Genomic DNA, 115,343 nt, shown 5'->3' with positions numbered 1-115,343 from the left:
CGCATTCCGGTTCGATGCCATGGTAAAAAATAACCACCACAATGCAAAAACAATAGCAAGCGCAAAAGCAAATCTTAACCATGTTGAAAGAGCTGTAAGGTCCAACTCACTGATCCCATTCACTACCCCTAACACAACCTCTCCAAAAACAATAATGGTAAACAACCCCAAACGCTCCGACATACTTGAAGATAAATTAAGATCCAGCGATGACCTGCGTAACAATCGATGGGCGATGAAATAAGGAGAATAATTACAGATGATCACCAGCGGCACAAGGAACTTAAACCATTCCTGTGATACAACCAGGCTAAGTCCCATTAATGCAAGTGATAAAAGAAATAGGATTGTATAAGGCAGGTTGAATCGTCGATGTCCCTTGTCATAAATTCCTATACTCCACCACATATAAGTGATATAGAACTGCATGATCATGAGTACGATCGTGGTATTAAAATACTGTTTACCTGTTGGATGATCGATCGTAATTGCCAGCGCTGCAATGATCATTATTTGCCATAAGGTCATTAACCGGGTGCGGAGTCCTTCATTGCCATGAAGGTCATGATAAAGACTGCCATTGAGCCACCCCCAGTAAATAAGAGCAAACAAAGAAGCGTATTCAAGAAAACCGTTGATGCTTAAATGCAGGGATAAATGATGTGTGATGCGGGAAATAGCGATCACATAAACAAGATCATAAAAGAGTTCAAGCCAGCTTATTCTTCGCTCCTTTATCTCCCTGTCAAATTTTTTTGGTGCTCCCCACCAGGCTGATGTACCAATATCGAATCGCATAAGCAATGTATTTGTCCTGATAGCTATCGGGATAAGGCATATTCCAAACCTGGCAAAAGTATATAATAAACAATGTTCCGGTGGCTACGAAATTCAATAAATATCTCTACGTTTACATATTATGAAGGTAAAAAAACACTACATGAAAAACATATATAACTTTCAATCGGTAAGAAATGGAATTTTTATTTTGTTCTCTATGTTCACAATAAGTGCATGCGACAGAAGTTCATCGCCTGAAGGAAGAATGACCATGAAAATAGAGAGCCTTCAGAAAAATATGATTGATAGCTTACAAAAACAGAATAGAGCAATACTCGATAGCTTAAGTAAAATCCGTAAAGAATTAAATGAAATAAAGGAGCTAAAGAAATAAGATCACTTTAAAAACTGGCTGTTGTTAAAATATGCGTACCCGGATATTGAATAGTTCCGTCATCTTCGGCCGTAATGAATATCTTGGTTGGTTTAATTGAAGATACCGTTTCAAAAGAGCCCTTTAGTCTTTTTGAAAGTAAACTGGATGAACTGTTTATTTGACCGATATTTTTGACCGGTTCCTGTTCTGTCTCCATCCAGATCACATAGGTTTTCATTGCCGGTTCCAATTTGCCTGGTTCGGCCAGGTTTGATAACTCAACCTGGATAGTGTAATTGCTATTGTTGTCTTTTTTCACTTTTACCGTTCCTTCCGCTCCCGGAACAATGGATGAAGCTTGAAAGGCGATCTTCTTCGCACATGACTCAAATAAGAATATTGTCATTATTCCAATAAGACATAAAAAGATATTTTGAGTAAGTGTACTTTGTATTTTAGTATTCATTTTCTGTTTTTAATATTAAACAAAAGGTTGTCTGCATAGCCAGGCGTGAAGGCGGGAATTTAATAAGTGATCACTAGCTTTGACAAAGGTCATTTTCTTTTTATCACCCATTGTTATATAACTCTGCAAATAAGTTACATCATTCACACTTTCACGTCGTCGCTCCTATGGTAGATGCGTTTATGTGTATAATCTGCATTACATATAATGAGTTATGAGGATTACAGTTTTTTATCCTAAACTTTTATCTTCTAACTATTCCGGCATGTACGATAATTAAAGGTTACCTTGGAAGAATGCATTTCTTAAAAGAACATCTCAGTGACTATAATTACAGCTGGACAAATGAGGCCACCTTTACAGGTGAGGCTACCCGCCGTCTTTTTAACAGGTACAACGGTAATCAACTGCTGTTTATACTTAATCTCTATGCTTCGGTGATAGAAGGTTTTACGGTAACCATGGGGCTCAAAATTGAAGACAGGCTTTTAAATCAATTGCCAGTTGATGCCAGGAGTGAAATGTCTGTTCTTAATTGGCTTAAGCAAACTCCTGCCCTTCCGGTTAGTAATGCTTACTAATATAAAAATTATCAAACGTTATTCACGCCGCACAACCAGGTATTGTATAGTTTTCAGCACCGCAGGGTCTTGTCATACCGAGACGATTAATATTGTACTCTTGCTGATAGGAAATAATAGTCGAGCCATCTCAGAGACTACATACTAAGTAAGTGACCTAAACTTGTTACCGCTTGAGATACCTCGCTTTTATTTATTCAATTCGATAGCTTAAAAAAGAAGGCTCGGCATGACAGACACTAAGAGATTGTAATTGCATTACAAATTGTATCGTCAACTTTACAGACACGAACCAAGGCGGAACTCGTGAAATAATTTTGATAAAAAAAGGCTGCTAAAAAAGCAGCCTTTAATAATTTTAGTATTGATTTATTGTTTTATAAACTTAGCAGCTTTTATTTCTTTGCCATTATTTACATTCAACAAATAAATACCAGCTGGGAATTTCGAAATATCTAATTGTGTAAGTAGGTTACTACTTTGCCGTTGCATTACTAATTTACCCATCAGGTTATATACTTTGATCTCTGCATTCTTGTCAACTCCTTCCACCAATACATTCAACTGATCACCTGCGGGATTGGGAAAAAGGTTAATTGCAAAATCTTGATACACATTTTCAGGAGTGGCAATAGCCATTGTCTTAGCTGCAGTACCTGTTTGCACTTTCAACGTATAACAAGATGTTGCACTATTTGCAGTACCCACCGGAAATACTTTTGCATAATAAGTGCCTGCAGAAACAGTTAACGAGATCGATTCATTTTTAGAACCCTTATTTTTTGAAATACCAATTTGTGTTCCGATGCTATTTAATACAGCAAGGTCATAGTTTGCAGGTAATGTAGTTAACCCCACAGTGATCGTACCACCTGAACTGATCGTGAATTGATAATGGTCAATATCATTTTTTGGAGAAACTTTTCCTTTAACATCAGTATTTAAAAGAATCGCAGCAGCTCCACTTGTAGTTCCGTTTGTACTTAAGTCATAAGGACCGGGACATGATGTTGGAGGAGGCGTTGATCCCGATGTTGTGAATTGTCCGGAGTTAGGGCTACTAGCTTCGACGAGGCTGCAGTTTGACCATACTCTCCAATCATATGTTGTGGCAGCAGACAAACCATATATAGTTTCAGATGTTGAGTAGGTAAGGTCATAAGCAAATAACCATGTACCGGAAAAAGTTGGCTTAAACTGGATTGAATAACCAAACGCACCGCTGACAGGACTCCAACTCACGGTTGCGGCACTGGATGTAATACCAGATGTGGAAAGTCCGACAGGAGGAATACATGAACCTATTGCACCTGTTGTAAACTGAGTTTGTGAGTAGTTGCTGCTTCCGGAAGGGCAGTTGGTCCTTACTCTCCAGTCATATGTAGTAGAGGATTGTATTCCAGATGTAAAAATACATTGTAACCCGGTTGTACCATAAAAATAAGGTGTCCAGTCGGAAGAACTTGCAGGTTTGATCTCAATATCATAACTCGTGGCCCCACTAACAGGTGACCAACGGGCAGTGGCAGCCGTAGCTGTAATGCCCGAAGTTGAAAGACCAGTTGGTGCACTACATTGAGCATTAACACCATAAGATGCTACTACTAAAAGAAACAAAGCCATTACTTTCATAAGCATATTGAATTTTGAGTGGTTCATAAATTTAAATGCGGCACAATTTACATGAACCACAGTTATAAGACAAACGCTAAACAATGAATATCGTGCCAGAAAAATTAAGAAGAGCTTTTTGAGCAGATTTGATACCTCAAATCAATATCACGAAAGGAATATCTTTTCCTGTTGCGGAGATACACTCACTCACTTTACGTACACAAACCAAGGCTGAGGAAAATTAATGAAGCTTGCTTAGTTATGTTATTCAGTAAGTAGTGAAAAAGAGTCCGGCCTTAAGCGGGACTCTTTATGTCTTCTTATCCATTGATTACTTTCAGCATACCAAGATGTTTTCCATTTTTATCCAGAATATTTCCAGTTCGATCTACAAATGATCTTGTATTCGAATTATCATAGATCGCAAAAGGATATTTTGAATTATTGAGTCTGGACAGTTGACCCACCTTATACCAATTATTATTGACCATCCTGAGTACATTCAACCCGTCAGTCGTATAGTAGCTATTGCTATTTCTACTTTGATTGGGTTTAAGTAATACTTGTCCAAGGATATTGATAACAGTTTGTAAAACTGCCGACCCGGTCGATGCGGTCGAACCTCCAGTCCTTCCAGTACTGGTCGGGTACCTTCTTGTTTCATCAGAAGTTTGTACAGGCCTGGTCGGTCGTTTTGTTTGCGCAACATCTCTTCCTGTCATTTGCTCATCGGCACTCTCCCATCCATTTTCAATTGATGAAAGCCGGCTGGATTTACCTGGATGAGTTGCTGATGCATTATCACTTGCGATCAGGTTCATAGTCGCCTGTGCGTCTTTCAGGCTTGCTCCCATTTTACGCAAAGCATAACCTGAGAATTCATCAGCTTCCAGTTCGATCGTAGGATTGCTACCCTGACCTGAAACGGTATGACCTAGCAAATGATGTCCGATCTCATGTGCCAACACACTGATGGAAGCCCACTGTGTGCCGGTTCGTCTGTCAAGTGCATTGATAAAACTCGGATTATACAGAATATATCTTTTTCCACCATATGCAACAGCGGCTGCATTCTGAATATCGGCTTGTCGAATCTCAAAATTTGCACTTCTCCCTACTGCACTGAGAATATTCTGGATGATCTGCTGGCCCTCTGCCACAGATGCAAAATTCTGCATTGGAACTGCCCAACCGGGATTATAGCTCACGGTACCATGAGTACCTATCCGGATGTTTGTTTGAGCGAAAATTTGAAAGGATAAGAAAAAAGTAAATAATGCGAGTAAAGATTTTTTCATTTTATTTTCCTCCATTGAATTTTAGTTAAAAAACATAGGAGTTTCATATTACATGCCGCATTGTGTTAATGACATTTGAAAGAAAATCTATTAACAGAACGTTTTTTTTACAGGCAGAATTTGCTAAGTTTTGTTCTTAAAATATCTCATTTATTTCGATAGTAATAATAAGTTCGATCATTAAAGTTTCACCGATGGGAAAAAGATCAGGTTGACAATTTAAATTTAATATGCCCGGGCAAGATCTAGGGGAGAAGTATAATTTCACGTATCACTTCGATGAATGACTTTCTATTTTCACTTCTTATATTTTAATGTTGACGCAGTACTATTTTTTTTATAGGGTTTCGAGTATCTTGATAGTAAACTGATCCCTGTGAAAAACAAAATTACATTCTGCCTGTTGGTGGCTGCATGTATTGAGTTCAGCCTCTCCTGTAATAACACTGATGGCGCCATTACTGAACCCCTCGCAGTCACCAAAGAAAAAAAATCAAAGCCTGTAAAGACCAAGAAGAAAAAAGAGAGCAAGAAAACTGTGCAGGCCATTGAACGAAAACCGGAACCAATAAGCGAACCAGCAATAACTACTTCTCCCGTCAATACTACTATAGGAAGTATGATAATTAATAAAGCAACCGATTATGCAGCTCAAAACGGATTATCAACAGAGTATTGTTTCCTTATTGATATGAACCAGTCAAGCGGCCACAACCGTTTCTTTGTTTACAGTTATAAAAAGAATTCAATTGTTTATTCCGGGTTGGTAGCTCACGGATGCTGCAATGAAAGTTTTATTGCCAACCCAAGATTTTCCAATACATCAGGTAGCGGATGCAGTTCGCTGGGCAAATACAAAGTAGGTGAATTTTACCGCGGACAATGGGGTAAATCTTTCAGGCTTTACGGGCTGGATAAAAGTAACTCCAATGCTTATAAGAGAGCTGTAGTAATCCATGGCCATAAGTGTATTGAAGACAAAGAAATTTACCCGAGAGTATTGTGTAATAGCTTCGGATGTCCAATGGTTTCATTTAAATTTTTTGATAAACTTTCAGGCATCATCGAAAAATCAGATAAGCCGATCCTGCTGTGGATTTACCGGTAATGGCTTTGTTAATTAAAGATAAACAATTACGCCATCGTTGGTATGAGTTGAGCTACCAACAAGAGCAGAAGACACTAAATAGGCTAATCCTATTGTAAAAATGCACTTGTGCTAATATAGTTTTTTGGGGAATGATATACTTGTATTTGAAATACTATGATTAAAACTCCAACTAAAAAATGTGATTAAAGTAGTATTTTTTAGAACCCTCGTATTTTATTGCACCCGATTCGGGAACTACGGACAACAAATGGAAAGTATAAATTAGAATATGCTCATATTAATGTCTGCTTTCAATAGTTTAAGGTTATATTCACCAAAGCTCTAAAACAAAACATGAAATTTACTCTTTGGCTTTCCTTTCTTATTGTTATCTCCTCCATAGTTTCAGCACAAACATATACGACAACATCACAGAATAAAAATACACCGAGCGCCAATGCATTGAACTAATAGTCTTATTCCCTTCACCCACCGCAGCACGTTAATCTTTATAATTTAAATACACCACCATGAGGCAAACAATTCTATTCATTTCATCTTTTATTGCCGTCACAAATACGGTCTTATCACAAACCAGTGCTGAAAAATACTTTCAGCTTAATTCCATTTCATTTGTTGCTGAGCATTGCAGCAAAACAATAGAGAAGAAAAAAGAAGTGAAAAAATGTTATTGGGATTCTGCTACCGTTCGTATCAAAAACAAAACATTTATTGAAAGTAGGAGTTGGAGCGATGATCGTGACAATGCAATTGTGACTTCCGGCGATCTTTTACAGATCGACTTTGATAAAAGTAAAGTAACTACCACAACCGACAATGGCCCGGATGCATTGCCTGTTGTCTCTTACCTGCTTAAACTGGAGGGAAAAAATGATACATGGCCATTCATCCGTACCAATAAATATTTAAAACCCAAAACCGATTTCGCATTATATCTCCCTTTTGCAACGCTAGAAGATGCTTTAGATGCTGAAAAATATCTTAAAAGCCTTGTAGGAATAAACTAAAAAAGTACAATAACTCTTAAAAAATAATCAATGAAAAGTAGCTATACAGGTAAAAAGGTCGTTTCAAGGATAATTTGTCTCACATTATTCTTTTGTATTCTATACACCCACAATTCTTTTGCGCAAACAGCGGCAGAGATCATCAACAAACATATTAAGGCTATCGGCGGCCAACAAAAGATCGATGCCATCAGTTCCTATAAATTTGAAATAGATTCCAGGATCGTAGTTCAATACAAAAAACCAGGTAAATGGAGATTAGATTTCATGAAAGACGGAAAGATAGATCAAACAGAGATCTATCATGGTGAAAAAGGTTGGTCAACTTTTAAAAATGGAGAATCGCAGGCAACCTACTCGGGCCTGTCTTTTGAAAATTTTCTTCCCGGTTATTTAACGTATGTAACCGCTCCAAATTTTAAAATTGAAAGCCTGGGTGCCGACACGGAAAGTGATAACCTACTGATCAAAGTTACCCCGCTGGTAAATAATTCACTTTACATGTACTACCTATACTATATTAATCCTTCCACGTATTTAATAACTAAAATGAAAAGGGAGTCGGATGTAGCATCTTACGAGGTTTATTTTGAAGATTATATTACACAAAATGGGATCAGCATACCGATGAAGATCACAAAAGTTAATAGTGATAAAGGTCATCTGCGTTATTCTGAATTAAGAACTAAGGTGCAGATCAATATTCCTCTTGATGATAAATTATTTCTGAAACCCGCTTTGAAAAAAGAGCTGAGTACTTTTAAAGGCCCTGGTGATAAAATTGGATATAAGGATGAAAATTTTATCACGGTCATCCAACCTAAATATGATGATGCCTGGAATTTTACTGAAGGACTCGCTAAAGTGAAGTTGAAGGAACGTTTTGGTTTTATTGATGAAAAGGGTAAGGTGATCATCCCTATACAATATACTGATGCGGATGGTTTTTATGATGGCTTATCCTCTGTAGAAATTGACAAGAAGAGAGGATATATCGATAAAACGGGCAAGATTGTTATCCCGGCGAAATATGACAGGTGGTCAATTTTCAGGGACGGTATGGCTGTAGTAAAACTCGACACTAAATGGGGCGTTATCAATAAAAAAGGAGAAGCGATCATTCCATTTGAATATGACTATATCGGGTTTTTTAAAGATGGAAAAGTTTCGGTTAAAAAAGATGGTATCGGATATTTTATTGATAAAAACGGTACAAAAGTAGATTAGATCATTTCCACTAAAAAGAAATTATGAAAAATAGTATACTCCTGTTCTCAATTGTGTTTTTTGTTTTTATTGCTTCTGCACAAACAACAAAAACTCCTGTAAAAGCTACGCCATCGGTAAAAGTCGATTTCTTAAAAGCCAGATTTCAATTGGACCCCGCTATCTTTTCATCAAGCAGCATTGATTCAAGTAACAGGGACCGCAAAGAACTAAATATAAAATTGACGAATATAAAAAGTGCCATTTTCACTGTCGCTGAGGGTTCAGCTACAACTGTCGATGAATGGACAGAAATGCTTAAAAAAGTTTATAAAGCAAACGCTATTATTCCCACTAGCTCGGGATTTACATTTGAAAAGGTCTATGGTGGAGCTGCAAGCCTTAATTATATGGATGAGTCGGTAACTACATTAGAATACAAAGCCGTTTTTCATGGCACAAAAAATCAACAGGAGCTTGAAAAAGCAATGGCCCTGATGCCAAAAGCCCGTGACCTTAATGAACCTAAAAATTCAAAGCCGATCAATAAATTTGACACAGATGAAAATAACCGGATCATAAGAACTTACCTGCTTGAAAGTTCGCCAGGTACCGGCACTGTCTTTATGAGGGTTTATTATGAAGCAAATTATGCGGATGATAAAAAAAATGAAGGTCTGAAAGTACTGCAGGCTTTTATGAATGGGATATCACAATTAAAAATTAACGAGTATACCAGTTTTAGCAAAGTAAATAATGCAAAATTTATGATTGATATGGCCCTACCTTCTGCCGAGGGGGGAAATGGACACTATTCCTTTAAACAACCTGATGGAAATATAACTATTAGCAACATTCCAAATGCATCAGAGGGATATGCTGCTCAATTAGAGTCCTATTCAGCAGGTACTGCAAATCGCACAGTTATTAACAAGGGTGACATAGAAAAGCATTTGCTATACAACGGTATCCAGGTCTTTACCCGCCTGTTCACCTTACAAGACAATGACTATAAATTTATCAGTTACGAATATGTTAGTGTAATTGTTCCCAATAATAAGGCGGTCAAAAAACCTTTGTTGATCTCAATACAAACCTATATAGCTGACCTGTCTGAAACAACTGCACTGAATGCCTTTATTCTTAACAGCATCTCTATGCCAGGCACACTTACAAAAACAGCCATTGATAAATTAAAAGATAATTATAAAAATTAGTAGAGAAAGAAGCAAAATTTATTGAACACAACTATTGCCGTTGCATCCCCACAAATAACCCTTTTGAATATACCCGTAGTAGCTTATGCTTAGTCCCGATAGCTATCGGGACTAAGCATAACAATCCTATAATTTTATTATTTCCTATTAACTTCGATTTAAAAGAAATCGATATGAAAAAGCGGATGGTTGTTTTGTTATTAGGTACTTGCCTGATACTCATTTCCTGGACATCCCTGGCTACTTATGAAAAGCAACCAAAGGGAAAAAAAACCTATGACAGAACATGTAGCCCATGTCATGGTGCAGATGCTAAAGGTATACCAGCATTCAGCCCGGCATTATCAAGGTCGAAAATTGTATTGGGCCCTGCCACTAAACTTATCCGGGTATTGCTACGGGGCTCTGACGAATTAAAGACTGATCCGGGTCATAATAATAAAAACAGTATGCCTTCCCAGGCCAATTTAAAGGACAGAAGGATCGCCAATCTTTTGACATATATAAGAAGCAATTTTGGAAATAAAGCTCCGGCCATTATAGCTGATGAGGTAAAACTTGTAAGAGAAAAACTTTGATCAATTAGTTTTTTTGTTCCGCCTTGAACTTGTACAAAGGACAGCAGCATAAAAATAAAACTGATAAATACAGATCTTGATTGGTCTTACGGACACGAACCAGCACTGAGGAATAAATTTTTTATTCAATGATATTATTGTAATTTGATGTTAGTATATCATTATCCATTACCAAAAATCCTTCATCATGACAAGAGTACTTGCATTGCTGCTGTTACTGTTAGTAGCTTCCTTTCAAGCCAATTCACAAAATCCAACTGATTCGACTAAGGTTACAACTGACTCGACTAAGATTACAACTGAGTCGACTGAGGTGACAAAAAACCTTGTAAAGCTGAATCTTTCCAGTTTGTTTCTTGGTAATTATGTTGTACAATACGAAAGAGTAATTGGCAAAAAAAGTTCATTAGCATTTGCACTAGGGTATGCACCAAACGCTGAACTGCCCTTTAAGGAAACACTAATGGATAAATTTGGCGACAACGAAACTGCAAAAAAAGCTATTGAAAGCACCGTTTATACCAGGTGGACCTACACCCTCGAATACCGGTATTACCTGGGCAAAGCTGCTCCTAAAGGACTTTACCTCGCACCTTTTATCAGGTCTATGAATATGGACTTACAGCAAGACTATCCTTTTGTACCCAGTGACGGTAAACAACATGTGGCAACAGTTAGTAGTAAGTTTAATGCTTTTGGTGGTGGTTTAATGCTGGGAGGACAATGGTTGTTTAAAAAACATTTGGGTATCGATTTTTGGATCATTGGGGCCTATTATGGATCAAACTTAGATGCCAAATTTCATGGCACTGATCCGGTCGGTGGTCTCAGTCCACAAGATATGATTAACCTGGAAAAAAGTATTGAAGGTGTTGATATTCCGGGTTATACTATAGATGCAACAGTCACACAGCATCCAAGTGGGAAACCCACTACTGTGGATGCAACTCTCACAGGTAATTGGTATGGGTTCAGGGGTGCCGGAGTATGTTTAGTTTATAGATTTTAGTTATTATTTGAATAGATAAACAAATGAAGAAAGGTTCGTGGGGACACGAACCTTTCTTATTCATCACTTATTTGTTATTCGATTTGTGTCGTCATTATAGATTATGAAGACCCCGAACTGACTGAACGATCAGTGTTTTTTTATTTAATTATTACATTCTATTTTCTCCTCGTCGATCCTGGTAGAAATTTCGCCATTGGAAGTAATGGTAACATGGAATTTATATTTAACAACGAAACTGATTCCCTGGCCCGTGAACCTCATTTGTTGAGTATAAGTTGCACTATACTGCCCTCCGTATTCGATAGTACCAGTAACGGCTGCCTGGCTTCCGCCTATTGCTCTGAAGCCATCTCCTGTAGAAAGACCCACACCAGTTATTCCCTCTGAATGAACATGAAGGGTATAAGTAAATCTCTGATTGTTACTCGTTTCCTGCCTAACTATTTTTACTGTGCCGGTCAAGCTTACATCTTCACCAGCCCCACCATTGGCGCATGGTATAAATAGTGTGCTTGCATAAGGTTCTGACACGACACTAATTTGAGTTTGAGCCGGGGAAGATTGATTGGAAGAACTTACTTCCTCCTGGCCGGGCCCTTCAGGAATGTTCTTGCTGCACGAAAATAGAAGAGTTAATGTCAATACCGATAAAAAGCCGGTGATCATTGATCTGATCTTTGAAAGTTGAATTGCGTTTTGCATGATAAGGTTGTTTTTTTAGTTTAATGAATGATTGTATTTATAATTTTTAATTACCGGGACGAAAGTAAAATGAAAGAAGACGAACCGAAACAACTAATGATTAGCGATATCATGGTCTTGCGCAGAACATCTTGTTTATTGAGTAAAGCAGAAAACAAACGTATCTTCAACTTCAGCTTATAAAAAATCAGAAAATTTTAATGTCACACAAAAGATCAATTCACCCTTTTCTAAAAGTTGTATCCTGCTTAATAATTCTCCCCGCATTTTTTATTCAAACCCTTTATGCCCAGCAGGCTAAAACAAAACCACACAATCCTGTTATTGAAGGATGGTATGCGGATCCTGAAGGTGTTATTTTCGAAAACAAGTATTGGATCTTTCCCACCTACTCGGCCAAATACAGGCAACAGGTTTTTTTGGATGCATTTTCATCAACAGACATGGTCACCTGGGAAAAGCATCCTAAGATCATTGATACATCTGTTATTAAATGGGCCTACATGGCTATGTGGGCACCCAGCATTGTAAAAAAGGACAATAAGTATTTTTTATTTTTTTCAGCAAACGATATTCAAAGCAAAGCGAGAAACGGAGTGAAGGACGATACACTTGGCGGAATAGGTATTGCAGTAGCTAATCAACCAGATGGTCCTTATAAAGATCATTTGGGCAAGCCATTGATCAATCAGTTCTATAATAATGCACAACCGATCGACCAGTTCGTATTCCAGGATAAAGACGGGCAATATTATATCATCTATGGCGGGTGGGGACGATGCAATATTGGAAAGCTCAATGAAAGTTTTACTTCTTTGGAAAAATTCCCGGATGGTAATTTAGTCAAAGACATTACGCCAAAAGATTATGTAGAAGGACCCACTCTATTCATAAGAAACGGAAAATATTATTTAATGTGGTCTGAAGGTGGCTGGACAAATGGCACTTATAAAGTAGCCTATGCAATTTCAGATTCTTTGTTAGGACCCTTTGTAAGAATTTCCACCATATTGCAAGCAGACGAAACTATTGCGACTGGTGCGGGGCACCACTCAGTCATTAATATTCCAGGCACTGATGATTGGTATATCGTATACCATCGACGACCGATCCCAAACCTTGACCGCGACCACCGTGTAACCTGTATTGATAAGCTTTATTTCAATAAAGATGGAACTATTAAAAATGTAAAGATGACTTTTGAAGGAGTAAAGCATAAACTAAAAAATAAGTAACCCTATGATGAATGTTGAATTAACTCATTAAACTACATTGCTACTATTAAACTTTCGTGCATCTTTTCTTTTTTTAATTCTTAAAAAAATCTACCTTAGCAGCACCGCACCATTGCTCCATCTTATAGACGGCACTATTTTTTCTGGTTAGTAAGCACTTTGTACTTGTTGAATTGTATTTCATCCGTCCCTATAGATAACTCTGCTCGCCGGGTTTTTCATATTCATTGCTATAATATTTTACCCCGGCAAATGAAGCAGATTCAAACGAGGTCTCGTCATAGTAGCATAAGATATACGAGAATTTGTTAGTTATCATCATAGAACAGATCATGAATTAACAGGTTCCTTATGAAAAGACAAAATTCACACTACCAGGGTTCGTGCATTTGAACATGAGTTGTATTCACATTACCATTGGAGTGGATTAACATTTTAATCAAAACCTAATAATATGAAAAAGCAATTCCTTGTTTTACTGATCGTATTAACTTCTTCGATCACCTATGCACAAAAAGGTAGTTGGTATATTGGTGGTGTAGCCGGTTATGGCTCAAATACAATGGAACCAACCGTTGGTACAAAGTCGACCACTACTTCCTGGGCTTTCGGTCCTGAGATAGGTACTTTCCTGAAGAATGATATCCAGTTGGGTTTTATTCTTGGATTGAATGGTTCAACCGAGAAGGATGATGATGACAAGACCTCTGATTTTTTCGGTTTTTCGCCAACCATTTATGTAAGGAAATTTAAAAAAGTGACTGATAACTTCAGTTGTTTTACCGGATTGTATTTTAACTACCTGTCTGGTGAGAGTACAGATTTTACATCTACTCCTGAAGAGAAGTTCAAGGGTTCTGGATTTGGTATTAGTTTAGGGATCGGTGCGGCCTATGCCTTGTCTCCCCGTTTTACGGCAGTTGGTCAATATGGACTGTTAGGATATTCATCAATAACATATAAGCAGGATGATGCAGAAACCGGTAAAGAATCTGATTTTAATATCGGAGTGAATACGGTTGGGTCGAGCAGTTTTGTTCAGGGTAACGGATCCGGTGCAGTTTTCAATATTGGTATATATTATACATTTAAATAGATAAACAATTACCAGATTCGGTTAGTAGCGAAGGAGGATCAACTATCCTCCTTTTTTTATTGTGATGGGCCAGCAAGCACTGAGAAATTAAAATAGAGGATAATATTATTCCTTTATAGCTAATAAGATCATTCTAGATGATGTGACACTATCGTATTCATTCAGCCGGTAATCTCCATAGATCTTTTCCAGCTTCAATCCATTTTGTTCAAACATATAATCAAAATCATTCAGGCCAAATTTAGCCACCTGTTCAACGAATTCAGAATTACCCGCAGGCATATCATCAATCACTATTTTTTTATAGAAAAACCGTTTATCTGTCCACCGGGAGATATGATAAATAATCCCATCAATCTCTTTTGTTTCTTCAGGGATCAATCGTTCTTCAGACCATGCTACATTTAAATAATCCAGTACTAATGTGCCGCCCGGTTTTAATGAATGACAAATATTACCGATCACTTTATTATTCTCTTCTTCATTTCTAAAATATCCAAAGCTGGTAAAAAAATTAAACACATAATCAAACTGGTTCTTACCAAATGGATCACGCATATCATGTTTTGCAAACCGGAGATTTCTTTTTTCGTATTTCTTTGCACTTCGTATACTGGAAGCAGCGAGATCCAATCCTGTTACATCAAATCCTTTTGCAGCCAGCCATTTTGCATGACGTCCTGCTCCGCAACCCAGGTCAAGCATGGTTGCATTTGGCGGAGGCTTCAATTCATCCAGTAATGCATCAATAAAATCAGTGGCTTCTTTTTCACTCCGGTTCGAATAAAGCTGGTGATAAAAAGCAGAATCAAACCATTTTTTATACCAGTTAGTGTTGTTCTCAATTTTCAATTCAATTGTATTTTTCATAAAAGAGGTTTAATAATTAAAAGATGATGATATTAATGTGTCGCAATTGTTTTTTGTCTTTTGTGCATAATACCAAACAACGAATTATCACGCAGCCAGGCAGCCAGCCAAACAAATGCAAGTATCATGGCAGGCATTATGAAAAAAATATGCTGTGATAATTCAACAGCCATGGCACCACCAAAATAAGCGGTCAATAAAACGAAGCCGATCCTCAGCGTGGGTGGCCAGAGAAATAATGAAACAAATATGAGTTCTGCTACTCCCAGCAGTTTCATATAAAGAAGTAAGCCTGCTTTTGTGAATACTTCAACCAGTTGTGGCTGAGCAGTAAGTTTCATCACTGAACCTGCACCAATCACCAATGCTACAAGGATGGATGGTGGCCATTTGATAATTTTGTTTGTTTTGCTTTTCATTTTTAATAAATTTTGATAAAACAAAACTACCGGCGGGTGAAACCCTGCACGTTGACATAAGTCAAAATAAAAAAAAAACAGTTGTTATTTTTTGCGCATAGACTTTCTGCGAACACGGCTCAGTGTTTCGGGAGCAATACCGAGATAAGAAGCCAGCATGTGCTGTGGCACTCGTTGCGCAATAGAAGGATAGGTTTGTATAAAATCATTATAGCGTTCTTCAGCGTCGGCAACAAGAGAATGAATAATCCGTTTATCTTTTGCAGCAGATCTTTTTTGCATGCCGGCCTGGAATGATTTGCCATAAGCAGTCACTTTCTCCAGCATTTTAAAATGTCCTGCCTGGTCTACCAATAATAGAGCAGAGTCTTCAATAGCATCTATAAAACAAGATGCTTTTCCTTCTGAACCCGCAGCTTTATCGGCGATCCACCAGTTCTCCGGAGCAAACTGGATAATATGTTCTTTGCCTTTGTTGTCTACCACATAGCTGCGCAGGAAACCTTTGCATACAAAAGTCCCGTACTTTAACGGGTCACCTTCACGTAACAAAAATTCTCCTTTCAGTACCTTTTTTGGAATACAGACATCCCGGATCAAATCCTTATCCGCTGCTGATAACGGATGAACTTTCTCTAAATATTCAAATAAGGATTCGACCATATTAATAATAATAATGAATATGAAATTAATAAAATGGATCCACTTATTTTATTATTCTGATGCGTGGGAACATTATGATAGCAATGTCGGTATTGGGCACTCACTACTTTTCGGAGAACCAAAGCAGAGGCAATAAGAATAATTTCTCAACATTTCTCTCTACGATCTTGAATGCGTCTTTTCTTTTTCCGACAATATCAGGACCAACAGCAAACAAGCCACTCATCGTATTTCGTACAGTATAAGGTTCGCAGATACGTATTTCCGATTCTTTCAGTTTTTCTTCGCTATTGTATATCTGGTAAGTAATAACTGAACAGATATCATAAGAGACTTTTCGGGTCTTATCATTTTTTTCGCCGGTAACTTCCACTCCCGTATTTTCAAAGAAGGCATCAAGTTTCTTAACTACAATAGCATTTGAGGCGTTACTATCAGCCATGAGGGAAAGGATAATGCTGTCTGCTTTTTCAGTTTGTGGCAATAACCCTGGATAAATAATTACCTGCTCTTTGAATTGCGGTGCAAGCTTGTTATATAATAAATGTTTAAGGCTATCAGCCAACTGAGCAAACAATTCTTTTTTATTTTTTCTTGCGTCTATAGAAGATGCATCAAAAGAGTTAATGATAAGAAACCGGCTAACAATAGAATCCTTTGCAAAGAGAGAATCAGTATCGTCTTGTGACCATGCAGTACTGCTGCAAAGAACTAAGAAAAAAAGTATCGAAATAAATGATCTCATATAAACTATTACTTATTTCAGTTCTGGCATTTTAAATTCATTCATCTATCCACACGTCCAAAATAGAAGTGCATCGCCTGAAAATACAAATTTTAGAGTGTTTTCTATTGTTGTGTTTTGCCATTTGGTTGCGTGGGGCGACAACCGGGCTGCCTCACTTAACAAACCTGCCTGCCGGCAAGCAGGCACGAATCAAGGCGAAGGAAAATGCCTACTACTTTTTTCACATTTTTTATTTTCCTGGAAGGATATATTTTGTATTTAGTAATACTATTATGCTTAACCTTGTAGATTTAATTTAATTTAATGAAAAGAATTTACCTGCTGTTCGCAATTATAGTGCTAACGACACCAACAGTAAAAGCTCAGACTGCTATAGAGTTTAATGATAAAATGGCCGACATTTCTGATAGTCTTTACGCCGGGGGCTCTGCCTGGGGAACTGCACTTAATGCTGCAAAGCAAACTGGCAATTACACTACGCTCAAACCCATAAGAGAAGGAATGCAGGCATTCATCGATAAGTATATTTTGTTGGTACAAAAGATGAAAGATGTAAATAATAGCAAAGAGCTGAGAATGGCAATGATCGATCTATTGAAGATTGAAAAGCAATTAACCGATTCTTTCCGGCCTTTTGAAGCATTCAATGCGAGTACTCCCGCAGAAAAAGTGCAGGCGGAAATGGATACACTTAAGTCAAAAGTAAAACTTGAAGCAAGTTATATGGAGAAGGTGAATACGGCCCAGGCTAAATATGCTGCTGAAAATAATTTCAAAATAGAAAACTAATTAGAAAAAATCGAACTTGATTATCTGCGTGGCCAGGGTTCCGTTTTGCAAGCGATGGTTATGCTTCAATACTTAAAAAATAAAACTCATAAGTGATTTTTAAAACACTATCTTTTGACGAGATTGAGCTTTTAGGTATTTTCTTCCTTACATTAAATCAAAAGTTCCTTCCTGCCTCTTAACCACTTTTGTCGATCCGTATAATGCAAACAAAATAAATGAAACAGTTAATTACCTCATTAAGTTTATTGTTATTACTAATCATCACCGTGCAAAAAAAAGCTTTTGCACAGGTAAAAATTGGCAAGCAGATCTGGATGGCACAAAACCTTAACGTAAGCAATTTTAGAAATGGTGACATAATACCTGAAGCGAGATCAGATGAAGATTGGGAAAAAGCTGGTATAGAAAAAAGACCTGCATGGTGTTATTACAATGAAGATGCTGCGAATGGTAAAAAATATGGTAAGTTATATAATTGGTATGCCGTAAATGATCCAAGAGGATTAGCCCCCCAGGGCTGGCATATACCCGGACAAAAGGAGTGGCTTGAATTGGACAGTTATCTAGCCTCATTAGATTTTCAAGTTGCAGGTATTATTTCCTATACCGGCCAAAGGATGAAAGCAATAAGTGGTTGGGATAATAAAGGAAATGGCAATAACAAAAGCGGCTTTAACGCATTGCCTGGAGGCAACCGTTTTATCAATGGTGTTTTTCTTCATGGTGGCGATCAGGGGTGGTGGTGGACATCTACTGCTTTTGATACCCCAGACCAGGATGATTATGACTATGGTGTTGAGAAAGGTAATTATGAGGATGACATACACAGTTCCTGGTTCTTTATACTTAAAAACACCGAGGATGCTTTGTTTTCAAAATATACTATGAACGAATATGGTTTTTCAGTTCGTTGCATTAAGGATCCTGGAATTTCTGTTGCGATCAAAAAAGTAGATAATAAGCAGGTAACCGGAAAGCCCACTGATACAAAAGGTGGCGCCAGGGTTCCGGCTGATGTTGTTTTTGAAAGAAGTGGACCAACTGTTGATGGAATGCAGGGAGTGCAATGGAAAGACAAATTGGGATTTATAGATAAAGACCGCCGGATCCTTATTCCTTTTATTTATGATGTTTATGCTTATGAGCAGGGCGAAGGATTGATCGCTATCAGAAAAGGAGGTAAATATGGCTACATCAACCTGGTTGGTGAAACCGTTATCCCTTTTCAATATGCACTTGCCACCAAATTTCAAAATGGATTCGCCAGTGTGATAATTGATAAGCAAAATCCGAAATATGGCATGATCAACAAGACTGGTAAAATGATAATTCCGGCAAAATTTGATTATCCGATTCTTTTTGTTCAAAGCCTGATCCCTGTAAGCTTTAAAGGAAAATATGGATTTTATGATACCCTGGGCAGGCAGGTGACAGAATTCATTTATGAAAGCTATACTATATCTGAAGGAAAATGTTCCGCCGTACTCAATGGAAAGATTGTTTATATCATTAACAAACCAATGAATAATCCTGCAAAACTTAATTAAGATCTGGATCAATTGCCTGCTCTTGCCGCAAAGATTCGTGACCCCACGAACCTTGCATGATTATGTTCATTATTCCATTGCGTAGGGACAAGCAACGGAGCACATACTCACTTTTACAGGCAAAAGAAAGCACAAGCAACTGCCAATAATTCTTACCTTCCTTTTCACCGCCAGGGTTCGTGGCCCACGAACCTATTTCCGCATAACTTATTTTGTTGTTCAATTTATACTGTCAGCTTTTGCTGTTTCGATTGAGTGGGGCAACAACCGGGCATTCACTTACGGACACGAAAGTGAAAGAAGCCTGCCTTCTTTGTTCATGTATGTTGTAGTTGATTCAACGCAAGGCCCGGGCAGGCACAAAGGAGATCGACAAATAACTTAATTCAAATGAGTGCATCACATCATTCTGTTTAACAATTTCTGTGAACAGTAGCTGGAAAAATCCACACAACCTCTATGCTAAAATAAATTCAAAATAATCCGAACCATTTTTTTTGTTGAACGTTTATAAATAAATATTAAACAAAAAAATTTCTATGAAACAGAAAAACATTTTCATTCGATCAGCAATGGTGATTGCGACGGGTTCTATGATTTTTTTTAGCAGCTGTGAAAAAGATGACACGCCGGCTCCAACTAACACAATTACAGATATAGTTGTTTCGGGTTCAACTTTTACAACACTTGAATCAGCAGTTCTTAAAGCAAACCTACAAGCGACATTAAGTGGACCAGGACCTTTCACCGTTTTTGCTCCCGACGATGCCGCCTTTATTGCCTCTGGAATTACAACAACTACGCTGAATTCCCTCACAACGGCACAAGTGCAGAATATTTTACTATATCACACTATTGGCAGTAAAATAACAGCGGCGGACGTACCGGCAGGTCCCAATGCAAAAGTTATTACAGCCAGCGGAGATTCTGTGTTTGTAACAAAAAATGCATCGGGTGTATATGTTAATGGAATAAAAGTAAACACTGCCGATGTAGCTGCCGATAACGGAGTGATCCATACTATTGGCAAAGTTCTTATACCGGCGGCTGGTAATATTGTTGAGACTGCCGTTGCAAGCGGATTAGATTCTTTAGTAAAAGCAGTAACAAGAGCTACCACTGCACCCGGTGGTGATCCTTCACTCGCTTCTACTTTAGGCACCGCGAGGCTGACGGTATTTGCTCCCACCAATGCAGCATTCATACAACTACTTAGCGCATTAGGCCTGTCGAAAATTGAAAGTATCCCTGTAGCTACATTATTGGCGGTGCTGAGATATCATGTGGTGGGCGGCCGTGCTTTTTCATCTGATCTTTCAAACAGCAATCTCGCAATGCTGGCAGGAGGAAATACAGTTATTAATCTCTCTAATGGTACAACAGGCGGCCCAACAATTACCGGAAACGGGAATGGCGGTAACAGATCAAATATCATAGCAACAAATATTGTGTGCAAAAACGGTGTGGTACACCTGATCGATCGTGTATTGATACCATGATAAAATTAATTCCCATCAAATAGTAAGATCACTTAATAAATAAAAAACAAAAATCATGAAAAGAATTATTTCGTTTGCCCTTGTATTCGTAGCTTCTTTTTCAGCATTAACGATCAATGCTCAAAAGAAAGATATCGTTGATATTGCTATTGGATCTGATGCGCATACCACATTGGTAGCAGCTGTAAAAGCAGCCGATCTTGTTTCGGTTTTAAAAGGCGATGGCCCCTTCACAGTTTTTGCACCCGTAAATGATGCGTTTGCTAAATTACCAGCAGGCACAGTTGATAACTTGTTGAAACCAGAAAATAAAGCAACCCTTTCCAAAATTCTTACTTACCATGTTGTAGCCGGCAATCTTGATGCAGCGGCTGTATTAGCAGCCATCAAAAAAGGAAAAGGGTCGGTTACATTAACAACAGTGAGTGGAGGTAAATTGACTGCGTCCCTGGACAATGGTAAAGTAAAACTGAAAGATGAAAAAGGTGGTTTGGCATATGTTACCACTGCAGATCTTAAGGGCAGCAATGGAGTAATCCATGTTATTGATACTGTCCTGTTACCTAAATAACCATTAGACCTTTCCTTCTAAAAAAAGCCCTCAAATACTAAGAGGGCTTTTTGGTTTACTGTATAGAAGTTCATTGAGATCAAAAACATGTTAACTGCCGAGGCGACTCAATATTCTTTTTAATATTCTATGCCAAAGGTTAGTGCCTGCCTGCCGATAGGCAGTTCCCCACGAACCAGCACTGAGATCTTAAATGAAAGATCCATCCTGTACCGCATCAAGTCCTTTTTGATTTACTATTACCGTAAAACCATCAACGCCTTTTTTCACATATTGGCTAATGAAGCGGCCCTTATTAAGTTCAACCAGGAGTGTATCTATATCCTCTTTGGATAAATTCAACGTTTTAGTAAGTGAATTAAAACTAAACCGGGCAGGTTTACCAGGTGTTGAGTCGCCACTTATCACAGATAGTATCGCCAACTTATTTTGATCTGACATTGTACAAAATTTTAAGATATACAATATACCTAAAATGTTGCGAAGCAGTTTCTGCGGCCAGGGTTCGTGCCTGCTTGCCGGTAGGCAGGTCTAACGAACCTTGCCCTCTTCATTCATATTTATTCTGAGATACCATTTCTGTTTAACGATTCCTGTTAACAGTACCTGAAAAACTCCACACAACCGCTATTTAGAATAGATTTCAAATAATTTGAACTATTGTTTTTGTTGAACGTTTATTAATAATGATTATACAAGTAAATTTCTATGAAACAGAAAAATTGCATCGCTTAATAATGACAAAGTAAAATGACAGATGAAAAAACGGTCATCCTATGTTACTACCACTGATCTTAAATGCAGCAATGGCGTGAATCATGTGATTGATGCTGTTGTGTTACCGTAATAACCATTAGACCCTTCCTTTCTAAAAAGCCCTCAAATTCTGAGAGGGTTTTTTATTTATTAAATGGTGCTGGCCGCTGATAAAATACATGAACAGTTGAACGAATTGATATTTCGATCAATGCAGGCTGCAGATCAGTTGGAAGACCCCCTTGCGTCACTTGTTTTATTAATTCCGTTGCGTGGGGACACGCATCGGGGCACTCACTTACGGACACGAACCAAGGCGGAGGATACCTCGCTTACATGCATTTAAATCGATAATTTAAAAAGACAGGCTCGGCATGACAAGTCTCCCAAAGCAATTCCATTGAAACTTATACAGCCATTTTCAATTTATAAGATTTCTTATCTCCAATAACCCGCTGGATCAATTGAAGTTCTACTCTCACATCACGCAGAATAAAAGTATCAGTATCCTTTTTGTGCGACAGCTCAAGTAATTTTACCGTATTTATTACTAAGAGGTCCATTAAGTCTGGCAGCGGAAGCCCTATAATATCTTCTTGTAACATTAGAATGAAAAATTAAGAAGATTGAAAAGGATAAGTATTATACACTTGTTAGAATAATTTATATAATTCACATGTTCTGAGGCTAAACATCAAGGCCCAAAAGAAAGCACGGCAACTCCCAATAATTCTTACCTTCCTTTTCTCAACTTACTTCCATGCAATCCAATTCAGTTCTTCTTTATGGTGCCAATGGTTATACAGGTGTACTCATCGCAAAGTATGCAGCACAATATGGTTTACAACCTATACTTGCCGGACGCAGAGAAGAAGCGGTCAAGCCGCTGGCAAATGAATTAAATCTGGGATACAAAATCATCGATATTAATAATGCAGCGCAATTGAAAGAAGCGCTGAATGGAATAAAAGTGGTGATACATGCAGCCGGTCCTTTTGCTGACACGGCAAAACAAATGATCGATGCCTGTTTGCAAACCGGCACACATTATTTAGACATTAATGGTGATATCAGTGTGTTTGAAATGATAAAACGTTACGATGCAGCAGCAAAAGAAAAGAACATTATGCTTTTACCGGGTGCCGGCTTTGATGTAGTGCCGACCGATTGCATGGCTTTGCGTTTAAAAAATAAATTACCGGATGCCACTCATTTAAAACTGGCATTTGCTTCTGTTGGTGGCGGTGTAAGTAATGGTACGGCTATGACGATGGTGAATAAATTAGGTTATGGCGGCGCTGCCCGTGAAAATGGAAAGATCGTCAGGCAGGCATTAGGTAAGGAAGGTATGTGGGTTGATTTCGGAGAAAAGAAACTATTTGTGATGTCTATTCCCTGGGGTGATGTATCCACGGCTTATTATACAACTGGCATTCCTAACATACAGGCATATACAGCAATTAAACCGGGCATTTACAGGATGATGAAACTGCAGGGAACATTCAACTGGTTATTAAGAATGGAATGGGTGAAAAATATGATCAGAAAGAAAATAAAAAAGCGTCCCGCCGGACCCAGTGATGAAATGCGAAGCAAAGCAAAAAGCTTTGTATGGGGTGAAATAAGGAATGAAAGAGGAGAAGTTATTTCCGATCATTTTACCTGTGCTGACGGTTATACACTCACAGCCCATAGCTGCCTGATCATTGCAAAAAAAGTATTGGAAGAAAATTTTAAGCCCGGATACCAGACACCCGCCGCTTGTTATGGTGAAGGGTTAGTGAAAGAAATACCTGGAACAGTTGAGAGTTGAGATTATTGCTGCCTGATGCGTGGGTACACGTACCACACACCATTTCTGTTTAACGATTTCTGTTAACAGTACCTGAAAAACTCCACACAACCTCTATTTAGAATAGATTTCAAATAATTTGAACTATTGTTTTTGTTGAACGTTTATTAATAATCAACAAACAAAAAATTGCATCACCTGATAATGACAAAGTAAAATGACAGATGAAAAAACGGTCATCCTATGTTACCACCACTGATCTTAAATGCAGCAATGGCGTGAATCATGTGATTGATGCTGTTGTGTTACCGTAATAACCATTAGACCCTTCCTTTCTAAAAAGCCCTCAAATTCTGAGAGGGTTTTTTATTTATTAAATGGTGCTGACCTCTGATAAAATACATGAACAGTTGAACGAATTGATATTTCGTGCTGTCGCCCACGCAGCACCATTCGTTATTCAACTAATAACCACATACTCCTTTAATCGTTCCGATGCGTGGGGTGACATCGGGGCACTCGCTACGGACCTGCCTACGGCAGGCAGGCACGAACCAAGGCGAAGGCAATTGCATTCTGATAAGTGCTTTCCTACAAACAAATCTTTTATTGGCACGATAATTAAACGTATAAACTTAAAAGGGAATAAAAATCCCGTGAATATTAAACTAAACGACATAAAATGAAACTTAAATCATTATTAGCCCCTGCATTGGGGATAATTATTCTCTCATCATGCGGAGAAAGTTCTACAGAGAGTGCAACGTCTGATGTAAAAACTGATACTTCAGTGAACAAATCATCAGAAGTTGCAACCAACTATTCAACAACCACTGTTGTTGTTCCTGAAAAAACAAAAAAATCATTTGAAACAAAGTATCCAAAAGCAAGTAATACCGTTTGGACAACATATCAACCAATTGACGCAATTGAATGGACCTGGTATGAATGGCCTTCGATGGATACCAGTGATTATATGGTGACTTATAACCTGGATGGCAGCAATTACTGGACATGGTACGATGATCAGGGTGAGTGGATAAGAACGGTTACAAACATTAGCGATTTTACTACATTACCTGCTGCTGTTACAAAAACACTCAATTCACAATTTGATGGGTTCACTATTAAAAACGTAGATAAAGAAAATGACAAGAACACAAAAGCCTATGAAATTGACCTTGAAAAAGGTACTGATAAAATGAAAGTGCTGGTGAGTGAATCGGGTATGGTGATGAAGAAAAAAGGCACTATGGGCGGTGTTGAGGTAAAGGAAAAACTATAACATTTATCTTTCATAAGATTATAAAAAGAGACTGTCCTAAAAAAACAGTCTTCTTTTTTTATGGCACTTTAATGCTTAGTTTCGCTGGCATGAGCTTCTGCAATTGCATCTGCAGCCAAGGGACACGACAACCGGGCTGCCTCAATTACGGACACGAAACAATACGAAGGTTACATTAATGAAAACAATGAGAGCAGTGTCATTAAACCACCTGCAACAATTAATATAATGCTGATAGCCTTTAATAAAGGAGTCCTTCTATTCAAATAAATAGAAGATAGAATTATGCTAAGAACACAAAGCAATAAAGAAATTAGAGAGATAGTAAATTGTCCGTTTAGGAATTCTGGAAAATAGCTTTCAAACATTTTCACTCTGTCAGCCTGATTAGTTTGTGAATTAAAACAGTAACTCCATAATACCCATATTAAGATTGGGATGAGAACTGATATAAAACTTAACACAGTTAAAAGCTTAAGTTTGAAAGTGCTGTTATTACTCTTCATGTTGGTGGTTTTGGTGTTGGGAACGCTAAACAAATTATACCATAGAGCTAACAACTAATAACTCTCTTGATTTTATTTGTCGAGAAGTTGACAAAGGTCAATGGTTGGAATCAAGGATTTAATCCTCGCTTCCTAACTTGTTTTGTAATGTTTTTAATTCACGTTTTTTACGTTCATAAATTTTATGCTCCCATCCACTCGCATAAAAAGTTAAGGCAAAAAAGATCAGTAGTACTACAGCTATCCAAACTGGTTTTTCGCTTTCCCAAATTCCAAGAATGCAGAGTGCCGCGATCGGCAGAATATTCCAACGCATTATTCTGGAAATACGAACCTGGTATGTTGCCACTGAAATGGCGTGATCAAGATCGCCAAGCATGGACCGATCAAACCGGTTGTTGCCCTTAATTCTTATGATCCGGCTGACCAGGATAAACAATGCGCTGCCTAACATCCAGGCCGATAAACCATACATAAAGATGTTCCCGCCTTGTTTGAAATAACTCATTGCAAAAACAAAAATTCCGGAAAAGATATTTACAAAGATCAGTAGTAACTCACTAATATTGGTAATATGGTGAGCTTGTTTCTTTCTTGACAAAATATAGTTATACATAGCTTTTTCATTTATTGCATATAAAGGTTTGTTGTCTTGTGCGTTCCAGATCTTCTGCAGTTCTTCAAATTCCATAGTAATCATGTTTTTTAGTTTTAGCTATCAATAGTTTTTTTATCCGGTTGATCTTCACTCCAACATTTGATTCAGTAATGCCCAGTATAGAAGCCATTTCTTTGTAGCTAAAGCCATCCAGCAGTAATAAAGTAATGGAGCGATCGATCTCATCGAGTTTATATATTTCTTCATAGAGCCAAACCAGGCGTTCATCAGTTTGTATCCTGCTCTCATGTAAAATATGTTCCATCTTTTCAATTGCTTCAGATTGGCTATGTTTTCGTTCCTTCTTCGTCCATTTAATAGCTGTATTGAGCGATACACGATATATCCATGTAATAATGGAAGACTCTTTTCTAAACGATGGGATAGAATGCCATACCTGTATTATGATCTCCTGGAAAAGATCGTCCCGATCGGCAATAGTAAATGCATAAGCACGAACTATTTTAAAGATGAGGGCTTTATGGCTACCGAGCCAATCATCGAAAATGTATTTCTGTTCTTTTTCGTTCACGTCATTGTTCCTTTTCCTATTAGTACCTAAAAGATAACAGATTCTTACAGGAGCAAATAATTTTGGCTGTTTTGTTTACTGTCAGCGTGGGGTTTGCTCCCGAAAGTCTTCGGGACAGGTTGGTGTGGGTTTAAAACTGCAGCCAGGGTTCGTGCCTCACGAGCCTTTTTTCCGCATCACTTTTTTTGTTATTCAATTTATACTGTCAGATTTTGCTTATTCGGTTGCGTGGGGCGACAACCGGGCTGCCTCACTTACGGACACGAGCCAAAGTTGAAGTTACCTAGGTAATACAGGTACGTCTGGATAAGGCATTATAGATTCCAATATGTTTATATAAGCATCTTTGGTAAATAATGAAATGACAATAACAATAGTTGCCATCAATATTGCATAACTAAGTTTGCCGTTTGCTATTTCCTGAAGTTCATCTTCAGAACGTGTGATGCTATTGTAAAAAATAAGAGTAATAAAATTAGACAGCATAGATACCACCAATCCGATTATTACATATACAACTACATATTTAATACATTCAAAAATATAAATTCCGCCAGAAAGTCCTTGTGCTTCCAAAAGTTTGAATGTACTTCCTATCGACTGTATGGCGCCGCTAATACAATATCCTGTACTAAACAATATAGCAGCTACTAAAATTTTAAATGCGAGGTTATCATTTTCAGTTGGGTATCTTTTCTTGAACCATGTACGAAATACAAGATAGGTTACATATAAAACAACTACACCAATTACCAAACTCAAAATCCATTCAATAAGCGATAAGTAAAAAAGTTTTGTGTTCATAATTTTTTATTTTGATAGAAGTATAAAATCCCAATAACTCATGTTTCTATAATCAGGAGATATAAAGCCGGGAATACACCCCTTGGCTGTTGTTTCCCACAAATAGTACCTATTACCTCTGTACATTTTATATTCTCCTTCTACAGGAATGTTTATTCCAAGTATTGAATGTCGGTATTGATTGCTGTTAAGTATTGCCACATCATAATTGAATCGTGATAAAACAGTAAAGCAGAAAAGAGTTCTTGTATCACAATCACCTTTTAGGTTATACATAAACTCTGTTGGAGATTGCACACCAAACTTTGATGGACCGAAACAACCGGTTTGATTGATGACCGAAACATCCTGTGGATTTTCTATTTTATATCTGTCACAATCGAGATTGGAAATAAGGACATAAGGAATATCCTGCACGCAACTTACAACCATATTTGCAAACTGCACCTGATCCATATTATCATTGCGAGCAATACTGTCGAGTTTTTCATAAATGAATTGCAACCCACCTTTGTCGGTATTGCTAAGTTGATTGTAAATATTTCTCCAGAACTCGTGTTCGCTGCCTGTATACCCATCTGATAGACCGAAATGAAATCGTTTAGAATTTAAATAATCATTTTGTCTTATAATTAAATCTGTTTCATATGCATGGCCTGCATAGTCATTCCAATTGCGGTGATGCACAATAAGAATTGAATCACTCTTATCCTTTTGAGTTGTATCTTTTCGTATAGTCGATGTTTCCCGAGCATCGTCCTTACCTCTTTCCGTTAAACTGGATTTTGTTTTGCTGGTGGTGGAAAAGAACCAACTTAATATTCCAATGATCACAAGAGCAGCCACTATATAACCGATCCATTGCCTGATAGAGCCGAACAGCCAACCCAAAAACAATATGCCGCCTAGCAGAAGTAAAAAGATGCCAATTGATTTCCAATATGCTCCAAGTAAAATTATCCCTAATACTAAAAGAGTGAGACAGCCAAATATTGATCCTCCATTTATGTATTTGTTTTTTTGATCTGTTGTCTTTATAGGCTTTGCTGTATCTATGTCCACAGGTGTAAGATCACCGGACGTATTGTTGGTAACAGTGATCTGTTTTTCTTCGGAACTATCACTATAACTTAAAACTTTTGGCAATACTGTTTCCTGAATAGGGTTTTCAATAGTTGCATTTACAATTCCCTCGAGTTTACCAAAGGAGTAAATTCCATCTTTTCCATGTTCTGAGAGCCTGATGTCTGTGAGATAAGAATTGGAAAGATTTATCCTGTAATAAGTCCCACCATGTTTTAGCAATACACCATATAAATCAGGAAAGAATAAATAATTATCTCCGACAGTCAAATATTTTGAATCGTATCCATCGATTCGTTGGATGTTTGATATTTCGGTATTTAAAAGATCTTTAAGTTGAAATTGAGATTGTCTTTTTGTGCTCTTATCATCCCTGTTGAACCCGGAATAATTTGCCCTTATAGTTGCCTGTAAATAATATTTTGAGCCAGGTTTCATTGATTGATGTTGAGATAAATCTTTTTTGGTTTACCACGATAAACTCTCATCTGAAAAACTTTTACATTCCTACCATCGTTGATCTCAATTGTTGGCGAAGCTGGGCCGGATAGTCCATCATTTACCGACTCAATCAACAGTGCATTTCTCCCATGATTAACAGTAGGCTCAACCCAGGAAACTGGTTGTAACGACAATGGAATATTTTCCTTGATAGATATACCATTAAGGTAAAGCGACACTGTATCATGGTCTTCCAGATACCAATCGTACACACTAAATGTTATGTTTTTTGAATTAAACTGTAAGCTATCATTATCATCTTTTACAGGAATGCTATCCGTTTTTGTATTGTCGAAATTGGTTTGCCTTATTCTATTACAGCCTCTGTGATTGATGAGCCACCACAAACCCCACCCTAAAAAAAAAGCCCAAAGTAGAACTGGTATGATCGAACCCCATCGCCAAGTAGATGGTTTTTCTACAATAAAGTCTGATAGAGGGTTAGCAATTGTTATTGGCAAGGCAGTTTTTTCATAATTATATATTGGAGTGAATTCTATGCCGTTTGTGGTTATTGTAGTTGAGTCTTTTATACTACCGATAGTACCATAAATCTTTCCTTCAATATCTCCATATGTATATCCATCCTTATGCATAACATTTGATATAGATGGATCAATAAGAATGCATGAATGTAGATTTTCCCTAAAAGGCTTTTCGTTTGGATGATTTGTTGTATTAAAATAAACATCAGCTGAAGGAACCGAGTTTACATTCAACAGTTGCTTATTAAATTCACTTTTCCGATAATCATCAATCCATTTACAATCAGTAATCGTAGCCCCGGCATCTACATTAAGAAAATGAAGAGTATTAATTGTTTTGAGACGCAATGGATCTACTTCCTGTCCTTTATATCTACCCTTGAATATACCGGTGATATGTTTCATTTTGATTGAATAGGTAATTGGTCAATAAGATCAAAGAATTCTTTGCTAGTTCCGTGCTTCATTGATTTTCCCTTGGTGTTCACTATTTTCTCTTTAAGAATTGTATTAAAAGGAGGGTTTGCAAATTGTGTTCGATAGGCTGAATAAATTACTAGCTTCCTGTTTGAAACATTATGTTCTTCATCGTAATACCTTTCTTCATAAGAAAAAGCACAATGGATTTTATGCTTATTTCTAAAAATATCATTATAGCTTTCTTCAAACCAAACGAAATTGGTCCTCACCATGCCTATCATTGTTTCATAGTGTTTCGATTCATATTCCTTGTTTCCATATTTTTTTATAAACGACCGAAAACAAATAGGCCACAGAAAGGCAGCAAGTATAAATACTGTTATAACCCATGTGACGGGGAAATGACTATGAAGAAAGAAAAAATACTTGTATAGTTGTTTAGTTTCTGTTTGCGAGCCGAAAACAGATTCAATACCTGAATGAAAAATCCAAAGTTCAATTGGCTTGCTTACTATGATGATAAAAAAACCACAGGTCAGTAATTTAATGATCGTTGAAGATAATGCGGGTGACCTTACATCCGTTGGTATCTCAACTTTTTTTGATCGCCACATGATACTACTAATGGTAAATCTATAAAAATTGAAAAGCACAGTTGAAAAAAGTAAGGCAATCACTGCATCAAGGATATAATCCTTTACGAGATATGTCATCATGTAGTAAGAACTCATTATAGACAAACAAAAAAGTAGGCATGTAGTTATACCAGCCCATACAAAAACGGTACGTTTCTCTGTTTTCGTACTATCAAGAATATAAATATCAATGCCGATAATAGTCAGGAAAAAATTCATACCATATTTGTTTACTATGACTGAGCTGCACTTCCGCTTCCTTGGTCACCATTTAACTTTTTTCTGGCCTCTTCTATTTCCTTATTCAACTCAACTAGCTTTTCATTCTTCCACCTATCGGCTAATTTTTCAGAGATTTCAATTTGAGCTTTTAGCAATTGCCCTTTTTCAAGTATTAGCTTTTCCGGTGTATAATAAACAGCTGTTTCCGCCTCAAATTCTTTACCGGCCTTATCAGTTCTTACCGTATGAATTTTATGAATGCCCTCAGTAGCCACAATTAACTCTTTTGTGTTTTCTTCCAGGTAATCATAAGGTCCTTTTATTACCATAAGTTTAAAAAAGATTGGTGTAAGCTCTATGGCAAGAAACAATAAAGTAATAAGCCACGATATTGTTGGCGAAAGATCATGTGAAATTTTTATTCTTTCCATCAAACCATCTAATGCTTCCTTCTGGTTATCGTTTGACTTTAGCTCCGCATCTCTTGATTTTATTTTTTCTTTTTTTCTAGATTCCAGTTCATCATATTTGGTCTTGTTTAATCCATGAACATTATCTTTTCGTAGTTGCTCAGCATCTCTTGTTTGTTCATATTTTTTTGCTTCTGGTCCATAGCCCCCTTGTTTGCTCATTTCAAAAGCCAAACCCTCACTCGCAGCATCTATTCTTGTTTGTATTAGTCTTTCTTCCTTTGTAAGCGTATCAATCTCTCCTTGTATTAGATCGATCTCTGTGTTATACTTTGTATTGGTTAAAGAATCTTGCTCCGCCCGAAAAATATTTTGTTTTTTCTCAAGCTCAGCATCTATTTCGGATTTAAAAATTCTTATTTCAAGGGGCTTGGAAATAGTAAGAGCAATTATAGAACCCATGAATAGCCTGGGAAGTGCATTTAAGAATTCTGTTTTAGTTATTCTTTCTGTACCGTCTCCCTTACCCGTGCTTGCAACGATATAGCGATCAAGATTAAAAATAATATTACCCCAAATAAGACCAAATACGATCGCAGTAATAAGGATAGTTAAACTAAATGGATCCTTATCCGTTGCATTTCCTTTCGGCGAAAAAATAATATAGTAAGCAAAACCACCCGCAATGGCTGCTAATAATCCAGTAGCGAATACAATTCCGCCAAGACATGCATACTTTACATGATCAGCAAAAGTGCAGCGGGCTAAAATGTTCTTATCTGCCCCGCAGCACCACCAAAGAAATCTTGTTATTCCGGTGAATTCTTCGGGGCGTTTGAAAGGGTAATTAAGAGCGGTTCGGGTGTCCATGATGTTTGGTTTTGGTTGTGGGAGTAATGTTTTAATGTACTATGATATCGTTCTGAAATATATTTATACTGGTCATCTTCCAATTCTTGTATCTCACCTATTAATGATATTTGCGGTAGACTTAAATTTTCAGGAATCTCATTTACGAGTTCTAATTCCTTTTGATACTCGTGATTATTTTGATATTTATAATATATGTCTGTTAAATCTTTATTGTGACGAAGAATATCTTCTTTCAATTGTTGCACTGAAGGGTTTGGCATGCTTTCAATAGTTACTTCAGGAATTGGATGGAGAGAAACCCTTTCAACATTCAGTAATAAAATCATCGTTATTCTTCTTCCTCTTCTCCCATAAGCAATAAGTTTAAGGGACGATTTCAACTGTTTATTATTGAATAAAACGGAATCATTCATCTTTACTAGGCCGATATTTTCTATCTCAGCTTTCCAAGCATTTTTTACTTTCCAACTTATAGTACGTCTCAAATCGTTGACGCCTATAAATGGATCGCATTTAAAATATATTATTGATGCATCTTTTCTGAAGATAAAAAGATATAGTTGTATGGTGTAACTGTACACCATGTGCCATACTTGGTAAAAAATTTTTAGCGTTAATGATCTTTTCAATGATAAATGATTGAGTTCTTCTCTAATTATGCTATGCTTGCTTTATGCACCTGCAATGATAAAATGGTTCTCACATAGGTAAGGATGCTACTATATAGCCTATACTTGGGTTTTACTAGCCAAAACTTGCTAACTAATCAGGAGATAATTAATAGGGACAAGATGGAACGATGGTGCTATACTATCCGAAGATATAGTTTTTTGAGTATTAAAAAAAGAAAGTCTTTGGCATAAAAGAGACTAGTCAAGAGAAAAATAAATCAATATATTTATAGATACACCATCCATTTTTAACACATGAAGAACTTAATAGCAATTCTTCTGGCTTCGATTTCCACACCTTTATTTTCACAAATAAAGATTGACACTAGCTACATTGGAATATACTTGAAAACCCTTTATGATCTTTCGCCAAGCGACAACTCATTTGGTGCAGATTTTTATTTATGGAGTAATTCTACTGATACTGTCTCCCTTTTTGATCAACTCGAAATTGTTAATGCTAAAAAAATTGACGAATACAGTTCATTTAATGATAATGAAATTAATTCATTTATTACCTACAAAAACTGTAAAGTCCAGCTAACACATAATTGGGATTTAAGAAACTACCCTTTCGACAATCAACGTATGATGATAAATATCGAAGCTCAAGCTGGCGTAGAATTTATTTATATAACTGATGATAAAAATGGCTTTGAAATAGATAAGAATTTAAGTATACCTGGATGGAACATTACTAAATCTTATGTTCAGAAAAAATTTACAACTTATCCAAGCGATTTTGGTTACCGCAATACTAAATTCAAGGATAAGAGATTCCACCATATATCTTTTGTAATTGAATTAGCAAGAAAAAGCTGGGGTTTATACTTTAAATTATTTACTGGTTTATACATTGCGTTTTTAGTTTCTTTTCTCGCCTTTTTTATTCGACCTGATTACGTTGATCCAAGGTTTGGGCTAAGCGTTGGTGGACTCTTTGCTTCCGTTGCAAACAAATATGTAGTTGATGCTAATATTCCAGCAACCATTAGCTTTTCATTTGTTGATATTGTGCATTTCCTAAGTTTCATTTATATTCTTGTAACATTAATTATTTCTTCAATTTCCTTAAGACTACATTCTCAAGGGAAAATTGAAAAAAGAAAAACACTTGATAGACGGGCTTCAAGAATTATGATTTTAAGCTATATTATTTTTAATGGGATTTTGATTCTATTGGTTGTATAGCTGGCAAGAATAAAGGACAAGTGTGTAATCCCTTCTAATAGTACAAAAATGAGACACAGTAATTTTAAATTTTTAGTTTTCTTATTTTATCTTCAGTTGCTTTCTTGCTCAAATACCAATGAGCAATTTATTAATAGGGAAATTACTGGTAAGGTCATAAAAATTAAAGATGGGGATACAATTGATATACTTTTCAACGGAAAACCATTAACAATACGATTTGCTCACATTGACTGTCCTGAATACAAATCTAAACAACCTTTTGGCACTAATGCAAGACAGTTTACTTCTGATCTTTGTTTTGGGCAAACAGTTACGATTGAGAATGATCAAAAATTTGATCGCTATAAAAGATTAATTGGTGTAGTAATTAATGAGAAGGGACAGAATCTAAATAAGGAATTAATTAAAGCTGGACTAGCGTGGCACTTTAAGAAATATTCTAATGATAGTTCCTATGCTGAGCTTGAAAATAAAGCAAGGCAATCTAAAATTGGATTGTGGGCAGATAGTAGTCCAACACCACCGTGGGACTGGAGAAACTAATAAACTAAGAATTGAAGCAAATGCAAAAGTTTATAACAATACTATTTATAAATCTTACCCTATTGGGGTGCAGTAATAGCGATAAAGTATATATCTGTAATGGCCCACGTTCTGAGGCTTACCACAAATCAAGTCATTGCCAAGGTTTAAGAAAATGTTCTACTGAGATAGAAGCAACTGATATTGCTACTGCAAAAGAAAAGAATAGAAGGGCATGCGGGTATTGCTATAAGTAGGCCAACCTTTAAGTCAATGTGAAAAAGTGTTGTCAAATCTTTAGACTTGTTAAGTAGAGCTACCGGACGTACAAGGGTGCGACGCAACAGAAGCTTAATAGTAGTAATACTGCCTGTCCCATAATCATTCTTACTCTCCTATTACAAACACTTGTTTGATACATTGAAAAAATGTGGATTAATAGGCCAAATACCCTACTGTGCAGGTAGGTTAAAAAAGCTATTTGCCGTATCTTAGCCACGTTGCCTGCCAAGGTTTTTCGAACTATGAATGATGAACTATAAATGATGAATTTATGGAGTCATTCAGGTTTGATAACATTTCCGATTTATTATTAACTATTATTAGAGGAGATCCCTTCGGCCGACTTCGTCGTCCTCGGGAGTAAACAATCAACGATGGCAAGCAACAAAGGTCTGTACGATCCCCGCTTTGAACATGATGCCTGTGGCATTGGTTTCGTAGCCAGCATTAAAGGCAGCAAAAGTCACCAGCATATTTCGGATGCTCTTACCGTATTGGAAAATATGGAACATCGCGGCGCCTGCGGCTGCGAAGTAAATACAGGTGATGGCGCCGGCATCATGCTCCAAACCCCGCATGAATTTTTCTTTGATGAATGTATCAAGCTCGGTGTGCACCTGCCAGCGTACAGTCGCTATGCCGTGGGTGTGGTTTTCTTTCCGAAAGAGATCCGCCTGCGTGAAGAGTGCCGTGATATCCTGAACCGCTCTGCGGAAAAACTGGGACTGGAAATTTTATGTTACCGCAAAGTGCCGGTGAACCCCGATGGCATTGGCCCAACTGCACTCAGCGTGGAGCCGGAAATAGAACAGGTATTTATTGCCTGCCCTGATCATATCAAGAACCCCGATGAATTTGAACGGAAATTATTTGTGCTGAAGAAATATGCAACGCATACCATTCTGAACACAGTGAAAAAAGATGCGATCGGTTTTTATATCGCTTCGCTTTCGTATAAAACAGTTGTGTACAAAGGGCAGCTGACCAGCATGCAGCTCCGTCCCTACTATCCTGACCTCAGCAATAAAAGAGTGGTGAGTGCATTTGGTTTGGTGCATAGCCGTTTTGCTACCAATACATTTCCTTCCTGGCGACTGGCACAGCCCTTCCGCTATATTGCTCACAATGGTGAGATCAATACACTGCAGGGAAACCTGAACTGGCTGAAGACAAGTGAGCAAGGGTTTACTTCGCCCTTGTTTACTAAAGAAGAAATGGAGATACTGGTGCCGATCGTTTCGAATGATCAATCGGACTCTGCCTGCCTGGATAATATGATCGAGCTGCTGACGATGACAGGTCGCAGCCTGCCGCATGTAATGATGATGCTGATTCCCGAAGCATGGGATGGCAATGAACAGATGGACCCGGTGAAGAAAGCATTTTATGAATATCATGCTTCTATTATGGAACCCTGGGATGGTCCGGCATCTATTTCTTTTACCGATGGTAAAATGATCGGCGCTACACTTGATCGGAATGGTTTGCGTCCTTCACGTTATTGTGTAACGAATGATGACCGTGTGATCATGGCAAGTGAAACAGGTGCATTGCCTGTTGATCCTAAGATAATAATTGAGAAGGGGAGATTGCAACCGGGAAGAATGTTCGTGGTGGATATGGAGCAGGGCCGCATCATCAGCGATGATGAACTGAAACAAACGATCTGTTCTAAACAACCTTATGGTGACTGGTTGAATCAATATAAGATCCGTTTGGAAGAATTGCCTGAGCCGCGGGTCACGTTTACACACCTGAGTGATGAATCTATTTTAAAATACCAGAAAGCATTTGGCTATACAACTGAGGATATTGATAATTTGTTGAAGCCAATGGCGCTGGAAGGAAAAGAACCTGTTGGTTCGATGGGAACAGATATTCCATTGGCGGTGTTGAGTGATCAGCCGCAGCATCTCTCTTCTTATTTCAAACAATTATTTGCACAGGTTACCAATCCGCCGATCGATCCTATTCGTGAACGGATGGTGATGAGCCTTGCAACTTTTGTGGGTAACAATGGAAATCTATTGGATGAGGACCCGATGCATTGTCATACTGTAGCATTGAAACATCCTGTGCTGAATAGTAAAGAACTGGAAAAGATAAGAAGTATCGATACAGGAATTTTCCAGGCAAAAACATTACAAACTTATTTCCGTGCAGATGGTCAGCCTGATTCATTGAAGAATGGACTGGATCGTTTGTGCCGCTATGCCGAAGATGCAGTGCATGATGGTTTTGAAGTACTGATCCTTTGCGACCGTGCAGTAGATAGTGAACATGCGAATATTCCTTCGTTGCTGGCAACAGCAGCCGTGCATCACCACCTAATTAAAAAAGGTTTGCGTGGACAGGTAGGTATTGTAGTGGAAACCGGCGATGTATGGGAAGTTCATCACTTCGCCTGCTTGCTTGCATTTGGTGCAACGGCGATCAATCCTTATCTCGCATTGGCATCTATCCGCAATATGAAAGCGAATGGAACCTTGCAAACTGAACTAAGCTGGGATGAGCTGCGCAAGAATTATGTAAAAGCAGTGAATGATGGTTTGCTGAAAGTGTTTTCAAAGATGGGTATCTCTACTTTGCAATCCTACCAGGGTGCACAGATCATGGAGATACTGGGACTGAACCAGGAAGTGGTTGATAAATATTTTACAGGTGCAGTGAGTCGTATACAGGGTATCGGTTTGGAAGAGCTGGCAAAAGAAGCATTGGTAAAACATTTCTTTGCTTTCAGTAAAAATGATATTCCGGTTGATCGTTTGCCTGTTGGCGGCGTTTATCAATGGAAACGTAAAGGTGAGTTTCATTTATTTAATCCTACTACTATTCACCTGTTGCAGTATTCAACTAAGATGAATGATTATGCAACATTCAAGAAATATACAAAGCATGTAAATGACCAGAGTGAGAAAGCAGCTACGCTGAGAAGTTTGTTCGAGTTCAAACGCAATCGGAATTCAATTCCTATTGATGAAGTGGAGCCGGCTGAGAATATTTATAAGCGTTTTGCGACGGGAGCAATGAGCTTTGGTTCTATTTCATGGGAAGCACATACAACATTGGCCATTGCAATGAACCGTCTCGGTGGTAAAAGCAATACCGGTGAAGGTGGTGAAGATGAAAGAAGATATACGCCATTAGAAAATGGTGATTCAATGCGCAGTGCTATCAAACAAGTGGCCAGTGCAAGATTTGGTGTAACGAGTTTGTATTTGACAGAAGCAGATGAACTGCAAATAAAAATGGCACAAGGTGCAAAGCCCGGTGAAGGTGGACAGTTACCCGGACATAAAGTAGATGAGTGGATCGGTAAGACAAGACATAGCACTCCGGGTGTTGGTTTGATATCACCACCGCCTCATCATGATATTTATTCAATTGAAGATTTGGCGCAGTTGATATTTGATCTGAAGAATGCAAATCGTAAAGCAAGAATAAATGTGAAGCTGGTAAGTAAAGCCGGTGTGGGTACAATTGCTGCCGGTGTTACAAAAGCAAAAGCAGATGTTGTTTTAATAAGTGGTCATGATGGCGGTACAGGTGCATCACCTGTTTCATCTATCCGTCATGCTGGTTTGCCATGGGAACTTGGTTTGGCAGAAACACACCAGACATTGGTAAAAAATAAATTGAGAAGCAGAGTTGTTGTACAAGCCGATGGACAAATGAAAACAGGAAGAGATATTGCCATAGCTGCATTACTCGGCGCAGAAGAATGGGGAGTTGCAACGGCTGCTCTTGTTGTGGAAGGTTGTATCCTTATGCGTAAATGTCATTTGAATACTTGCCCGGTTGGTGTGGCTACGCAAGATCCTGAATTGAGAAAAAGATTTTCTGGCAATGCTGATCATGTAGTGAACTTTTTCCGATTCATGGTGCAGGAGTTAAGAGAGATAATGGCTGAGTTGGGTTTCAGAACAGTAAATGAAATGGTAGGACAGGTGGATTGTTTGCAGGTAAAAGAAAATATCAATCACTGGAAGTTCAGCAAACTTGATCTCTCTCCCATTTTATATAAAGAGCCTTCATCTCCTTACGAGCCGCTTTATTGCGCAGAAGAACAGGATCATGGTTTGACAGAAGTGCTGGATTGGAAATTGCTGGAAGCTGCAATGCCTGCAATTCAGCAGTTCCCGATAGATATCGGGATAAAAGTGAAAAAAGAATTCCTGATAAAGAATACGGATCGTACCGTCGGAACTATTTTATCAAACGAGATAACAAAGATTCATCGGGGTGAAGGATTACCGGATGATACGATACATTTTAAATTCACCGGAACAGCGGGACAAAGCTTTGCAGCATTCAATACAAAAGGATTAACACTCGAACTGGAAGGTGATGCCAATGATTACTGTGGTAAAGGATTGAGTGGCGCAAGATTGGTGATCTATCCTCCGAAAGGTGCAACTTATACTCCTGAAGATAATATCATCATTGGTAATGTTGCATTTTATGGAGCAACAAGTGGTGAAGCATTTATCCGCGGTAAAGCCGGTGAACGTTTCTGCGTTCGTAACTCAGGTGCACAAGTTGTTGTTGAATCGGTAGGCGATCATGGTTGTGAGTATATGACCGGTGGCCGTGTGATTGTATTGGGTGAAACAGGAAGAAACTTTGCAGCAGGTATGAGTGGTGGTATTGCCTATATATATGATGTGAAAGGAAAGTTTGGCATCAATTGCAATAAAGAGATGGTTGACCTGGATGCATGTGATGTGCATGATAAAAATGAATTGTTCACCATGCTGCAGAAGCATTATGAATATACCGGAAGTACAATAGCGAAATTTATTTTAGAAGATCTGAATAACCAGTTGCAGTATTTCGTGAAAGTGTTTCCGAAGGATTATAAGAAAGCGTTGCAAAAACCCCCTGTCCCCCTAAAGGGGGAACTTAGGGCGAAGAATCTTTAATTCTTTCGATACAGTTCTTTATTTGATTTTTTTTGAACCACGAAGACGCAAAGACACAAAATAGCACGAAGACTTTGTGAACCTTGGTGACTTAGTGCCTTAGTGGTTTTATTCAACAATATTTTAAACAGTACTTCTTAACCGGAGTGCATAAAAACTCCCCTTTAGGGGTTGGGGGTTTATATGGGCAAACCAACAGGATTTTTAGAATTCACAAGAGAGCTTCCAACAAAAAGAAAAGTGGAAGAAAGGGTGAATGACCACAAGGAATTCATCAACCGCTATACTGATGAGAAACTCAATCAGCAGTCAGGCCGCTGTATGAATTGTGGTGTTCCGTTCTGTCATAACGGTTGTCCTTTAGGCAATGTTATTCCTGAATTCAATGATGCTGTGTATAGAAAAGAATGGAAAGAGGCTTATGAGATCCTTGCATCAACAAATAATTTTCCAGAGTTCACCGGAAGGATTTGTCCTGCACCTTGTGAGACAGCCTGTGTACTCGGCATCAATCAACCAGCGATAACTATCGAAGAAATAGAAAAACATATTATCGAAATAGCATTCGACAAAGGATTTGTTCAGCCAAAGAAAATAAATAAACGTAGCGGAAAGAAAGTTGCTGTAGTAGGAAGCGGCCCTGCAGGATTAGCAGCAGCAGCACAATTGAATTATGCCGGTCATACAGTAACTGTATTTGAAAGAGATGATAGGCCCGGAGGTTTATTACGTTATGGTATTCCTGATTTCAAATTAGAGAAATGGGTTGTTGACAGAAGAATAAAATTAATGGAAGAAGAAGGAGTAACATTTAAATGCAATGCAAATGTGGGTGTAAATGTAAACGTGAATGACCTGCTGAGAGAATATCATGCGATTGTTCTCGCCGGTGGTTCAACTGTTCCAAGAGATCTGAATATTCCGGGAAGAGAATTGAAAGGTGTTCATTATGCAATGGAGTTTTTAAAGCAACAGAACAAACGCAACGCGAACCTTGATCCATTTGCAAATCCAGCTATTGAAAGCAATATTTATCCAACAGATATTTTCGCAACTAATAAAAATGTTGTTGTGATCGGAGGTGGTGATACAGGCAGCGATTGCGTGGGAACAAGCAATCGTCATAAAGCAAGATCAGTAACACAGTTTGAGTTGCTACCGACACCGCCAAAAGAAAGAACAGCATTTATGCCCTGGCCTTCTTATCCAATGACTTTAAAAACATCTTCATCACATGAAGAAGGTGCTGATCGGAAATGGGCCATTGCTACAAAAGAATTTATTGGTGATGGCGATGGAAATTTAAAAGCATTAAAGATCGTTGACCTTGAATGGAAGATAACTGAAGATGGAAGGGCTGCTTCTTTTGTTGAAGTAGCAGGAAGTGAAAGAGAAATTCCATGTGAGCTTGCTTTATTGGCAATGGGTTTTGTAAATCCGCAATATGATGGATTGCTTCAACAGTTAGATGTTGAGTTGGATGAAAGAAGAAATGTAAGGGCTACAGAAAAAGATTACCGTACTAATATCAATAAAGTATTTGCAGCCGGTGATATCCGTCGTGGTCAAAGCCTGGTAGTCTGGGCCATCAGCGAAGGCCGGGAATGTGCAAGAAAAATTGATGAATTCCTTATCGGAACTTCCTTACTGGAAAGAAAAGATGCTGCGCAGATATTAGTTTAATCGCTTTAGTGATCCGCTTTAATAGTAAACCGCTTTTTACAAGGCGGTTCTTTTGTTTTGAATCATTTTTTTGAATTATAAATAAGATTTTTCAAATAAAATAGGTTGTATCGTAAAAATACAAACATTAAAATAAATATTATATGTAAACTAAACATGTGTTAGTGGTATCGTGTTGTATTTTTGAATAAGAGAATTACATATATAATTTTTTAATTTTAAACAACGATTTATGAGTAAGAAAACCGCTAAGCAGATTTTGCCATTTCTCTTGTTAGCCGTGGTAGCAATTGCCGCCATGTTTGTTAAACCGGTAGCCGATTTTGTTCCGGGAGAAAAGGATCCTCAATACAGCAATGCTGATATTGCCTGGGTGCTTGTTTCTACGGCGCTGGTATTTTTAATGACTCCCGGTCTTGCATTTTTCTATGGTGGAATGGTAAACCGCAAGAATGTAATTTCTACAATGATCAAAAGTGTTGTAGCCGCCGGTATTGTTGGTGTACTTTGGGTAGTGTGTGGATTCAGCCTTGCATTTGGTGAATCAATTCAAATACCTGGAATCGGTGGAGTAATTGGTGACCCCACCACTTTTGCGTTTTATAATGGAGTAAAAGGAGGCGCCGCATGGCCATTGGCAAATACAATTCCGCTTACACTGTTTTCATTATTCCAATTGATGTTTGCGATCATTACTCCTGGTCTTGTAGTTGGAGCCGTTGCAGAAAGAATTCGTTTCACATCTTATATCCTGTTTATTATTTTATTCTCCTTGCTGGTGTATGCACCTGTTGCACACTGGAGCTGGCATCCGGAAGGATTTCTTGCTAAGATGGGTGCATGGGATTTCGCTGGTGGTACAGTAGTACACATAACAGCGGGTTGTGCTGCATTAGCAGGTGCCATGGTTTTGAAAAGAAGAAAATCGCATGTTGATCAAAAAGAAATTCCACCTGCGAATGTTCCTTATGTATTGATCGGAACCGGTTTGCTTTGGTTCGGTTGGTTTGGTTTTAATGCAGGCTCTGCGGTAGGCGCAACGACGCTTGCAGTTAATGCATTCGGAACAACCACAACAGCTGCAGCTTCTGCAGGTCTTGCCTGGATGTTCTTTGATATTATTAAAGGCAAGAAACCTTCTGTGCTCGGTTTCTGTATCGGTGCAGTAGTTGGACTGGTTGCTATTACTCCTGCAGCAGGTTATGTCGGTATTCCGCAAAGTATCATTGTCGGTTTAGTAGGTGCTATCGTTTCGAATATTGCAGTCTCTATCAAACAAAGATCTAAAGTGGATGATATGCTGGATGTATTCCCTTGTCATGGTCTAGGTGGTATGGTTGGTATGCTAATGACAGGCGTATTTGCTAGTACTGCAGTACATGGTATACCTGGCGGACCGAATGGTTTATTTTATGGTAATCCTGAATTCTTCTTTACACAGTTGAAAGCCATGAGCATTGTTGTTGCCTATAGCTTTATTGTATCATATGGTATTTTCAAATTGATCAATGTCATCGTGCCGATCCGTGTTTCTGAACTGGAAGAAGAACTGGGTCTCGATGAATCACAGCACAATGAAAAATACATGCAGGGTCATTTATTGGTTCACCATAACGGTGAAACAAAAGAGACACTTGCAGAAAAGCACTAACCCTATTAATAAAAAGGTACAGCCAGGATCTGAACTCCTGGCAGAGTTCAGGGGCTGTACCAATTTTAAATAACAATTAAAATCAATTACAATGTTACGAAAACTTTTTGTGGCCCTAACCGCCATTACCGTAGGTCTTTTTGCTAATGCACAAGTAGCTTCGGTAACTTCAGATACTACCGCTGCACCGCCTGAAACAGAGGAAGCGAAACCAACTCTTATAATTACTGGTTCTGCTGATGTTTATTATAAATATGATTTTGCCAAAACAAAATCAAATACTTATACAAGTTTCACCGGCTCGCATAACAGTTTTTCATTGGGAATGGCCAGTGTAAAACTTGAGCACAAGGGAAATAAAGTTGGCGCTGTACTGGACCTGGGTTTCGGGCCCCGCGCAAAAGAGTTTGCTTACACTGATGAAGGAATAACACAGGCAATAAAACAAATGTATATCACCTACTCTCCTTCTGACTGGCTAAAATTCACTGCCGGTACCTGGGGAACACATGTTGGTTATGAATTACTCGATCCACAATTGAATCGTAACTATAGTATGAGCTATATGTTTACCAATGGCCCTTTCTCACATACAGGTCTGAAAGCTGATATCACAAAAGGAAAGCATGGTTTTATGGTAGGCGTTTCAAATCAAACTGATTTCAGAATTCCCCTGGAAGGATATATCAATAAGAAATTCTTCCTCGCTCAGTACAGTCTTGCAGCAAGCGATAATGTAAAACTTTACCTGAACTATGTTGGTGGTAAAAATTTCGATACCTCAAAAACAAGCCAGTTTGATGCAGTGCTTACTGCTAAATTCAGTGACAAGTTCAATATCGGCTTTAATGGAACAGTCAATAGTACACAAATGTGGGACGGTGCTAAAAATGTCGATGGTAAAAGCTGGTGGGGATCCGCATTATATTTTAATCTTGATCCAAAACCATGGTTTGGCCTGACACTACGTGGCGAATATTTCAATGATGACAACCAACTTAAAATGTTTGCAATTGCGCCAGAAGGTGGTAATATTTTTGCCACAACCCTTTCTGCCAATTTCAAACTAGGTGGTTTTATTTTCATACCTGAATACAGAATGGATAATGCAAGCCAGGAAGTTTTCTATGACAAAGACGGCGCCCCAAAAAAATCGGCAAGCAACTTTTTGCTGGCAGCAGTTTATTCATTCTAAATAATAAAAAATTAATACAGAGTGCTTATAGCATTAATAAAGAAATTTGAACTTAGCCGCAAGGCATTTTCATCATCTTTTTCATATGGCAAGCAATCGTTGAAGCGCCCCGTTTCTACGGGGGGCTTTTCTTTATTAAATTCTTCAGATCCATTTTTTTTGAAACTAAAAAATAAGGGTTACTTTTACACTTAATCCGCATTAACAGATAAGTGAGCCCGGATGAATTGATTTTTTCCACGATTGCCTTCTAATTCCTGTAAAAGGAATAACAATTACACTAACGAATCAGCAGCCAGAATGAAATGCATTCCTTTCAAGGGATCATTAAACTTTTTTTTAACTCTTACAGACATAAGCATTACGGCCGGCTGTTTCTACAGCGGGCCCTTTTTTTAGCTAAGAGATTAAAAGAGAAAAGGAGATAAGCACCTAAGCTGAATTTCTGCCTGCATTAATAATACCAAAGGAACAACGCATTACCATTTTTTCGTACGTGGCTTTAGACGGCGGATTGATCAACTGCTCTTCCATTTGCCGGACTTTGGTAATAGCATATTGCTGGATCGTTGTAAGTGGTAGTACAATTCTTTCACGCATTTGTATGGATATTTGTTCAACGGGGTAATCAGCCATCAACTCAGATTTTCCTGACAGCATGATCACATAACGTTTTGTCAATTCATATTCGTTATAGATCTTGTTCCATATTTCGCCATACACCGGGTGCTTTGATAAAAATTCAGTCAAAGGAAAATAAGATTTCCTCATTGCCATTTCACTATTGTCAATCAATGTTCTGAAAAATAATGATTGCCTGTATAATTCTTTCAGTTGATCCCACTTCCCTTCTTCTTCCATTTTCTGTAATGCTGAACCGACTCCATAATACCCTGTTACATTTTGCTTTAATTGGCTCCACGATCCTACATAAGGTATAGCCCGCAATTCTTTAAATGCAAATCGTGAAGAGCTTCCTCTTTTGGCAGGTCGTGACCCAATATTTGTTTCTGCATAAAAACGTAAAGGGCTGGCATGGCTTAAATATCCAAGAAAATAAGGATGATTTTTTAAATCAGTATAAGCTGTAAAGCTTGCTTCAGCCAATGATTGCAGCAATTCTTCTTCATCTGCTTTTAATGTTGTTTGTTTTAAAGAAAACAGATCATTGGAGATACCGGCATGCATTAGTTGTTCCATATTAAACTGTGCAGCATCGATCGTCCCGAAATTCGAACTCACCGTTTGCCCTTGTACTGTCAGTTGTATTTCTTTGTTGGCAATGTTTTTTCCCATTGATGCATAAAACTTATGCGTCTTACCACCTCCTCTTGAAGGCGGACCACCTCTTCCATCAAAGAATAGCACATCAATATTATACTGCTTGGAAATTTTAGTCAGGTCTTCTTTGGCTTTATAAATGCTCCAGTTCGCCATCAGGTAACCGCCATCTTTTGTTCCATCACTAAAACCCAGCATGATCGTCTGCTTACCTTTTCTCCGCTGCAGATGTTTTTTATAATGCTCATTGCTGTACAATTTATTCATCACATTACCTGCATTCTTTAGGTCATCAATTGTTTCAAATAAAGGGATAATGTCAACGTTCAATTCTTCATCCTTCCATCCGCTGAGTAAAAACAATTCCATCACTTCAAAAACATTTTCAGCTTTATTGCACTGGCTGATGATATAACGATTACAACCTGCTTCACCATTTTCCCGTTGAATTGTTTTAACAACTTTCATGCTGGCCAGGGTTTCACTTACAATTTCATCTGACACAGGCTCTATGCTTTCCTGTTCAACCTTTGTTAAAGGAGTGATGTATGTAAATGATAGATCTGGATTTTTATCCTGCATAGTTTTCAAAACCCTGGTATGAATGAAACTCTCCTGCCGGATATCAAGTGTTGCAAAATGCAACCCGAACAACTCAACCTTATTGATCAGGTTTTCAACCAGGTGAATAAATAAACTGTTGTGCTGGTAAATCAGTGTCTCTTTTATCTGCAGTAATGTTCCAAGTATTTCTTCTTTTGTTAATGCAGTTCTCTCGCCGGGAATAAAAATATTATTATATAACTTTTTTTCCAGTTCGGCCAATACATTTTCAACTCCCTCAAATGTAAGCCTGCGGCGGATACGTCTCACTTCGAGATAATAACATTTGATAATACTACCCCTCAATGCATCTGAGACTTTAAGTGTTGTTCCTGCAGTTACAAAAGGATTTCCATCTCTATCGCCGCCTGGCCAGAAACCCATTTTCAATAGTTGGTTTTCCGGCGTCAGTTCATTACTGAAATTTCTTTTTAAAAATCCTGCTATTCTTCCGGCTGCTGCATAAAAAACATTTTCAAGATACCAGATCAAACTCACTGCTTCATCATAAGGTGACGGTTTCTGTTTTTTGAAAAAAGGAGTTTTACCTAATTGCTGCAGGTATTGATTGATTTGGTTAACATTATTTTCAGCAATTGCTTTTGACAGATCATTAATGATACCCAGCACAGCACCGGGATAAAATTGTGTAGGATGCGCAGTCAATACAAGCCGGATACTGAAATCTTTTAGTTTATCGGCCAGCTCTTTTGATTTGCCATCACTTTCGATTTCCGTTTTTAAATGATGTAAGGTTCCGGTACCATGCATATCATTTACCTTTCCAAATGCAGCGTCTTCAAGCGCATCAAACAATACAACCTGTCTTTCGGCATATTGAACAAAACGAAATAACAGGTCCATCCGCTCCTGTTCTGTTTTGTAGGTCGTATGCTTGTCAAAAAATTCTTCGATTATTTCAGAAGGACTTTTCTTGTTTTTAAATCCATCTTCAATATTAGTGAGCAACAAGGATAGTAGAATCCCTGTCCTTTCAATACGATGAAAGGGCAATGAAGTAAACAGGCTGTTGTATAACTGAAACTTAATGCCGACCAGGTTCTTAAATTGCTGTAACGCAGTCGTAGATTGATATTCCATCCAACTATATAATTATATTATTGCCGGCAAGCAGGTTTGCTAAGATACACCAATTGGCCGGAGTATAAAGCCGGCATCGTTTTCGTAAAATAATTTGCACCTAACGATTGTTATATTGGCTTTAAAAGTTTATTTTGTGGCTATCATAAATGGTACAGCATTCAACATATATCATCTCCCATTCCGCCATCACTCCAATGGCAGGTACCATTATTACAACAACAACCACTACGATCCGCTAAGCGGATTGTAAATTACCATATCATAACCCCGGGCCTGCAAAGGCTGCAAGTAAAAGAAAAAAATATTTTAATTAATTCCTTTTGAATACACGATATGAAAGTTTTAAAATTCGGCGGCACCTCAGTAGGCAATGCTGATGCAATCAATAAGACAATTTCCATTGTCAGCTCAAAACTGAAAGAGGATTCACTTATCGTTGTTGTTTCTGCTCTTGCTGGTACCACTGATCTATTGATCAGCAGCGGTCAGCTTGCAGCAGAAGGCGATGAAACGTATAAAGATTCTTTAAAAACATTGGAGAACCGACATCTTGATGTGGTGAAAGAATTAATTCCGATCCAGCAACAGAGTAGTGTGCTAAGCCAGGTAAAAAAATACTGCAACGAAATTGAGGATATCTGTAATGGTATTTTCCTTCTGCATGAGTTATCAGTACGAACAAAAGATAAACTGATGAGCTATGGAGAATTGATCTCCTCAAAAATCATTACTTCAGCATTTAATGCTAAAAATACTCCAGCTGTATGGACCAACTCCATGGAGTTGATAAAAACAGATTCCGGTTTTGGAAATGCCGTTGTTGATTTTGCAATAACAAATGATCTGATCAGATCTTTTATAACTCAGCAAAAAGAAAATTTATTTATTGTACCGGGATTTATTGCTTCTGATTCGCATGATTCAATCACAACATTGGGCCGCGGTGGTTCTGATTATACGGCAGCGATCTTCGCCGCAGCAATTGATGCCAATGACCTGGAAATATGGACCGATGTAAGTGGTATGATGACTGCTGATCCACGTTTGGTCGCCAATGCAAAGATCATCTCCAATGTCAGCTACCAGGAAGCAATGGAGCTTTCGCATTTTGGTGCAAAAGTTATTTATCCTCCTACCATTCACCCGGTGATGAAAAAAAGAATACGTACATGGATCAAGAACACATTTGCACCTGGTGATTATGGCACACTGATAGAATCCGATGTAAAGAAAAACGGGAGCAGTATCCGCGGTATTTCCAGTATGAATAAAATTTCATTGATCAGTTTGGAGGGAAGCGGCATGGTTGGCATACCCGGTTTCAGCAAAAGATTATTTGAAGCCCTGGCACTCGAGCAAGTGAATGTGATCCTGATCACACAAAGTTCTTCTGAACACTCAATCTGTGTTGCTATTGATGACGTTAATACCGGTAAAGCAAAGAAAGTAGTTGAGAAAGCATTCAGTTACGAAATGGAAACAGGCAAGATCGATCCGCTGGTAATTGAAAATGATCAATCCATCATTGCATTAGTTGGTGATAATATGAAAAGTCATACAGGTATTGCTGGAAAAATGTTTGCCTCACTTGGAAGAAATGGTGTAAACATTCGTGCCATTGCACAGGGCAGCAGTGAAAGAAATATTTCTGCAGTGATCGGAACACAAGATGTAAGAAAAGGAATTAACGTATTACATGAAGAGTTTTTTGAAACTACTTATAAACAGATCAATCTTTTTATTGCGGGTACTGGCAATGTCGGCAAGAAATTACTAGGGCAGTTAATTAAGCAAAAAGAGTTTTTAAAAGAACATTTACGTTTACAGGTTAATATTACCGGTCTTACTAATAGCCGTAACATGTTGATCAAGGAAGATGGAATAGAATTAAACAAATGGGAAGAATCGCTGAAAGCAAACGGAAAGGCAAGTATTTCAGAATTTGTAGAAAAAATTATTACCCTGAATCTGCGCAACTCAATCTTTGTTGATGTAACAGCCAATGATGAAGTATCCACCGTATATGATAAACTACTTGCAAAAAGTATAACTGTAGTTGCCTGCAATAAAGTTGCGGCTTCATCGGCTTACAGCAATTATAAAAAACTCAAAGATCTTTCCCGTGAATTCAATGCGCCATTTTTATTTGAAACAAATGTGGGTGCAGGTCTGCCAGTAATCGGCACACTAAATGATCTAATGCAAAGCGGCGATACAGTAAATAAAATTGAAGCGGTGCTTAGCGGTACGCTTAATTTCGTTTTCAATAATTATAACGGTGAAAAGACTTTTTCTGAAATAGTTAAGGATGCGCAGAATGAAGGATACACTGAGCCTGACCCAAGATTGGACCTAAGTGGTAAAGATGTAATGCGAAAGATCATGATATTAGCCCGTGAGGCAGGAAAGCAAATTGAAATGGAAGATATCACCTGTAACTCTTTCCTGCCGGAAAGTTGTATGAAAGGTTCAGTTGATGATTTTTATAAGGAGATGGCCAAACTGGAAGAGCATTTCAAAGCCATTTACAAAAAAGCCGCAGCAGAGAATTGCAAACTGAAATTTGTAGCCTCTTATGAAAACGGAAAAGCTTCAGTAGGTTTGAAACATATTCCGTCGCAAAGCGATTTTTATCACTTGTATGGAAAAGATAATATTGTTTTATTTTACACCGACCGTTACAGCGAACAACCTTTGGTAGTGAAAGGTGCCGGTGCCGGTGCTGAAGTTACAGCAAGTGGCGTATTTGCCGATATTATGCGGGCAGTTAAATAATAATTGATGAACAGTATTAAAATAAAATCTCCCGGAACTGTTGCAAACCTTGTTTGCGGGTTTGATGTATTGGGTCTTGCATTGAATGAGCCGTATGATATAATGGAACTTCGGTTAACTAGTGAACCAAAAGTAACGATCATAAACAAAGACGATTTCGATCTACCAACTGAAGCTGAAAAAAATGTTGCCGGTGTTGTTTTATTATCCATCATCGAAAAAATGGAGAATAAGATCGGATTTGAAATAGAAATAGAAAAACATATAAAGCCCGGGAGTGGAATTGGTTCAAGTGCAGCGAGTGCAGCAGGCGCCGCTTATGCAGCCAATCATTTGCTTGAAAATATTTTTACCAACGAAGAAATGGTACAGTTCGCTATGAATGGTGAAAAGCTTGCAAGCGGAGTTAAACATGCAGATAATATTGCGCCGGCAATTTACGGCGGCATCACGTTGATCCGTTCCATTCATCCTTTGGATATTGTAAGTATTGATGCTCCGCCCTTATTTGTTACTATCGTTCACCCACAGATCGAAGTAAGGACTTCCGATGCAAGACAAATCCTTAAACAACAGGTATTATTAAAAGATGCTATCAGGCAATGGGGTAATGTAGCTGGACTCGTTGCAGGTTTTATCAAAGGTGATTATGATTTGATTGGTCGTAGTCTCGAAGATGTGATCATCGAACCGGTACGAAGCATTCTTATTCCTGGTTTTGATGAAGTGAAAAGAAGAAGCAAAGATGCAGGAGCATTAGGTGGCGGCATCTCTGGCAGTGGCCCGTCAATTTTTATGCTAAGCAAAGATGAAGCAGCAGCAAAAAATGTAGAAACTGAAATGAAAGATGTCTACAATAAAATCGGGATAGATTATCATACACATGTAACAACGATCAATAAAAACGGGATATACCCCCTGTCCCCCTAAAGGGGCGACTTAGGTCGGTTATTCTCTTTAAATAGAAAAGTTCTTTATAATAGTAAGTTGATGATTTTGTTTCCAGCTTTAGTTCCATGATTGAACTTCGTTGCGTCGCACCCTTCAACTTCCAGTTCGCAAATCAACATTATTCAACCATCACTCAATAATCAGAGTGTATATAAATTCTCCGCCGCGGCGGATTTAGGGGTATGAAATTTTACAGTCTAAATAAAAAATCATCCGTAGTAAGTTTTAAAGAAGCTACAATACTTGGGCAGGCACCGGATAAAGGGTTATACTTTCCTGAACATATTCCTGTCTTTGACCCATCATTCTTTAAAGACATTGAAAAACTTAGCAATGAAGAGATTGCTTTCCGGGTTATTCTTCCTTATGTGAGTGAAGATATCCCAGGAGAAGAGTTAAGAAGGATCGTTGCAGAAACAATAAACTTTCCTATTCCATTAGTGAAAGTAAATGAACAGATCTCATCACTTGAATTATTTCATGGGCCTACATTAGCTTTTAAAGATGTTGGTGCAAGGTTTATGAGCCGTTGTTTGGGATATTTTTCAAAAAACAGTCGGGACGCTAAAAGCGGTCTGAATGTTACTGTACTGGTCGCAACCAGTGGAGATACCGGTGGCGCAGTTGCTAATGGATTTTATACTGTGGATGGTGTGGATGTAGTTATACTTTATCCATCAGGTAAAGTAAGTTCAGTGCAGGAAAAGCAACTGACAACACTCGGAAAAAATATCCAGGCCCTGGAAGTAAATGGAAGTTTTGACGATTGCCAGCAAATGGTAAAACAGGCTTTTGCTGATGAAGCATTAAATAAAAAGCTATTTCTTACTTCGGCAAACTCCATCAATGTAGCAAGATGGCTGCCGCAACAGTTTTATTATTTCTTTGCTTACAAACAATGGAAAGAAAAAAATAATCCACCTGTTATATCAGTGCCCAGCGGCAATTTCGGAAATATATGTGCAGGTATTCTTGCACATATCAGTGGCTTACCCGTCTCCCATTTCATAGCCGCCTGCAATGCCAATGATATCGTGACTGTTTACATGAATACACAGAACTATCAGCCTAAAAAAGCTGTACCTACTTTATCCAATGCAATGGATGTAGGTAATCCCAGCAATTTTGTACGCATATTGGAATTATTCGACAATGAATTTTTATCATTGAAAGAAAAACTAAGTAGTGTAAGCATTACTGATGAGGAAACAAAAGCAACGATGAAAGTCATTAAACAATCAAACGATTATTTACTCGATCCGCATGGTGCTGTTGGTTATTTAGCGTTGGAGAGATATTTAGATCAACATCCTGGGCAAAAAGGTATTTTTGTAGAAACAGCTCATCCTGTAAAATTCTATGATGTGGTAGAACCTGTAATTGGAGAAAAAATTCCTTTGCCCATATCAGTGAAAGAAATTATAGATAAGGAAAAAGTATCAACTAAGATTGATGCTGATTATAATTTGCTAAAAGAATTCTTATTGAAGTAGTATCAAAGCTTCCCAAACAATATTTCAGCATTCGCAGTTGTAATCGCCGCCACTTCTTCAAGGCTTATATTTTTTACTTCAGCCAGTTTTTCTGCAACATATTTTATATAAGCAGGCTCATTTCTTTTACCCCGAAAAGGAACAGGAGTTAAGTAAGGCGCATCTGTTTCCAGTACGATATGCTTCATATCAATTTGCTCAAGCACTTTATCCAGCCCCGATTTTTTATAAGTTAACACGCCGCCAATACCGAGGTAAAACCCAAGCCCGGTTATTTCATTCGCCTGCTCAATGTTTCCAGAAAAGCAATGAAACACTCCTTTGAGTTTTCCGTTTTGCATCTTTTTGACCACTTCAATACATTGATCAATCGACTCCCGGGAATGAATGACTATCGGTAGATCGGAATTCAGAGCCAGGTTTATTTGCTGCTGGAATGCCTCTATCTGTTCATTTACAAAAGTCTTATCCCAGTAAAAATCCAACCCGATTTCACCAACTGCTTTAAAATTCCTTTCTGACAGGTATTTTTTTACAATTGCCAATTCATTTTTGAAGTTCTCCTTTACTGAGCATGGGTGCAGTCCCATCATAGCAAAACATTGAGCAGGATTAAGTTTTTCCAAAGCCAGCATTTGCTCATGGGTTTGAGAGTCGATGGCGGGCATCAATATTTTCCTAACTCCTTCCTTCTCAGCCCTCAAAAGCATTTCTGCCCTGTCGGTTGCAAACTCGTCAAGGTAAATATGCGAATGGGTATCGGTAATCTGCATGTTCTTTTATAGGTTTGAAGGCAAATCTGGCGAAAAAATCTAAGAAACCGTTAAACTTCAGTCAATAAACCCCTTCCAAAACCGTTGTCGTAACAAGTTTAACTACCTAAAAAAACCAAGTGTATGAAACTCAAGTTTAAAGTATTACAAATTTCCGTACTCGCAATTTTGACCCTCACTTTTACATTTATTGCCTGTAACAAAGAAAATAGCGGTGAAGGAACTCCTGAACAGGAAGAAGCCGCCTCTGTTGCAAGTTCTGAATCAGATGGCGAAGCTGAAGCAATGTTCAGCGACGTGTTTGATGATGTAATGGGTGTAAGTCCAGATGTTGCTTTAGGCGGGACCGGAATTTTCGGCCGTACCATGGCAACAAATACAGAAGGTGGTGATGCGACGGCACGTATCACAGCATGCCCTGATGTCACAATTACTTTAGTGAGTCCTCCTGCCCTTTTCCCTAAAAGAATTGTGCTTGATTTTGGTACAGGTTGCACATCAACCCGTGACGGCAGGAATAGAAGGGGAAAGATCATTATCGTTTATACCAACCGCCTTACTATACCGGGTGCTGTAGCCACTACTACATTCGATGGTTTCTATGTTGACTCTGTAAAAGTGGAGGGCACACATAAGATCACCAATATCGCCGAAGTGAATGCACTGGCTAAAAAATGGAAGGTTGAAGTGATTGGCGGAAAGCTAACGCTGCCAAATGGTGACTTTACAGAATGGAACCGCACCAATACTATCACCCAGATCGAAGGGATATCTGCTACCAACGTAAGAGATTGGGTATTGAAAGTAGAAGGTTTTGGCAATGGCCACACCAGGAGACACGAAATCATTGTTGCCTGGAATGCTGAAATAATTGAACCTCTCATTAAAAGATTTAATTGCCGCTGGATCGTCAGAGGTAAGGTAAGAATAAGAAGAGTAAACGTTTCCAACACTACCCGTTGGGAAGGAATTCTGAATTTTGGAGATGGGACCTGCGATAACAGGGCTACGATTACCGTAGACGGTCATAGCCGTGAAATTATATTGCGGTAATTCAAAAAATATTTTACCTTTAAACCAGTTTTCATAGGGTACGGATTAAAAACGGGCCAGGGTTTCTACCCAGGCCCTAACTATTTATACCAATTCCAGTATTTTTTTCTTCAATATAGCTACTATAAAGTTGCGTTTAAACAACTATTCTTTCAAACTTATAACCTTGATTTGTGAAGTGCTCAAGCACCCGTGGCAAAGCAAACTCAAGCCGGGCAAAGGCTTTATCGGTATCATGAAAAACAATGATATCACCCGCCGTGATTTTTGATTTTATTTGTTCAAAACATTTTTCCGGTTTCAAATCTTCTGCCCAATCGCCGGTAAGAATATTCCACATGATGATTTTCATTTCAGGGTACTGCAGTTTGAATAACTGAACCTGGGATTTCCTGATCCGGCCGTAGGGTGGCCGGAATAGATTTGAACTGATACCAGCTGATGCCTCACGAATATCCTGGAGGTATTCCCCATCGGGTGTTTTCCAGCCGTTCAAATGCCGGTTTGTATGGTTTCCGGTTGAATGCCCACCTTCAATTATTTGCTTGTACACATCCGGGTATTTCTGCACGTTTTGCCCAATGCAGAAAAATGTTGCTTTGGCATTGTAGTCCGACAAGCATTTTAAAACAAATGGGGTTATCGTTGGGTGAGGACCATCATCAAAACTCAGGTATAAATTTTTTCCTGTCGCTTTAATATCCCACACGTAGCCGGGATATAACTTCTTTAACCACCAGGGGGTTTTAATAAAAAAATGATCACGTTGAAAATACCGGATGAATGAATTCTTCTTTGGTTTATCGTAATGCGGTGTTACAAAAGTCATCACAGCAAATATAATCAAACCGGTTGGGGAGGCCATGTCTAGCGGTTATCTTTGCCGCATGTCAAAGAAAGTTCGTGTTCGTTTTGCCCCCTCACCTACCGGTGGCCTGCACCTGGGCGGGGTAAGAACAGTATTATATAATTACTTGTTTGCAAAAAACATGGGTGGTGATTTTATTTTAAGGATTGAAGACACTGACCAAAGCCGCTATGTAGCCGGCGCTGAAGAATATATTTTCAATTGCCTTGAATGGGCGGGGCTTGTGCCAGATGAAAGCTCCAAGCATGGAGGAAACTATGGACCCTACAGGCAAAGCGAAAGAAAAGAATCATACAGAAAATATGCAGAGCAATTGGTGAAAGACGGTCATGCTTATTATGCATTCGACACACCTGAAGAATTGGAGAAGATGCGGCAGGATCTTAAAACCGATCAAAATCCTTCACCTCAGTATGATCAGAGCATACGTATGAAAATGCGGAACTCTCTTACGCTGTCGTCTGATGAAGTAAAAAACTTACTTGATTCAAACATCCGTCATGTTATTCGTATTAAAATGCCCGAGCATGAAACAGTGTTATTTACTGATATGATCCGTGGTGAAGTAAGTTTTGATACATCTCTTGTTGACGATAAGGTTTTATTGAAAGCTGATGGCATGCCTACCTATCACCTGGCTGTGGTGGTGGATGATCATTTAATGAAAATAACACATGCATTCCGCGGAGAAGAATGGCTATCGAGTGCCCCTGTTCACATTTTACTTTGGAAATATTTATTCGGTTTAGATGAGATGCCGCAGTGGGCTCACCTTCCATTGATCCTGGGTCCAAATGGAAAACTCAGTAAACGTGATGGCTCAAAATATGGATTTCCTGTTTTTGCTATGAGCTGGACCGACCCCAAAACAAATGAACTCACGGAGGGCTTTAAGGAAAAAGGATTTTTACCCGAAGCTTTTATAAATTTTCTTGCATTGCTTGGATGGAATGATGGCAGCGAGCAGGAAATTTTTACCAAAGAAGAGTTGATTAAAAAATTCTCGATTGAAAGAGTACATAGTGGCGGAGCAAAATTTGATTACGAAAAAGCAAAATGGTTCAATCATGAATGGCTGAAGAAGTTGGGAGTCGGGAGTTTGACGCCGGGAGTCAGAAATCTTTTTGCAGATAAAGGCATTAACGATATTGACGATCTTGTTTTATCTAAAGTGATTGCATTGGTAAAAGACCGCTGCACATTGCTCACTGATTTTTATGACCAGTCGTATTTCTTTTTTAAATCACCGGAGAAATGGGATGTTGATGCAGTTAAACCTAAATGGAATGAAGCCAAACAACTTTTCTTCGCTGAAGTCATCCGTAATTATGAACTAAACAACGACTGGTCTGCTGTAACACTTGAAAATAATTTTAAAGAGATCGCCTCTGTAAATGCAATTAAACCAGGTGAGGTATTATTACCCCTTCGCATTATGCTTGTGGGCGGAAAATTTGGCCCAGGTGTATTTGATATTGCAGAAATTATCGGCAAAGACGAAACTATCAATCGGATTAAAAAAGCATTAGCTGCTTTTGGTTAACCTTGTTGCTGAATTAGATTCATTACTCTAATGAAATCAGCTCGTCCTAACTCTTCAATCATTTTCATATCCGCTTCATCAAGTTGTAATAAACCACTTGTATTGAGTTTTACTTGTTCAGGAGTTCTTATCCCTGCAATAATAGTTGACACCGCAGGATAGCTGAGTATATAACTCAACGCCAGTTCTGTTTTACTGCAATTGTATTTTTTGCATAATTGCCAAACAGGCCCCAATGCTGAATTGGATGTGTCAATTACTTCTCTCGTTAAACGATTCTTCCGATGATCATTAGCAGAAAACGCTGCTGCCTTATCAAACTTACCTGTTAGTAATCCAAACTGCAAAGCCATTCTAACGATTGCTCCATAGCCGTTTTCTGCAGATTGCTTAAGCAATGGCAATGTTTTTTGATTAAGCAAATTCAACACCAGTTGAAACCCGTTCCCGATTTTATGTCCAAGAAAATATTCAGCTTCAGGTAATGGATCAAATGTGTTTAATGAAATACCCCAATACCTGATCTTTCCCTCTTGCTGTAATTGCTGCATTGCTTCGATACACTCGCCATTTTGCAAATGCTGCATCCGGGCAGAATGCAACTGGTAATAATCAATTACGCCCCGTTTCAATCTTTTTAATGAAGCGTCACAAGCCTTCAGAATATACTCTTTTGAATAGTCAACTGTGAATTGCTCATTTCTTGAAACATTACCAGCTTTTGTTGCGATGATAATATCGCTTTTATGACCAATTGTTTTACCCAATAAGTTTTCTGAATGACCCAGGCCATAAATATCGGCTGTATCAAAAAAATTAATGCCAGCATCCAATGCTGCATGAATTGCTTTTACTGAAGTAGCATCATCTGCATCACCCCAGCCAATAGCTGTATTGCCAATCATAGCACCGCCACCGATAGCCCAGGCGCCAAAGCCAATTTCACTTATCAGTAAATCTGTATTGCCGAATTTTCTGTATTGCATACTGTAATTTATTAAATACCCTGAAAATAATTATCTTGAACTTATGCAATCAACCAGGTCTACAAGGAATTTTCTTTTCATACTGGCTATTATTAAACTTATAGCTCCCTTTTTTCTGCAAAATAGTTTTTACCAACCGCATCGTGACGAATACTTATACCTTGCAGAAGCAAATCATATGGATTGGGGCTATATGGAAATACCTCCAATGCTAAGTGTATTTGCATGGATCACAAATTTTTTTGGTGCTAGCATGTTCTGGATAAGAATATGGCCCGCATTATTTGGCGCTTTAACGTTCCTGTTGGTTGGGAGGATCATTCTTTCTTTAGGTGGAAGAGTTTTTGCATTGTTCCTGGGATGGCTTCCTTTTATGATTGATGGTTATATGCGTTTGTTCTTTTTATTCATGCCAGGCTTCCTTGATGTATTCTTCTGGACATTGATGGCATTCTCAGTTATTCGCTTTATTCAAACTCAGCAAAACAAATGGCTTTATGTTTTTGGAATTGCCGTAGGTCTTGGTATGATGAGTAAATATTCAGTTGCATTTTACACTTTAAGTATTCTTGCCGGTGTTTTATTTACACGTCAACGAAAAATATTTCTCAATAAACATTTTTATTTTGCTTGTTTGATTGGCTTGCTGATATTCCTTCCAAATATTTGGTGGCAGTACAATCATCGTTTCCCAGTTATCAATCATATGAATGAATTGCAGGAAGAACAGTTAAAGTATAATAGTGCCTTAGGCTTTATTACCAGTCAGTTTATGATGAACCTGCCTTGTGTTTTTATCTGGATCGCAGGATTGATATTTGTAATTTTTAAAGGACAAGGAAAACAGTTTCGCTTTATCGCATGGACTTACTTATTTGTAATTACACTACTGATTGTTTTAAGGGGCAAAGACTATTATGCTTTGGGAGCTTATCCCGTCTTATTTGCCTTTGGCGCCTATCAATTGGAAAAAGCTACTGAGATCCGGTTACGATGGACAAGGTTTGCAATGGTTATTCTGCCACTGGCATTAGGTCTGTTTGCGATGCCATTGATCATGCCATTGGCAAAACCTGAAACCCTTGCAAACTATTATAAAAAAACCGGCTTAAGTAAAACAGGAAGTTTTAAATGGGAGGACCAGGACATGCATCCTCTGCCACAGGATTTTGCTGATATGATGGGATGGAAAGAAATGGCTTTAAAAGCAGGAGCTGTTTATAATAGCCTGCCACAGGATCAAAAAATGAAAACGTTGGTTTATGGCGATGGCTATTTTTCGGCTGGGGCATTAAATTATTATCGAGAAGAAGCTAAGTTGCCTGAAGTATACAGTGACAATGCCTCCTTTCTTTTATGGATGCCAGACAAGTATGATATAAAAAACTTAATACTTGTTGCTCACGAGATCCCTGATAAAGACGATATCGTTTTTCAGCAATTTGAAAAGATGACTATAAAAGATTCCATTAATATGCCACTTTTCAGGGAGAATGGAATGAGGATTTTTTTATATGAGAATGGTAACGATTCTTTAAACAGCATCATTACAAAAGGTGTGGCTGAATTAAAGAGTAAGTTTATGCGTTGACTTAATGCTTAATTTTGATCCCGATGACTATCGGGACTTAAATCATTTTATGAAACGACCTATCAGAGTTTTAGTAGCAAAAGTCGGTCTTGATGGACATGATCGGGGTGCAAAAGTTATTGCAACCGCACTACGTGATGCCGGTATGGAAGTAATTTATACCGGTCTCCGCCAAACACCTGAAATGGTAGTGAATGCCGCCTTACAGGAAGATGTGGATGCTATCGGTATCAGCATTCTTTCGGGTGCACATATGACTGTATTTCCGAAGGTGATAGATGTAATGAAAGAAAAAGGAATGGATGATGTTTTACTAACAGGTGGTGGCATTATTCCCGAAGACGATATGAAAAAATTGAATGAAATGGGTGTAGGAAAATTATTTGCCCCCGGTACACCTACTTCAGAGATTGCATCCTATATTAGTAACTGGGTAAAAGAACATAGAAGTTTCTGAACCCCGCCTCAACGATTGCCCCAACCTTAATAACCCGTTTGTCAACTCTTTTGTAAATTCATCATATATGAAGGATAACTCATTGCTGCAATCATATCATGTACAACCCAAGGTCTGGGATGAGATGTTTGCTGCAGCGGGTATCCGTACACCCTATAAGAATTTTGTAAAGGCCATCGAAGATCTATCAGCTGAAGAAATGACACATAAAGATGAACTGGCAAAAAAATTATTTATGAGCCAGGGCATCACCTTCACCGTTTACAGCAGTGGCGAAGGCATTGAAAAAATATTTCCTTTTGATATCATTCCCCGCATCATTGAAGCGGCGGAGTGGGAACATATTGATAAAGGCATCAAGCAAAGACTGAAAGCACTGAACATTTTTCTTAAAGATATTTATCATCACCAGTTTATCATTAAAGATGGTATCATTCCGGCCAAACTGATCTACTCCTGTCCGAATTTTGTGCGGCAAATGGTAAATGTTCCAGTGCCATTTGATATTTACACCCATATTTCCGGTATCGATCTTATCCGTGATCATGACGGTACTTATTATGTGCTGGAAGATAACCTACGTACACCATCTGGTGTCTCGTATATGCTTGAAAATAGAAGTATTACTTACCGCATTTTCCCTGACCTGTTACCAAAGAATCATGTTCGTTCAGTAAAAGATTATCCGGATCTGCTGCTAAAAAATTTAATGGCATTAGCAAACCGTCAAACAAGTAACCCGACAGTTGTGTTGCTTAGTCCCGGTATTTATAACTCTGCTTATTTTGAACATACTACTCTGGCAAGATTGATGGGAATTGAATTGGTGGAAGGAAATGATTTGGTTGTTGATGATCATCGTGTGTATATGAAAACAACAACAGGTTTGAAACAAGTGGATGTTATTTACCGGAGAGTAGATGATGAATTTATTGATCCGTTAGTTTTCCGTGCAGACAGTATGCTGGGTGTACCGGGTATTTATGGTGCATATAGAAAAGGCAATGTAGCTATTGTAAATGCCATGGGTAATGGCGTGGCCGATGATAAAGCTGTATATGTATATGTGCCTGCAATGATAAGATATTACCTCAATGAAGAACCGATATTAAAAAATGTTCCAACTTATCAATTAGGTATTCCTGAAAACAGGAAACTGGTTTTTGATAATATGAATAATATGGTGATCAAGCGAACCAATGAATCGGGTGGATATGGTATGTTGATCGGTAATGCCGCAACAGAAGAGCAAATGGATGAGTTTAAAAAAGCAATTGAAGACGAACCAAGAGGCTTTATTGCACAACCGATCATCAGCTTATCATCATCTCCGTGTTATATAAATGGCGTGTTGCAACCAAGGCGTGTTGACTTAAGACCTTATGCATTGTATGGGCCGGATGGAATTGATATTGTTCCCGGCGGATTAACAAGAGTTGCATTGAAAGAAGGTTCGCTGGTTGTGAATTCATCTCAGGGTGGAGGAAGTAAGGATACATGGGTGTTAAGCAAGTAAAGCTTTGAGCAATGAGCTTTGAGCAAAAAAAGCAAAATCAAAACTTGACCATATGAGAAATTTTAAAGAACTAAAAATCTGGCAGAAAGGGTTTGACATTGCTGTAACAAGTTATAAGCTTGTTGATACTTTTCCAAAAAGTGAAAGATATGCCTTGTCTCAACAAATTACAAAAGCAGCCGTTTCAATTCCTTCAAACATTGCAGAAGGAAGCAGCAGAACCAGCGAAAAAGATTATTCGAGGTTTGTTGAAATTTCATTGGGCTCATCATTTGAGCTGGAAACACAGTTTCTGATTGCAAAAGCTTTAAACTTTGGTGACCAAGGTTTACTATCGCAGGGTTTACAAATGCTGGATGAAGAAGAAAAAATGATTATGAGCTTTATGAATAAACTTAATAAATCTTAAAAATGCATGACCGGCTCATAGCTCAAAGCTATAAGCTCAAAGCTTGCACAAAAACAAATGCTATTTTAAAATGTTAAGCCGCGTTGCTGATTCTGTTTTCTGGATGGCCCGCTATATGGAACGAACGAATGGGGTACTTCGTTTGTTGCGTACTAATTATGTATCGTCGCAGGATGAAGTAAAAGATTTTACATGGAGCCAGGTATTACATGCTTATAGTGACTTGCCTGCTGAAGAAACGATCATTTTTGAAGACAATTCTTCAAAAGTAATTGAGCACATGCTGCTCGACCGCAACAACAGGGCTTCTGTTATTAATAATGTAACCCGTGCGAGGGAAAATGCAAGAGCCGTGCAGGACCATATCACTAAAGAAGTATGGCAATGCCTGAATGATTATTATCATTTGATCCGCGCAGAAGATATACAACAACAAGTACAGTTTGGCGATCCCGTATCAGCAATGGATACTTTGATCCATCATGGTATGCTATATCATGGCACGGTAGATATTACTATGGCCCGCGGTGAAGGTTTTAATTACCTGAACATCGGCAAGTTCCTCGAACGGGCATTTCTTTCTGCCGATATGCTGGACATAAAATTAAAAGAATTGAATTATAATTTACAGCAACCGGTGGAAGTACCAGCATTACGTTACCTGCTTTATTCATTATCAGGTTACGAGTTGTATTTAAAAACACACCGCGGAAATTTCCAGGTGGATTTTGTTTTACAACAAATTTTGTACAACACCAGTTTCCCGCATTCAGTTTTATATTGCCTGCAGCAGATATCCCGTTATTTTGAACGCCTAAAAACAGAAAGTCTTCCTGAAAGTTATGAGCAGTTGGAATTTTTAATTGGCCGTGCTATGAATAATGTTAAATACAGTAATATCCAGCCGCAGGACAGTGATGGCCTCAAAAATTTATTGCAGCAAACACGGAATGAATTGTTTGGAATAGCCTCAGGATTGAATCAATATTATTTTGGTAATTCGTGAATAAACAGAATTTTGTAAATATGTCACAGTACCGTATCAAACATATCACCCGTTACACATATCCTTCTCCTGTTATTGACAGTGCCAACCAGGTAATGCTGTTTCCGCTGAATGATGAGCAACAGGAAGTAAAAAAACATGAGATCGTTATTACACACCAACCAAACGTTGAAATATTCACTGATTATTTTGGCAACCAGGTAGGAGATTTTTCAGTGATCAAGCCACATGCAGATCTTACTATACGATCAACCATTGATGTTATAATACATGAAGTACAATTGCCTACGGATGATGCAGAAGCTTCTACCCAATGGGAAATGTTGAATGCTGCTCCGGAGCAAGCCCCATTCCTGGATTTTCTTGCATTGGAAAAATTTAATTCCTATTCAGAAATCATGGCACTTGCTTCTTCTTTGATAAGTGATTCTGCTACTCCTCTTGAAGTGAGTAAATTATTATCATCCCATGTGTATGATAATTTTGAATACAAAAAAGGTATCACCAATGTAGAAACTAAAGTAGATGAGATATGGAAAATAAAAGCTGGAGTATGCCAGGATTTTGCCCATGTGTTATTGGTGATGTTGCGTATTATTGGCATTCCTGCCCGTTATGTAAGTGGTTATATCTGTCCAAAAAATCATGAGCTGCGGGGCGAAGGTGCTACGCATGCATGGGTAGAAGCCTATATTCCTTTCTATGGTTGGATCGGTCTTGACCCAACTAATAACTGCATAGTAAGTGATCGGCATGTACGCCTAGCTATTGGCAGAAGTTTTTCTGATTGCACTCCTGTCAAAGGAACTTATAAAGGATCATCTGAACATACCCTGGAAGTATCTGTAACAATTGAAAATGGTTCGCCTAAAAAAGAAGATGATTCATTGACGCCTGTTTTTACTTACCAGGTGCAAAATCCCGGGGTACCTGATAATTCATACAGAAGATTTATGGAGATGCAGCAACAACAGCAGCAATAGTTAAATGTCCGGCAGCATTAATCTTTTCCTTTTTGAATAAATGCGGATACCTACAACAACGAGCACACAAACAACTAAACTGGTATTATACTCAAGAGGAATATATTTAAGTAACAGATAAACTCCACCTCCAATTGCACATGCGGTTGCATATAGTTCTCCTTTCTTCAACAGGTTAGGTATAACACTGCAAAAAAGATCGGCGATCAAACCTCCGAAAGTAGCGGTAATAACACCCATTACTAATGCATATACATCATTCACCCCGTTTCGCAAGGCTACTTCAATACCCCAGGCCGTAAATAATCCTAAACCAATTGCATCTGTAAAAAAAATTGTACGCTTTATCCTTTTCACATTCTCCTTCAGCAAAAAAGTAAAAAAAGTGCCGGCAAATACAAGGCCCAATGCTACATTATCATTTATCCAGTTCACAGGTTTTATCCCGATCAATAAATCACGAAGCGTTCCTCCCCCATAAGCTGTAACAAAAGCCAATACAATTCCCCCGAACACATCCATTTTATATGACCTTGCTTTGAATGCACCGGTCAATGCAAATACAAAAATACCGGCATAAGTAATGAATTGGAGTAAGCCCATGCCATGAAGATAATATTAAAGAAGGAAAATACCCTGTAAGTCCACAGCCTGCAAAACGAACAGGCTATTTAATAGTTACTTTAATGATGCCATCACATCTTCTTTTCTTCTACGGCTCACCTCCACTTTGCTATTATCTTTCAATACAGCAAAACCGTCATGATCAATAAAGGAAATATATTTTTTATTTACTAAATGGCTTTTATGTGTGCGGATAAAATTGTGAGGAGTGAGTAGCGTATCATACTCACCCAATGTTCTTGAAATAAGGTAGGTTTTATTATTGCTGACAAAAAATTTTGTGTAATTGCCAACAGCTTCACAACGCACAATATCCTGCGGCTGTAAAAAATGAACACCATCTTTTGTTGGCAATGCCAGCCTGAACTCTTCTGCTGAAGGCACTTGTATATTATGCATAATGTTTTTCAGCAGTTCATATTGCTGTTTGTAATCTTCATTGCCTTCAAGAAAACGATGAACGGTGGCCTGCAACTCTTCCATATCAACCGGTTTCAGCAAATAATCAAATGCGCTGAAACGGATAGCTTGTATTGCATATTCATTATAAGCCGTTGTAAAAATGATCTTGAAATTCTTATTAGGCATTTTTTCCAGCAGCTGAAACCCATTCAGGTGCGGCATTTGAATATCAAGAAATATCAACGCAGGTTGATATTCATGAATAATATCGGCGGCAATACGGGAGTCATTACAAACTCTTACTTGTTGTATTTCCGGTATTGTTTTTTCAATCATCAGCCGGAGGGCATCCGTTGCCCTTTCCTCATCGTCAATCAATAATACTTTTAGCATGATCAGTTGTTTTTTGTGGGAAAAATAATTTCAACTCTAGTTCCTGATGCATTGCCCTCTGCATCTGAGAGATCAATAATATTTATTGAACCTTCCACTCCATTACATTGAATTGCCTTTAATCTTTCTTCCGAAACTTGTATGCCTTTGCTTGTATGCTTTATATCCTGCCCGGTTTTTAACTTCATTTCCTTTGCCCGTATTCGCCCTATTCCATTGTCTTCAATGATGCAATGAATGAATTCATCTTTATCAATGAATTCAATTTTAAGATTTCGTTGTCCTTCTTTATGCATCAGCCCGTGCCAAATGGCATTTTCAACAAATGGCTGGATAAGCAGTGTAGGAATTTTTACTTCTTCAGCATCTATTTCATTATCACAGGTTATTTCGTAGTGAAAGGCGTCTTTAAAACGTATCGATTCAAGTTCTACATAGAGCTTTAGAATTTCAACCTCTTCTTTTAATGTTACTGTTTCCTTATCGCTATGAACAAGGATGGTACGCAACAATTTTGAAAATCTTGATAAATACCTTGTAGCTACCATTTCCTCATTTGCAAGAATCATTTGCTGAATTGAGTTCAGCGCATTAAACAGAAAATGCGGATTCATTTGCAAACGCAAACTTTGCAATCTTGTTTCAACGGCTTTTTGTTTGTTTTGCAATGCTTCAATTCTTGCTTTTTGTTTTTCTTCTTCTGCCTGGGTTCGTCGTATTTGGTTAACACATAACACAGCAATGGTAGAAAGTATCTGCAGGTGTTTTGGTGTAAAGAAATTTTTACGATGATGTTCGCTGTCTATCACGCCAATCACTTTTCCATCCACGATCATCGGCACAGCAAGTTCGGAATTGCGACGGGCATCATCCACAATATATCTTGTATCAGCCTGTGTATCTGAAACAAGCAAGGCTTTACCGGTTGCAGCTACAGTACCTACTATTCCTTTACCTACTGGTATTTCAATCGGCTGATGAATAGAAAAATCCACCGGGCTCTTAGGTCCATATGCAGCTTTTTGTATAAGTATATTTTTCTCTTCATCTTTCAGGTAAATAACACAATCTTCGAAATTGAGACGGCTAATACAATTTTTTGCTACATCCCACAGCAGGTCGTCTGTTTTCTGGTGACGGTTGATCTGCGAGGCGAAATAATTAATGACTAACTCTGTCTCGAGTTCTTCCCTTTGCTTTACCTGCTTCTTTTGATAATACTTCAAAACATACCAGATAAGTAATAAGCCCAGTAGTATACCTGCAGTTTTAAACCACCAGGTCTGGTAAAAAGGCGCAGCAATTATAATCGTCACTTCGTTATCGGATTCCTGCCAATTTCTGTTATCATTGCTGATACGTACTTTAAAAATGTATTTACCGGGTGGCAATGAATTATAACGTACAGAGTTCTGATCGGCAAGTTTTATCCATTCTTTATCCAGGTCCACCAGTTTGTATTCATAATAAGTTCGGATATGAGGGCTGAAATCAACGGTACCAAAATAAAAAGTGACCTTGTTATCAGCAGCGACAAGATGGAATATTTCTGACCCGGTAATATTGGAAGTAATTCTTTTTGTTTCAATTTTATTAACCGAAACATTAAGGCTTACCTTTTTATTATACAAAGAATCAGGATGAAAGTACTGGACACCTTTAGGGGTACCGAAGAAAAACTCTCCATTTGGCATCTGGAAATAAAATCCAATGAGGAATCCATAAATACTCAATCCGTACCGCACATCAAATGAACGCAGACTTGAATCGGCCGGGTTATAACAGACCACCCCAATATCATTCCCGATCCACATACGACCATGCTTATCCCGTAAAATACTTTCACCCCCGTCAATCAGTAATCCCTCTTTTGGAGTAATTAATTTTACACGGCCACCCGGATAAAGAATTTTCAATCCTTTTCTGCCCGCTACATAAATGTTTCCCGCATTATCTGATCCCAGGTCATAAATACCTTCCCGCCAATAAGGTTTATATGATGCAACCTCCTCCAGTGTTTTTGTGGCTAGGTTATAATGATACATTCCGTCAAATGCAGTAGCAATCCAAAGATTGTTACTATCAGAAAAATAGAGCGGTACTACCGGGAAAGAATCTAATCGCTTCAAAGGGGAATTTTCAAAGTTTTCAATTTCATAGTTAACCGGGTTTATCCGGCTTATTCCATTCCGGCCGCATACCCATATAAATTCATCGGGGCCGATCAATAACCGGTTAACTTTTTTTACTTTAAGAGATTTTTTATTTGCTTCCTCAGATTTTATTGTCCGAATCTGTTGCAGGCTTTTATTCATCACCACTATTCCGTTATCAACAGTTGCTGCCCAAATTTTATCGTATTTGTCAATTACGATAGAACTAGCCTGTTGATTTCCGTAAACAGGATTCGGTTGTTTTCCTGTTAAATTTATAAAGGTGGCTGTGTTGGTATTTCGTTTCCACTCCATCATGCCACTTACTGTTCCAAAGTAATAGGTATTATTATCCTTTGTAGTTATGCCGGCAATCAAGCCATCATATCCATTACCTCTGCCGTCTGTAAATACTGTTTGATTACTGATAATATCATTCCTGTTAAAATAACTGATGCCTTTCGGATTACATACAATAAAGATCCAGCCATCCTTTCCTTTTGTAACAATGTTTTGATTATCGTTGCTGAGGGAAGAAGGATCGGAAATATTGTGCCGGTAGTTATTTATTTTACCACTAATAGTATTGTATATATAAATACCTGCATTTTGAGTAGTAAACAAGTATTCATTGGTGCTTATTCTTGCAGCTGCATTAAGAATGCAATTAATCGGCCGGTCAAATTGATCCTTTAAGTCTTTAAACGGATAACTGATCTCACCTGTCACCAGGTTTATAGCTTTTACTTCAAAAGTTTTTTTATCACAGGCGAGCCATTCATTGGTACCCCATTTTATTAATGAGACCAGGTGTGGATATAAATAGTATCGTTCAACAGTATTGTCTTTGTATGCTACTTTAAAAAAAATATCTTCAAAAACCAGCAGGTAATACTCTTCATCAAACCCAACTGTACGACCGTACCCCTTTACAAGCTCACGTCTATATCCTTTCAGAGGTAAAAATCTGAATATCTTATTTGTTAATGAATCCTGTTTACCGGGCAATGCATCCGGGTTTAAATGATAATTTCCATTTCCGCAGTATAAAACGATTCCATAATTAGCTGTATACAATATGGAGTTTACTTTTACCAGTTTTTGATTTTCATATATTGCTACCCTGTGAAATTTTCTTTTCTCATCAAGAAGAGTTGCAAAACCACCTGCTGTTAAAATCCATACCCGGTTATTACTGTCACAGGTTACCTGTACAATATTACTGCTCTGTAGTTCGGGGATTTCCGTAGCAAAATATTTTTCTACTGTTTTTCCATTGAACATATTTAGTCCATTACCGGTAGCGATCCACAGATTACCATTTTTATCGACACAGGTACCATTAACCCCAATATAGGAAAGACCGTTTGTAGTATTCAAATGCTGGAAAACGGTATTACTTTGAGTTAATAGTTTGCTATTAAATAAAAACAATAATGATATGATCAGGGCCTTTTTCAACTGCATTTAAAACTAAAATACTTTAAAAGAATAAACCGGCTTAAAAAATAATAATTGAGCCCGGCTTTTTGAAAAGTAAAATATTGAAAGGCAATCACATGAATACGATCATATTACTGTGAGGTAGCTGCAACCGAGTAAACGGCGAATCTTTCTTAAAAATCTCTAAAGTAAAATATTGCAATGGGCAAATTATTGACAGGTTCAATAATGAATGATCACAACCCCTCCACTACCTGCTGCTCCGTAAGGCGAGCTGCCATTACCACCACCACCGCCTCCGGCACCGTATCCACGTCCATCCGTGCTGAAAAAAAGTTTATATCCAAACAGGGTACTATTATCAAAAGATAAAAACTTTCCTTTACCGCCTGATGCGCCGTTAATCATTACTGCATTCCCACCATTTCCATATTCACGTACAGTTAAAAATTCAGTAGTGCTATATTGCTGATAAGACTCACGGGTATTTTCGCCATTATTTCCGGGCACATGAATTTGGTAAGGAATACCTGCTTGTACAATTACAATCGGAATCCCACCTTTGCCTTGCGTAGCAAAACCCCCACCTCCAGCGGTAAAAGTTGTGCTCAAGGCAGGAATTTCAACAGTGGTGTTTTGTCCGTTCACTCCATTGCCAGTTTCTGTTGTTGCGCCTGTGCCGCCGGTACCAATAGTAATATTTATCTGATTACCTGCAGAAACCGGAACATTAATTGCCTGCATATAACTACCACTTGCACCGCCTCCGCCGGAAGCTCCACCGCCACCGCCGCCCCACGCTTCAACCATAATTTTTGTAACATTTGCCGGTACATTCCATGTTCCATTCTGTGAATATCCAACATGATTTTTATAATCAGAAAGATCACCCCAGGTGGTTGACCCCGCTGCATTCGACATCAAAACCTGTCCGCTTTGTCCTGCAGAACCATTTATTTTAAGATTGCCATTGATATTCACATTGCCGGTTACATCCAATTTTTCAGATGGGTTATTATTTCCGACACCCACATTTTGAGTAAATGCTGTTACCAGTATTAGTGTTGATAGTACAGCAGATAAAAATATTTTTTTCATACAGTTTGTTTTTTATAAATGATCATCTAAGATATATTCCGGCTTTCCCCAATAAAATAAAAAACTATTCTACGGTTAGCCACAGCTACTATCCGGCAAATAAAAAAAACCGCCCTGATATGATCAAAGGCGGTTGTCCAAATGTTCTAATTGCACTCAATAATAAGTATATAACCCAATACTCGTATTATTCCCTTTTGAAGTTATTTCTTTACTAACTCTTCCAATAACATCAAATTCATAATTGAAATTAATGCAAGGATCAGGAAGGCTGCCCGCATCAATATATGTTTCCGTTTTGATCATATTTCTGCTTGACTTGCCGTAATAGGGATTTCCAAAAACTTCATTCTTCAAAGCATTTGGTTTATCCAGGTAATAATCCTTTACTATTGTGAGGATATGCTGTCCGTTAGCCAGAAAGCGGATGCTGTCGCAATTTTGATTATTATAAAAAAAATTCATTACCTGGATTATACTTCCATTATTTTTTGTAATGACTTTATTCAAGGTTCTATCAAGATTATATTCATAAAGCTGTTCGTAGCCTGGAGCATCACTTTTTATTTCCCGGAAACATAATCCTTCTGTATTCAAATCATTTTTATAGAAATATTGCAGCATTCCATTTTTATAGACCGATTCTTTAATACTTCCAATAGGATAGTCATATTTTCTTTTTATCCCATCACTATTGTCACAGGTTAGCTGTCTTCCCTGTGCATCGTACGTATAAGTAAACACCGTATTGCCATAAGTTGCTGTTTTTACTTTTGAAGTTTCTTCCAATTGCATCTCTGGTGCATCTAAAACTTCTTTGTGGCAAGCTGATAAACTAATCAACAGTATAATTATGAACAATTTATTTTTCATTTCTTTATTAGATTTTGAAAACAATTCGTCAAAATAAGAATATGAAGAAGTCGTTCCCAAGATTATCTCGTCAACGGGAATCTATATTTAGTAAACGGGAATCATTAACAAAAAAACCGCTCTTGATACATCAAAGGCGGTGGGTTTTGGTGTTTCAGTTTTAGATACTACTCTCCGACTATTGCAGGTTACTTAATGTCAGATGATCATAAAGCAAGAGCAGGCAGTCCCCTTTTACTAAACCAGTCATACCTTTTAATAAAGACATGGTGTCAACGACTGCCCAGTTACTTAATTTGCTGCTATGAAGATTTTGGAAAAAATTAGAAGTAAAAGGGAGTTGCTTATCGATATGCTGATGCTGGTAATATTGGTTTCCGCCGTTGTGTTACTGGCCGTTATAATCTGATTTAGTAGTATTGGTTAACACTCAAACCATTTTTTGAATGCGGGGGCTTTTCCCCTCCTTACACCCTGCTCCATTTTTAGCGGGATTTATCAATTGCTTTTTCAGATCAACTATTTTTTATCCTCGCAAAGACTATGCACTACTGAAATTAAAAATGGTTTGCCGGGTACAGCAAACCATTTACTAAATGAAATATGGTTTTTCTTTTTTAAGTATTTTGAGTTGTGGAGGCCGCGATCATTGTATCAGCAAGTGTATTATAACATTTTATCCAGGCTTCTTTTACTTCTGGTGTCCAGTCATTACCGAGTCCCTGTTGTAAGGTCCAGAGCAATGCACTGCCTACCATTTTGTAATGTGCGGGTCGTACACCGTAACCTACGTGCCGCCGGGCCATTTCGGAAATATCATTAGTTAATTCATCCAACTTTTCGAGACGGGCTACAACTATGCTCAGCATATCCATCAGCTTACGGTATTGTTCATCCATTTTTTTAGGGAACATATTTCGGAGTGCGGGGTGGTCATTAAAAAGTTTACTGTAAAACAAATCCCCTACCATCACTGGGTCAATTGCCCTTACCATTTTCCAGGTCTTTTTTACCAATTTTACCTGCTCTTCAGTCATACTATCAGATTTAAAGCAAAAATCAGCCGCAAAGCTCTTATTTAAAAATTATTTTTAGTGACCCGTATGAAAAATCAATTAAAGTGTACCTGTATCGTCTTCAAAGAATAATGACTTTTGACATATCATCAGGGCAATAGCGTATATGAATTGTTTGTCCCACCATCGGAATATCTTTTTTATTAAGCAGTGTTTGAATATGTCGGTAAGTAATAATACCCCGCAATTTAAGTACCACCCAAAAACGGATCTGTACATAATCATACATCTCACTTTCTTCCTGAACCATGTCTAGTACCTGCGCAGTAGCCGGTATTCCGGTACGCAACAGGAAACGCTGCCACTGCAGTTGTTGATAAATGCGGCGGCGGTGATTGCCTCGCATTAACTGACTGATATATTTTAAAAAGTTTTTCATTTTATACACCCAGTTTACAAACAATGCAGGTAATAATTGTAAGCAATACTGATACAAGCAATATACGTCGCATCATAAATGCAAAAAGGTTTAAACTGTCAATGGTTTTATTCTGTTTCATAACACAAATTTGAGGTGGCGTTTAGCTCGCAAAAAATAAAAGCCATTGAATTGCCGTATTCGTTTATTAAAGCGTAGTTCCGGTTCAATGAAATGATATATTGATTTGAATTCATTTTAAAAGCTGCTTAAAAAGAAGCGCCCCGCTCCTTTGACAAGCTCAGGATGACAGGGCAATTCATTACTGTTAGGAGAAAGTTCGTATGATTGGATAAGAAAGAAGCCATTATTTATGCTGCATTATTCACCCACACCTGGCGCAGCTTACCGGGATTATACCTGATCACTACACTATCACCTGTCTTCAAAGATTGATCTGCTTTTAAAATTGTATGCATCTTCCGGTAGACTACTTTTCCTCTTACACGGATCAATACTAAAATGCAGAATTTTTTATAGCCTTTGATCGCAAATCGTTCTTCCATGACCTCTGCCAGTTTTGTGTGAAAACCAATTCCGGAATTGCTAAGCAATTGCTGCTGCTTCAGCTGCTGTTGCATTTGCCGGCGGCGAAATTTTGCAAAAAGTATTATTATTAAAGCGGTCAGCATAGTTCGTTTGTTTTGTTACCTAATATTACTTCTGTACAAAAGCGAAATCAAGTTTTAGTTAGCGAGTGGACACTATTGATTAATGAATGGTATAAAATCTGAATTGAAGCGTAGTTTATAAAAAGAACTATTTAGACACATCTGAGCTTTTCAAGAATATGCACAAAAGAATAATATTAATGTAAGATGGGATGTAAGTACTGCACCTTAATCCGACAGCTTTATATAGTTACAGCCAAACTTCAGATTAAGTCACTTCATTAAGACTTTTGTACGGTTCATTCATATTTGCTTTTTTCCAGGCTAAATATGCGCCTACTTTGTATCATCAAAAACCAGAAACCTAAAACAATCTTTCATGAAATTTCTAAATGACGGCCTCAGAACCAGCAATAAGATCCACCTCCGGGTGTTCAAAACGCTGGTTCTGTTGGCTATCATCCTTAGCCTTATCACCTACGCATTCCTGCGTTTACTCTTCTTTGATTTTTCTATTCCTGTATTGGAAGAAACGATCAATATTTTAAAAACAATAAGTACCGGCGCCACTATTGGGCTGATAACCTATTCTTTGTTTCTCCTGGCCGAACTGGCTGAAGCAATGTTCAGGCTATGGCCAAAAATGCGACCGTTCACAAAATTTGCATTGCCTTTATCTGTAATCGGATTGCTTTTGTTTCTTTCATCCTGTACAAGTAGCATTAGCATTGGTATTAAAAAAGATTTCTCTACCGGGCTCGTTTCTGATTATAAAAATATGGAGCCCGAAAAAGTAATGCTGGTGATGAATGACGAAGTACTCAATCACACTGACATCCCTGTCGGCGAAAGTTTTATCCTGACAAATGATAATATCAAAGGAATGATTGTTGAAAATGGAAGAGTGGCGGTTGGCTGCTCTCTGCAAATTGCTGATACTTCCGGTAAAATAATTTTTGATGAAAGGGATCTGTTTAAGGAAGGCGGAATTTATAATGAAAAAGAAGCGAAGCTATTAAAATGCACTGTATCTACGGGTGCACCGATGGAAGCAGAAGAGTATTATGATGTAGTTGTAAAATTCTGGGATAAAAAAGGAAAAGGCTTTATCAATAATAAAGTACGGATCCATATGATCGATATGCCATAATTGTGTAATTAAAATATTTTACTTGGACGGACAATAGAACACGGACTCATGGTAGAAGGTAGCGGTAAAGAGCAACATCGAAAGGTGTTGCTTCTTTTTTATTATCGGTCCATCCATTTCTTAAACAGTGGAGCTTTTTCACGGCTGATATCAACTTCCAGTTTCAGAGGAGCTTTTATCTGTACCATCAATTTCTGGTTACCGTAAGGCTTTACAGAATGAATTGAGTTGATGTGAATAATCGCCTGCCGGTTAGCCCTGAAAAAGAAATGCGGATCAAGCACTTCTTCAATATCTTCCAATGCTGAGAAGTCATAGATCAGCTTATCACCATTAAAAGTGTAGATATAGTTTAGATTATCCTTAAAGAACACTGCAATATCTTTTGTTTCAACCGGTGTCCATTTATTATTACTGTTAATGATAAACCGCTCTTTATATTGCTGCTTAACTGCAGATGGATTAGTAAAATAATTAACCAGTTGTTGCAGATCACCCGGTATAAACGATTTGGTTTCCTTCATGCTTCTTACTTTGTCAATTGCCCGCTTTAAATCTTCTTCCTGTACCGGTTTTAAAAGATAATCAACCCCGTTTACTTTAAATGCACGGATAGCATACTCTTCATAAGCTGTACAGAAAATTACCGGGCATTGTAAAGTAAATTGATCAAACAATTCGAAGCTCAAACCATCGCTGAGTTTTATATCCATGAATAATAAATCCGGTTCTGCATTATTCATAAACCATTTTCTTGCAGACTTCAGGCTGGGCAACATATCCAACACTTCTACATCGCCTGCCACAATGGCAATATTACCCCGCATTTCTTCTGCAATAAGATTTTCATCTTCAATGATCAATGCTTTCATAACAAAGGAATTTTTATAGTAAAATATTTATCGTCTTCTTTTATCACCATCGGTTTTTCTGAATAATACCTGTATAGTGTTTGCAAACTCGCCAGGCCTTTTTTATTACTTGTTTCCACAATGCGATAACGCTGCAAATTATTTCTTACAACAACAAAACCTTCTTCAGTAAATATTTCAATTACCAGCGGGCTATCTTTATCTGCCGTATTGTGTTTGATAGCATTTTCCACAAGGTTCTGAAGTGTAACCGGCGCAATATATTTATTGAAGTAAGACTCATCTATATTTATATTAACTTCTAATCCTTCTTTGAAACGTATTTTCTGTAATTCCGTAAAAGTTCTTACAAACTCCAGCTCATCTTGCAGCCTTACCAATTCCTGTTCGCCGCTTTTTAAAACATAGCGATATACTTTGCTCATGCCATCGAGAAAGCTGGCAGCAGTTTTTGAATCTGATTTTATTAAACTACGCAATGACGTAAGTGAATTGAATAAAAAGTGGGGATTGAGATGTTGCTTCAGACTTTCATACTGCACCATTGTTTTCTCTTTCTCCAGTGATTCAGCTTTTGTTTCTAAAGAATAAATTTGTTTTTGTTTATTCATCCGGAAGCGGTAAAAGAAAACAAGCAAAGCGATCATTAAAAAACCAATTAGCAACCAGAACCAGCCAGCTTTATAAAATACAGTACCGATGTATACCTGCAATATTTTTTCTTCTACATTCCAGTTATTCGCATTAGTTGATGCCTTGTAACGGAATGTATAACTACCCCCCGGCACACTTGTATAAACTGCTTTAGGGTCCTGTGTATAATGCCAGTTCTTTTCAAGTCCATCCAGCTTATAGGCATACCATGTTTGCCCGGAGTTGCTAAAATTCAATGCTTCCAGTTCAATCGTAAAGAAATTATCTTCTGGCTTTAAATTCAGTTTTCCATTTTTGTTTATCCCCTGCATATCAGCAACAGGGCCTCCAGAAATTTCTATACCCGCTATAAAACAATGGATGGAATTAGTGTCTGTCTTATAATTAAGCGGATTGAACATTACATATCCCTGGTTGGATGGCATCATTATTTCGCCGGTAGATAATGTGAATGCGAAATGCTCATTAAAATCTGTTATATGCAAACCATCTTCTTTTCCGAAATGTGTAAAATGCTGCCTGCTTTTGTCCAGCATTACCAAACCTGCTCCAGTGCCAAACCATAACCGGTTACTGTCATCTACAGCTATGCTTCCGATAATATTACTTTTCAAACCATTTTCTTCAGTATAAGAAGTGAACTTTTCTTTTTCGGGATCAATACAGGTTATCCCGTTAAATGTGGAGATCCATATCATCCCGTCTTTGTCTTCCACTATACTCACTACCACATCCCCGATAATTGTATTTGTCCCTTTATCAGTACTTTTCCACCAATGCGTTGTTCCTTTTACCTGGTCATACATTACAAGCCCGGTACCATTGTATCCAATCCAAATTCTTTTTTTACTATCCACGAATACACAACGACCCGGGTTCCCTTTATACTTTCCTAATACCGGGTGGTTGGCAATACTGTGAAACTTTTTTTCCGATGGCTTGTAATAATACAGTCCATCATAATCCCTGGTGCCAAACCAAAGTGTACCATCGCTTGTTTTATTGAGGCTGAAATAAAAAGCTTGCGGAATTGAGTCTTTAATAGTTAGAAAATCCATTTTACCCGTTGCTTTATTCAGGCGGTTAATTCCTCCGCCGGTAGCAACCCAGATATCATGATTTGCATCTTCAGCAATACCCCGGGCAGAATTCAAATAAATTTGATCAGGCTTGCCGGGTTGATTTTGCCACACATTGTACTTACCTGTCTTTACATTATATTTTGAAATGCCGTTGCCTGTTGTAAACCAAAGATTGCCTTCATGATCTTCCTCTATCCCTCTTGAAAATATATGTAAAAACGAATCGACAAAAGGATACCTGATCTTAAATAAATTTTTACGGGGATTAAAATAGTTTAAACCTAATGTGGTACCTATCCAGATATTACCGTCCTTACTAATATAGGCTGTGGAAAGTATATTACTTAAAAGAGAACCCTCTACACGAATATCATTCTTATATTGTACCAGTTGTTTTGTTTCAGTATCATAATGAAGCAATCCTTTTAAAAACGTACAAATCCAGATATCATTATTATTACCGTCAATAAAATCAATAGCAAGACCCTGCGTTTCCTTTTGGTAAACCAGTAGCAGGTTATCCAGCACCTCAGTTTTTCCGCTTACTGCATCCATTCTTAGTAGTTTAAACCCACCGTAATTACTAAGCCAGATACTGCCTTTTTTATCAACCATTATCCTATTTACATTTCTTTCACCCAATTCTTTTACAGGATAAAATGTGGCCTTTTTGTTTGCAGGATTATAAATAATGTATCCTTTATTAGTTGCTATATAAAGCAACCCGTTTTTATAAATGGCATGATAGGCAGGACTTTTATCCAATAATTTTTTAGTAGAACTATCACCTGGCATAGCCAGTTCCTCAAACCGGTTGGCTATCGGGTTATAACACCGTAAACCGGATCTTGCTGAGAAGTATACTTTATCATCTGCAACGGGAACAATTGTATTTATATTAATACCGTCTGCAATTTTTATTCTCCTGAAAGAAGATGATTCATAATCAAACTCAACCAATGCATCCCAAAATGCTATCCAAAGACGGCCATCTGTACCACAAGCCATTGCATAGCAAATAGAAGGTAGTGGAGAAGTACTGTCTCCACGAATATGTGTAAACCTTTTAACAGTTTTTCCGTTAAACCTGTTCAAAGCCCCCATCGAACCAATCCATATATACCCATATTTATCCTGGCTTATGATATTTACCCACCCATCATTCAATCCTTCGGCGCCGGTTAATTTATGAAAACTAATAGGCTGTTGACATGGAACAGAAGAAACGCTTACTATTAAAAGAAGAAATATAATACAGGTCTTTTTCATTCTGTTTTCAAAATACCAACAAAAGAGAAGAAGGCCAAAAAGGCCAGGTTCCAAAATGATATTTCATTTTGCGAAACGGATAAAAAGGCCAGTGAAGTGAAAAACTATCCCATTGATGCGGGATGGTTTTCGTATTTGTCATAGCTCTTTTAGGTTCAATGTACATTGATAAGTATTAACTAAACTATTATCCGGGAAATAATTGAAACAAATACATTTTCATTTCGCATTTCAATTTATCCGTTTCGTCATTTCAAATATTCCGATCGCATCCTTTCATTTTTAATTCGTGAATTCCTGAAACATTTTTGGGATGTAATTAAAACAAACTAAAAATGAAAAAAATTTTCCTGTTTATCATCATTGCCCTTTTAGCAGTAGTTATTATCAATGCACAAAGCGTTGGTATTGGAACCAATTCACCGGGTAGCAGTGCCATGCTGGATGTAAGCAGTACTAGCAAAGGATTACTGGTACCACGTATGACATCTGCTCAGCGATCAGCAATTGCATCGCCGGCAAACGGACTGATGGCATATGATATTACCACCAATAGTTTTTGGTATTATAATAATAGTGCCTGGACAAACCTGGTTGCTGGTGGGGGTAATAGTTTCACACTCCCCTACAGCAATACAGTTGCCTTAACTACAACTGCATTTAAAATAAAAAATGATGAACACTACAATGCAATTGAAGGTGAAAGCACTTATGGTACTGGTGTTTCAGGTAAAAGCGGGGAAGGGCCGGGCGTAACTGGAACCAGTAATTCAAATTCAGGAATAGAAGGTACCAGTACCAACGGTAGTGGGGTATATGCTAATAGTGTTTCCGGTGCAGGGTTAAACGCATTATCAAGCAGTGGGTTCGGAATCATTGCAACCAGCGGAAGCAGCAGTTCTATATACGCTTTCTCTTCCAACGCACAACCCACTATTAACGCTACTAACAGCAATGGAGTAGGTGTAGCCATTAAAGGAAGTTCATCAGCATATAACGCCATAATAGGTGCAAGCGGAGGAACCAATACAGCCGGCGTGAGAGGCGAAGGAACCGGTTCTGGCGGAAATGGTGTATTTGGAACTTCTTCAAGCAACCAGGGATATGGGGTGTATGGATATAACCTGACTGGAACAGGAACATATGGTTTTAGTAACACGGGAACGGGAGTGAAAGCCATAAGTAACAGCGGCCTTGCCCTGGATGTAAACGGAAAACTGAAAATTGCAGGGGGAAATACAAGCCCATCCGACGGTGCTGTGCTTACCAGTGATGCTTCAGGTAATGCGGTTTGGAAAAACAATAAGATTGCATTTAGTGTTAAAGGTGTTAATTCCGCGTATTCAGGAATTTCAGATAACTCTTATACAAAACTTCATTTCAATTCAGAAGAATATGACTATGGCAATACCTATTTTTTGCATGTTGGTTCGAACCCAACTGCTAATGCCAGCACATTTACTGTTCCAAAAGACGGAGTTTACAATTTAGGAGGGGCTGTTCATATTCAAATAAACAGTGATGTCTATAATATTTGGTATGCAAGCGTAAGTATCAAACTAAAAAGAGCTGGAGTAGAAAGTGTCTTAAGAGCCTATCAGCTGGCTTGCTATGATGACGTTCATAAGTCTGAAGCAACCGGATGTTACAGTACGGACGCAAAACTTTTAGCAGGAGACATAATATGGATAGAAGCAGTACAACTAAATGATGGGCAAATTGCCGGTACTGTTGGTGGCAATTTTTATACTCACCTTGTATTTGAAGATTAAGGATCCAAATTTTTAAACTCAAAAATTATGCAATACATAAATAGTGTGATCACCATTAATACATCCCAGGGCCAATACTTTTTCAGCCCCGAAGAAATTGTTCGCCTCGAAGCAAGCAGCAATTACACAAATATTTATTTCAGCAATAAAAAGAAAATGATAACTGCTAAAGTGCTGAAAGAGTTTGTGCAAATGCTGGAACCATTCGGATTTGTAAGAACACATAGAACTCACCTGGTAAACCGTCAGCATATTCTTTGTGTAACGTCCGATAATAACATTATCATGAAGGATTCTTCTGTTGCAGAAATCTCAAGAAGAATGAAAAGTGGTGTGATGCGGGTATTGAGAAACGCGGCGTAAAACAGCCTTAAATAATAAGTATTAAGTTATATGCAAGGCTCCTGATTGAATTAAATCTTAATACTTATTATTTATAACAACCCGTCTATCTATCCATCCACTTCTTAAACTCAGGGCTTTTCAACCGGCTCATATCGATCTCCAATTTATGATTCGGTTCTTTTAAACGAACAATCAATTTTGAATTTTCAACCGGCTTAACCGATTGTATCGCATCCATATTAATAATGAATTGTCGGTTGGCTCTATAAAACTGTTTTGGATCGAGCAATTCTTCCACCTCTTCCAATGTTACATAGTCGATCATGTATTTTTCGCCGTTGAAGAGATAAATATAATTCAGTACTTCTTTGCTAAAGCAGGCAATATCTTTTGTATTCACCGGCATCCATTGATTGCGTACATTGATGATAAATTTCTCTTTGTATTTTGATACTGCGGATGGATTAGCCAGTGATCTTATCAATTCTGTTATATCAGCAGGTGGTCTTTCACTTTTGTCAACCATCTTTCTGCATTTATCTATAGCAGCCGAAAGCTCGTTATCTTTTACCGGTTTAAGCAAATAATCAACGCCATTTACTTTAAATGCCCGGATAGCATACTCATCATATGCGGTCGTAAATATTATAGGACATTTCAAACTGAAATCATTAAAAATATCAAAGCTTACCCCATCACTCAATTGTATATCCATAAAAAACAGATCGGGTTCAGCATTTTCACCCAGCCATTTGCGTGCAGTCTTTAAGCTGGGCAATACATGTATCACCTGCACATCAGGAGCAACTTTATTTATTTTATTCTCTAACACTTTGGCGATGATCTCTTCGTCTTCAATGATTACTGCTTTCATATGCTGTGTTTTATATTAAAGGAATTTTTATTTGAAATGATTTTTCTTTTTCTTCAATCACGACTGGCAGATCACTCAGGTAACGATAAAGTGAAGTAAACTGGGCCAGGCCTTTTTTGTTTGAAGTCTCTACAACATTCTTCTTCTGTAAATTATTTTTTACGACAATGTAATCTCCTTCAATAAAAATATCAATTGTGAGAGGTGACGCAGTATCAATGATATTATGCTTAATGGCATTTTCAATCAGGTTTTGTAAAGTAACCGGCGCAATTTTATAATGCAGGTATTCATCCGGCACAGTGATATTTACGTGTAAACCTTTTTTAAATCGTGTCTGTTGAAGATTAATATATAATTGTACAAATTCAATTTCATCTTTTAATGATACAGTTTCATTATCGCCGTTCTTTAAAATATACCTGTAAATACCGGACATCTGTTCCAGGAAATTTCCAGCCACATGCTGGTCAGTTTCTATCAGCCCTGATAAAGAAGTAAGTGAGTTAAATAAGAAATGGGGATTGAGTTGCTGCTTCAGGCTTTCATACATCACCATTACTTTTTCTTTCTCCAGTAACTGAGCTTTGCTTTCAAGCATCAGCAGTTTTTCTCTTTGTGCAAGCCTATACCTGTAGAGGTAAAACAAAGCGCCGACACACAATAATGCAACAGCTAAAAAGAACCATGTAGTTTTATAGAAAGGTGTTTTAATAATAATGAGTAAAACAGCTTCTTCGGTTTTCCATGTGTTATTTTTCCCTTTCACTCTCACCTTGAATTTATAACTGCCCGGCGAAAGGTTATTGTAGGATGCTTCAGAATTCCCGGTTGATACTGTCCAGCTTTTTTCGGCGCCTTCAAGTATATATTCCAGGTCGTAAGGAAACAAATCTTTGTGAATAAGTGTTCCAAATCGTATGCGAATTGTGTTTTGATCGGGACGCAGCCTGATCATTTCTTCATTTAAGATTGTAAAGTTATTTCCATTTACGCTTAGCTGGCTTATTATCGGTTTTCTTTTTGCAGGTATGGCTTCTATTCTATCTGGAAAAAGTTCAACAACTTCATTCCTGATCGATGCGATCAAATTACCATTGGATCGTACTGAAAGATGATTTGTATAATTTAGATTGCTTTCGGAAATAGGTATTTTAAAATTATAGAACCTGGCAGGGCCGGGTATAAATACTGATAGTTTGTTATAAAATATTGTCCATACCCTGCCCTTATGATCAACTTTGAACCTTTGCATACGATTACTCGGTAAGCCATCGGCCGCATCCCAGAATTGTAAATTTTTATTTACAGGATTATAATGATAAAGCCCGGTTCCTTTACTAAGTATCCATAAATTTCCATTAGGATCTTCCTCGACAAACAAACCTGTCCCGTCATCCTTCATATCGTCCTTTATAAATTTTACTCGTTGCAGTACATTGCCATTTCTAATTGCAATATGATTATTGTATGAAGCCACAATAACTTTATGGCTTGGAGTACATACAATACTTGCTGCGATCGTTCGGTCTGTTGGCATTGCAGGATCTGGAGGATAAGAGATCAATTCACTTTTATCTTTCAGGTAATTCCAATACAATAATTTTTTCCCGTTATTGAAATAAACAACAGAATCTCCATCCATTGCCATTTCCGAACATGAAAAATCTTTATATCCGTTTGGTAAAAAAGTATAAGGAGTGATCTTCTGAGTACCTTTTTTCAGTTGCCAGGACCCAGTATATGTATTAATTATAACCAGGTCTTTAATAAATCGGATAGAATTAGGAAAACCCGGTTTTACTCCATTAGGTTGTGGTTCTGCTTTAGATAGATCAAACACTTCATATTTCTCATTCCGCGGATAATAATGAATAAGCAGTGACGACCTTGTCAACATCCAAAAACTTTCATCCGCTTTATCTTCTTCTAAATATAAAATAGAAGTCTTTGCCAATTCCGGGATCTTTTTCGGTAAATTATATTCCTTATAAATGTTTCTTTCAGGATTACATCTTGAAATTCCTGCATGAGTTCCCAGCCAGATAGTTCCGTATTCATCTTGTAAAATATCCCAAAAGAACTGTGTTACAACCGTACGATCACCATCCTGCTCATGCTTCAGTTCAATGATCTTGTTATTATTTGCCAAATCAATCAATAAAAGTTGATAGGTCAGGCTTGAAAACCATAAGCGATGATTATTATCTTCGAATATTGTCGCCCCATCTGCTTCCGGTATTTCATTTTTTATACTGATCCTTTGCAATATCTTTCTGCTATTGGGATCAAAAGAAATGATCTCTTTCTGATCATTATTACAAAACCAAATTTTACCTGTAGGTGACAGGCAAATAGCTGAGACATTTCTTTTTTTGAATAATGAATCATTGAGTTGATTTTGGCAATGAAGGAATGTTCTTTTTGCTATTTCAAAATACATTATACCGGCACGAGTTGCCAGCCAAAATCCTTTTCCAGAGGGATCCTTCACCACACCATTTTTTCGTATCTGGAAATATTCAACAGAATCGCGGTTATTAGTTGGCATGAACTCATCTTCAAACTCTTTTTTGTCCACATTGAATTTTAGTAAAGACCATAGCCCAATTGCCCAAATACTTCCTTGTTTGTCACAAATGATCTTGTAAAAGGTTTGTCCTTTACCAACACTTCTGATAGTATAATTAATAAACTTGTCTTTGATTGGTTCGAAACAAAAAACACCATTGTCTGTGCTACCCCAGATATTTCCTTTGGTGTCCTCACATAAACTATGCACCACCTCATTTATCATTGAACTAGCACCCTTTCTTTTTTTATAAACAAAAAAGTTGGACCCATCGTATCGGTTAAAGCCATTGTAAGTGCCGATCCATAAAACACCGCGACTGTCTTTCAAAAAACAGTTTACAATATTATCACCCAACCCATCATTTTCTTTCAGATGAGTGAATACAAAGGGGCTTTCCTGTGCTGATGCATTCAGCTCAATAACCAATAAAACAAAAAGTATAAATATCAACCGTATTCGCATTCAGGAAAGCTAATAAAAACAGGCGGGCTGTACAAGTTTAACCTGCAGATATGCATTCATTTCAATTGAGCTGCACAAAAACCCAAACGAAATGCAGCGGGTCTAAAACGAGATGCGTTTGTGTCATTTAGCTAGTATAAAACTTCAAACTTCCTGCTTTTGCATTTTAATTGAAACGTCGTGCATATTAATCTGAAATTTCCTCATATGGCTGTGTAAAATTTTTAAACCGAAAAACAGTTTTCCATTTTTACAGTGTCAAAACAAAAACACTTATGACTCAACAATCAACCATCACTCTCGCCACCTCAGAAGGTAAATATTTTTTCAGCCCTGAAGAGATCGTACGCCTTGAAGCGAGCAGCAATTACACAAAAATCTATTTCAGCAATAAAACCAAAATGATATCAGCAAAAGTGCTGAAAGAGTTTGTACTCATGCTGGAACCGTTTGGTTTTGTACGTACGCATCGTACGCATTTGGTAAACAGGCAACATATTCTTTGTGTAACTCACGATGGCAATATCATAATGAAAGATTCATCGGTGGCAGAAATAAGCCGCCGCATGAAAAGCGGGGTAATGAAACAACTTAAAAATGCAGCTTAATTAAATCAATTTTTAAACAACTTATATGAGAAATCTTCTCCTTTTTACCAGCTTTATTATTGGTTTTGTAAATGCAAATTCGCAGGCAGTTGGTATTGGCATCACATCCCCCTCTTCAAGTTCAATGCTTGATATCAGCAGTACAACTAAAGGCATGTTAATGCCCCGCATGACATCTGCACAACGCACTGCCATATCATCTCCTGTTTCAGGATTACTGGTATTTGATACGGATACCAAAACACTTTGGGCCTATGATGGCACAGCATGGAAAAATCTTTATACAAGTGGTGGAGTATTGACACTACCATTTTCACAGACAGTTAATACAGGAATTTCAGCATTCCAGGTAACCAACCAGGGAACCGGTGCGGCTATTGAAGGTTCTTCTACTGCTCAGTTTGGTACAGGCATAACTGCAAAAACTACTGGTGAAGGCGGTTGGAGTCTTTTTGCTTTTTCTAATGGGGCCGGATCACAATCAATAAGATCTTATGCAGATAATGGAACAGCATTTCATGGTGAAAATAATAATGCTGCTAATACAAACACTTTAGTGAACCTTTTTAATAAAGGTGCAGGTAAGACAGGCAGCTTTCAGCTTTCCAACAACAGTAGTACCTCACCCAATGTACAGATTGCAGGAAATCATCGTGGTGAACAATTGAAAATTTATCAAACGAATATATTAAACAGTGCCGCTGCTGTTTCAATTGAAAATTCGGGGACTGGACAAGGGCTTTATTCTACTGCAACTATTGGTTTTGGTATTTACGGTAAAAGTATAGGAAACGTCGGAGTATATGGTGAAAGCTCTACCGGGTATGGTGCAATGGGTGCTTCAACATCCGAGAATGGTGTATTCGGTTTAAGTGACGGCAACGGTAAGGCTGGTGTAAGAGGTGAAGCAGGAGGCTCGAATAGTAATGGTGTTTACGGAACAACAACCTCAGCAACTGGACATGGAGTATCGGGATTTAATGCATCAGGTATAGGAGTTCTTGGTTCAAGTAATACTTCAACAGGTGTTTATGGTTCAAGTATAAGTGGAACTGGTCTTATTGGCTACAGTACCAGTGGCACCGGGCTTTATACTTCCAGTATCAGTGGTCTTGCTCTTGATGTAAATGGAAATTTAAAAATATCAGGTGGTAATACCAACCCAAGCGATGGCGCCATTCTTACAAGCAATGCAAGTGGTAATGCAACCTGGAAACCCAGGAAGGTTGCGTTTAGCGCTTCCGGTTCCGGTACCAATCCACCTACCATACTATCTTATGTTAACACAACTATCGGGTATCAATCCGAGCGGTTCGATGCAGGCAACGATTTTAATACTTCTAGTGCTAATCCTGACCCAAATACCTTTATTGCTCCTGTTACAGGGGTGTATCATTTTTCTGCGGGCACGATAGTGGGGATATCATCGCTAATCTATAATATTGATTACAGTGAGATTAGTTTGATACGAAATAATTCAACATTGAAAGTGGTACGTGGCAATTTGCCTGATAATGGTCCTACAGGAAGTACGATTCAGTTAACTATTGATGCAACGGTATATCTGAATGCAGGAGACAAAGTGATTGTCCAAGTGTTACAAGGAAATCTTAATGATATTACCGGATTTTATTTGAGTTCAGAGTTTAGCGGCCATTTAGTCTATGCTGAATAATTATTTCTTTAGATACATACAAAGACACCATCAAGACAATCCGCCAGCACATCCTTTGTGTAACTCACGATGGCAATATCATTATGAAAGATTCATCGGTGGCTGAAATAAGCCGCCGCATGAAAAGCGGGGTAATGAAACAACTTAAAAATGCAGCTTAAATAATTTAATTGAAAAAAATGAGAAAGTTTTTTATCACGGTTATTGTTGTAGTTACGATTTCTAAATCCTTCTCCCAGAATTTAGGAATAGGCACCACTACACCGGCTTATCCATTGACAGTTGTTCCTAATGGCAACGGTATTGGAATAGTACAAAAAGGTGGTTCAGTAGAAATGGGTTTTGTTACTAATGCTGCTACAGGTGCATGGTTAAAGACTTTGACAAACCATAATTTGAATTTCACAGTAAATCATATTGCTAATAATCCTGACCCGGTTTTGATAGTATCCACAACCGGAAATGTAGGCATAAGTACAGGCGTTATAGCACCAGCTTATAAACTTGATATTAACGGCAGAATGAGAATACGCAATGATGATCAAACAGCAGGTATCTGGTTTGATGGAAACACATTAGCTACCCGTTCCTTTATTGGTACTATTAATGAAAATCATATCGGCATCTGGGGCAGTGGTGGTACCGGCTGGAATATTGCAATGAATGTGGAAAATGGAAACACTGGTATTGGTATATCTACACCTACTGCCAGACTGGATATTAATGGAGCAGTAAGATTAAGAAGTAATACACCAAAAACAGGCAGTGTGCTTACAAGTACTGATGCAAATGGTAATGTAACCTGGCAAGCTCCGGTTGCTTTCAAAGCATGGGGAAGTACCGATGGTAACTCGACATCTTATAATATTCCGCCAGGTGGCTGGGCAGACTATATAAAATATTTTTTCAGTTCATCCACTGATTATAATTTAGGATTCCACTATAACTCAAACACCTCTGAATTTACTGCCCCGGTAAATGGTATTTACCACTTTGATGCACAAGTGGCATTTGAATTAGAACTTATGCAAGGAGGCGTTGGCATTTTTGTACTTGAGCCAATCGGGTCAAATTCCGTTATTAATGCAAAAGGTTCACAAACCAGTAATGGTTCACCTTATCCGGAATGGGATTTCGATGTATTTGATGATGTCGGTGCTGCCAATGTCCATAAAGTTTCAACTGATGTTCGGCTGAATGCAGGCGAAAGAGTTCTTGTGAAAATCATGAGGAATAATGCCACCAACGATGGGATTTATGACCGGGTCAAACCAGATATAAGATTAACATGGTTTTCCGGGCACCTTGTTACACGTCTTTAACCAATTGTTATTGATACACCAATGTTTCATTCTCAGAAATTATAAACAATGAATGCTTACAATAAAACATTTTTTAACATGAAGCAACTAAAATTCATAACACTAGTATTAATAATCACCTGCCGGGTCAATGCTCAAAATGTAGGTATTGGTACCACAACACCGACTTATCCACTAACCGTTGTACCCGATGGTAATGGCAATGGAATAGTGCAAAGCAGCCAGGGACAAATCGGGTTTAATACAAGTGCAACATGGGGTGGTATTTTAAAAACGCTTAGTTCTATTCCACTGGGATTTTCAACAAATAACAGCGCTACTCCCATGATGATTTTTTCTACAGACAGAAATGTCGGGATAGGATTGGGCGTCAACTTACCCACCTACAAACTTGATATTGTTGGCAGAATGAGATTACAACATAATATATCGAATAATCAAACCGCCGGTATTTGGTTTGATGGAACCACAATAGAAACCCGTTCTTTTATTGGTACTATAAATGATGATCATGTAGGTATTTGGGGAGACGGCGGAGCTGGCTGGAATATTGCCATGAATGTAGAAAATGGAAATACAGGCATTGGCACTTCAGCTCCAACTGCTAAACTGGATATTAATGGATCACTCAGGTTAAGAAGTGGTGGACCAAAAGCAGGAAGTGTACTTATAAGCACTGATGCAAATGGAAATGCAGACTGGCAGGATCCTGTTGCATTTCATGCATCAGGCACCGGGATAGACTCTTTTGCAATACCTGCTAATACATGGACGAAGTTTATTTTTTCAAACTTTACTGAATATAATTCCGGGCTGCATTACCAGCCAGTCGCTTCACAATTTGTAGCACCGGTAAAAGGAATTTATCATTTTACTGCACAGGCTGATCTTGCTTTTACCAATACAACCAACCAGGGTATTGCCCTGAAACGCTCAAGGTATGGAGCGATAAGCAACATTGCATATAAAATGCTGAACCATGGCGGAGTTTCTGTTTCAGGTACACTGTACAACAACAAGGAAGGTACTGGTATGGAAATTTCAACTGAAGTTTTATTGGAAGCCGGTGATATCATATGGCTGGAAGTTTATCATGGTACTGCTACCTACACCTACAGTTATACTGGTTCTCATTGGTTTGCCGGAAACCTGGTTACAAGACTATAAAAAAAATTGCAGTGACACTGAAATCACATTTAAAAACAATTGTATGCATAAAATAATTTTCCCTTTTTTATTTATCTTCCTTACAGGGCATGTTCAATCTCAAAATGTAGGTGTTGGTACCAACTCACCTACTTATCCGCTAACTGTTGTGTCAAATAATAACGGCATCGGTGTCGTACAAAAAAATGGTGTAGTTGAAATGGGATTAGAGCTTACATCAGGTGGCTGGTTAAAGACATTCTCAAATCATAATTTACATTTTGCCACCAACAACAGTTCCGTTCCCGCAATGACAATTTCAACAAGTGGGAATGTTGGTATTGGTCTGGCTGGGGCTGTACCGTCGTATAAACTGGATATTGAGGGAAGGTTAAGATTTCAGCATTCCACTAATAGTGCAGGAATCTGGTTTGATGGCACAGCCTTTACTCCCCGATCTTTTATTGGCACACTCAACGATGATTATGTTGGTATATATGGGAATGGTGGTGCCGGATGGAATTTCGTCATGAATGTTGAAAATGGTAATACAGGAATAGGCACCTCTTCACCCACTGCTAAATTAGATGTAAACGGCACGCTGCGAATACGTGGTGCCGATGCAAAATTGGGAAGCACCTTTGTAAGTACAGATGCAAATGGTAACGCTGAGTGGATGGCCCCTGTAGCATTCCGTGCACAAGGCAGTGTTGATGGAGGCTCCACTACCGTTGGTGCCGGTGCATGGACAAAAGTTTTTTTCAGCACAACCACTTCTTACAATGCCGGGTTACATTATCAGCCGCTGGCTTCACAATTTGTAGCACCTGTAAAAGGAATTTATCATTTCAATGCTCAAACCAGTTGGCTTAATCGCAGGTATTCTGTGGGTATTGGATTAGAAGGTACAAGAAACGGTGTAAGCATAACGACGTTACCACAATATTCTTATGCGAATGGAAGAGTTGAACATGAAGGTAGTTATTATACTTTATACAAAGCAAACATTGAATCTCTATCCGTTGATGTAAAACTGGAAGCCGGTGATATTATCTGGCTGAAAGTTTATCGCAATACCGGTGATCAACTGAGTGCTGATCCTACAGTGACATGGTTTACGGGACGGTTAATTACACCCTATTAATTACTGCTGCGGTTTGAAAAGATGATTGAAGAATTGAAAAAAGAAATAGCAGAGTTAAAAAACAAAGAATTAATATTTAATACAGCCGGGTAAAATATAAACCTGGCTGTTTTTTATTTCATCGCAGGGTTATCTATCCATCCACTTCTTAAACTGCGGTGCTTTTTCCCGGCTGATGTCAACCTCGAGTTTAATTACAGGCTTTAAGGTGAGTACGAGCTTCGAATTTTCCAGCGGCTTTACACTGGCAATTGCATCAATATTGATGATGCATTGACGGTTGGCCCGGTAAAATTGCTTAGGATCCAGCAGTTCTTCAATTTCATCCATGCTTTCAAAATCAAGAATATGTTTATCCCCCGAAAATGTGTAGATGTAAAAAAGATTTTCTTTTGAAAACGCTGCAATATCTTTTGTATTAACCGGCATCCATTGGTGCCGATTATTAATTATAAATTTTTCTTTATATACAGGACTATTGGCAGGCTGTCCATTAGTAATAGTTTGCAAAAAATCTTTGATGCCTGTCGGATATTGCTGTTTGCTTTCTACGATTGTCCGGCATTTATCTATTGCATGTTTCAGCTCATCATTTTCTACCGGCTTAAGGATATAATCAACGCCATTTACTTTAAATGCTTTGATGGCATATTCATCATAAGCAGTAGTAAACACTACCGGGCAATCGATCTGGAACTGATCGAATAAAGAGAAGCTTACGCCATCTGAAAGTTGTATGTCCATAAAAAACAAATCAGGTAGTGCATTATTCAACAACCATTTTTTTGCCACCTTCAGGCTGGGAATAATATCTACTATATCTACATCAGCACTTACTTCCTTTATTTTTGTTTCCAGCTCTTTTGCAATCAATATTTCATCTTCGATAATAACTGCTTTCATATCAAAGGAATTTTAATTGTAAAATAGTTTTGATCCTCATTTATAATAAGTGGTCTTGAGTCAAGATATTGGTAAAGTGATCTCATATTCTGCAATCCTTGTTTATTACTGGTTTCTACAAATTCTTTTTTCTGTAGGTTATTTCTTACTACCAGGTAGTTATCTTCCACAAATATCTCAACTATCAAAGGTGTCTCTTCATCCACAAGATTATGCTTGATCGCATTATCAATAAGATTTTGTAAGGTAACAGGTACAATCCTTAAATGCAGGTGTTCGTCATTAATATTGAATTTTACCTGCAACCCTTCCCGGAAACGTGTTTGTTGCAATTCAATATAGGTTTGTACAAAGCTGATCTCGTCTTTGAGTTGCACCAGTTCGGAGTCACGGCTTTTTAAAATATACCGGTAGATCTTTGACATTCTTTCCAAAAAATCACCAGCATGTTTCTGATCCACACGGATAAGGCTGCGTAATGAAGTAAGTGAGTTAAAAAGAAAATGTGGATTTAAATGCTGCTTCAGGTTTTCGTACATTACCAATGCTTTTTCTTTTTCCAGTGCCCCTGCCTTATTTTCCAATGCATGTACCCGCTGCTGTTGTAAAAAACGATAACGTACAATACCATAGATCAGCAAACCAAGAAGCATAGCAACAAGCAATCGAAACCAAAATGTTTTATAAAAAACGGTGGCAATAAAAATTTCCAGTTGATGTTCAGGCACATTCCAGTCTCTCGGATTTGCGGTTGCTTTATAACGGAATATGTACTTGCCGCCAGGAACATTCGTATAGTTTATTATCCTGTCTTTTGTATAGATCCAATCTTCGTTAAAAGCTTCAAGCTTGTAAGCAAATAATGTGCTTTGAGGATTTGAATAGTTTAACGCTTCCAGCTCAATAGAAAAAAAACTTTCGTTTGGCCGAAGGTTAATCTGCTTCAATTCCCGTACAGGCAGCTCTCCATTTAGTTCTCTTCCTGAAACCCGGATAGAAACAATAGCTGCCGGCAAAACAGCTCGATGGATTTTTATAGTATAGGGATCAAACTGTACTATGCCATTATATGTTGCATATACAAAATTTCCGTTATGCAACTTGTAGGCACCCCCCTCATAAAAATACCCGTTGCTCAATCCATCTTTTTCATCAAACACATGAAAGCTTTTCCGGTCGGCTTCTAACATGCACAAACCTTTACTACTACCCATCCATAAACGATTGAGGCTATCGACCAGCAAGCCAGAAACTTTATTGGCCGGCAAGCCATCTTCTTCATAATACCTGTTGAATATTTTTTTTTCATCGTCATAAGCAATCAATCCATTTATAGCAGACAACCAGATAATCCCATTCTTATCTTCGGCAATTGACGTTATATAATCAAGGGAAAGGGATTGAGGGTTGAGCGTTTTAAAATCAAAAAACTGTCCTTCATTTTTTTGTTCATCATATCTCAACAGGCCACGGTTGGAAAGACTTAGCCAATAAATATTGCGGCTATCCTGAAATGCAGTATATACAGCGTATTTTTTATACTTCGCTAATACGGGCCTGTTAAAAAAGTTTTCAAATTTTTTTTTCTCCTTATTAAACCTATACATACTTGCAGGCGTACAGGCCATTAATCTTTTTTGCCTGTCAAAGCCGAGATAATTAATAAATAAGGCTGGGATGGAATCGGAATAGTTTACAGACTCTATTTTCTTTGATATAGGATTCCATTTGTTAAGACCATTACCTGTACCAATCCATATCACGCCATTTCCATCTGCCTGTAAAGAACGAATTGAATTATTTGCATCCTGTGATTTTATTTGTGCCAGGAAAAAATTCTGAAAACTTTCGGATTGGCGGTTATAAAAAGAAAGCCCCCTGTATGTACCAATCCATAAATTACCATTGGCATCTTCAGTAACAGCCTGGCACCAGTTATCGGCCAATGCCGGATCCCGAAACGTTGATCTGCTGATAGTGGTAAATGAATTGTTAGCAGGGAAAAAATAATCAACTCCATTGTTCTGGGCTGAAAGCCAGATACCCTTATCCCTGTCTTCATATAATGTATAGATCGTATTGGAGCTTACACCTGATGGATTTCCGGGATCATGAAGAAAATACCGGAAATTTTTCTTTTCTACATCAAATTTCACCAAACTTGAACGAAGTGTTGCGATCCAAAGCCTGTTTTCACTATCAATCATTAGATCCAGGATGCGGTTATCGATCCATTCTTTTTGCTGGGTATGCAATTGTTCGAAATAAATAAATGATTTTTTTGCCGGATCAAACTGTATAAGATTTGATCCATAATAATCAGCAGATATCCATACCATCCCATTTTTATCAATTACAATATTCTGTATATCGTTACTGTGTATAGATATAGGATCATTAGCATTATACTGATACGATTCAGTTGTCCATGTTTTATAATTAATAACAAAAAGGCCAGCTTTAGAACCTAGATAAATATTTTCTTTTCCATCTGTCGCAAAAGCATAGATATGAAGCTTTGCAATTTTCCTTATAAATGAATCGCTATGACGGGCCAGTTCAGTTACTTCATTTGTTTTTTCATTTGCTATCACTAAACCTTTTTGCGAATTCATCCACAGTATACCATCCTCAGTTTCTATCATCCTGCTATCCCTAGCAATAATGCCAAAAGGTGATCGCTGAAAATTATTATGCAAATAATCGTAGCGGCAAAAACCTGTAAAAGTGCTGATATATAAATTACCACCCCGCGTACAGTACATACGGCGGATATTCATATCGGGTAATGAAGTACTGTCTTTTATGTCTGAAACATACTTGAGCATAGTGTGACCGTTGTACTTGTTCAGTCCGATGCTTCCCAGCCAGATGGTACCATATTTATCCTGTACTATGGAACTTACTTTAGGTTCAGTAATACCGTCATTCATGGTCAGGTGCCTGAAATGATAGGTAGATTGTGCAGATGAATAACAAGCCGCAATAATAAAAATGAATAGCGTTGATAATTTCCTGACTGACATTATTTACAAAATAGCAAACCTGCAGGGCTATACAAAATTTAAACCCGGAAGCGTAGTAAAAAAGGGGCGGAAGCGTTATAAATCAAGTCCCACCAATTAAAAAAAATAAACTCTAAAATAATAAGGAAGGGAAAGCGAAGAACAAAGAATGAAATGTTTTAATAGTATTCCCTACAGTAGTTATAAACAAAATTTATACCCCATAACGTTTCCACTCCTTTTTTACTACGCTTCCGCTACAAATGAATTACAACACAACCGGATAAAATTTTTATCTGTCTGATCAGTTTGCATTTTTGAGATTGAAATAATATCAAAACCAACTAGCATGAAACAATTTCTTATTTTTTTAATAATTTTTTTGATGGCATTTTCATTACAGGGACAAAATATCGGTATCGGCACAATATCGCCTAATAGCAGTGCTATGCTTGATATCAGCAGCACAACTAGAGGATTGCTGATTCCAAGAATGACAACAGCCCAACGCTCAGTTATTATAATGCCTGCTGCAGGACTGTTGGTGTATGATACTGATGCTGCAAATTTTTACTATTACAATGGAAGTTCGTGGACAGCATTTAGTGGAATTGGTGGTAGCAATACTAACTGGAAACTGACAGGTAACACCGGCACCAGCCCTGTTAGTGATTTTATTGGCACATTTGATAATGAGTCGGTGATGTTTAGAATAAATAATATTCCTGCGGGACTACTGAGTAAAGATGGAAGTGTTTTTTGGGGGAGCCAGGCCGGGTTTAATAATGGTTCACGTTATAGCAATATCGCCATTGGCACCCGGGCACTTTACAGTAACAGTCGAATCAATAATACGATTGCTATTGGTGACTCTGCACTATACAACAATAATGTAATAGGTCTTGACGATGACTACCCAGATGCAACAGATAATATCGCCATTGGCTCCAAAGCACTTTATGCAAATACGACTGGCTTTAGAAACAGTGCCTTTGGTACAAAAGCATTAAATCACAACAATACCGGTTCTGGCAATAGTGCGTTTGGATATGAGAGTCTTGAAAATAATACAGGTTCTTTTAATAGTGGTTTTGGAAGTCATACATTAAGTTCTAATACTTCAGGGTCTGCAAATACAGTTATCGGGGCATTTGCATTAATTAATAATACAACCGGAAGTACCAACACTGTTGCTGGCAATAATGCAGCCTATCAGAATCAAACTGGTTATTCCAATATTGCCATTGGAACTCACAGCCTGTACAATAATACGAATCGCAATAACATTGTGGCTGTTGGTGATTCAGCGTTGTTCTCTAACGGAATAGGTGCAGTCATCTCAAGCCAGGCAGTAAAAAATACTGCAGTAGGCTCAAAGGCTTTATACAACAATACAACAGGAAGTGTAAATACTGCTGTAGGTTTTGAATCGCTGAAAAATAATATTACAGGACAAGGCAATACTGCATTAGGCGTATCGACATTGCTGAATAATTCATCCGGATCTAATAATACTGGAACTGGTGAAGATGCGTTAAGATCTAATACATCTGGTTCAGAGAATACAGCCAACGGTGCCGCTGCGCTAATGCTTAATACAACTGGTATTTTTAATACCGGTATTGGTTCATCTTCTCTTACCACTAACACAACAGGAAGCTATAACACTTCGGTGGGTTATGCATCTGCATCCATGAATACAACCGGGGACAATAATACTAGCTTAGGGGCTGGCTCTCTTTATCAAAACACGACAGGTTATAATAACACAGCCGTAGGACACAGTGCTCTTACTTCTAATACAATCGGCATTTATAATACAACCAGCGGCTACCAAACGACAATAAATAATACTTCAGGTTCAAGGAATACAGTATATGGCTCATTGACGATGTCAGCCAATATCACAGGTAACCAGAATACAGTTATTGGCTACCAGGCAATGAATGCTAATACCAGTGGTGATGCAAATGTAGCTGTAGGTGGTTCAGCACTGACTGGGAATGTTACAGGGTCGAATAATACTGCTGTTGGATACAATGCAGATGTTTCTGCAAATAATCTTATCAATTCAGCAGCTATTGGATACAATGCGACTGTTAATGCTAGTAACAAAATCCGTATTGGCAACAGTAGCGTTACTGTTATTGAAGGCCAGGTAGCTTATACAGTAAGCGATGGCCGCTTCAAGAAAAATATACAGGATAATGTTCCCGGTCTTGAATTAATTACTGCATTAAAACCGCTAACCTATCAATATAAAAGTTATGAGTTCGAAAAATTTTTAAATAAAAACAATGAGAAGCGACAGGCAGAATTAAAACAAGCTGATTTTTCCGAAGCTGAAAGCATGACGCATATGGGTTTCATTGCTCAGGATGTTGAAAAACTTGTAAAGCTAAAAGGATATAATCTTTCCCTGGTACATAGCCCTACCAATCCTACCGATAATTACAGTATCGCTTATAGCGAATTAGTAGTTCCACTTGTAAAAGCTGTTCAGGAACAACAACGGCTTATCGAACAGCAACAAAAAGCTATTGAACAAATGCAAAAAGAAATAACTGTATTAAAAGAAAAATCAAAAACCAATTAATATGACAAGGATTGTTTCACTGCTTTTAGTTTTACTAATAGCAAATTTTCTACCGGCACAAAATACCGGTATCGGCACATCAACCCCAGATAACAGTGCTATGCTTGATATTACAAGTACTAATAAGGGACTGTTGATTCCCAGAATGACAACTGCACAACGCAATGCTATTGTAAACCCGGCTACAGGTTTATTGGTTTGGCAAACCGATGGCACAGCAGGTTTCTATTATTACAATGGCAGCACATGGACTGCTTTCACTGGAGGAGCACCTATTCCATTGAGTGGCTGGGCTACTACCGGAAATGCAGGCACTGATTCGATCACCAACTTTATTGGCACAATAGATAATCAACCACTCATTGGTAAAGTTAATGGCGAACAGGTATTTCGCTTCAGTGAAAAAATGGAAAGCACATTGGCCGGGTTTCAGGCGGGTAAAGTCAACATCGCAAGATATAATACATTTTATGGTTACCAGGCGGGCAAAGCAAACACGACAGGCAACTATAATTTATTTGCGGGTTACCAAGCTGGCCAAAATAATACCAATGGTGGCGAAAATACTTTTATAGGTTACCAGGCCGGGCAATCTAATACTACAGGCTATAGAAATTTTTTCTGTGGTGTAAATGCCGGCAACAATAATACTAACGGCTTTCAGAATCATTTTATAGGCTATAAGGCCGGTCAGGCTAACACAACAGGTTTTTGGAATCATTTCAGCGGAACTTTCGCAGGTTTTACAAATACTACCGGCAACAGTAATGTATTTGAAGGCACATATGCAGGATACTTAAATACAACCGGGGCAAATAATACTTTTATTGGTTATAGTGCAGGTTACGCAAATACAACAGCAAGCAAAAATCATTTTGTAGGTAGCTATGCAGGCACAAATAATACGACTGGTTACGAAAATCATTTTGAAGGTTATTCTTCTGGATTTTATAATACGACTGGTTATGAAAACCATTTTGAAGGTTATTATTCCGGTCTCAGCAACACAACTGGCATAAATAATCATTTTGAGGGTTATAAATCAGGTATGAATACTACAACTGGTAGCCAGAATCATTTTATCGGTTACCAGGCTGGTCGGGAAAATATAACGGGCAATTACAATCATTTCGTTGGAGTATTTGCAGGTGTTTCAAATGCCAATGGAAATAATAATTTCGTTGAAGGATACCAGGCCGGGGCACTAAACATTTCCGGTAACAATAATTTTATCACCGGATTTCAATCTGGTTATTTTAATACAGCAAGCTATAATCATTTTACCGGTTACCAGGCTGGCTTGAGCAACACAACCGGTACACCTAATCATTTTGAAGGATACCAGGCTGGTTTCGCCAATACAACTGGCAGTCAAAATCACTATAGTGGATATGCCGCGGGTTATAAAAATACAACAGGTTTCAGTAATACTTTTCTAGGCTATCAAACCGGACATGAGAATGTAACAGGTAGTGGTAATGTAATGATCGGGCATCTGGCAGGCTATAATGAAACCAGCAGTAATAAACTTTATATTAGCAATTCCGCTACTGCTAATCCATTAGTCTTCGGCGATTTTACAAACCAGTATATCAAATTAAACGGAGACCTGCGTCTGAAAAAGACAATAGATAATGGTGCCCCTATGCTACGTCTAACTGATGTCGTCAGCGATTATACAAAAGTTATATATGAAAGCACTGGCTATCCTTACTATTGGGCTACTATATCCAGTGGAGCAGAAGAAAATATCGGCTATTCTGATTTTTCATTTTATTACAGCCATTTTGCAGATAATAACGGACGTATCTTTTCAATCAGTACCAATGGGAATGCTTACTTAGAAGGCACTCTATGGGAAAGCTCCGATCAAAGACTCAAGAAGAATATTACACCTTACACAGGAGCTCTTAACAAAATCAAACAATTGAGAGCTGTTACTTATGAATGGAAAAACAGAGAAAAGCATAACGTTGAAAACATTGGTTTTGTTGCCCAGGAATTAGAGCAGATCATACCACAACTTGTCACAACAAAAGAAAATGGATACAAAGCAGTTGCTTACTCCAAAATGGTTCCCGTTCTTGTAGAAGCGATCAAAGAGCAGCAAAAGATGATTGACGAGTTAAAGCAGGCAGTAGATGAGCTAAAAACAAAAAAGTAATTCTGTAAATTATTTTTTATGAAAACAATTAATCAAAAACTTTCATTAGGAACTTCAAAGGGTTTATATTTTTTTAGTCCTGATGAAATACTAAGACTTGAGGCCAGCAGCAATTATACTTTTATTCATTTTACAAATAATACCAAACTGTTAAGTTCTAAAGTGCTGAAAGAGTTTGAGCAAATGTTAGAGCCTTTTGGATTTGTCAGAACCCATCGTACACATTTGGTAAACCGTAAGCATATTCTTTGTGTTACTTCCGATGGTAATATTATTATGAAGGATGCATCGATAGCTGAAATATCAAGGAGGATGAAAAGTGGAGTAATGAGAGCATTACGTAACGCAGCATAGTAATAAGTAATCATTGATTATACAAAATATCTCCCCGGGTTTGGTTCATTTCTTATTTTTGGCAAAACAAATAGCATGTACCAAACCCTTCTCACTTCTTTAGAGAACAATATTCTTATCATTACTATCAACCGGCCCGATAAACTGAATGCATTGAACAAAGATGTGTTCACGGATCTGAATAATGCCGTAACTGAAATTGAAAATAATACAGAAATAAGATCAGCTATTATTACCGGTGCCGGGCCAAAAGCATTTGTTGCCGGTGCAGATATTTCAGAGTTTGGTGGTTTTGATAAAGAACAAGCAATGGCATTGGCCAAAAGAGGGCAGGATATTTTTGCGAGGATAGAAAATTGCGGTAAGCCGATTATAGCAGCAGTAAATGGTTTTGCACTCGGTGGTGGCTGTGAATTGGCAATGAGTTGTCATTTTCGTATCGCAAGCGACAATGCAAAGTTTGGACAGCCTGAAGTAAATCTTGGGTTGATCCCGGGTTATGGCGGCACACAGCGTTTAGTTCAGTTGATTGGAAAAGGAAGGGCAATTGAATTACTGGTTTCTGCAAATATGATTGATGCGGCTCCAGCTTTGCAATATGGGCTGGTAAACTATGTAACAACGCAGGATGATCTGCTGAATAAAGCAAAGGCGCTTCTTGCTATAATCAATTCAAAGGCCCCACTTGCTGTAGCTGCTTGCATTAAAACAGCAAATGCAGTTTTCGATGAAACAATTGATGGCTTTGAACTGGAAATAAAAGAATTTGGAAATTGTTTTGATACTGAAGATATGAAAGAAGGAACTACTGCCTTTCTTGAAAAAAGAAAAGCAATATTTAAAGGGAAATAATTGCGCTAAAAAATAAAGACTGCCCGTATGGACAGCCTTTATTTTTAACTATTGCAAAATTTATTCCTTCACAAACTTTACACTTCTAACCTCACTGCCGTTATTAATATTCAACATATAAATACCAGCAGGCAGTTTTGCAATATTTATTTCAGTGATCATTTTATTTGTCTGTTGCTGCATCACCATTTTACCCATTACATTATATACCTGCAATGTTGCGTTTGATTGTAAATCATCAATCGAAACATTCAGTTTGCTTCCAGCCGGGTTAGGAAAAATATTTACCCTTGCAGAAGTAATTAGATCACTGCCATCGCCCCTTGAGGCTGTACCACCTCCAACATTTAGTGTGTAACATGAACTTGCATCACTTGCATTTCCTTTCGGGAATACCCTTGCATAGTAAGTACCTGCACCAAGAGTCGTGTTGATTATTTCATTAGCTGTTCCGTTATTTTGTGAAGTAACCAATGCAGTACTGCTGCTGTTAAGTAATGATAATTGATAGTTGTCAGGCAATGTTGTTAATGACAGAATGATCGAACCACCCGTTCCAATTACAAATTTGTAATGATCATTATCCCCTCTTGCCGAAATAGTTCCTTTAATATCTGTATTGAATGGGATCTGAAGGGCGCCTCCTGTTGTTCCATTTGTGCTTACGTCATATATGCCGGGGCAAACACCTCCTCCAGTTGAGCCAGTCGTAAACTGTTCAGCAATATAATTTCCCGAACCGCCAGAACAATTGGCTCTTACTCTCCAATCATAAATAGTAGCAGCTGATAAACTGCTGAGATTTGCAGAAAGCAAAGTTGTGGCTGTCGCCACATTTATCCATGTGCCACTTGATGCGGCCTTATAATCTACATCATAGTTCAATGCGCCACTAACAGTATTCCAATTAATAGTAGCGCTGTTTGTAGTGACAGCTGTTTCATTCAAACCAGTTGGATCTCCACAAGCAGCCGGTGTACCAATGGTGAAGTTGGTGTTAGAGATATCAAAGAAAATATTTCCAACTGCTTCAACTTTTATGCGGTTAGTTCCACCCGGTGTGTTGGGTACAGCTACAAGCTCTGAACCATCATTTGCTATGCCCGATGCTAATATTGAGAATGTATTACCGCCATCGGTAGATAAAAGAATATTCACTGTAGCGCAACTAACCGGTGCAGCCGTTGTGTTATTTACACTCCAGGTTACTGTTGCATTTCCGCCAGCACTCCATGTAATATTTGTATTTGGAGATGTGACTGCAAATGGGCCAGAAGTATTGGTAACAGTAACTACAGCATCCGTAAATCCAGTTTGCCCAATTGTCGATCCTGCAACATAAGGACTATTATCTCTTACTGTTACCCTGAAGTTTAAGGTTCTTGAAACAGAGCTTAATGCTTCAGTGTTTGCTGCTGCATCACCACCTAAAGTAGGAGTTACGTTTAAACCAGCCAGGATGGTTGATAATCTTGGAAACAATCTTGTCCCCGATGGAGTAGCTGGAAATGATAACCAATTTGGACCTGTAGCTTTTGTTGGTGACGCAACACTACCTGATCCGGATGTTGTGGCATTATCATTTTGTTCCCAGCAATAAGTTAATGGATCATTCTCACCATCAGTCGCAGAAGCAGTTAATGCAAACGGAGTGCTGATAGGAATTGTATAATTGCTGACAGCTGCAACAACTGGTGCCGTATTAGCTGTCATTACTACTGATACCGGGCAGGTTTTGTTAGCCAGGTTAGCTTGTATCTGGGCGATACTAGTCTCATGAAAAATATCAATAGAATGTTTTGCTACATCATAAGATGTAATTCCTGCATAACCCATAATGGTAATGCCTGAGCCTACTTCTTTATTTACACCTGTACCTTCCAAACTATGTGAAAAAGTATGATTACCTCCTAATTGATGTCCTACTTCATGTGCTACATAGTCTATATCAAAATTATCTCCTTGTGGAATTCCGTCAGCAGGTGAAGTAATACCTCTTCCTTTTGAGCCGTTCACACATACACAACCAATACAGCCAGCATTTCCACCACCGCCGGAAGCGCCAAACATATGACCGATATCATAATTGGCTTCCCCAATATTCGCAGTTAAGGTTGATTGTAATTGATTATTCCAACTTGATAATGTTGTATACGGATCTGTTGATGGATTGTAATAAATAACTGCTGTCGTATTTGCAATAAGATTAAGATGTAATGCCAGATCTTTTTCGTAAACACCATTACAACGGGTAAGCGTTGCATTAAAAGCAGCTAAAACCAAATCTACCTGTGCAGAACTCGTAGCACCAAAATAGTTGGAATATTCTCCGTTACAGGATTGAGCCAAACGCATCGTTTTTAATGTTCCGTTAGAACTGCCGGTTAGGTCAGCAGCACCAATGCCCGATTTTATTTCAGCATTCATTTGCTGATCAACAGTGCTGCAAGTCCATGGCAATTGTCCCTTATCCCTATGAGAACTATAAACAGAATAAACAGTATGATCCTGCGAATAGGGCTCAATAAATTCATTATTTCTGCCAGTTCTGAAAACCATTGATTGCATTCCTTGAGGCGATATGCTCAATTTTACAGTAGCGAATTTATCAGTAATACCTCTGCCTGAATAAGCTCTTATTTCAGGGAATTGAGCTTGCAATGCTGGTTCAAAATTTGACGCTTCAAATATTTCAAATTGTTCAAGATTACCCACAGCATTTGGCAGGGAAATAATTGTTGATGGTCGTGTTTGTTTATCAAGAACAGAAAATAATTTCTGTCTGAAAGGGGCAGCATTTAAATTAAATAATTTAAACTCTTTTGGATACGACACTCTTGCTACAGCTTTGTCGGTAGGAATAGCATTTTTGTTTTCGCTGTTTGGTGACCAGTATTGATCCGCCTGTGAAAACGCTACCGAACTAATCATTGCCAATAGGAGTGTAAGCAATAGTCCTTTTCTCATAAAAGTTTTGTTTAGGTTTAAAGATTATCTTTTAAAAGTAAGTAGAATAGCAAATTAAAAATTCACCCACCTGTACTTAATTAATAAATACCTGTGGATAATTCATAATTGGTTAAACAAGGAGTAGTAATTCTCAGGAGGATTATTTCTCAACCAGCTTTTCATCAAGGAGATAGGCTGTTACAGCCCTGATGTTATCGCCACCATTCTTATCATCCATATATACTTTAAATGAACTGACTTCTGTGGCAGGAAAGGTCAGCAAACGTTTTCTTCCAACTGTAGTGCCATTTACAGCACCTACATTCTTTTTGCCATTAAACAATTCAATTCTGAAATTACGAATCGTTTGGCCATTATGCAAGTATTCATACAAACCGATGCAATTGATCTTTTTTACCGCATCAAACTCAACAGTAAACTGCAACACATTAGTAGAGTAAGCCTCTCCGCTGTTTGATTTAAATTCCCTGATGATCAATTCTTTATTGGGCAGATTATCCATTGAAAATTCCCAATAGGCTTTCGCCGTTTTGGCAAGATTATCTTTAAAACTTTCGTCACGCAATTTTTTGAAAGCCATCAACGCTGCAGAATCATTTTCATTGATGAGTCCTCTTCTGTCCGGCGGTACATTCAGTAATAAGTTAGAGCCGCGTCCTACACTTTTCAAATACAGGTCAAATAACTGCTCTCCTGTTTTTACTTTACTATCCTCTTCTGCATGATAAAACCAACCCGGGCGAATACTCACATCACATTCTGCCGGGATCCATTGTTTGCCAGTTTCAATTCCTGTATTCAAAACTTTTTGTGAAGGACCACCTGCACCTCTTGTAAAACCAGCAGTATCTATATAATTCCAGTTTGTTTTACCAGCAATACCATCTTCATTACCAACCCAACGAACATCAGGGCCGATATCAGAAAACACAATTGCGTTCGGTGCAATTTTTCTTATCGTATTTTCAAAGCGGCGAAAATCATATACTTGTTTCTTGCCATTTGGCCCTTCACCATTGGCGCCATCCCACCACATTTCAAAAACAGGTCCATAACTTTTTACTACTTCAGTCATTGTATTTACGTACACATCATTGTATTCATCTGTTCCATACTTCGGATTGTTTCGATCCCATGGCGAAATATAAACACCGAACTTCAGACCAAACTCACGGCATGCTTTTGACAGATCACGCAGCACATCGCCTTGTCCATTCTTCCATTTACTCTCACGAACGGTATGTGTTGAGTACTTACTCGGCCACAAACAAAATCCATCATGATGTTTTGCAGTTATGATAATTCCTTTTGCACCTGCAGCTTTTGCAATTCTTGCCCACTGTCGGCAATCGAGTTCAGTTGGATTAAATACATCTTCCGGCTCATCACCATGTCCCCACTCTTTATCTGTAAATGTATTGGGTCCGAAATGCATGAAGAGGTAATATTCCATTTCATGCCATTGAATTTGTTGGCGTGTAGGTTTTGCCTGCTGAGCAAATGAATGTGAAAAGGGAAAAATAAAAAGGGAAAAGAAGATTATTGAACAAAGAAGATTAGTTGTGTATTTAACTGCATTTCTACTATTGTCGTCCCTTGCGTCGCACACTTGTACTGAAGGAATTCTTTTCAGCAACAAGGAAGCATTGTTTTCATTAAGGGCACATAACCAAAACCTGGGAAGCATAGAGTTATTCATTTAATGGTAGCTACTAAAACCGTTTCAACTTATTCGAAGGCGTTTGTAAAAATAATGATTTGTCCTTTTATCGTCCTAATCTGGGCGATGCCATTTTCAATTTTAATGTCATTTCTTTTTGCTCCCTTTACAAGCCATGTTTTAAATGGTAGTTTTACGAATAAATCACCACCTGCCTCACTCTTAATAATGAGTTCTGTGACTACACCATTCTCTTTTTTAGCTGAAATAAGAAAAGCACCTTCGGTTCTCAATGTTTTAAATGAAATATTGTGCCAATCTTTTGGAGCCGCCGGCAATATCTCAATAAATCCTTGATGACTTTGTAGAAGTATTTCATGTATGCCCTGTGCAAATGCAAAATTTCCTTCCAGTGTAAATGGGCGGTAGGTAAAGTCCGAATATTGCCCTCCTTTTTGATCTCCATTCAGGTGAAAACTATTTGACGAAACAAAATTGGTGGCAAATTTTTTCAGCATATCCGCTGCATTATCACCCTCTTTTGCTCTTGCATACATACAGCCCATCCAGCTAAAAGAATAGCCACACCAGTTTCTTGTTCCTTTCTTTTCAATCCAGCGGAGAGACTTATCAATGATATCTTTTTCTTTCGGGTCCTCCACATTCAGCATACCTAATGGGTGAATAGCCATATAAGGTGAAAGATGACGATGTGATTCATCAAGGTTTTGCCCCGGTGCAACGGTGAGGCCGGTTTCGTTTATGTCAAATTCCGGCATCAAATCAATATTATCGTGAGTATCAAAAAGGAGTAATCGCTTCTTATCCTGCACTTCTCTTATTTGAACATATTGTGGTCTTAATGATCTAATCAAAGCTTTATCATAATTGGTTATTTGCCGGAACCATGCTTTTATAGAATTATCGTAATACTCAGGACTTGAGCTTAAAGGGATAAAAGTTGTATCCCGATTTTTTAGGCCTAAGAATTGCTCATTAAACAAATAAACATTCCATAAGTATTCTTCGGTCTGATCAATGAATTTCTTGTTCATACTATACATTGCCTGCCAGTAAAAATGCTGTGCCAACCATGCTGATGTTGTTGGACTCATTGAATATTGTATCCACCCTCCCATTGGTTTGCCGCTAATAGTAGAAACTCCGGGTACATTTAATCCATCCAATTCAAAATATTGTTTTGTCCACCTTTTGTTTTCATCTTTCACTTTCCATAACCAGTTGGTATAGCCAGCAGTTAAATCGAGATGATTACTTGCATAGCCCGGCCAGTAACTTAGTTGTGTATTCAAATCATGATGAAAATCTCCTTTCCACGGCGGCAGGTTTCCATTATCTGCTGTCCAGATAGCCTGCAAAGAAATAGGTGGTGTGTCGCCTCTTGCTACACAACCAAATTTGTACATCTCCAGGTAATACTGTCTTTCCAAAATTGAATCAGGAATTGAAACAGATGACCGGCCCCAGTAATCATTCCACCATTTTTCATGTGTTGGCCAGTTGGTAGGTTCTTTTAATTTGAAATTTGGTTTTGCTAAAGCAGCCGTTTTGTTATTAGTAATTGTCCATTGACCAATTATTCTATTTCCGGGCAAGCTGTACCATTGTACCAAAACTTCATAATAATTTTCATTCCATGTCGGCTGATGATAACGGATACTGTTCTGTGCCTTTACAACAGTTCCTTTTTTGTATCCTAATTTTTCCAACCCCTGCCCTGCTACACTATTGCCAATACTGCCGGGTTCGTCTGAATTATAATTGGGTATCATTAATTCAGGGATCATTTCTTCTTTCAGGTTTTCAAAACCAAAATACCCGACCTGGTTTATAGCATGTATATAATTATTAAACACAACTCCATTGTCAAATTTTATTACACTCAATCCATTTTTAATATCCAGCTCGTTTGAAATTACCTTGCCAATTTTTTTTAGATCAAACTCAATTGCCGCTCCAGGAATTTTTGTGGGTGCCGGGTATTTTTCATAAGGCTCATCTCCTATCTTCTGTACAGAATCGTACTGATTCAGTTTTACTTTCTCCACCACCCATCTGAATTTCAGTTTATCGATCTCTGGCATGGGACGGTCATCCCATAGATCAACCCTGTCGAGTGATAATCGAAGTTTATCTCCCTTTTGCCAGATCAATGCCCCCAACCATCCATTTCCCAATGGAATAGCTTCATCCCATCTTTTAGCAAGAGAATCAAATTTTAAGTTGTGCTGTGGTTTGGGTTGTGAAAATAAATTGACAGAAAAAGCAAGAATAAATATTAAAAAGAAAATCTTCATCAATTATTAATTAGGGGTTGTTAATACTTCGGCTCTGCTTTCTTTTCCGTCGTATCAGATACAAGTATGGGTACTTTATACCCACCAGTGTCGATGTGAGCTTCGGGAAATATTTTTTTCAGGTTCATCAACTCATTACTTGTAATAGCGGTTTGATAGATAAAAATTTGTTTTAGATTTTTTAATTCCTTCAGTTCTTCCAATCCTTTTGCTGTTACACCTGTTCCAACGAGATTGATATACTGTAACTGTGATAAACTTTTTATTTGCGCCATGCCTTTATCTGTCACTCCTGTTCTTTCAAGATGCAATCGTGTAAGCGAGGATAATTTTGATATTACAGCAAGGTTCTTATCCGAAATCTTTTTGCCACCAAGTTTTAGCCACAGCAATTGTTTTTTTAACTGCTCCAACAATTGCAAATCATTTTCAGTAACAGAATCAACCGCGACAAAATTTGCGGAGAGATAATTACTGTTTTGTACAACAGGGATAATGGCAACTCCGCGATCTTTTAATTTTTTAACTGCCACTTCGTTAGCTTCTTCAACTTTCTTCTCCGGAATATCTGAAAGGTTTATCTCTTCTTTTACTTCACCGGATTGCAAAGCGAGTAATACTGGTTTTATTTTATTTGTTTGAGGAAGTTCACTTACTTTTTTATTAAAATCAGCCCCGCTGCTTACCCACCAGTGCAGCAGATCCAAATCCTGCCTGGTTAGTTGTGCTTTTTCTTTTGGTGGCATATGGTCTTCGTTTTCTTTCGGTAAAAAAATCCGTTCAATCAAATTGCTTTCATCTGCTTTACCTGCAATAATTATTTTTCCATCCTTGCCTCCTTTCAAAATAAAATCCGGTTCATCCAAACGGAGTTTTCCCTTTTGTTTATTAGGTCCATGACATCCGTAACACCTGCTTTCAAGTATTGGTTTTATTACATCAGCATAAACCATAGCCTGCTGTACATCAGGTATCGGTTTTCTTTTTGCCTCGCTATTGCTTTCGTTACCTGAAGAAAATGCTTTGGTGAGATAGTCTGATCCATGTGTAATAGAACCTCCAAGATGTCCTGTAATTATAATAAGTAATGTCATCAATGCCATTACCCACTTTGTATAGGCACTGTTCTTTCTACTTAAATAATATGCAATGATTGAGCTGACAGCCACAGAGATTCCAAACCACTGATGTCTACTGATAAGTGATTCATCATAATCATCTGACCTTGATAAAAGAAATCCACTAATGCAGGAAACTATGGCACTGATCATTCCCCAGAATAAAGCAATACCAACAGCAACATGTAATGATTGCAATTTTTCTTTTCGTGAAAGCAATTGAAATAATGCAGCTATTAATAAAACACCGATCGGTAAATGAACCAGTACGGGGTGAAAGTGGCCGATAAATTCAACGATATTGAGCAAAGAAGTACTACCCATTTAATTTATTTAAGCTATGAGCCATGAGCTATGAGACTTAATTGGTTTATTTATTTAATGTATTCATAAAACTCATAATCATTTTCTGTTCTTCGTCAACACTTTTCAGAATTAAATCCCTCAAATCAGTATCACCATATTTAGCAGCTCCGGAAATTAACAATTGCGTTTCCAACTCGAAAGAAGAACCTAATGAAATTTCTAAAAATCGATTATAATCTTTTTCACTACTTCTGCTACTTCCTTCTGCAATATTTGACGGGATCGAAACAGCTGCTCTTGTAATTTGTGAAGTGATTCCAAATTTTTCTTCTTTTGGAAAAGAGCTCGTTAGTTTAAAAGACTGTACAGCAATTTCAAAACCCTTTTGCCAAATTTTAAGCTGCTTAAAATTTCTCATAATTAAAGTATTTATGGTTAATAGTTGTCTCGAAGCTCTTGGCTCGCAGCCCTAAGCTATTTATACCTTTCTTTCAGCAGGTTCATCATATGTACATTAATTGCCCACTGATCACTTAGCGGTTGTCTTGTGTATGCCATCGTTGGCATATAATCCGGTGGTCCGAATTCGGTGAGGAATGTCATTCGTTCTCCATTCTTCTTTTTTCTCTCTACTACTTTATCCCACCAGTCAAAATGCTGTTTTACTACACTTTCCCATTCAGGTGCACGGGGATCATTTACCTGCGGCCCTTCAGGGTGACCAATTCTTGCATGAATATGTTCTGTTCTTTCCAGGGCCATATCAACTGTTTCTTTCTGATCAGCCAGTAGACTTTCATGCACATTGCACCAGTGTGATATATCAAGTGTAAGTTTCAAATCAGGAAATGTTTCCATATACTTCCTGGTAACATGCGCAGCAAACATAATTCTGCTACGGTGTGTTTCATGGCAAATCGTAATTCCTGTTTCTTTAACCAGTGCATTGGTATGTTCAATAAATTTTTTATTATCGTCAAAACTAAAATGATCTCTGCCCGAATGATTATTGATATATAATGGCCGCTGAATATTTTGTTTAGCAGCCGCATCGATCATTTTTTTGTATGCATCAAGGTGTTCCTGCGGATTAGTTTGTGCGACCCCACAGAGAAAACCAATTTCTAATCCATAATTTTTTAGCACAGCAAAGAGTTCCTGTGACTTTTTTTCATCTCCCTGCCACCATGCTTCTATTCCGTCATATCCCTCTTTTTTTGCTTTGGCACAAAACTCATCCAGTGTACCACGAAAGCCCCAGTTAGTTGCCATGATTTTTAACTCATAATTTTTATTCATGGCAAAAGGTGGTTTGTGTGTTTGAGAAAATGTTTCCATTGACGATAAAAACAAAGCAGCTGAACCCGCTGCTGATGTTTTAATAAATTTTCTTCTGTTATGTTTCATTGGTTCTATGCTAAAATATCCGTTATTACTTTTCCACTCACATCCGTCAACCTGAATGGCCTGCCCTGCGATTGATAAGTGAATTTTTCATGATCAAATCCCAGTTGATTTAATATGGTTGCCTGTATATCGAAGGCTTCTGTTTTTCCGTTTACAATACTATAACCAATCTCATCTGTTTCACCGTAAGTGGTTCCCCCTTTTATTCCACCACCTGCCATCCACATACTAAATGCTTCGCCATGATGATCCCTTCCTTTAAATGGCATTAATTTTCCTTCACGGTTTTCCTGCATTGGTGTTCTGCCAAACTCTGCGCCCCAAATCACCAGTGTTTCATCCAACAATCCACGTTGTTTTAAATCCTGTATCAGTGCAGTAATCGGCTTATCTACTTTACGGCATTTATTTACCAAACCAATATCCACTGCATTAACAGCAGAATCTCCATGTGCATCCCAACCCCAATCAAACAACTGAACAAATCTTACACCTTTCTCTACCAATTTTCTTGCAAGCAAAACATTATTGGAGAAACTTGCTTCACCCGGTTTAGTACCATACATCTCATGAATATATTGCGGCTCATCATTTATATTCATTACTTCCGGTACAGATATCTGCATCTTATACGCCATTTCATATTGTGCAATGCGTGAAAGAATTTCAGGGTCCTTATATTCTTCGTATTCTTCTTTGTTTATTTTATTGATAGCATCAATGGATGCTTTGCGGAGATCTCTATCCATACCACCAGGGTCTTTAATAAATAAAACCGGGTCGCCTTCACCGCGGCATTGCACACCCTGGTATACACTCGGTAAAAATCCACTGCCCCAAACACTTTTACCTGCATCAGGATTATTTCCTCCAGATGTCAACACAACAAAGCCTGGTAAATTTTTATTTTCTGAACCTAACCCATATGTTACCCATGAACCTATGCTTGGCCTTCCCTGTCTTGGTGCACCGGTATGCATTAATAATTGTGCAGGTGCATGATTGAATTGATCGGTAGTTACTGCATTTAAAATTGCCATATCATCAATGACGGTTGACAGATGAGGTAAGTTATCCGATAACCATATTCCACTTTGTCCATGCTGCCTGAATACAGCTTGCGGCCCCAGCATTTTTGGAATACCGCGGATAAATGCAAATTTTTTTCCTTCCAGTAATGATGGTGGGCAATCTTGTCCATCTAATTTCGACAACTCTGGTTTGTAACTAAATAATTCCAACTGCGACGGTGCACCCGCCATATGTATATAAATAACTGATTTGGCTTTGCCCGGAAACATTGGCGGTCTTGGCGTTAATGGATTAGCAGGATCAAATAAATTATTAGCCGAAGATGATGAACCACTGCCACAACCGGCCAATAAAGATCCGAGTGCAAGTCCACCCAAACCCATTGCGCTTTCTTTTAAAAAATGACGACGGGTATAATGATGCAGTGTTGTTTGTTCTGCCTCTTTTAATAATCGTTGATTATGTAATTCTTTTTGCGTCATTCACATTTAATTTTTATTTACCCACTCATCAAGGTTCATCATTGCATTCGCAACCACTACCAATGCGGCGGTTTCAGCATTATTATTTTTATACATGGCTCCCATCATTTCACAAACTGCATCCTTATCATTTTTAAATTTACTGATTGATTTATTATACAACTCGACAAGTGCATCCAGTTTTGTTGGCGAAATATTTCTGTACATCATTGCTTCATATCCTTTTTGTATTTGTTTCTGAATGGTGCTACCACCCAGTTCCTGCATCCTGAAAGCAAATTGTCTTGCCATTACAATATAGGTTGAATCATTCAAAGAAGTTAAAGCCTGTAATGGCGTATTCGTTCTTACTCTTTTTGTTAAGCAAACTTCTCTCGTGCCGCCATCAAAACTTATCATGGATGGATAAGGTGCACTTCTTTTCCAATAGGTATAAACAGCTCTTCTGTTTTGATCTTCGCCGCTGCTTAACGTCCATTGACTGTGATTATAAGGTGACCGCCATATTCCGTCCGGTTGAAATGGCATTACACTTTTTCCATACATTTTTTTACTTAATAAATTACTTACAGCCAGACCCTGATCCCTTAATTGTTCGGCAGATAATCTTATCCGCAGACCTCTTGCATATAATTTATTGTAAGGATCTTTGTCATTTAATTCATCATTGGTTTTTGAATCCTGCCTGTATGTTGCTGATAAAACAATTTCTTTTAATAATTTTTTTATGCTCCAGTTAAAATCATTCATGAATTTCCAGGATAAATGATCCAGCAACTCTTTATGTATAGGAGGAATACCCTGTGTGCCCATATCTTCCAGTGTTTCTGCCAAACCAAAACCAAACAGCTGTTCCCATAAACGATTTACCATTGTTCTTGCTACCAATGGATTTTTTTTATCCGTTAACCAAATCGCCATCCCCAACCTGTTTTTTGGTGCATTAGCAGGAAAAGGGTTCATCACATGTGGTACATCGGGAGTTACTTCATCTCCTTTCACCATCCAGTTACCTCTTTCAAATACATGCGATGTTCTCGATAATTCATTGTTGCTTTCAACCATCACAGGTGTTGTTTCCACCTTTGCATACATTAAATCGTAAAAATGTTTATAGGCAGAATCATATCCCGGCTTTTCTTTGCCGGGAAAATTTTTATCGAACTGGAACCATTCAAACATCACACCTGTTTCATTTTCTGTTTTTATAGTTGGGTTGACATATTTAAAATACAAATTATGTTTTCCTTTAGTTTGCGGAATATCAGTAGCTGCCATCTTCCATTCCCCTTTTGTAAGCGGAATTACTTTTAATAATTGTCCATTTAAACTGTCAAGATAAATAAACCATTTACCACCGTCATACAAACTCAAGAGACGAAACATAAGTTGCTCTTTACTATCCAACATTACATTTGGTAACCGGCAGGTCCCATTTTTTCGGAGTGCCGCAACGCTGCCCAGTAATGCCCCATTTATATACTCATCGCAATGGTAAGCATTGATTACAGGCTGCCATGTTTTAAGAAATGTATAATACTTTTTACTTTCTTCTGCTGAACTATTACTTTTTATCCATTCGATTAGTTGTAACAGTTTTAAACTATCGCCATTATTATATTGGCGTAACCCGGGATAATCAGCTTCCGTATCTTCATCACGACTGTTATTAAAAAATGCCATAAACTTATAATACTCTTCGTGCTTAAAAGGATCGTAAGGATGACTGTGGCATTGCACACAATTAAATGTTGTACCGAGTAAAGCACTCCATGTTGTATTTACCCTGTCAAGTACTGCAGCAGTTCTGAACTCTTCATTATCAGTACCACCTTCATCATTGGTCATTGTGTTACGATGAAAAGCTGTAGCAATATATTTTGCATCATCAGGGTTTGGCATCAAATCGCCTGCGAGTTGCTCAATTAAAAAATCATTGTAAGGTTTGTCTTCATTAAAAGCCCTGATAACCCAGTCACGGTATTTCCAGATATTACGTCCCTGGTCTTTTTCATAACCCTTTGTATCTGCATAACGGGCAAGGTCGAGCCAGAGTGATGTCCATCTTTCGCCATAACCAGGTGATGCGAGTAAATCATCAACTAAATTTTCATATGCTTTGTCTGAATTATCGTTAAGGAATTTTTGAGCAATAACATCAGTTGGTGGAAGGCCGGTAAGATCAAGGCTGGTTCTTCTCAATAATGTTGCTTTATCCGCCTCATCAGATGGAGATAATTTTTCTTCCTTTAGTCTTTTATAAATAAACTGATCGATATCATTCCTGATCCATTTATTACTGCTTGAAGGAACTTCTGTTTCTTTTACAGGTATATAAGCCCAATGTTCACCCCAGTTTGCTCCCTGTTTTATCCATTGCCTTAAAATCTTTATTTCATGTTGCGAAAGTGGCTCATGTTTATAAGGCATTCTTTCATCAGGATCATGGTTCGTGATCCTTTTTATCATTTCACTTTCATCCGGTTTACCCGGCACAATAGGATACTTGCCCGATTTTGCAGGCTTCATAGCATCTTCCCTGAATAATAAACTGAAATCTGCTTTTGCCCTTACCCCGCCATGGCAGGTAATGCATTTATTATTAAAAATGGGTTTTACCTGTGAATTGAAATCGATCTTTGACGAACGTGTAAATGAAAAATAAATAACAGCAGCAACAGCAATCAACAAAATTGCCAGCACCAGACTTTTTCTTGAAAGAGGAAAACTCATCATTAATCGTTCCTTTAAAGATAAAGAAATTCGTCGTTGTTATTCGATGGTTACCCATAAATAACTATCCGGATTTAATGTAAGATCTAGTTCAATTTCATACTGCCGGTTCAGTTTGTATGTTATAGGCTGACCATTGCCAATTCTCACTATAGCCGAGTTTTTTAAACCGGTATAGTATAATGGCAATTTTATTTTTGTTTTTATCTGTTCTTTGAGTGGGTTAAATAGCATTAACAGCCCTTTTTGCTTCAACGCGGAGTTTACGTGCAGCCACCCATCCCAATCTCTTCCATCCGCCCTTCTTAAATGAATGATATCTGAGTTTAAGATTTCCCTGTATTTTTTATACCATTTAATAACCTTGATTACTGTTTGTTTTGTTTCTTCTGTATCATATAATCTCGGTCCCCGGTAGCAAGCCTGTACGCCAGCACCATAGTATTGCATCATCAGTTGCTCATAATCTTTCAAATGTTCGCTCAATGGTTCGAGTATCGCTTCGGGACCACCGCCCTGGTATCTTGTCAGTGGAACAAAACCCCAGCCCATCGATGGAGTTTTTTCCCATGTACCATCAAATATGTTTTGTCTATTAAGAATTTTTTGCTGTTCTCTTGATAAAGAAAAATTGACTTCGCGGTAACCGATCGCAATTTTATGTGTGCCATCTAAAAAATACCAATCCGGTGCATTGATATAAACTCCTTTTTCATTTAACCATTTGTATAGCTCCTTTTGTATTTCCATTTGTTTCCATTGCGAATCATCTAAGCCTTTGTGACCCGGGTGAACAACAGAAGCACAAACATCGCCGGGATAAGGGCCATCGTTCTCCCAGATATTAAAACCAGTTTGCGAAAAGAAGTATTTTATTTTATCCCGATAAGCTAAACCCCATTTACTGCCAAAGCAGGGAGCATTACCAAAAAATGCACCACCGGGTTTTCCAGTTTTGGGATTGATAACATCGTCCTCATCACTGATTCTTCTTGAACTGAATAAAGAATAGCCTCCGATCATTATCCCCTTTCCGTGAGCATAATCCGCCAATTGTTTCCAGCGCTGAATATTTTTTGCGGATGAATCTTCCATATTTAAATGACTGCCGAAACTTAGGATCAGTGCTTCATATCCCGTAGCAGCGCATTGGTCAACTGCATTTTTTACTTCCTCATCATTCTTACTTACCAAATGCATAAAAATCGGGTTCATCGTTGTCCAGGGAGCAATTGTACTGTACATTTTCCTCATCGTCAATCCTCTTCTTTCCCTGTCATAACTATCCATCAGCAATTCATAAGTGCGTATCGAAGTAAAATTTTCTCCGGGTTTCAATTCAACACCCGGTGCTTTATCAGGATACACTTCCAGTATGCAGGGTGTTTCATAATTATAATTTACCTGTGAAGTATAAGATGAATCTGTTTTCCAGTGTGTGGTCTGGTCGCTGATACTGTAACGCATTGCATTGTTAAATGCATAGTTAGTTTCAATATAAAGACCAGCCTGTGTTTTCATCTGTTCTGGTTTACCTACT

General features: G+C 38.0%; 90 protein-coding genes and 1 pseudogene (2 of these 91 only partly in view). 46 read left to right on the top strand and 45 right to left on the bottom strand.

All coding sequences use genetic code 11. The features are described 5' to 3' along the window. Positions 1–798, bottom strand: partial view of a low temperature requirement protein A gene (locus E6H07_07910; GenBank protein TMI65822.1) — the 5' portion only. The gene continues 414 nt to the left of window position 1, outside the view; 798 of the gene's 1,212 nt are visible here — the first part of the coding sequence; it begins with the start codon at positions 796–798; the stop codon falls past the left edge of the window. Positions 799–940: 142 nt separating this feature from the next. Here E6H07_07910 and E6H07_07905 point away from each other — a divergent pair, with 142 nt between their 5' ends. Beyond that, positions 941–1,174 (top strand): hypothetical protein, encoded by a 234-nt coding sequence (locus tag E6H07_07905; protein TMI65821.1) that lies wholly within the window; start codon positions 941–943, stop codon positions 1,172–1,174. A 7-nt stretch (positions 1,175–1,181) separates the two neighbouring features. Here the strand turns inward: E6H07_07905 and E6H07_07900 are convergent, their stop codons facing one another. After that, a complete protein-coding gene (locus E6H07_07900) occupies positions 1,182–1,622 on the bottom strand; it encodes a hypothetical protein (GenBank protein ID TMI65820.1) in 441 nt (146 codons plus the stop codon). 296 nt (positions 1,623–1,918) lie between these two features. Here E6H07_07900 and E6H07_07895 point away from each other — a divergent pair, with 296 nt between their 5' ends. Next, the gene (locus E6H07_07895) at positions 1,919–2,203 is read left to right on the top strand and encodes a hypothetical protein (protein TMI65819.1); all 285 of its coding nucleotides are present in this window, start codon (positions 1,919–1,921) and stop codon (positions 2,201–2,203) included. A 369-nt stretch (positions 2,204–2,572) separates the two neighbouring features. Here the strand turns inward: E6H07_07895 and E6H07_07890 are convergent, their stop codons facing one another. Both E6H07_07890 and E6H07_07885 read right to left on the bottom strand, forming a co-directional pair. After that, positions 2,573–3,862 carry a T9SS type A sorting domain-containing protein gene (locus tag E6H07_07890; protein TMI65818.1) on the bottom strand — a complete coding sequence of 430 codons (1,290 nt, stop codon included), beginning with the start codon at positions 3,860–3,862 and terminating at the stop codon, positions 2,573–2,575. 275 nt (positions 3,863–4,137) lie between these two features. After that, positions 4,138–5,130: a membrane-binding protein gene (locus tag E6H07_07885; GenBank protein ID TMI65817.1), complete on the bottom strand. Its 993-nt coding sequence runs from the start codon at positions 5,128–5,130 to the stop codon at positions 4,138–4,140. Positions 5,131–5,491: 361 nt separating this feature from the next. Here E6H07_07885 and E6H07_07880 point away from each other — a divergent pair, with 361 nt between their 5' ends. From E6H07_07880 to E6H07_07855, 6 genes are all read left to right on the top strand, one after another. After that, the gene (locus E6H07_07880) at positions 5,492–6,223 is read left to right on the top strand and encodes a hypothetical protein (GenBank protein TMI65816.1); all 732 of its coding nucleotides are present in this window, start codon (positions 5,492–5,494) and stop codon (positions 6,221–6,223) included. Positions 6,224–6,735: 512 nt separating this feature from the next. After that, positions 6,736–7,233, top strand: coding sequence for a hypothetical protein (locus tag E6H07_07875; GenBank protein ID TMI65815.1), 498 nt, complete (start codon positions 6,736–6,738; stop codon positions 7,231–7,233). Positions 7,234–7,263: 30 nt separating this feature from the next. Then, the gene (locus E6H07_07870; protein TMI65814.1) at positions 7,264–8,460 is read left to right on the top strand and encodes a hypothetical protein; all 1,197 of its coding nucleotides are present in this window, start codon (positions 7,264–7,266) and stop codon (positions 8,458–8,460) included. A gap of 23 nt (positions 8,461–8,483) precedes the next feature. Further along, complete coding sequence (locus tag E6H07_07865; protein ID TMI65813.1) at positions 8,484–9,656, top strand: hypothetical protein; 1,173 nt, start codon at positions 8,484–8,486, stop codon at positions 9,654–9,656. Between the two features lie 173 nt (positions 9,657–9,829). Continuing rightward, a complete protein-coding gene (locus E6H07_07860) occupies positions 9,830–10,234 on the top strand; it encodes a cytochrome c (GenBank protein TMI65812.1) in 405 nt (134 codons plus the stop codon). Between the two features lie 187 nt (positions 10,235–10,421). Further along, positions 10,422–11,243 carry a DUF3575 domain-containing protein gene (locus E6H07_07855; protein TMI65811.1) on the top strand — a complete coding sequence of 274 codons (822 nt, stop codon included), beginning with the start codon at positions 10,422–10,424 and terminating at the stop codon, positions 11,241–11,243. 144 nt (positions 11,244–11,387) lie between these two features. Here E6H07_07855 and E6H07_07850 read toward each other — a convergent pair whose 3' ends face one another. Beyond that, positions 11,388–11,948, bottom strand: a complete 561-nt coding sequence (locus tag E6H07_07850) for a hypothetical protein (protein TMI65810.1) — start codon at positions 11,946–11,948, stop codon at positions 11,388–11,390. Positions 11,949–12,148: 200 nt separating this feature from the next. Here E6H07_07850 and E6H07_07845 point away from each other — a divergent pair, with 200 nt between their 5' ends. Beyond that, positions 12,149–13,183, top strand: coding sequence for an arabinan endo-1,5-alpha-L-arabinosidase (locus E6H07_07845; protein ID TMI65809.1), 1,035 nt, complete (start codon positions 12,149–12,151; stop codon positions 13,181–13,183). A 454-nt stretch (positions 13,184–13,637) separates the two neighbouring features. Further along, positions 13,638–14,279, top strand: a complete 642-nt coding sequence (locus E6H07_07840) for a porin family protein (protein TMI65808.1) — start codon at positions 13,638–13,640, stop codon at positions 14,277–14,279. Between the two features lie 105 nt (positions 14,280–14,384). Here the strand turns inward: E6H07_07840 and E6H07_07835 are convergent, their stop codons facing one another. The 4 genes from E6H07_07835 to E6H07_07820 form a co-directional block, all read right to left on the bottom strand. Next, on the bottom strand, positions 14,385–15,125 hold the full coding sequence (locus E6H07_07835; protein TMI66495.1) for a methyltransferase domain-containing protein: 741 nt from the start codon (positions 15,123–15,125) through the stop codon (positions 14,385–14,387). A 56-nt stretch (positions 15,126–15,181) separates the two neighbouring features. Beyond that, entirely contained in the window at positions 15,182–15,568 is a 387-nt protein-coding gene (locus E6H07_07830; protein ID TMI65807.1) for a DoxX family protein, read from the bottom strand. Between the two features lie 84 nt (positions 15,569–15,652). Then, complete coding sequence (locus E6H07_07825; GenBank protein TMI65806.1) at positions 15,653–16,231, bottom strand: Crp/Fnr family transcriptional regulator; 579 nt, start codon at positions 16,229–16,231, stop codon at positions 15,653–15,655. A gap of 103 nt (positions 16,232–16,334) precedes the next feature. Then, positions 16,335–16,976, bottom strand: a complete 642-nt coding sequence (locus tag E6H07_07820; protein TMI65805.1) for a hypothetical protein — start codon at positions 16,974–16,976, stop codon at positions 16,335–16,337. 306 nt (positions 16,977–17,282) lie between these two features. Between E6H07_07820 and E6H07_07815 the strand changes: the two genes are divergently transcribed. The 4 genes from E6H07_07815 to E6H07_07800 all read left to right on the top strand — a co-directional run bounded on the left by E6H07_07815 (position 17,283) and on the right by E6H07_07800 (position 21,388). Next, positions 17,283–17,768, top strand: coding sequence for a hypothetical protein (locus E6H07_07815; protein ID TMI65804.1), 486 nt, complete (start codon positions 17,283–17,285; stop codon positions 17,766–17,768). Positions 17,769–17,986: 218 nt separating this feature from the next. Next, positions 17,987–19,318 carry a hypothetical protein gene (locus E6H07_07810; GenBank protein TMI65803.1) on the top strand — a complete coding sequence of 444 codons (1,332 nt, stop codon included), beginning with the start codon at positions 17,987–17,989 and terminating at the stop codon, positions 19,316–19,318. 539 nt (positions 19,319–19,857) lie between these two features. Next, on the top strand, positions 19,858–20,817 hold the full coding sequence (locus E6H07_07805; protein TMI65802.1) for a fasciclin domain-containing protein: 960 nt from the start codon (positions 19,858–19,860) through the stop codon (positions 20,815–20,817). A 55-nt stretch (positions 20,818–20,872) separates the two neighbouring features. Then, complete coding sequence (locus tag E6H07_07800; protein ID TMI65801.1) at positions 20,873–21,388, top strand: fasciclin domain-containing protein; 516 nt, start codon at positions 20,873–20,875, stop codon at positions 21,386–21,388. 189 nt (positions 21,389–21,577) lie between these two features. Here E6H07_07800 and E6H07_07795 read toward each other — a convergent pair whose 3' ends face one another. Further along, positions 21,578–21,829 carry a hypothetical protein gene (locus tag E6H07_07795; GenBank protein ID TMI65800.1) on the bottom strand — a complete coding sequence of 84 codons (252 nt, stop codon included), beginning with the start codon at positions 21,827–21,829 and terminating at the stop codon, positions 21,578–21,580. A 1,075-nt stretch (positions 21,830–22,904) separates the two neighbouring features. Between E6H07_07795 and E6H07_07790 the strand changes: the two genes are divergently transcribed. Together E6H07_07790 and E6H07_07785 are read left to right on the top strand one after the other, a co-directional pair. After that, positions 22,905–23,957 carry a hypothetical protein gene (locus E6H07_07790; protein ID TMI65799.1) on the top strand — a complete coding sequence of 351 codons (1,053 nt, stop codon included), beginning with the start codon at positions 22,905–22,907 and terminating at the stop codon, positions 23,955–23,957. A 661-nt stretch (positions 23,958–24,618) separates the two neighbouring features. After that, complete coding sequence (locus E6H07_07785) at positions 24,619–25,221, top strand: hypothetical protein (protein TMI65798.1); 603 nt, start codon at positions 24,619–24,621, stop codon at positions 25,219–25,221. 624 nt (positions 25,222–25,845) lie between these two features. On the opposite strand, the gene E6H07_07780 is transcribed toward E6H07_07785, so the two are convergent. The 8 genes from E6H07_07780 to E6H07_07745 form a co-directional block, all read right to left on the bottom strand. Continuing rightward, on the bottom strand, positions 25,846–26,418 hold the full coding sequence (locus tag E6H07_07780; protein ID TMI65797.1) for a hypothetical protein: 573 nt from the start codon (positions 26,416–26,418) through the stop codon (positions 25,846–25,848). After that, on the bottom strand, positions 26,408–26,917 hold the full coding sequence (locus E6H07_07775) for an RNA polymerase sigma factor (GenBank protein ID TMI65796.1): 510 nt from the start codon (positions 26,915–26,917) through the stop codon (positions 26,408–26,410). Before E6H07_07775 ends, E6H07_07780 begins: the two co-directional genes overlap by 11 nt. A 279-nt stretch (positions 26,918–27,196) precedes the next feature. Continuing rightward, complete coding sequence (locus tag E6H07_07770; protein TMI65795.1) at positions 27,197–27,679, bottom strand: hypothetical protein; 483 nt, start codon at positions 27,677–27,679, stop codon at positions 27,197–27,199. Positions 27,680–27,727: 48 nt separating this feature from the next. Continuing rightward, positions 27,728–29,242, bottom strand: a complete 1,515-nt coding sequence (locus E6H07_07765) for a hypothetical protein (GenBank protein ID TMI65794.1) — start codon at positions 29,240–29,242, stop codon at positions 27,728–27,730. Beyond that, entirely contained in the window at positions 29,239–30,195 is a 957-nt protein-coding gene (locus tag E6H07_07760) for a hypothetical protein (protein ID TMI65793.1), read from the bottom strand. The genes E6H07_07765 and E6H07_07760 overlap by 4 nt, the downstream gene beginning before the upstream one ends. Continuing rightward, on the bottom strand, positions 30,192–31,064 hold the full coding sequence (locus tag E6H07_07755; GenBank protein ID TMI65792.1) for a hypothetical protein: 873 nt from the start codon (positions 31,062–31,064) through the stop codon (positions 30,192–30,194). Before E6H07_07755 ends, E6H07_07760 begins: the two co-directional genes overlap by 4 nt. Positions 31,065–31,078: 14 nt before the next feature. Further along, positions 31,079–32,347 (bottom strand): DUF4407 domain-containing protein, encoded by a 1,269-nt coding sequence (locus E6H07_07750; protein TMI65791.1) that lies wholly within the window; start codon positions 32,345–32,347, stop codon positions 31,079–31,081. After that, positions 32,287–32,979 carry a hypothetical protein gene (locus E6H07_07745; GenBank protein TMI65790.1) on the bottom strand — a complete coding sequence of 231 codons (693 nt, stop codon included), beginning with the start codon at positions 32,977–32,979 and terminating at the stop codon, positions 32,287–32,289. The genes E6H07_07750 and E6H07_07745 overlap by 61 nt, the downstream gene beginning before the upstream one ends. A gap of 297 nt (positions 32,980–33,276) precedes the next feature. On the opposite strand from E6H07_07745, the gene E6H07_07740 reads away from it, so the two are divergent. The 7 genes from E6H07_07740 (at position 33,277) to E6H07_07710 (ending at position 44,470) form a co-directional block, all read left to right on the top strand. Continuing rightward, positions 33,277–34,212 (top strand): hypothetical protein, encoded by a 936-nt coding sequence (locus tag E6H07_07740; GenBank protein TMI65789.1) that lies wholly within the window; start codon positions 33,277–33,279, stop codon positions 34,210–34,212. A 48-nt stretch (positions 34,213–34,260) separates the two neighbouring features. After that, positions 34,261–34,758, top strand: coding sequence for a nuclease (locus tag E6H07_07735; GenBank protein TMI65788.1), 498 nt, complete (start codon positions 34,261–34,263; stop codon positions 34,756–34,758). 20 nt (positions 34,759–34,778) lie between these two features. Continuing rightward, positions 34,779–34,994 (top strand): hypothetical protein, encoded by a 216-nt coding sequence (locus tag E6H07_07730; GenBank protein TMI65787.1) that lies wholly within the window; start codon positions 34,779–34,781, stop codon positions 34,992–34,994. Positions 34,995–35,393: 399 nt separating this feature from the next. Further along, positions 35,394–39,941 carry a glutamate synthase large subunit gene (gene gltB, locus E6H07_07725; protein TMI65786.1) on the top strand — a complete coding sequence of 1,516 codons (4,548 nt, stop codon included), beginning with the start codon at positions 35,394–35,396 and terminating at the stop codon, positions 39,939–39,941. A 183-nt stretch (positions 39,942–40,124) separates the two neighbouring features. Then, positions 40,125–41,624, top strand: coding sequence for a glutamate synthase subunit beta (locus tag E6H07_07720; protein TMI65785.1), 1,500 nt, complete (start codon positions 40,125–40,127; stop codon positions 41,622–41,624). A gap of 232 nt (positions 41,625–41,856) precedes the next feature. Next, positions 41,857–43,275, top strand: coding sequence for an ammonium transporter (locus tag E6H07_07715; protein TMI65784.1), 1,419 nt, complete (start codon positions 41,857–41,859; stop codon positions 43,273–43,275). Between the two features lie 91 nt (positions 43,276–43,366). Then, entirely contained in the window at positions 43,367–44,470 is a 1,104-nt protein-coding gene (locus tag E6H07_07710) for a porin (protein ID TMI65783.1), read from the top strand. 432 nt (positions 44,471–44,902) lie between these two features. Here the strand turns inward: E6H07_07710 and E6H07_07705 are convergent, their stop codons facing one another. After that, the gene (locus E6H07_07705) at positions 44,903–47,455 is read right to left on the bottom strand and encodes a phosphoenolpyruvate carboxylase (protein TMI65782.1); all 2,553 of its coding nucleotides are present in this window, start codon (positions 47,453–47,455) and stop codon (positions 44,903–44,905) included. A 336-nt stretch (positions 47,456–47,791) separates the two neighbouring features. Here E6H07_07705 and thrA point away from each other — a divergent pair, with 336 nt between their 5' ends. The 3 genes from thrA (at position 47,792) to thrC (ending at position 52,677) form a co-directional block, all read left to right on the top strand. Next, the gene (gene thrA, locus E6H07_07700) at positions 47,792–50,233 is read left to right on the top strand and encodes a bifunctional aspartate kinase/homoserine dehydrogenase I (protein ID TMI65781.1); all 2,442 of its coding nucleotides are present in this window, start codon (positions 47,792–47,794) and stop codon (positions 50,231–50,233) included. Positions 50,234–50,239: 6 nt separating this feature from the next. Next, positions 50,240–51,163, top strand: coding sequence for a homoserine kinase (locus tag E6H07_07695; protein TMI65780.1), 924 nt, complete (start codon positions 50,240–50,242; stop codon positions 51,161–51,163). A 203-nt stretch (positions 51,164–51,366) separates the two neighbouring features. Next, positions 51,367–52,677: a threonine synthase gene (thrC, locus tag E6H07_07690; protein ID TMI65779.1), complete on the top strand. Its 1,311-nt coding sequence runs from the start codon at positions 51,367–51,369 to the stop codon at positions 52,675–52,677. A gap of 2 nt (positions 52,678–52,679) precedes the next feature. Here thrC and E6H07_07685 read toward each other — a convergent pair whose 3' ends face one another. Further along, positions 52,680–53,450: a TatD family deoxyribonuclease gene (locus tag E6H07_07685; protein ID TMI65778.1), complete on the bottom strand. Its 771-nt coding sequence runs from the start codon at positions 53,448–53,450 to the stop codon at positions 52,680–52,682. A gap of 123 nt (positions 53,451–53,573) precedes the next feature. Between E6H07_07685 and E6H07_07680 the strand changes: the two genes are divergently transcribed. Further along, the gene (locus E6H07_07680; protein ID TMI65777.1) at positions 53,574–54,503 is read left to right on the top strand and encodes a hypothetical protein; all 930 of its coding nucleotides are present in this window, start codon (positions 53,574–53,576) and stop codon (positions 54,501–54,503) included. Between the two features lie 136 nt (positions 54,504–54,639). Here the strand turns inward: E6H07_07680 and E6H07_07675 are convergent, their stop codons facing one another. Then, the gene (locus E6H07_07675; protein ID TMI66494.1) at positions 54,640–55,332 is read right to left on the bottom strand and encodes a polysaccharide deacetylase family protein; all 693 of its coding nucleotides are present in this window, start codon (positions 55,330–55,332) and stop codon (positions 54,640–54,642) included. Positions 55,333–55,390: 58 nt separating this feature from the next. On the opposite strand from E6H07_07675, the gene E6H07_07670 reads away from it, so the two are divergent. Continuing rightward, complete coding sequence (locus E6H07_07670; protein TMI65776.1) at positions 55,391–56,914, top strand: glutamate--tRNA ligase; 1,524 nt, start codon at positions 55,391–55,393, stop codon at positions 56,912–56,914. On the opposite strand, the gene E6H07_07665 is transcribed toward E6H07_07670, so the two are convergent. Further along, the gene (locus tag E6H07_07665; protein TMI65775.1) at positions 56,911–57,900 is read right to left on the bottom strand and encodes an aldo/keto reductase; all 990 of its coding nucleotides are present in this window, start codon (positions 57,898–57,900) and stop codon (positions 56,911–56,913) included. The genes E6H07_07670 and E6H07_07665 overlap by 4 nt on opposite strands. Before the next feature lie 43 nt (positions 57,901–57,943). Between E6H07_07665 and E6H07_07660 the strand changes: the two genes are divergently transcribed. The 6 genes from E6H07_07660 to E6H07_07635 all read left to right on the top strand — a co-directional run bounded on the left by E6H07_07660 (position 57,944) and on the right by E6H07_07635 (position 63,862). After that, positions 57,944–59,491 carry a glycosyltransferase family 39 protein gene (locus tag E6H07_07660; protein ID TMI65774.1) on the top strand — a complete coding sequence of 516 codons (1,548 nt, stop codon included), beginning with the start codon at positions 57,944–57,946 and terminating at the stop codon, positions 59,489–59,491. A gap of 49 nt (positions 59,492–59,540) precedes the next feature. Then, positions 59,541–59,948, top strand: coding sequence for a cobalamin B12-binding domain-containing protein (locus tag E6H07_07655; protein TMI65773.1), 408 nt, complete (start codon positions 59,541–59,543; stop codon positions 59,946–59,948). A gap of 67 nt (positions 59,949–60,015) precedes the next feature. Next, on the top strand, positions 60,016–61,464 hold the full coding sequence (locus tag E6H07_07650) for a circularly permuted type 2 ATP-grasp protein (GenBank protein TMI65772.1): 1,449 nt from the start codon (positions 60,016–60,018) through the stop codon (positions 61,462–61,464). 52 nt (positions 61,465–61,516) lie between these two features. Continuing rightward, on the top strand, positions 61,517–61,873 hold the full coding sequence (locus tag E6H07_07645) for a four helix bundle protein (GenBank protein TMI65771.1): 357 nt from the start codon (positions 61,517–61,519) through the stop codon (positions 61,871–61,873). A gap of 70 nt (positions 61,874–61,943) precedes the next feature. Next, a complete protein-coding gene (locus E6H07_07640) occupies positions 61,944–62,879 on the top strand; it encodes an alpha-E domain-containing protein (GenBank protein TMI65770.1) in 936 nt (311 codons plus the stop codon). A 20-nt stretch (positions 62,880–62,899) separates the two neighbouring features. Then, entirely contained in the window at positions 62,900–63,862 is a 963-nt protein-coding gene (locus E6H07_07635) for a transglutaminase family protein (protein TMI65769.1), read from the top strand. On the opposite strand, the gene E6H07_07630 is transcribed toward E6H07_07635, so the two are convergent. From E6H07_07630 to E6H07_07595, 8 genes are all read right to left on the bottom strand, one after another. Then, on the bottom strand, positions 63,863–64,465 hold the full coding sequence (locus tag E6H07_07630) for a trimeric intracellular cation channel family protein (protein TMI65768.1): 603 nt from the start codon (positions 64,463–64,465) through the stop codon (positions 63,863–63,865). Positions 64,466–64,540: 75 nt separating this feature from the next. Continuing rightward, positions 64,541–65,281, bottom strand: a complete 741-nt coding sequence (locus E6H07_07625; GenBank protein TMI65767.1) for a response regulator transcription factor — start codon at positions 65,279–65,281, stop codon at positions 64,541–64,543. Positions 65,282–65,283: 2 nt separating this feature from the next. Continuing rightward, on the bottom strand, positions 65,284–68,901 hold the full coding sequence (locus E6H07_07620) for a GAF domain-containing protein (protein TMI65766.1): 3,618 nt from the start codon (positions 68,899–68,901) through the stop codon (positions 65,284–65,286). 198 nt (positions 68,902–69,099) lie between these two features. Beyond that, positions 69,100–69,975 carry a hypothetical protein gene (locus E6H07_07615; GenBank protein TMI65765.1) on the bottom strand — a complete coding sequence of 292 codons (876 nt, stop codon included), beginning with the start codon at positions 69,973–69,975 and terminating at the stop codon, positions 69,100–69,102. 156 nt (positions 69,976–70,131) lie between these two features. Next, positions 70,132–70,848 (bottom strand): hypothetical protein, encoded by a 717-nt coding sequence (locus E6H07_07610; protein TMI65764.1) that lies wholly within the window; start codon positions 70,846–70,848, stop codon positions 70,132–70,134. Positions 70,849–71,465: 617 nt separating this feature from the next. Further along, positions 71,466–71,885, bottom strand: a complete 420-nt coding sequence (locus E6H07_07605) for a hemoglobin (GenBank protein TMI65763.1) — start codon at positions 71,883–71,885, stop codon at positions 71,466–71,468. Positions 71,886–71,985: 100 nt separating this feature from the next. After that, positions 71,986–72,303: a hypothetical protein gene (locus E6H07_07600; protein ID TMI65762.1), complete on the bottom strand. Its 318-nt coding sequence runs from the start codon at positions 72,301–72,303 to the stop codon at positions 71,986–71,988. A gap of 350 nt (positions 72,304–72,653) precedes the next feature. Beyond that, the gene (locus tag E6H07_07595) at positions 72,654–72,923 is read right to left on the bottom strand and encodes a hypothetical protein (protein TMI65761.1); all 270 of its coding nucleotides are present in this window, start codon (positions 72,921–72,923) and stop codon (positions 72,654–72,656) included. A gap of 409 nt (positions 72,924–73,332) precedes the next feature. Here E6H07_07595 and E6H07_07590 point away from each other — a divergent pair, with 409 nt between their 5' ends. Further along, complete coding sequence (locus E6H07_07590) at positions 73,333–74,103, top strand: hypothetical protein (protein ID TMI65760.1); 771 nt, start codon at positions 73,333–73,335, stop codon at positions 74,101–74,103. A 101-nt stretch (positions 74,104–74,204) separates the two neighbouring features. Here E6H07_07590 and E6H07_07585 read toward each other — a convergent pair whose 3' ends face one another. Together E6H07_07585 and E6H07_07580 are read right to left on the bottom strand one after the other, a co-directional pair. Continuing rightward, positions 74,205–74,975, bottom strand: a complete 771-nt coding sequence (locus tag E6H07_07585; protein ID TMI65759.1) for a response regulator transcription factor — start codon at positions 74,973–74,975, stop codon at positions 74,205–74,207. Further along, positions 74,972–77,980 (bottom strand): hypothetical protein, encoded by a 3,009-nt coding sequence (locus E6H07_07580; protein TMI65758.1) that lies wholly within the window; start codon positions 77,978–77,980, stop codon positions 74,972–74,974. The genes E6H07_07585 and E6H07_07580 overlap by 4 nt, the downstream gene beginning before the upstream one ends. A 335-nt stretch (positions 77,981–78,315) precedes the next feature. On the opposite strand from E6H07_07580, the gene E6H07_07575 reads away from it, so the two are divergent. After that, positions 78,316–79,752, top strand: a complete 1,437-nt coding sequence (locus tag E6H07_07575) for a hypothetical protein (protein TMI65757.1) — start codon at positions 78,316–78,318, stop codon at positions 79,750–79,752. Between the two features lie 27 nt (positions 79,753–79,779). Then, positions 79,780–80,115 carry a LytTR family transcriptional regulator gene (locus E6H07_07570; GenBank protein TMI65756.1) on the top strand — a complete coding sequence of 112 codons (336 nt, stop codon included), beginning with the start codon at positions 79,780–79,782 and terminating at the stop codon, positions 80,113–80,115. A gap of 85 nt (positions 80,116–80,200) precedes the next feature. Here the strand turns inward: E6H07_07570 and E6H07_07565 are convergent, their stop codons facing one another. After that, complete coding sequence (locus E6H07_07565; protein TMI65755.1) at positions 80,201–80,971, bottom strand: response regulator transcription factor; 771 nt, start codon at positions 80,969–80,971, stop codon at positions 80,201–80,203. A gap of 10 nt (positions 80,972–80,981) precedes the next feature. Then, positions 80,982–84,008, bottom strand: coding sequence for a hypothetical protein (locus tag E6H07_07560; protein TMI65754.1), 3,027 nt, complete (start codon positions 84,006–84,008; stop codon positions 80,982–80,984). A 275-nt stretch (positions 84,009–84,283) separates the two neighbouring features. Between E6H07_07560 and E6H07_07555 the strand changes: the two genes are divergently transcribed. The 5 genes from E6H07_07555 (at position 84,284) to E6H07_07535 (ending at position 89,903) form a co-directional block, all read left to right on the top strand. After that, a complete protein-coding gene (locus E6H07_07555; GenBank protein ID TMI65753.1) occupies positions 84,284–84,616 on the top strand; it encodes a LytTR family transcriptional regulator in 333 nt (110 codons plus the stop codon). A gap of 25 nt (positions 84,617–84,641) precedes the next feature. Further along, entirely contained in the window at positions 84,642–86,291 is a 1,650-nt protein-coding gene (locus E6H07_07550; GenBank protein ID TMI65752.1) for a hypothetical protein, read from the top strand. 179 nt (positions 86,292–86,470) lie between these two features. Beyond that, positions 86,471–87,613 (top strand): hypothetical protein, encoded by a 1,143-nt coding sequence (locus E6H07_07545; protein TMI65751.1) that lies wholly within the window; start codon positions 86,471–86,473, stop codon positions 87,611–87,613. A gap of 48 nt (positions 87,614–87,661) precedes the next feature. Continuing rightward, positions 87,662–88,780 (top strand): hypothetical protein, encoded by a 1,119-nt coding sequence (locus E6H07_07540; protein TMI65750.1) that lies wholly within the window; start codon positions 87,662–87,664, stop codon positions 88,778–88,780. Then, positions 88,707–89,903, top strand: a complete 1,197-nt coding sequence (locus tag E6H07_07535) for a hypothetical protein (GenBank protein ID TMI65749.1) — start codon at positions 88,707–88,709, stop codon at positions 89,901–89,903. Before E6H07_07540 ends, E6H07_07535 begins: the two co-directional genes overlap by 74 nt. 129 nt (positions 89,904–90,032) lie before the next feature. On the opposite strand, the gene E6H07_07530 is transcribed toward E6H07_07535, so the two are convergent. Next, positions 90,033–90,806 carry a response regulator transcription factor gene (locus tag E6H07_07530; protein TMI65748.1) on the bottom strand — a complete coding sequence of 258 codons (774 nt, stop codon included), beginning with the start codon at positions 90,804–90,806 and terminating at the stop codon, positions 90,033–90,035. Next, entirely contained in the window at positions 90,803–93,832 is a 3,030-nt protein-coding gene (locus E6H07_07525) for a hypothetical protein (protein ID TMI65747.1), read from the bottom strand. The genes E6H07_07530 and E6H07_07525 overlap by 4 nt, the downstream gene beginning before the upstream one ends. A gap of 328 nt (positions 93,833–94,160) precedes the next feature. On the opposite strand from E6H07_07525, the gene E6H07_07520 reads away from it, so the two are divergent. The 4 genes from E6H07_07520 (at position 94,161) to E6H07_07505 (ending at position 99,777) form a co-directional block, all read left to right on the top strand. Then, positions 94,161–96,407 carry a hypothetical protein gene (locus E6H07_07520; GenBank protein ID TMI65746.1) on the top strand — a complete coding sequence of 749 codons (2,247 nt, stop codon included), beginning with the start codon at positions 94,161–94,163 and terminating at the stop codon, positions 96,405–96,407. A 1-nt stretch (position 96,408) separates the two neighbouring features. After that, positions 96,409–98,571 (top strand): tail fiber domain-containing protein, encoded by a 2,163-nt coding sequence (locus tag E6H07_07515; GenBank protein TMI65745.1) that lies wholly within the window; start codon positions 96,409–96,411, stop codon positions 98,569–98,571. Between the two features lie 18 nt (positions 98,572–98,589). Continuing rightward, entirely contained in the window at positions 98,590–98,925 is a 336-nt protein-coding gene (locus E6H07_07510; protein TMI65744.1) for a LytTR family transcriptional regulator, read from the top strand. A 75-nt stretch (positions 98,926–99,000) separates the two neighbouring features. After that, entirely contained in the window at positions 99,001–99,777 is a 777-nt protein-coding gene (locus tag E6H07_07505) for an enoyl-CoA hydratase (GenBank protein ID TMI65743.1), read from the top strand. 60 nt (positions 99,778–99,837) lie between these two features. On the opposite strand, the gene E6H07_07500 is transcribed toward E6H07_07505, so the two are convergent. The 9 genes and pseudogenes from E6H07_07500 to E6H07_07460 all read right to left on the bottom strand — a co-directional run. After that, positions 99,838–102,744 (bottom strand): T9SS type A sorting domain-containing protein, encoded by a 2,907-nt coding sequence (locus E6H07_07500; GenBank protein ID TMI65742.1) that lies wholly within the window; start codon positions 102,742–102,744, stop codon positions 99,838–99,840. A 142-nt stretch (positions 102,745–102,886) separates the two neighbouring features. After that, a complete protein-coding gene (locus E6H07_07495) occupies positions 102,887–104,200 on the bottom strand; it encodes a glycoside hydrolase family 29 (alpha-L-fucosidase) (protein TMI66493.1) in 1,314 nt (437 codons plus the stop codon). 275 nt (positions 104,201–104,475) lie between these two features. Further along, entirely contained in the window at positions 104,476–106,725 is a 2,250-nt protein-coding gene (locus E6H07_07490) for a hypothetical protein (GenBank protein TMI65741.1), read from the bottom strand. A gap of 20 nt (positions 106,726–106,745) precedes the next feature. After that, positions 106,746–108,167: a hypothetical protein gene (locus tag E6H07_07485; protein TMI65740.1), complete on the bottom strand. Its 1,422-nt coding sequence runs from the start codon at positions 108,165–108,167 to the stop codon at positions 106,746–106,748. A gap of 46 nt (positions 108,168–108,213) precedes the next feature. Next, the gene (locus tag E6H07_07480) at positions 108,214–108,567 is read right to left on the bottom strand and encodes a four helix bundle protein (protein ID TMI65739.1); all 354 of its coding nucleotides are present in this window, start codon (positions 108,565–108,567) and stop codon (positions 108,214–108,216) included. 56 nt (positions 108,568–108,623) lie between these two features. Then, positions 108,624–109,556 carry a TIM barrel protein gene (locus tag E6H07_07475; protein ID TMI65738.1) on the bottom strand — a complete coding sequence of 311 codons (933 nt, stop codon included), beginning with the start codon at positions 109,554–109,556 and terminating at the stop codon, positions 108,624–108,626. Positions 109,557–109,561: 5 nt separating this feature from the next. Beyond that, positions 109,562–111,070 carry a DUF1501 domain-containing protein gene (locus E6H07_07470; GenBank protein TMI65737.1) on the bottom strand — a complete coding sequence of 503 codons (1,509 nt, stop codon included), beginning with the start codon at positions 111,068–111,070 and terminating at the stop codon, positions 109,562–109,564. 6 nt (positions 111,071–111,076) lie between these two features. After that, positions 111,077–113,803, bottom strand: a complete 2,727-nt coding sequence (locus tag E6H07_07465) for a DUF1549 domain-containing protein (GenBank protein ID TMI66492.1) — start codon at positions 113,801–113,803, stop codon at positions 111,077–111,079. Positions 113,804–113,842: 39 nt separating this feature from the next. After that, positions 113,843–115,343: pseudogene (locus tag E6H07_07460) on the bottom strand (alpha-galactosidase) (it continues 584 nt past the right edge of the window).

This window comes from Bacteroidota bacterium (genome assembly GCA_005882315.1).
Classification (GTDB): domain Bacteria; phylum Bacteroidota; class Bacteroidia; order Chitinophagales; family Chitinophagaceae; genus VBAR01.
This window is presented reverse-complemented; position numbering and strand designations above follow the sequence as displayed.

Excerpts from the sequence above, each read along its gene's own strand:
- E6H07_07905 (TMI65821.1), top strand. The coding sequence starts at position 941 with ATGAAAAACATATATAACTTTCAATCGGTAAGAAATGGAATTTTTATT.
- E6H07_07900 (TMI65820.1), bottom strand. The coding sequence starts at position 1,622 with ATGAATACTAAAATACAAAGTACACTTACTCAAAATATCTTTTTATGT.
- E6H07_07895 (TMI65819.1), top strand. The coding sequence starts at position 1,919 with ATGCATTTCTTAAAAGAACATCTCAGTGACTATAATTACAGCTGGACA.
- E6H07_07890 (TMI65818.1), bottom strand. The coding sequence starts at position 3,862 with ATGAACCACTCAAAATTCAATATGCTTATGAAAGTAATGGCTTTGTTT.
- E6H07_07885 (TMI65817.1), bottom strand. The coding sequence starts at position 5,130 with ATGGAGGAAAATAAAATGAAAAAATCTTTACTCGCATTATTTACTTTT.
- E6H07_07875 (TMI65815.1), top strand. The coding sequence starts at position 6,736 with ATGAGGCAAACAATTCTATTCATTTCATCTTTTATTGCCGTCACAAAT.
- E6H07_07870 (TMI65814.1), top strand. The coding sequence starts at position 7,264 with ATGAAAAGTAGCTATACAGGTAAAAAGGTCGTTTCAAGGATAATTTGT.
- E6H07_07865 (TMI65813.1), top strand. The coding sequence starts at position 8,484 with ATGAAAAATAGTATACTCCTGTTCTCAATTGTGTTTTTTGTTTTTATT.
- E6H07_07860 (TMI65812.1), top strand. The coding sequence starts at position 9,830 with ATGAAAAAGCGGATGGTTGTTTTGTTATTAGGTACTTGCCTGATACTC.
- E6H07_07855 (TMI65811.1), top strand. The coding sequence starts at position 10,422 with ATGACAAGAGTACTTGCATTGCTGCTGTTACTGTTAGTAGCTTCCTTT.
- E6H07_07850 (TMI65810.1), bottom strand. The coding sequence starts at position 11,948 with ATGCAAAACGCAATTCAACTTTCAAAGATCAGATCAATGATCACCGGC.
- E6H07_07845 (TMI65809.1), top strand. The coding sequence starts at position 12,149 with ATGTCACACAAAAGATCAATTCACCCTTTTCTAAAAGTTGTATCCTGC.
- E6H07_07840 (TMI65808.1), top strand. The coding sequence starts at position 13,638 with ATGAAAAAGCAATTCCTTGTTTTACTGATCGTATTAACTTCTTCGATC.
- E6H07_07830 (TMI65807.1), bottom strand. The coding sequence starts at position 15,568 with ATGAAAAGCAAAACAAACAAAATTATCAAATGGCCACCATCCATCCTT.
- E6H07_07825 (TMI65806.1), bottom strand. The coding sequence starts at position 16,231 with ATGGTCGAATCCTTATTTGAATATTTAGAGAAAGTTCATCCGTTATCA.
- E6H07_07820 (TMI65805.1), bottom strand. The coding sequence starts at position 16,976 with ATGAGATCATTTATTTCGATACTTTTTTTCTTAGTTCTTTGCAGCAGT.
- E6H07_07815 (TMI65804.1), top strand. The coding sequence starts at position 17,283 with ATGAAAAGAATTTACCTGCTGTTCGCAATTATAGTGCTAACGACACCA.
- E6H07_07810 (TMI65803.1), top strand. The coding sequence starts at position 17,987 with ATGAAACAGTTAATTACCTCATTAAGTTTATTGTTATTACTAATCATC.
- E6H07_07805 (TMI65802.1), top strand. The coding sequence starts at position 19,858 with ATGAAACAGAAAAACATTTTCATTCGATCAGCAATGGTGATTGCGACG.
- E6H07_07800 (TMI65801.1), top strand. The coding sequence starts at position 20,873 with ATGAAAAGAATTATTTCGTTTGCCCTTGTATTCGTAGCTTCTTTTTCA.
- E6H07_07795 (TMI65800.1), bottom strand. The coding sequence starts at position 21,829 with ATGTCAGATCAAAATAAGTTGGCGATACTATCTGTGATAAGTGGCGAC.
- E6H07_07790 (TMI65799.1), top strand. The coding sequence starts at position 22,905 with ATGCAATCCAATTCAGTTCTTCTTTATGGTGCCAATGGTTATACAGGT.
- E6H07_07785 (TMI65798.1), top strand. The coding sequence starts at position 24,619 with ATGAAACTTAAATCATTATTAGCCCCTGCATTGGGGATAATTATTCTC.
- E6H07_07780 (TMI65797.1), bottom strand. The coding sequence starts at position 26,418 with ATGGAATTTGAAGAACTGCAGAAGATCTGGAACGCACAAGACAACAAA.
- E6H07_07765 (TMI65794.1), bottom strand. The coding sequence starts at position 29,242 with ATGAAACCTGGCTCAAAATATTATTTACAGGCAACTATAAGGGCAAAT.
- E6H07_07760 (TMI65793.1), bottom strand. The coding sequence starts at position 30,195 with ATGAAACATATCACCGGTATATTCAAGGGTAGATATAAAGGACAGGAA.
- E6H07_07755 (TMI65792.1), bottom strand. The coding sequence starts at position 31,064 with ATGAATTTTTTCCTGACTATTATCGGCATTGATATTTATATTCTTGAT.
- E6H07_07750 (TMI65791.1), bottom strand. The coding sequence starts at position 32,347 with ATGGACACCCGAACCGCTCTTAATTACCCTTTCAAACGCCCCGAAGAA.
- E6H07_07740 (TMI65789.1), top strand. The coding sequence starts at position 33,277 with ATGAAGAACTTAATAGCAATTCTTCTGGCTTCGATTTCCACACCTTTA.
- E6H07_07735 (TMI65788.1), top strand. The coding sequence starts at position 34,261 with ATGAGACACAGTAATTTTAAATTTTTAGTTTTCTTATTTTATCTTCAG.
- E6H07_07730 (TMI65787.1), top strand. The coding sequence starts at position 34,779 with ATGCAAAAGTTTATAACAATACTATTTATAAATCTTACCCTATTGGGG.
- gltB (TMI65786.1), top strand. The coding sequence starts at position 35,394 with ATGGCAAGCAACAAAGGTCTGTACGATCCCCGCTTTGAACATGATGCC.
- E6H07_07720 (TMI65785.1), top strand. The coding sequence starts at position 40,125 with ATGGGCAAACCAACAGGATTTTTAGAATTCACAAGAGAGCTTCCAACA.
- E6H07_07715 (TMI65784.1), top strand. The coding sequence starts at position 41,857 with ATGAGTAAGAAAACCGCTAAGCAGATTTTGCCATTTCTCTTGTTAGCC.
- E6H07_07710 (TMI65783.1), top strand. The coding sequence starts at position 43,367 with ATGTTACGAAAACTTTTTGTGGCCCTAACCGCCATTACCGTAGGTCTT.
- E6H07_07705 (TMI65782.1), bottom strand. The coding sequence starts at position 47,455 with ATGGAATATCAATCTACGACTGCGTTACAGCAATTTAAGAACCTGGTC.
- thrA (TMI65781.1), top strand. The coding sequence starts at position 47,792 with ATGAAAGTTTTAAAATTCGGCGGCACCTCAGTAGGCAATGCTGATGCA.
- E6H07_07695 (TMI65780.1), top strand. The coding sequence starts at position 50,240 with ATGAACAGTATTAAAATAAAATCTCCCGGAACTGTTGCAAACCTTGTT.
- thrC (TMI65779.1), top strand. The coding sequence starts at position 51,367 with ATGAAATTTTACAGTCTAAATAAAAAATCATCCGTAGTAAGTTTTAAA.
- E6H07_07685 (TMI65778.1), bottom strand. The coding sequence starts at position 53,450 with ATGCAGATTACCGATACCCATTCGCATATTTACCTTGACGAGTTTGCA.
- E6H07_07680 (TMI65777.1), top strand. The coding sequence starts at position 53,574 with ATGAAACTCAAGTTTAAAGTATTACAAATTTCCGTACTCGCAATTTTG.
- E6H07_07675 (TMI66494.1), bottom strand. The coding sequence starts at position 55,332 with ATGACTTTTGTAACACCGCATTACGATAAACCAAAGAAGAATTCATTC.
- E6H07_07670 (TMI65776.1), top strand. The coding sequence starts at position 55,391 with ATGTCAAAGAAAGTTCGTGTTCGTTTTGCCCCCTCACCTACCGGTGGC.
- E6H07_07665 (TMI65775.1), bottom strand. The coding sequence starts at position 57,900 with ATGCAATACAGAAAATTCGGCAATACAGATTTACTGATAAGTGAAATT.
- E6H07_07660 (TMI65774.1), top strand. The coding sequence starts at position 57,944 with ATGCAATCAACCAGGTCTACAAGGAATTTTCTTTTCATACTGGCTATT.
- E6H07_07655 (TMI65773.1), top strand. The coding sequence starts at position 59,541 with ATGAAACGACCTATCAGAGTTTTAGTAGCAAAAGTCGGTCTTGATGGA.
- E6H07_07650 (TMI65772.1), top strand. The coding sequence starts at position 60,016 with ATGAAGGATAACTCATTGCTGCAATCATATCATGTACAACCCAAGGTC.
- E6H07_07645 (TMI65771.1), top strand. The coding sequence starts at position 61,517 with ATGAGAAATTTTAAAGAACTAAAAATCTGGCAGAAAGGGTTTGACATT.
- E6H07_07640 (TMI65770.1), top strand. The coding sequence starts at position 61,944 with ATGTTAAGCCGCGTTGCTGATTCTGTTTTCTGGATGGCCCGCTATATG.
- E6H07_07635 (TMI65769.1), top strand. The coding sequence starts at position 62,900 with ATGTCACAGTACCGTATCAAACATATCACCCGTTACACATATCCTTCT.
- E6H07_07630 (TMI65768.1), bottom strand. The coding sequence starts at position 64,465 with ATGGGCTTACTCCAATTCATTACTTATGCCGGTATTTTTGTATTTGCA.
- E6H07_07625 (TMI65767.1), bottom strand. The coding sequence starts at position 65,281 with ATGCTAAAAGTATTATTGATTGACGATGAGGAAAGGGCAACGGATGCC.
- E6H07_07620 (TMI65766.1), bottom strand. The coding sequence starts at position 68,901 with ATGCAGTTGAAAAAGGCCCTGATCATATCATTATTGTTTTTATTTAAT.
- E6H07_07615 (TMI65765.1), bottom strand. The coding sequence starts at position 69,975 with ATGAAAAAAATATTTTTATCTGCTGTACTATCAACACTAATACTGGTA.
- E6H07_07610 (TMI65764.1), bottom strand. The coding sequence starts at position 70,848 with ATGAAAAATAAATTGTTCATAATTATACTGTTGATTAGTTTATCAGCT.
- E6H07_07605 (TMI65763.1), bottom strand. The coding sequence starts at position 71,885 with ATGACTGAAGAGCAGGTAAAATTGGTAAAAAAGACCTGGAAAATGGTA.
- E6H07_07600 (TMI65762.1), bottom strand. The coding sequence starts at position 72,303 with ATGAAAAACTTTTTAAAATATATCAGTCAGTTAATGCGAGGCAATCAC.
- E6H07_07595 (TMI65761.1), bottom strand. The coding sequence starts at position 72,923 with ATGCAACAGCAGCTGAAGCAGCAGCAATTGCTTAGCAATTCCGGAATT.
- E6H07_07590 (TMI65760.1), top strand. The coding sequence starts at position 73,333 with ATGAAATTTCTAAATGACGGCCTCAGAACCAGCAATAAGATCCACCTC.
- E6H07_07585 (TMI65759.1), bottom strand. The coding sequence starts at position 74,975 with ATGAAAGCATTGATCATTGAAGATGAAAATCTTATTGCAGAAGAAATG.
- E6H07_07580 (TMI65758.1), bottom strand. The coding sequence starts at position 77,980 with ATGAAAAAGACCTGTATTATATTTCTTCTTTTAATAGTAAGCGTTTCT.
- E6H07_07575 (TMI65757.1), top strand. The coding sequence starts at position 78,316 with ATGAAAAAAATTTTCCTGTTTATCATCATTGCCCTTTTAGCAGTAGTT.
- E6H07_07570 (TMI65756.1), top strand. The coding sequence starts at position 79,780 with ATGCAATACATAAATAGTGTGATCACCATTAATACATCCCAGGGCCAA.
- E6H07_07565 (TMI65755.1), bottom strand. The coding sequence starts at position 80,971 with ATGAAAGCAGTAATCATTGAAGACGAAGAGATCATCGCCAAAGTGTTA.
- E6H07_07560 (TMI65754.1), bottom strand. The coding sequence starts at position 84,008 with ATGCGAATACGGTTGATATTTATACTTTTTGTTTTATTGGTTATTGAG.
- E6H07_07555 (TMI65753.1), top strand. The coding sequence starts at position 84,284 with ATGACTCAACAATCAACCATCACTCTCGCCACCTCAGAAGGTAAATAT.
- E6H07_07550 (TMI65752.1), top strand. The coding sequence starts at position 84,642 with ATGAGAAATCTTCTCCTTTTTACCAGCTTTATTATTGGTTTTGTAAAT.
- E6H07_07545 (TMI65751.1), top strand. The coding sequence starts at position 86,471 with ATGAGAAAGTTTTTTATCACGGTTATTGTTGTAGTTACGATTTCTAAA.
- E6H07_07540 (TMI65750.1), top strand. The coding sequence starts at position 87,662 with ATGAATGCTTACAATAAAACATTTTTTAACATGAAGCAACTAAAATTC.
- E6H07_07535 (TMI65749.1), top strand. The coding sequence starts at position 88,707 with ATGGTACTGCTACCTACACCTACAGTTATACTGGTTCTCATTGGTTTG.
- E6H07_07530 (TMI65748.1), bottom strand. The coding sequence starts at position 90,806 with ATGAAAGCAGTTATTATCGAAGATGAAATATTGATTGCAAAAGAGCTG.
- E6H07_07525 (TMI65747.1), bottom strand. The coding sequence starts at position 93,832 with ATGTCAGTCAGGAAATTATCAACGCTATTCATTTTTATTATTGCGGCT.
- E6H07_07520 (TMI65746.1), top strand. The coding sequence starts at position 94,161 with ATGAAACAATTTCTTATTTTTTTAATAATTTTTTTGATGGCATTTTCA.
- E6H07_07515 (TMI65745.1), top strand. The coding sequence starts at position 96,409 with ATGACAAGGATTGTTTCACTGCTTTTAGTTTTACTAATAGCAAATTTT.
- E6H07_07510 (TMI65744.1), top strand. The coding sequence starts at position 98,590 with ATGAAAACAATTAATCAAAAACTTTCATTAGGAACTTCAAAGGGTTTA.
- E6H07_07505 (TMI65743.1), top strand. The coding sequence starts at position 99,001 with ATGTACCAAACCCTTCTCACTTCTTTAGAGAACAATATTCTTATCATT.
- E6H07_07500 (TMI65742.1), bottom strand. The coding sequence starts at position 102,744 with ATGAGAAAAGGACTATTGCTTACACTCCTATTGGCAATGATTAGTTCG.
- E6H07_07495 (TMI66493.1), bottom strand. The coding sequence starts at position 104,200 with ATGGAATATTACCTCTTCATGCATTTCGGACCCAATACATTTACAGAT.
- E6H07_07490 (TMI65741.1), bottom strand. The coding sequence starts at position 106,725 with ATGAAGATTTTCTTTTTAATATTTATTCTTGCTTTTTCTGTCAATTTA.
- E6H07_07485 (TMI65740.1), bottom strand. The coding sequence starts at position 108,167 with ATGGGTAGTACTTCTTTGCTCAATATCGTTGAATTTATCGGCCACTTT.
- E6H07_07480 (TMI65739.1), bottom strand. The coding sequence starts at position 108,567 with ATGAGAAATTTTAAGCAGCTTAAAATTTGGCAAAAGGGTTTTGAAATT.
- E6H07_07475 (TMI65738.1), bottom strand. The coding sequence starts at position 109,556 with ATGAAACATAACAGAAGAAAATTTATTAAAACATCAGCAGCGGGTTCA.
- E6H07_07470 (TMI65737.1), bottom strand. The coding sequence starts at position 111,070 with ATGACGCAAAAAGAATTACATAATCAACGATTATTAAAAGAGGCAGAA.
- E6H07_07465 (TMI66492.1), bottom strand. The coding sequence starts at position 113,803 with ATGAGTTTTCCTCTTTCAAGAAAAAGTCTGGTGCTGGCAATTTTGTTG.